This is a genomic window from Oceanococcus sp. HetDA_MAG_MS8 (assembly GCA_019192445.1).
Classification (GTDB): domain Bacteria; phylum Pseudomonadota; class Gammaproteobacteria; order Nevskiales; family Oceanococcaceae; genus MS8.
The window spans coordinates 173014-286479 of sequence record JAHCMK010000004.1 but is presented as its reverse complement, the minus strand read 5'-3'; the positions used below and the strand labels follow the sequence as shown (position 1 = coordinate 286479).

Here is a 113466-nt window from a genome sequence, read left to right as displayed (position 1 = left end):
GATATAGCTGGCCATCAACAATTTGCCATTGGTCCGGCTCAATTTTGACCAGGTAGCCCTTGGATACACCATAGGCGCAGTAGCCACCATATGCCGGCGCGTAGGCACTGGGGTCATTGGCAAACAACTCCTTATGCTTGGCGTTGGCAAAGTGCCAAGTGGCCCCTTGATAGTCCAGGCTGTGTTCGGCCAAACCGGGTGTGGGCTTACCAAGCAGGTGGTAGGCCACGGCGTCGTAACCACGAATGGCAATTCCGGTCGGTTCTGGGTCACGGAAAAAGCCGGGGTCTTCGCCCAAGGTGTTGATCGGGGCTTGGGCCAAGCTCAGGCCACTAAGACTGGCCAGAATGAAAAAAAGCAGTGATTGAGAGAGTTTGGCGACCATGGGATGGAGCTCCAGCAAAACCGAAGTTCAGCTTAGTTGGCGCTGAGGCTGGCCGGCATGTTCATGGTGCCGGTGCTGCTGTCCTAGCGACCGGACTGTGTGCGCAACTGTCCAGGCCGGCAGCCAAAGATTTTCTGAAAGGCCTTAGAGAAGGACGATTCGCTTTGATAGCCGCACTGTAAGGCGATTTGCTGAATGGTTTCTTGCGATTCACGTAAGTAGCGCCAGGCGCGCTGCATCCGCACCGTCCGTAGATATTCCAGAGGCGACTGACCGATTTGCGCACGAAACTGCTCTGCAAAGGCCGAGCGCGACATATGCGCACATTGGGCCAGGTCGTCGAGTTGCCATTCACGTTCTGGCTCCAGATAAAGCGCCGTGAGCGCACCGCGCAGGCGCTTGTCGACAAAGGCCTGCAGGGTGTTGTCGTCGGTTTGGGTGGCCTGTTGCAGATGCCGAAACACATGCATCATCAACACATCACCCAGACGATTGAGAACCAGCTCGCTGCCACGTTCGGCTTCGCCGCTTTCGGCCAGTAATAGCTGCATCAAAGGCTGTAGGCGTGCTGCGAGTGGCGCTTCACTACCGCGGAGAACCAGTAATGGAGTCCAGCCGGCTAGGAATGGTGCAGCCAGAGCCCCATCGTAGGCCAGCTGCCCGCACATCATGCCCACATCATCAGCCGCATTAATGCATCCATCGCTGCGTAGATGCTGGGTGGGGTCGAAGTCGTCTGCGTCGTCCACATCGGCCTGCAAGGCATGCCGCACGCCGGGGCGAACAAAAACGCAGTCGCCCGCATGGAGCCGGTAGCGCAGACCATGCTCAGCAGCCTCAATGCGCGCCTGCCCATGGCTAATGCAGTGGAAGAGCACTTGCTCAAAAGCGGGCTCGCTCACCCTCCAGCGACCGCATTGCACGGCGTTGTGGAACACCTTGGTACGGATGTTCAGGCTGGTGAATAACTGACTCAGGGCATCCATAGCGAATTCGGACTGCCGATACGTGAAGACGAGCCCATGGTAGTCGTAAACGGGCCCTATGTATTTACGACAAGCACCACTGCTAGCAAAGCGTTAGACTAAATTTCGTTAGAGGATGACGTGACTGGTGTGCGGATGTCCAGCCCTGGGCCAAGGACCACAACCTCAGTCGACAATGTAGGAACAGGCGTACCTGAATCGGCGCTTTCGGCGGGCAAGGCCTCCGTACAGGGGCTCGCGAAAACGGTAGGTGGCAGGGCGCAATATAGTCGCCAGGATACTCAAAGCCTGGGCCTTGCCTGGGCATGAGCGACATTTCACTACCGGCCATGGAGGGCTGGCATGACACAGAATGATTTCGCCGTCTGCAGAGTCACTGCCCATCGTCTCTGGGCTGTGCAGGATCGGTCATGAAGCGCATTCTTATCGCAGTCACCGACCAAGAGCTGCGCGCCCACCTGCGACAGGAATGGGCGAATCATTGTGAGCTAGTCGAAGCCAATAGCGGCGCTGAGGCGGTGTACTTGGCAGCAACCACCCAGCCGGATTTGGTCTTGGTATCGATCATCCTAGATGACGTTTGCGGTGTGGAGGTCATCAAGGCTTCCCGTCATCACAATCCCGGAGCTCGGGTGGTGGCCTTGGCGCGCCACGGCGATATACCCGCCGCCGCCTATGCAGAAATGGCGCGCGCCATTGGTGCCCACGAGGCTCTGGTGGAGCCCGTCCGCATGCCGCAATTGCAGCGCCACTTATTGGTCGGTGTGGCGCCGCATACGAATGCTGCTACCGCCTAGCCGGGCAATGTCCTGTGCAGCTTGGAGTGCTGCCCAATTCTTGAGTGGCTACCGTCCTGATCTGCCGTCTGCATAGCCATCACTGGGGAATAGCGTGGGACGGTGAATGTGCGGGGGAATTTGTCTGCGCTGCGCCGTAGGGGCCTCGATGGTGCTGGGCAGGTTGAGGCAAAGCCCAAGCGCCGGAAGCTCAACTAGGCAGCTCGGTTCCTGAATGTCGGCGGACATTTGCGCTGCGACGCTGAGTAAGGAGGCGCCGCCCATGTTGTCACGGCGCTGCACAGCGTCGCGGACCCAGGCCGAGTAGTTCGAATAGTTATCCTCCCTCGCCAGCTGAAAGCTTTCACGCATGCCCTGTAATTGGTCTCGGTCGACTTGGGCGGCTAAATCCGCTGGCAGACGGGGGACAGTGATCTCTTGCCGTGTGGCTGGGGCATAGAGGCACCACGTGGCAACGTCGTTGCGAATGCTCACGCCGCAGCTAGACGCAGACAGCGCGGGCTCAGCCGCAGTTTGATTGAAGGCTAAGGTGTAGGTGCTGGAATCGTAGTCGCCGAGGTCCACAGCCGCCTCCCAGAAGGATGGCGTGTAGACGGGCGGGGGTGTTTGTGCCCCCTCTAAGCGCAGCCAGTTGAACTCGGATTCGGCGGCTGGTCGGGATGCAGACAAGACCACTTGTTCGCCGGCTTCAGCGGTCAAAATGTTCAGGCTGGCAGTGGACGAGCCGCTGTCCAAAAATACAAAGGGGCCGTAGACCAGGTCGGGCAGGAAGCTAAACCCGTAAACGTCGGTATTCGGCCCGCGTTCGCTCACATCAATGCCTTGGGCCGCTTGGTCGACAACCATCACATAGCGGTTGTTCGCAATCAGCTGATCTTCCCGCCGCAAGCTGAATAGCACCTCATCCGCTTGGGCATCCGCAGCCCAGGCCAGGATCACACCCGGGCTTTGGCGCGCCGGGAAATCCTCAAAAGTAAATGAGGTGCTGCTGGGAATGGCCCAGGAGCGAGAGGCTAGCCAATCGGAAGCACTCACGCCAGCCGATGTAGCACCGCCATTGATGGCCTGAGCATCGACGTCTACGTCAATCAACACGCTGTTTTGCAGCTGAGAAATAGCGGGGGCTGGCACCCGATAGCGGCCGCGCGGAAACTCCAGCAAACTTTGCAAAAGCCAAGCGTCGGCATCACGCCACTGCACGGCAATACTCAGATGAACAGGACCTTCAGGCGGGCTGCCAAAATCGGCGATGCCCCCCGTTTGCAGTAGGTCGATGTCGGCCAGAATTGTATTGGCATCCTCGGCGTGTAACAGCGCACGAAAGTGTTCAAAGCTTTGGGAGTATTGCGAGAAGCCTTCAAACTCCACCCGGATCTCGCCGCTGCTGGCGCTACGCCAACCGCTATTCACGATGGACGCGGTTTCATTGTTGTCACAGCCGCTCAGCAGCGTGATGCAGACGAGAGCCAGCCAATAGTTGGGGCGGTAACGAGTCAAGGTTCCCTCCGCTTTGCAATGCCTAAGGCCTGCAGTTGTTCTCCAATCACAAAAATAGCGGATGGCCAATGAGTCGTCTATCTACAAAATGCTGATGCAAGCGAAGGCCAGTATTGATTGAGCGGTTGATTGCCGGGATGAGCTGGGCCGGGTTAAGCCAGGTTAAGCCCGTGCGCCACTCCCGATTGGCGCAGGATGGTGTGTCTTAGTCCGGCCTATATCCACGCAGAAGTAAATTTCTTGGTGTGGTCTGGCGCGGGCAAAAGGTGGTTATTTCCATGCTAAAGCCGCGCTCTTGCAAGCGCAGAGCAATATCCAAGACCAGCCATATTTCCAGGGGGCGGCGAAACGCATGGCGGACCACTTGTAGGCGGCGGGCACGCTCTAAGCGCGTCCAACCCTGCGTCTCCCAGGCCGCCCAGTCCAGTGAGGCTGGCAGACTCAGGTCTTTGAGCTTAGCTAAGCGGCGGATGAAGGCGGCGAAGCCATCCTTGAGTTGCCGGTGGGGAAGCGAAGGTGTCGGCCAGTAAGCATCAACCCCGCGAAGTTCGCGTTGCAGGCTGTCAAAGGCTAGCCGCCAAGCGGCCATGGTCTGGTGAGCACGGCGCTCCCTGGCAGGAGCATGGACTAAATCCTGTACGGCCAATTGCACTTGATTCCGGCTAAGACGTAGGTCATGACCTTGGGCAGCCGCTGACAGAGGTTGGTATTGCTGCTGTAGCCAAAGTTGGTAGCAGCAAGGAGCAAGCGTGATGTGTTGGGCCTGATCCAGTTGTGGGTGATTGGCCAGGCTGCGATGCAAGTCGCCACAGGCGTGCAAAGCCACAACATGGGCCCCAGCGGGAATGATTGTGGGCTGATTCAGCACATCGGCGACTTGGTAGGAACACTCCAGGCCCTGACGCTGCGCCAAATCTTGACCCTGCTCGCAGAGCGCCGGGTTGCGCTCCACCGCATGGAGTGCGCTGCCATCCCTTGCTGCGAGGTGGCGGCCCAAGTGGGCTTTGCCACTGCACCAGTCCAGCAATGGCTGATCATCGGCCGGGACCTGCTCGGCGAAGGCGCAAATTTGTGCCCACTTGCGCCCCGGAATGCCGGACGCGGCTCGGGTTTGTGGCGGCTGATGGTGGGCAGGCTCTCTGAGCCCCAATGACAATGCTGCGGGTAGGGGGCCCAGCTGTGGCAGCTGGTCTTGCAGCCAATCCAGCTCGCTGTAGGGCCGCTTCGCCAGCGACTCCAGCTGCTCCGCCGAGTACTCCATGCATTGCTGCCCCAGCTCCGGATGTGTCCGCAACCACGCTGGATTGGGGTGCACAAAGGGCGATGGCCGCCAGAGCTCGCCGTGAGCGTCTAACCACTGGCCTAGCTCCTTTAGCGCGTGGGACCAGTTGTCGCTGCTTGATGTCATTCCGGCGGGCAGAGCCACATAACAACTCGAGCGGGCCAGTGGAGCTGTCGCTGGATGCGCAAATGGCTCAGCAAGTAATCTATGGCGCAAGGGAGCGCTTTGCCCTGGCTCATGACTGAGGAGTTATCCGTGGAAGTTTTTGTACTGGCCGTTATGGTTCTGGCCGTCGTCATTATCGCCTCAGGGGTCAAAATTGTCCCGCAGGGTAATCGCTATACCGTAGAGCGCTTTGGTCGCTATACCCGCACCTTGCAGCCGGGCCTAGCTTTGATTGTTCCTTTTGTGGACCGCGTAGGTCGCAAGATCAACATCATGGAACAGGTGCTCGATATTCCGGCTCAATCCGTCATTACTAAAGACAACGCCACAGTGTCGGTGAATGGCGTGGTGTATTACATGATTAACGATGCCAGCCGCGCCGCGTATGAGGTGAATGATCTGGATCGGGCCTTGAGCAATTTGGCCATTACCTCCATTCGCTCAGTGATTGGCGAGATGGATCTGGACCAGGCCTTGAGCTCGCGCGACACCATGAATGCCCGCTTGCTGGCAATTCTGGATGAAGCCTCCGACCCCTGGGGCACCAGCGTGCGCCGCGTCGAAATCTCTGATCTGGAGCCCGATCCTCAGCTGGTGCAGGCGATGAGCATGCAGATGCAGGCGGAGCGGAAGAAGCGGGCTCAAATTTTAGAGGCTGAAGGTTTACGGGAGGCTGAAATCAAGCGGGCTGAGGGTGAGAAGCAAGCTCAAATTCTGGAGGCCGATGGCCGATTGGAAGCCGCGAGGCGAGATGCCGAGGCACGCGAACGCTTGGCTGCCGCCGAGGCCAAGGCCGCCGAAGTGGTGAGCGAGGCCGTGAAGAATGGCGACAAGACCGCCATCCAATACTTCATTGCGCAGGGCTATACCAAGGCCTTGGAAACCATCGGCGCAGCCGAGAATCAAAAGGTGATCATGCTGCCGCTGGAGGCCAGTAACCTTATTGGCTCCGTCAATGGCATCAAAGAGTTGCTGGATGCCAAGCAGTAGTTGCACGCTGGGGCATGTGGTCCCCTTCAATGTCGCCCCGGAGGCAGCATGATCGAGTTGTTGAGTAGCCACCCGCACTGGACCTGGCTCAGTTTAGGCGTGTTGCTCATGGCTGCCGAGGCTTTGATTCCCGGCGTGTACTTAATGTGGTTTGGCCTCGCGGCGGCCCTGGTAGGAGTGATCACCGCAGCCTTGGGTTTAAGCCTGATGGCTGAGGTCTTCTTGTTTGCTGTGATCAGCGTGGGCTTTGTGGTCGGCTACCGTTTATGGGAGCGTAAGCATCCTCCAGAAGGTGGCCTGGATACCAGCGGCAAAGCCGTGAACTCTCTCCAGGATCGCTTTGTTGGCAGCACGCTAGTGGTACAGACAGCCATTGTCGCCGGACAGGGGCGGGTTAAAGCCGGCGATACCAGTTGGCGTTGCAAAGGGCCGGACATGCCCGCGGGCGCGACCGTGACTGTAGTCGCTGTGGAGGGTGGCACCTTGGTAGTGGAGCCTGCCCGCCCACAGCAATCATGAGGGTTGGCGTCGCAGCGGTGTGGCGGTCTCTGGCTATGCACGCTGCCAATGGACTGCCAGCCCCCGCTTTAAAGTTCTGCACAGCAATTACAGCTCGAGTACAGGGTAAAGTGACCCCACCAGCAAAATGGCCATCACCACGTTAAACGCCCGCAAGCGTCGGGGCTGGGCCAGTACGCGCTGGAGCTGGTAACCCAGTACCGTCCATAAGCTGACCGAAGGTAGGTTGACGAGGCCGAAAACGGCGGCGACAAGCAATACAGCCCCCAGGTCACGCGTGGGTGCATACACGGAAATGGCGGTCAGGGCCATGGTCCAGGCTTTGGGGTTGACCCATTGAAAAGCCGCGGCCTGGCCAAAATTCAAAGGACGCCCCTGTGCGGGTTCTGCTGAGCTGCTGGGGCTTGCCGTTGCTATGCGTACGGCGAGGTAGATCAAGTACGTCACGCTCAAAACCTTCAGTACGCTATAGCTGGCGGGCAGGGCATCAAAGAGCTGCATTAAGCCCATCCCCACCATCATCACCATAAACACAAAGCCTATGGCGACGCCCAGCATGTGCGGAATGGATCGTTGAAAACCATAGTTCGCTCCGCTGGCCATCAGCATGAGGTTATTCGGGCCTGGCGTGATGGAGGAGACCAAGGAAAAGGCGACGAGGCCCCAGAGAATGTGCATGTCCATGCACATATTGTCTGCAATAAACGGCAGAATGTGCTTGCAAAGTTGTGCAAATACGGGAGTAAAATGCAACAAACAGCTAATTTGGATAGAAAAAGCAACCAAATATTGCATGAGCTGCTTGCTGATGGCCGAGTGACCAATGCCGAGCTGGCGCAGCGCGTGAACCTCTCGCCGTCGGCGTGTTTGCGCAGGGTTCAAGAGCTAGAGCGCCTGGGGGTGATTCAGGGCTATCGCGCCGTGGTTAACCGTGCTGCACTGGGGGTGGGTTTTACCGCCTACATCGCTGTTGGGTTATCCAATCACACCAAAGAGTCCCAGCTTGGCTTTGAACGCTCCATCGTACAGGCCCCCGAAGTGCTGGAATGTCACAACGTCACTGGCGCCTTTGAATATTTGCTTCGCGTGGAAACTGCCGATCTCGCCGCCTACAAAACCTTCCATACCGACCTGCTCGGCACCCTGCCGCAGGTGAGCTCCATCAGCACTTTCGTGGTCATGGAGTCTGCCAAGGACGAGCGAGCTTAGCTTTTGGGCGAGGGCTGTTCAGAGGGTGAGGCAGAGGCCACCAACAATTCCAGACTGCGTTGCTCCGCCTCAAGAGCCGGTTTGCGAGGGTCATCGCCTTGAAGGGCCTCTAGCTCAGTACGGATTGCATCGATCCGCAGCTGCTGTTGTTGCTTTTGGCTAGCCTGCTCCGCCTTGTCAAAGACCATATCTTCGACTTTTGCGGCCGACTCTGCCTTTGAGGTTTTGACCTGCCTCGCCGCAGGTTGCTGCGGAATGGCGCGCTGTTCCGGAGGCTGCGGGCGTTGGTTCATGAATGCAGGGGACACAATCTCGACTCCCGCTCCATGCAAGGTGTCGAGAATACTTGCCCGTAGTTGCGAGCGCGCCGTAATTAGGCTTCCGACATCATCCAAGCGCCCACCCACGCGATACACAATAGAGTAGTCGCCCAACTCCAGAATTTGCACGAAGGGGTCGAGTAGCCCGGCCTGCGCACCCGCTTCACACAGCCAATCTTCTACTTGTTGGTGGTGCAGGTCATAGCCCAGCGAGAGCGTGCTGGAAATAATCGTGCCCTCCTCATGCACCACCGTCACGGGCGTTGTGATCAAGTGCATGTTGGGCAGAGTCATCAGGTCGCGGTCTTCGGTTTGTATTTCGGTATGGAACAAGCCCCGCTCGGAAACCCGCCCAAAATGCTCGCCCACGCGAATGAAGTCCCCCGGTCCGAAGCTGTTGATGATGCGCAGCAGTAAACCCGCCATAGCATTGGCCACCAAGGTGGTGGACGACAACGCAATCAGCGCCGTTAACATCAAGCCCAACAGGCTCAATAACTGCCCGCGCGTCGACTCCGAAATAGGCAGCGTGAGCACCAGCAGAATGACCGCCGCACTCCAAGCCACAATCACCGTGATTTGCCGGGGCAGGTGAGCTTCAGGGTTGGCGGGCGCATGCCGCCGCAGCCACAGGTGCAAGCCAATGAGCAGTAGCGCGGCAATGCAGGCCGCAACAATCAGCGGTGTGAAACTCGACAGATCAGGCAGCGACAGCATGAGGGCTAAATGTGCAGGCGGGCATTGAGTCTAGCCATACAAACGGATCTGTGTTTTGCAGGATGGTGCGCTATGCCATTGCCACTCCGGCGTGGATTTCAGCATGTCCAAGATTCACAGAGCGATATCAGCTGGACCTCCATCACTCTCCCGAGGGTCGGATGAGTTGCGCATGGCAAACAGAGCCATCCCGAGGGTGATTGGCCCGATGCGCCCCGCCCACATCAAGAAGACGAGTACGGATTTACTCAGCGTCGAGAGGTCGCTGGTTGCACCTAAGCTCAATCCCACGGTGCCCAAGGCGGAGGCGGCCTCAAAAACCAAGCTCAGAAAATCCTGCGAATCCACCAGAAGCAGCAGAAAACTTCCAAGCAGCAGTAAGCCCAAGTAAAAGCCGAGGCCCGCATAGGCCAGGCGCAGTTGAGGCGTGGTCAGTGTGCGCCCAAAAACCCGAACCTCATCTTCGCCACGTAGCTGTGCGCGGGTTGTGAAGAAGATACTCGCGACTGTGGTGGACTTCAGTCCTCCACCCGTGCCACTGGGCGAGGCACCCATCACCATCGCGATGATCAGAATCAGCAAGGAGCTGGCGGTGAGGCCTGAGATGGGGTAGGTGTTGAACCCCACCGTGGTCAACGCGGTAACCGTTTGAAAAACTGCCGCCAGCAGTCGCTCAGTTGGTGGAAGTTGGGCGAGTGCCGAGTCAGTAGCAAGCAGAACCACACTGCCAATTGCAATGCCCCAAAAGGTGGCTCGCAAAATGATTCGGCTTGTAATGCCCACCTGCCCACCCCGGCGGGTGAGCGCAAGCCACCAGTCGCTCATCACAATGAAGCCTACTGCGCCGAGAAGACTGAGACTCATAATGGCGATATTCACACCAATATGATCAGAAAAGGCTTCAAGGCTGGTGTTGAATAGCGAAAACCCCGCCGTACAAAAAGCAGAGACTGCATGAAAAAGGGCTTGCCAAAGCGCGTTCGGTACCTCGAGATGTCGAAACATTGCCCAGAGCGCGACGGCACCAAGCCCTTCAATGACCAGCGTAAACACGACGACGTTCAGTACAAACCGCCGGGTGTCGAACTCTTTGGGCAATGTGAATGTGGTGCGTACCAGATTGTCTTGGCGGCGGTGCCAGTGGTGGGAGATGGACAGGACGAACACCGAACCTAAGGTCATGTAGCCAATGCCTCCGGCCTGGATCAGAAGCAAAATGACAATTTCGCCAAAAAAGCTGTAGCTATCTGCCGGGCTGATTGATACCAGGCCTGTGGTGGATACGGCTGATGCAGCGATGAACAGGTGATCGATGGCAGCGACGGTCTGGCCGTCCTCCCGGGCCCATGGTGTCGCGAGCAAGGCCCAGCCCAAGAGCATATACATGGAGTAGCCCAGGACCACATGAGTGCGCGCACTTCGGTGCCGCAAAAACAGTCGAAGCTGTAGCCAAAAGCCGTGCCGTTGCATCTACGAACATCCCGTTGAAGGTGTGCGCATGCTCTAGCAGTTCTTCTGTGGGTGCAAGACTTCGGCAATCCGAACGCGGTGCATGGGACATAGGCGGGATCATCCCGCTAAGCCGGGGAACCGTTGTAGGGAGCATTGGTAGCGCTCAGCCAGAAAAACCCCAGGGGATGCGCTGCTTGAGTCCCCGAGCGAATGTCATTAGGCTCCACGGCCACTTCGACTGCGAATCATAGAAATGACGGATTTCATCTGGCACAACCCTCGCTGCAGCAAGAGCCGCCAAACCTTGGAGTTGTTGCGTGAGAGCGGAATGGATGTTGAGGTGGTGGAATACCTGAAAGTGCCGCCCAGCGCCACCGCCATCATGGCTGCCGCCGAAGGGCTGGGTTGCCCCGTGACCGATCTGATTCGCAGCAAAGAAGCCTTGTTCAAGGAGCTGGGGCTGTCATTGGCAGACGAGCGTAGTGAGATGGAGTGGGCCGAGCTACTGCATCAACACCCCAAACTGATTGAGCGTCCGGTGGTGTGTATCAAGGGCCGCTACGCGATGGGCCGCCCGCCGGAGAATGTGTTGGAGCTGCTCTAAGGCGTTCGCGCGAAGATCCAATTAGCCCCGAAGGGCGAGGGCCGGGAAGGCCCGAGTCACCTGGAACCGCCATCGATGCCAGTGGGCAGCAGGTGTTTGAGGAGAAGTGGTGGGCCCACCAGGAGTTGATGAATCGGCCTGGACGGCCGATTCACACGACCGTAGGGAGCCCGAAGGGCGAGGGCCAGGAAGGCCCGAGTAACCTGGAACCGCCATCGATGCCAGTGGGCAGCAGGTGTTTGAGGAGAAATGGTGGGCCCACCAGGACTTGATGAATCGGCCAGGACGGCCGATTCACACGACCGGAGGGAGCCCGAAGGGCGAGGGCCAGGAAGGCCTGAGTAACCTGGAACCGCCATGGGTGTCAGGCGGCAGCAGCTGTTTGAGGAGAAATGGTGGGCCCACCAGGACTTGAACCTGGAACCAACGGATTATGAGTCCGCTGCTCTAACCAATTGAGCTATAGGCCCGCACTAAACCTTCTGTATTCTGCCCCAGGTGGCCGATGAGCGGCGCGCGCACTAGCGGCGGGGAAGGGCAGTCGTGCAAACCCCGGCATGGAGCCGGGGTTTGTGTTTTGTCGCCTTAGAGTTCGTCGAGGAAGCTCTTGAGGTGCGTCGCCCGGGAGGGATGACGCAGCTTGCGTAAGGCTTTGGCTTCAATTTGGCGAATGCGTTCGCGGGTGACGTCGAACTGTTTGCCCACTTCCTCAAGGGTGTGGTCGGAGTTCAGGTCGATGCCGAAACGCATGCGCAGCACTTTGGCCTCGCGGGGGGTGAGGGTGGCCAGAATCTCGTGCGTGGTTTCACGCAGGGATTCGCTGGTGGCGTCCTCGCCGGGGGCGATGGCGTTGGCGTCTTCAATGAAGTCGCCCAAGTGCGAATCTTCGTCGTCGCCAATGGGGGTTTCCATGGAGATCGGCTCTTTGGCGATCTTCAATACCTTGCGGACTTTGTCCTCGGGCATTTCCATGCGCTTGGCCAGCTCTTCGGGTGTGGCTTCGCGACCCATTTCCTGCAGCATTTGGCGGCTGATGCGATTGAGCTTGTTGATGGTCTCAATCATGTGCACCGGAATCCGGATGGTGCGGGCCTGGTCGGCAATAGAGCGGGTGATGGCCTGGCGAATCCACCAGGTGGCGTAGGTCGAGAACTTGTAGCCACGGCGGTATTCGAACTTGTCCACCGCTTTCATCAAGCCGATGTTGCCTTCCTGAATCAAATCCAGGAACTGCAAACCACGGTTGGTGTATTTCTTGGCAATGGAGATCACCAAGCGCAGGTTGGCCTCCACCATTTCCTTCTTGGCGCGGCGGGCTTTGGCCTCACCAATGGACACCCGGCGGTTCACTTCCTTGATTTCGGCAATGGACATGAAGGTGTCCGCTTCCATCTGCCGCAGCTTGGCCATGAGTTCGACGATCTCGTCGCGCTGGCCGGCGATGGAAGAGGAGTATTTGCGCTTGGCGCGGATGAGCTTGTCCAGCCACTCTTCATTGGTGGCGTTGCCAGGGAACTGCTTGATGAAGTCCTTGCGCGGCATGCCCGATTCTTGAACGATGCGGCGCATCATGTTGCGTTCGGTGCTGCGAATGCCTTCGATGTGCAGGCGCAGGTTGCTCATCATTTCGTCGATGAGCTTGGCATGGAACTTCAGTCCCATGAACTGCGATACCAGCGTCTCTAGCGCAGCAACGGTGCTTTTGTGACCAACGCCGTTTTTCTCTAGGGCTGCAATATAGGCATCAAAGCCCACCTGCAGACTTTCCATGGCGGTTTTGACATCGTCCATGTCCACCGAGTAATCCGGTGTTTCTTCTTCCACGCTGTCGTCGGCGTCATCATCGCCGTCGGCATCGTCATCATCGTCGGCGGTGTCGTCGGCTTGCGCGGCGGTGTCTGTAGGCTCGGCGTCGGCGTCCAAGCTGGCGCCTGGAGCCGTAAGCGGGTCGCCAGAATTCGGGTCTAAAAAGCCTACGACGAAATCGGCTAAACGGCGGTTGCCAGCTTGAACCTCACCCCATTGCTCCAGCACGATGGCGACGGTTTCAGGGTGTGCGCAGAGTGCGGTCATGGCTTCAGCCAAGCCTTCTTCAATGCGCTTGGCGATGCGAACCTCACCATGCCGGTCCAACAGTTCCACGCTGCCCATCTCGCGCATGTACATGCGAACGGGGTCGGTGGTACGGCCGAACTGATCGTCTAATGCGGCCAGTGTTGCTACGGTTTCTTCGGTGTCTTCGTCGTCGTCATCAACTTCAACGGCCACCGAGTCCGACAGCAGCAGTGCTTCATCATCTGGAGCTTCCTCATGGACAGCGATGCCCAGATTATTCAGATGCGCAATGATTTCCTCGATCTGATCAGGGTCGACCACATCGTCGGGAAGATTGTCGTTAATCTGGGCATAGGTCAGGTAACCCCGCTCTTTGCCTTCTGCGATTAACAACTTCAGTTTAGATTGCTTTTCCTGGCTCATACGCTCCGCGCAAATGGTGTGCCCGCCGAGTCCGGCGTGCAGAAACCGCAGTCTGAGTAAACCCGGTAGTATACGGGGCAGCAGCGGCTAGGGCTAGTTCAGATTCGCTTTGGCCAGCGTAAGTTCCTTGAGTTCACGGCGTTCTTCTGCGCTGAGCTCGGAAAACGGTTTGGCCGCTAGCTCGGTCATTCGCGCAACTCTGGCCGCACCATCCCGTTCTTGCTCCAGTAGTCGGCCCACAATGGCCTGCAGCTCATTGCGTGCTGGCTCGGCTCCAATCTCTCGGTCCCACTGCGCCAACTGATGTAAGCGTGGCGCCTCAGGCTCATGCGCAAACCGCTGAAGTAGGGCGCCGCAATTCAAGTCAGGCTCTTCATGCAGCGTGTCGAGCACGCGCGAGAGCAGTTCTGCGCCAGGGGCATTGAGTTCTGCAAGGGCTTCAATGTCGGTAATTTGCTGAGCCATTTCTGGCCAGTTCAGTAACAGCACAAAGGCATGCTCCACATCATTGCGTGGGCTGAGGTCTTCATAGCGGCGCTGAGGGCGGCTGCGCGGGGCCTGCTGCTCAAAGCGGCCATAGTCGTCGGGATAGGGACTGGGTGCTGATGCGGGGGTGGGAAGGTCGATGCGCGTGCGACTCCGTACCAACTGTTCCAGAGCGGCCTTATAGGCCGGGGCGCGCACGGCCTTGAGCTTTTCGGCGGCACGTTGGGACAGGGCCGCGCGACCTTCAACCGTGGCAATGTTGAGGCCGGTTTCTAGCGTGCGCAGGAAATACTTGGACAGGGGCTCGGCGCCTTCGAGCAAGGCTTCAAAACCGGTTTGGCCATGTTCGCGAACCAGGGTGTCTGGATCATGCCCGTCGGGCAAAAATAAAAAGCGAATGTCGTGGCCGTCGCGGACCAATGGTAGTGCGACTTCAAGCGCATGGGCCGCGGCGCGGCGTCCGGCTTTGTCGCCATCAAAGCAGAAGTTGAGCCGGGGGTGAATGCGTAGCAACTGCTCAATATGCTCGGCTGTCGCGGCTGTGCCCAGCGTGGCTACGGCATAGTCGATGCCGTGTTGGGCCAGGCTGATGACATCCATGTACCCCTCCACCACCACAAAACCAGGTAAGTCGCGGCAGTGCTGTCGTACTTCGTACAGGCCGTACAACAAGCGGCCTTTATGAAAGAGTGGGGTTTCTGGTGAGTTGAGGTATTTGGCTTTGTCATCGCCCAGAGTGCGGCCGCCAAAACCCACGATGCGCCCGCGACCGTCACGAATGGGAAACATGACCCGATTGCGAAAGCGGTCGAAGTGGCTGCCATCGTCACGGCTAAGCAACAGGCCAGCACGTTCGGCAGCAGCGGCAGAAAGCTTCTGGTGCAGGTTGGGTCGCTCTGGCGCGTAGCCCAAACCATACCGTTCCAGCATGGCCGCATTCACCCCGCGATGCTCCATGTAAGTCGCAGCAGGGCTAAGCGGAAACTGCTCCCGAAACCACACCTGAGCCTGCTCTAGGGCGTCGCGTTCTTCACGCCGTAGCAATAAGGCTTTGTTGTCGGCCGGGCGATCATCGGGGATGTCAACGCCAGCAATGTTGGCCAGCGTTTCCAGCGCAGGGCGGAACTCCAAACGCTCGAATTCCATCAAGAACTTCAGCGCGTTACCACTGGCATGACAGCCGAAGCAGTAGTAGAACTGCTTTTTCGGCGATACCGTGAAGGAGGGGGTTTTTTCGTTATGAAAAGGGCAACAGGCCTGCCATTCCCGCCCGGCTTTTTTCAGTGGTACGCGCTGGCGAATCACATCGACGATATCCACGCGCGCGAGGATTTCGTCGATAACGGCCTGCGGAATACTCACGGGCCGATACTCGACCTAGCCCTGGAGGTGGGCGCGCACCTTAGATGAGACTTGCCCCAAATCCGCGCGCCCAGTGAGCTGCGGCTTGAGTACTCCCATCACCTTGCCCATATCCGGCATCCCTTGTGCGCCGGTTTGTTCCATGGCCGCATCGATGAGCGCCTGGATTTCAGCATCACTGAGGGGCTGGGGCAGATAACCGCTGAGCAAGTCAATTTCGCGCTCCTCTGCGGCCGCCAAGTCTTCTCTTTGGCCTTGCCGGTACTGTGTGGCGGCGTCTTTGCGCTGTTTGATCTGCTTATCGATCAGCGCAATAACATCGGCATCGGTCAACGTGATGCGCTCGTCCACTTCCCGCTGCTTAATAGCTGCGCTCACGGTGCGTAGCAGCGTAAGACGCTCGCTATCGCGGGCCTTCATGGCGGACTTGATGTCCGCGTTGAGTTGACCGCGGACGCCGAGGCTCATGGCCTTAGTACATCCGCCGGCGGCGTGTCACATCCCGTGACAGGCGCTTGGCAGCGCGTTTCACGGCAGCAACCTTTTTCCGCTTGCGCTCTTGGCTGGGCTTTTCGAAAAATTCCCGCTTACGGGCATCGGTGACAACACCGGCTTTTTCACAGGACCGCTTGAAGCGGCGCAGCGCAACCTCGAAAGGCTCGTTTTCTTTAACGCGTACTGAAGGCATGTAATCTTTGTGGGTTGGGGGCCAAATTGGCCCAGACGAAGGTCGGGGCGCGGATTGTACGACTGCCAGCCCGCGAATGCAAAACATCGCCTTTTAACACATGCTGTTGCTATGAGTCTGACTGTGCTGGGAATTGAGTCCTCCTGTGATGAAACCGGAGTGGCCATCTATCACCGCGAACGCGGGTTAATTGCTGAGCGGCTGTATTCCCAGGTGGATTTACATGCCACCTACGGCGGGGTTGTGCCTGAGCTTGCTGCGCGGGACCACCAGCGCCGACTGCCCCAGCTCATTACCGAGGCCTTGGACGAGGCTCAGCTCAGCCCTGATGCACTCGATGCCGTGGCGTACACCGCTGGCCCTGGTTTGGTCGGTGCTTTATTAGCCGGAGCTTCGGCGGCCGCCGGTTTATCCCAGGCCTGGGATAAACCGCTGTTAGCGGTGCACCACATGGAAGCGCACTTGCTCGCGCCGTACATGGGTAGCGCAGAGCCGCCACCGTTTCCTTTTGTCGCCTTGCTGGTGTCGGGGGGGCATACCCTGTTGGTGCATTGTCAGGCCGAGGGCCATTACACCTTGCTCGGCCAAACCTTGGACGATGCGGTGGGCGAGGCTTTCGATAAATGCGCCAGCTTGTTGGGTTTGCCTTATCCGGGTGGCGCCGCTTTGGCGAAGTTGGCGGCGCAAGCGGAGCAGGGGCTGGATGGTGTGGTGCTGCCACGGCCCATGACCAAATCGCGCAGTTTGGACTTTAGCTTCAGTGGGCTGAAAACGGCCTTTGCGCTTGCTTTTGAGAAGCATGACGATGGCACGCCGGCCACCCGCGCTGCACTGGCGCGGAGTTTTGAGGAAGCGGTGGTCGACACCATGGTGCGCAAATGCGTGTGGGCTTTGCAGGCCGTCGATTGTCAGCGGCTCATCATTGGGGGCGGTGTGGCAGCTAACCAACGCCTGCGCGCGGCCTTGCAGACGGCGTTGCAGCCGATGGGAGCCATCCTGGACTGCCCGCCACTGAGGCTATGCACCGATAATGGCGCCATGATCGCGCACCTAGCCTCTCGCCGTGGCTGGATGCTGCAAGTTGCGCCAGACACGGTTCCCGTGCACGCGCGCTGGCCACTAGACAGCTTGAAAGGATAAGCATGGCGCAAGATTGGGTTTATATCCGCGGTTTAGAAGTGCAAACGCGCATCGGAGCCTTTGCCTGGGAGCGCGAAATACTGCAAAAACTGCGCTTCGACGTAGATATGCAAACCGATATTCGGCCGGCGGCTGCCAGCGACGATTTGGCGGACGCTTTGGATTACAAGCAAGTTTCCAAGCGCATCATCAGTTTGGTGGGCAGCTGTGAGTACGAGCTGGTGGAGTCGATTATGGAGTTGGTGGCGCGCACCCTCATCATCGAGTTCAACCTGCCGAGGTTGAAGCTGCGCGTGGACAAAAGCGGGGCCTTGCGCGGGGCCAATGGTGTGGGGCTTATGATTGAGCGGGTGGCAGCCGACTATGCCTAAGGTGTTGCTGAGTTTGGGGTCCAATATTGCGCCGCAAACCAACTTACGCGCGGCTTTAGATGCCTTGAAGCAGCTGCCTGGCCTACGCGGCTTACGGACGTCGCGCTGGTATCAGGCTCCAGCTGTGGGCTTCGATGGCCCCGATTTTGTGAACTGCGCCAGCGTGGGGGAGTGGTTAGGGGAACTCTCCGAGCTGCAGTTGGTGATCCGAGAGCTTGAAGACCGGGCCGCACGGGACCGCAATGCACCCAAGTTCTCCAGCCGCACTCTCGATATCGACGTGGTGCTCTACGGCGACGCCATTATCGAGGAGGGTTCTGGCATTCCCCGCGATGAATTGCTGGAACATGCTTTTGTACTGCGGCCTTGCGCGGAGCTAGAGCCTGACTGGGTGCATCCCCAAACCGGCCGTCGTTTAGGGGCGCATTGGCTAGAGTGGCGGGTGTTACGCGAAGATCCGCTAACGCCTCTGGTTGCCAAGAGTTAGTAGCAGTTCGTACAGCTAGCTTCTCCGAACTCGAGCGAATCCGACTAGCGGGTTCTGAGGGATGAGTCTACGGCCGCTTAGCTACGGTCGAGGCTGCGACGGGGACCGTGTCGCGCACGCATCGCGCTAATCGGTCAGCTGGCGGGGCTTGCGAAAACCCCACATCACGTGGGGTTCGCAAGTGCCGGACGTCCTGTCCGTCACCGCTACGCGGCCTGGTCCGACAGCAGACCGGCGCTCAGCTACCGCGCGACACGGCCCCCGCCACAGCTTCAATTCTCAAGCCTGTTCGCCCATGGTCGCCTACAGGCTGCGCCCCCCATCAACCGCCAGGATATGTCCAGTGATATACGGGGCTTTGGCGAGAAAATGGACGGCTTGAGCAATGTCCTCAGGCAGCCCCACACGGCCTAAAGGAATGCCCTTCAAGATGGCCTGTTGCTCCGCCTGCGGTGGCTCCGGCTGGGGCCAAAGGATGGCTCCCGGGGCAACGCCATTCACGCGTATATGCGGGGCGAGTTCTTTGGCCAGGCTGCGGGTGAGATTCTCCAATCCGGCTTTGGCAGCTGCATAGGCGGCATATCCAGGCACCCCATGCGGGAGCATGGCATCCACCAAGTTGATGATGTTGCTGTGCTTGGGGGCTTGCACGGCAAAAGCCTGGCTCAGCCACAGAGGGGCGTCCAGGTTGCTGCGTCTTAAGTCCTCCCATTGCGCGGCACTGATCGTTGCCAGAGGGGTGGGGTAATAGCTGGAGGCATTGTTCACCAGCACATTAGCGCCCTGCGCATGCCAGTCCAAGGCGGCATCGAAGATGGGGCCGGCGACCCCATCGGTACAAAGGTCAGCTTGCACAACGCGGGCCGAGTTGGGGCGCTGGTCGAGGAGCTGCGCGGCCAAGCTGCGCGCCTCAGCAATGGAGCGGTGCGCGTGGATCAGCACATCCCAGCCGGCGGCGTGAAGTTCACGCACGATCGCAGCGCCGAGACGTTTGCTGCCACCGGTGACAATGGCTAAGCCCTGAGCCTGGGTAGAATGCGCGTTTTGCTTGGCCATAAGGTCCTCAGTATTCATGGATGCATTGCAGGCGGCCGTTCTTGGTCTGATTCAGGGCTTAACCGAGTTTTTGCCTGTATCCAGCTCCGGGCACTTGGTGTTGACCCCTTGGCTGATGGGCTGGACTGATCAATCCCTGGCGTTCGATGTCGCTGTTCATTTGGGCACCTTGCTGGCCGTGGTGGTGTATTTCTGGCGCGACTTGTGGCAGTTGCTGCAGGTCACTCCGCGCATCCTATCCACAGATCATGATCCTGTGGTGGGCCTGGCGCGCGGGCTCATTATCGCCACCTTGCCGGCCTGTATTCTCGGCGCATTGCTGCGGGTACTCCTCGATGTGGAGTTTGACTCTCCGGCTTTGGTGGCCACGAATCTGATGTTGTTTGGCGTGTTACTGGGGCTGGCTGATCGCTATGGGCGTCGGAATCGTCAGCTTGGTGATACGCGCTGGTGGGGCTATGCGCTACTGGGGCTGGCGCAGGCCATGGCACTCATTCCGGGGACCTCCCGCTCTGGCGCCACCATGACAGCGGGTTTGGCGTTGGGTTTGGATCGGGTCGCCAGCGCGCGTGTTTCTTTCCTGATGGCCGTGCCCATTATTGCCATTGCTGGCGCTTATGAAGGCCTGAAGCTGGCTAAAGACCCCGCTTCCGTGGAGTGGACAGCCATGGGTGTAGGCGTGAGTGTTGCTTTCGTATCGGGCTGGATCTGTATTGCGGGGCTGCTCAAGTTCGTTGCCCGCGTGGGCTTTTGGCCCTTCGTGGCCTACCGGTTGGTGCTGGGTAGCGTGATCTTTGGTTTACTCGCGCAGGGTGCCCTTAGCTAAAGCTGCTGCCAGTGCGCCCTTAGCTCTGGGCGGGTAGCGCGGCGGCAATAGCCTGGGTGCGGGCCGCGCGAATATGCTTGGGAATAAGATCAGGGCGCGGGCAGGCTTGGGCGATGCTGCCCGTGTTGACGCGCAGGGCAGCCTGCATGGCCTGGCGGTAAATCTCGCTTTGCGGGTATGCGGTCTGCTCATAGCCAGTGCGGCCCCGCGCATCAGCTGTGCAGGCCGCCAAAAAGTCGTCCAGCCGTTGGGGCCGACGCCACACATCGAGGGCGTCCAGAACCTTGAGCAAGGTGGCCGGACGTAGCTCTGCGGCGCGGTGGCCATGCAGATGCCATTCGCAGACCTTCACGGCGAGCTCTTTGCAGGTCTTGGGCACGCGTAGTCGCTGGCAGACAGCCTCGACTAAGGGAATGCCCCGTGACTCATGGCCTTTATGGCTGGGCCAAACCGGGCGCGGAGTAATGCCTTTGCCAAAGTCGTGGCACAACACGGCAAAGCGTACTGCCAGGCTGTCTTGGGCGGCAGCGCTGGCTTGCAAGCACATCAGAGTGTGGATGCCCGCATCAATTTCCGGATGGTAGCGGGCGGTTTGGGGCACCCCAAATTGGGCGTCTAGCTCGGGTAACACCACGCGCAATGCACCCACCTCTCGCAACACTTCAAAAAAGCGCTGGGGGTGATTGCTGAGTAAAGCTCCGGAGAGTTCTTTCCAGACTCTTTCCGGGCTGAGTTGCTCTAATTGTCCGGCCACCACCATTTCGCGCAGCAAGATGCGGGTGCTCGGGTGCACTACAAAACCAAACTCCCCAAGCTTTGCGGCGAAGCGGGCCACGCGAAGAATGCGTAAAGGGTCTTCGGCAAAGGCCGGCGACACATGCCGCAACACGCGTTGCTCAAGGTCCTTGAGGCCGCCATAGGGGTCGATGACCTGACCCTGGGCATCCTCCGCCAAGGCGTTGATGGTGAGGTCGCGGCGGAGTAAGTCTTCCTCTAGGCTCACATCAGGCGCGGCGTCGACCACAAACCCCCGGTGGCCAAGGCCTTGGCGGCGCTCGGTTCGTGCCAACGCAAACTCTTCTCCGCTGCCGGGCTGCAAAAACACGGGAAAGTCGCGGCCTACAGCTTTGAAACCCGCCTGTTCCATGGCCGGCTGGGTGCTGCCGACCACCACCCAGTCGCGGTCAGCACTGCTCCTTCCGAGCAGCCGGTCGCGCACCGCGCCACCCACCAGATAGCACTGGCCAGGGGGTTGAGGCGAGTCTGGACGCGGCATTATTCGCTGGGGTCGTTATCCGGCAGCAAGGCTACGCCCGGAGTCGGGCAGGCCAGAATGGCTTCGCGCACGGCCTCGATGGCGCGCATGCGCGGGTAGCTACGCCGCCAGGCCAAGACAATCCGGCGCCGGGGCACGGGGTCTTTGAAGGGGCGCACCAGCAGCCCGCTGCTGGTTTGTGATTGCAGGTCTACGCTGCTGGCCGGCAGCACTGTTACGCCTAGCCCGCTGGCCACCATATGGCGGATGGTCTCCAAGCTGCTGCCTTGGAGGGGGTTGCCAAGCTCAGCATGCGACTTGGCAGCCGGAATAGCGGCTAAGACTTGGTCGCGGAAGCAATGGCCCGGACCCAGCATCAGCAGACGTTCTTCGGCCAGCTCCACTGGGTCGATACTGGTTTCGTCGGCCAGAGTGTGGCGCGGTGACATGGCCACGACAAACTCCTCCTCATACAGCGGCCAGACTCGCACCCCTGGGGGTGAGAATGGTTCGGCCACGACGATCACATCAAGCTCGCCCTGGCGCAGGCGCTCGGAGAGGGTGTCGGTGAAGTTCTCCTCAATAACCAGCGGCATCTGCGGAGCAATTTTGGATAGCCCTGGGACCAGATTGGGGAGTAGGTAGGGCGCTACGGTGAAGATGGCGCCCAGGCGTAGCGGGCCATTGAGTTCATCAACGGCGCCTGCGGCAATTTCCTCGAGCAAAGAGGCCTCGGCCAAGACGCGGCGCGCTTGATCCAAAATGCGGCGGCCTACGGGGGTGACTTCGGCGCGCCCTCGGTGGCGCTCAAACAACGTAACCCCCAGTCTGTCTTCCAGCTTGCGAATCGCAATAGATAGGGTGGGCTGGCTGACAAAACACCGATTCGCTGCCTGACCGAAGTGGCGGGTCTCGTCCAAAGCGACGGCGTAGCGGAGTTCGGTCAGGGTCATGCGTTGGTCTCGTTCAGCCAATCACGTGGCGGCAAAAAGTCGGTGTAAAGCTGTTCTTCGGCACTGCCAGGCTGCGGCTGCCAGTTGTATTCCCAGCGCACCATGGGCGGCAGCGACATCAGAATAGACTCGGTGCGCCCGCCGCTTTGTAAGCCAAATAAGGTGCCGCGATCGTGTACAAGGTTGAATTCCACGTAGCGCCCGCGTCGGTAGGTTTGAAATGCGCGCTCAGCGTCGCCGTAGGGGGTATCACGGCGCTTGGCGACAATGGCGCTGTAGGCCTGCGCATACTCGCGGGCGGTGGTCTGAATGAGCGCCAATCCGGCTTCAAAGCCCCCCGCATTGTGATCATCAAAAAAAATGCCGCCTATACCCCGCGCCTCCTGCCGGTGGGGCAGGTAAAAGTACTCGTCGCAGGCCTGCTTGAACTCGGGGTAGTAAGAGCCGGCCGCACGCTGAGCAGCCTGATGCCATGCCCGGCAGTCTTCGGCGTAGCCGTAGTAGGGAGTGAGATCGAAGCCGCCCCCAAACCACCAAGTGTCGCCAGCTTCAAAGTAGCGCACGTTGCAGTGTGAGGTGGGCGCATAGGGATTGCGCGGGTGCATGACCACGGAGACGCCCATGGCCACAAAACTCTGCCCGGCAAGCTCCGGTTTGCGCACGGTTGCTGCGGGCGGTAGGGCATCGCCGTGGACTAAAGAGTAGTTCACGCCGCCTTGTTCAAAACTTTGGCCCTGTGCCAAAACGCGGGATTCACCACCGCCGCCTTGAGGGCGCTCCCATACATCCGCTACGAACACTTCAGGCCCGGTTTCCACCGCCTCGAAATGCGTACAAATGAGGTCTTGTAATTGGCGCAGGGTCTGGGCCACATGATTGGCGCGGTCAGACAGCATGAAACTCCCTTACATCTTGAATGTGACCCAAAGTGCTCACAACAGTCTGCAGTTTCAGACCCTTGTTGTCACCTCTGCCTTAGTCGCGAATCCACCGCTGCGAGACGGTATCAAATATTCGGCTGGGTCGATTTTGCCCGCCTAATGGGGCAGCTAGAAAACCGTCGACCTGGCCGCGCCAGAGCCGCTGCACAGCCCAGCGGCTGCGTGGGGTGGGGAAACCGCTGAGGTTGGCGCTGGTCGAGGTAATGACTCCGCCACAGGCTGCGGCTAACTCACGCGCCGGGGCATGCTCGGTGATGCGCACTGCCAAGGAGCGATGCTTGCCGCGCAGCAGTGGGCTGACGCCCAAACGAGTAGGTATCACCCATGTCGTCGCGCGGCCATCCTGCGGAGGCGTAGGCAGTGTGGGCTTCCCAACCCAGGGGCTGAGTGGCTTTCGATCATGGGCTAGTAGGATGATGCCCTTGGTCCATGGCCGACGCTTAAGCTTGAGTAGCCGGTCAATGGCCTTGGTATTACGGGGGTCGCAGCCCACGCCCCAAACCCCTTCGGTGGGATACAAAACCACGCCGCCACGGCGGACAACCGTGGCGGTCTTGAGCACCCTAAAGCGCCACGGGCGCGATGAAGCTGCGGTCATAGGGTCGTCCTGTCAGTGCGGTCTTAGCTTTTGCTAGTGGTCTTGGCCTTGCTGCTGGCCTTGGCTTTGGTGGTGGTTTTTGCTTTGGACTTGGCCGGCGCTTTTTTCGTGGTCTTTTTCGCCGTCGCAGTCTTGCGGCCGCGGCCTTTGCGTGCTGGAGCTTTTTCCAACAACTCCACGGCGGCCTCGCGGGTCAGGCTTTCCGCTTCCACATCTTTGGGCACCCTGGCATTTTTATCGCCATCGGTAATGTATGGCCCCCAGCGACCATGTAAAACGCGGATGGCGCCATCGTCGAAGTCTTTAATGAACTTCTTGGCATCGGCTTCGACCTTCTCCGCCACAATTTCTTCGGCTCGCGCGAAGTCCACCTCGTAGGGGTCGTCCGGCTCCTTGATGCTTGCAAATGCCGTTTTCTTTTCTTTGGGGTGCTTGAACTGCACATAGGGCCCAAAGCGGCCAATATTGGCTTTCAGAGTACCGAAGCGCTCGCTGGTCCCCAATTCGCGGGGCAGGGAGAACAGCGGCATGGCCTGCTCTAAAGTGATGTTGAAAATGGACTGGCCGGGGCGCAGGCTGGCGTACTTAGGCTTTTCCTCGGCATCGAGGTCACCCAACATTACGAAGGGACCGTATTTGCCCAGGCCAGCTCGCACATTCTTGCCACTGTCTGGGTCTTGCCCAATGATGCGCCACTCTGGACGCTCAGGATCGGGTAGCGGATAGAACTGATCCCAAAAGCCCTGTAGCAGGGATTGCCAGTCTTTCTCTCCGCGGGCAACGGCATCCAGCTCATCTTCCAGGCCTGCGGTGTAGTCATAGGCGACGTAGTCGTGGAAGTTCTCATTGAGGAAGTGGGCCACCACACGGCCACGATCTGTGGGAATGAAACGCTTACCGTCCATTTCCACATATTCCCGGTTTTGCAGCGTGCTAATGATGCTGGCGTAGGTGGAGGGACGGCCAATGTCGTACTCCTCCAAGGTCTTCACTAGGCTGGCTTCGCTGTAACGTGGCGGCGGCTCGGTGAAGTGTTGCTCGGCCAGTATGTCTTCCAAGGAGACTTTTTGGCCTTCTTCCAAAGGCGGCAGTCGACGCTCATCGTCGTCGCCTTTGTCATCATCACGGCCTTCCAAATACACGGCCATAAAGCCTGGGCTCACCAATACCGAGCCCGTGGCTCTGAATACGCCCACTTGGCCTGCGGCCAAGTTTGCGCCGACGGTATCGAAGACCGCGGCCTCCATTTGACAGGCAACCGTGCGCTTCCAGATCAGCGAATACAGTTTGTGCTGCTCGGGGTTCAGGGCGTTGCGAAGCTCATCCGGGTGGCGCAGGGCGCTGGTGGGACGGATAGCTTCGTGCGCTTCCTGCGCGTTTTTGGACTTGGACTTAAATCGGCGAATCTCAGCCGGTAGGGCCTTGGCCCCGTAGCGCTGTTCGATCACGCCGCGCAGCTCGTCTAGGGCGTCCTGAGCCAATGCGACAGAGTCGGTCCGCATATAGGTGATTAAGCCCACTGTCTCGCCGCTGACCGCAATACCTTCGTAGAGCTGCTGTGCAATACGCATGGTGCGGCTGGCGCCGAAGCCGAGTTTGCGCGAGGCCTCCTGCTGCAAGGTGGAGGTGGTGAAGGGTGGGGCGGGAAAACGCCGACGTTGGCTTTTCTTAACCTCCACCACATCCAGCGAACCATTGGCAGCCTTCAGCAAGTCCTGGCGCGCCTGGGTAGCTGTGGCGTCGTCCGTAATGCTGAATTGCTCCACCTTGTTGCCATGCAGTTGGGTGAGCTTGGCCATGAAGCGCTGGTCGTCTTTGCTCAGCGCACTATCGATGGTCCAGTATTCGCGCGGAACGAAGGCTTCGATTTCATCCTCGCGCTCCACAATAAGACGCAGTGCCGGTGTTTGCACGCGACCCGCCGATAGGCCGGGCGCCACTTTGCGCCACAGCAGCGGTGAGATGTTGAAGCCCACCAAGTAGTCCAGTGCGCGCCGCGCTTGCTGCGCGTTCACCAAGTCATCGGACACGCTGCGTGGGTTAGCCACGGCCGAGCGCACAGCAGACTTGGTGATTTCGTGGAAGACCACGCGTTTGACATCGCGGCCATCCAGCATACCGCGCTCGCGCAGCAGCTCTAAAAGATGCCAAGCAATGGCTTCCCCTTCGCGATCGGGGTCAGTGGCCAGCAGCAAGCTGTCGGCTTTCTTCAGAGCGCTGACGATTTTCGCAACATGCTTTTCGTTGCGATCAATGATGTCGTAGCGCATGGCAAAGCCCGCGTCAGGATCGACAGCACCCTCTTTGGGTACCAGATCACGAACGTGGCCGTAGGAGGCCAGAACTTCATAGTCCGGGCCCAGATATTTTTTGATGGTCTTGCCCTTGGCGGGCGACTCGACGATGACGAGATGTTGGGACATGCCCTCGGCAGTCTAGGGGTGGGGGGCGCAGTTTGCTCTGAACCTGGGGGGCGAAGTCAACTCCGTTTGCAAAGCGACTGCCCGTCGAAGTCGCTCTGCAGGACTTGTGCCAGCCCTATTCGCCACCCAAGGGAGTGCTCGCCACGACCACATGGGTGATTCCCTGCAAGCAGCCCTACCCAGTGGAGCCCGGCGCGCTCAGCCCTGCTTCATTTTTCCTGCGTGCGCAAAAAGTTACGCCCTTGACCCATAGGCATAAATTTCACGGGGCGGAGCTGGTGCAACGAGTCTCAGGCAGGCCTGTATGGGCTGCGCCCTAGCCTCGCGCGGCTTAATGCAAGCAGTGCCCGGTAGGGTCAAAAACTAAGCCTTCAAGCGCATTGAATTCGTTCTCTGATGCGCGATCGGCTTGCAAGACCATGAGACTGACCCATTCGGCTTCATCAGCTCCCACAACGGGTGTGTCCAAGGCCAGAAGTCGCGCTATTACTCGCTCACGATTCTGCGCCGAGAGAATCCCCTGGCGCTCTAGCTCGAGGATGCGGTTCCGGCAGGGAGCGTCTAAGCGGCGCACTTCTTCGTCAGAAAACAGGCGCCAAGCTGTGCTGGGTGCTTGCAGACCCTCGCAATCCGCCAAGTCCATCAGCCAATCAATAGCGGTATTGATGAGGTTGCGCGGAAAACCGGCTGCGGTCAGTGCCTGCTCGATGTGGTCGCTGGCAAGATCTTCACCGGGAGTTTCGTCCAGCACCACATCAAAAATGTAGAGCAGGGCGTCAAGTACATTTGGCTGCATCAAGGGATTAGGAGCTGATTCGCTGATAACCGCCACCGGGTACTAATGCCACGGTGCCCTGCAGTTCCAGGATCAGTAAGATGGAAGAAAGGTCGGCAACACTCATGCCGGTCGCCTCGACCAAGGTGTCCATGGTGGCGGGGCCGGCGCGCAAGGCATCCAGCACCAAGCGGTGCTCGGCGGGAGCTTCGGCCTCGCTGGTGTGAGCCAATGGCCGCGCGTTGGATGAGTCGGCATCTTGGGATTGTAGCAGGCCCGGAAGCACGGCCTCGAGAATGTGTGTGGCATTTTCTACCAGCACAGCCCCTTCACGAATCAGTTGATGGCAGCCGCGGGCCAGGGGGTTATCTACCGAGCCTGGGATGGCGAGCACTTCATTGCCGTACTGGCCGGCCTGACGTGCGGTGATCAGGCTGCCGCTGTTGGGGGTGGCTTCAACGACGACAGTGGCCTGCGCTAGGCTGGCGATGAGGCGATTGCGCTCGGGGAAATGATGCCGCTCCGGAGGCTCGCCGGGCAGGTACTCGCTGAGCAGTAAGCCCTCACGTGCGATGCGCTGGCCTAAATTGCGATTGCGGGCGGGGTAAATGTCATCCAGGCCGCGACCGCATACAGCCACCGTGGCGCCGTTGGCGTCGAGGGCCCCCAGATGGGCCTGTGCATCGACGCCCATAGCCAAGCCCGAGCATATGCCCAAGCCCCGTCCCGCCAGCGTTTTGGCAATGGTGCGAGCATGCCTGGCTCCCTGCGGCGTGGGGTTTCGGCTGCCCACAATCGCGATCATGGGCATGCGTAGCAAGTCGGTATCACCACAGGCGAAGAGGGCAAAGGGCGCGTCGGTGTGCTGCTTCCACGCAGAGGGCCACGGCGCTTGCGCGAAGGTGATGAATTGAGCGCTGGCGCTACTGCTTAACCACTCCAGGCAGCGCTGCAAGACGGCGTGCTCACAGTCTTCATGAAAACGGCGGCTGCCAATATTTTGCGCGCGCCCTTGGCGGCGAAGCTCCTGAATCACGGCGGTGGCGGCGTGGCCACTGCTGAGTTGTTCGCGTGCCTGATCGCGCAGTGGGGTGGGGCAGTGATTCAGCCCCAGCCACGCTTGTAGGGTGTCTGCGTCCAGAGTCAGATTTGTGGGGTGCGGACCAGGTCGCCTCGCTTGATCCCGCGCGTACTTTGCAGAATCAAGCCATAGGAGAGCTGGGCCCCCACATCGAAGAGCATCACGTAGCCGGCGTCTACTGGTGGGAGTTGTACACGCGGCTTGAAGGCGCGGGTCGGGTCAATAACCTTGGCCCCAGCAATTTGCAGGCGTAGCACGTGACCAGGCTCTAATCCGGCCTCATCACCGCGGTTAATCGCAATGATTTGGAACTGCCCCGCCTGGGTGTATTGATCGTAAATCGCCGCGACTCGACCAGCGACATCGGTGTCAGGAGCGGCTGGCATAAAGCTTCCAGGCAAGGGCGGCGCGGCATCTAAGAAGAGCCGGTCCCCCCGCAAGACTTCGCGGTCGGCACTGACCAGTCTGGCCTGGGCAGGGTCTTCAAAGTCTTGTAATTCCAACTCTCCTACGGGAATACCTTCGTATCCGAGGGTTTTTCCATCTTCGGGGTCTACGACGGTCTGCCCGCGATGCAGCACGCGCCAATAGCGTTCCTCGGTGGTGTTGACTGCGCGCGCATAGGTAGGAACACCAATGGTCCCCAGTAGGCGCTCGTCGGCAAAGGCCAGGATGTAGGGGGCCTGGTCCCAGGAGCGGCGATCAATCAGCCGTGGCCCCTGCAGGAAGGCGCCAATGACATCCAGGGGGATGGGTGGAATCGCGGTATCGAGCGCCGAGCGGCGCACCTGCGGTGACAGTCGGCGTTCAATGCTGTCTTGGCGTAGACCTAATCGAGGTTGGCCGTCTACCCAGGTTAAAACCAGCACATCCCCGGGGAAGATGAGGTGTGGGTTAGCAATTTGGGGGTTGACCTGCCACAGCTGCGGCCATTGCCAGGGGTGCGCGAGGTAGTAATCGGCAATATCCCAAAGTGTATCGCCACGTTCCACCACATACTCAGCACGCACGTCGGGGTTGAGGGTGATGACCTCGGCCCGCGCCCAGCCACTGCCTAGAACCAGCAGCAGGACCAGCAACATGCGAAAATGGACCTTCAATTTCATCACTCCCTAACTGACCTGTCTGTCTCGCAAGACGCGAATGTAGCAGCTTTGCCGTCAGGGAAACATGAACGCGCGCTATGGCTCAACTCAAGATTCTGCAGTTCCCCGACCCCCGTCTACGGCAAGTCGCCAAGCCGGTGGGCCGTTTTGATCGCAGCTATTTCAAAACCTTCGACGATATGTTCGACACCATGTACGCCGCGCCCGGCGTAGGCTTGGCTGCGACGCAGGTGGGTATTGATGAGCGATTCACGGTGATCGACGTCAGTGATGGGCGAGAAGATCCTTTGGTGTTGATCAACCCCGAAATCATCACCGGCACCAATGCCTGTGACTTAGAAGAAGGATGCTTGTCGGTGCCTGGGCACCAAGAGAAGGTGCGGCGCTTCACCGAAGTGCGGGTGCGTGCGCTAGACCGTGACGGCAAGCCTATTGAGTTTGAGGCCGATGGCTTATTGGCGCATTGCATACAACATGAAATTGACCACCTCGATGGCAAGCTTTTTGTCGACTATCTCAGTCAGCTCAAGCGCAATCGGATTCGTAAGCAAATCGAACGCGAACAACGCCGTTGAGCATCCATCAATCTGAGTCCGCCACTATGCGTGTGGTTTTTGCGGGGACGCCGGAGTTCGCCGCGGCGCCTTTGCGGGCCTTAATCGCCGCAGGTGTCAACATCGTCGGTGTTCTGACCCAGCCTGACCGGCCCGCGGGGCGGGGGCGCAAGCTCATGCCCAGCCCTGTTCGCCAGGTCGCGACCGATGCAGGGCTCCCTGTGGCGACGCCGGTGAACTTCAAAAGCGCGGACAACCGGGCCATTGTGGCGGATTGGAAGCCCGACCTGATGGTCGTGATTGCGTACGGGTTGATTCTGCCGCAAGCCGTTTTGGATATACCGCGCCTAGGCTGCGTCAATGTCCACGCCTCCTTGTTGCCGCGCTGGCGCGGCGCTGCGCCTATTCAGCGTGCCATTGCTGCCGGCGATGCCAGCAGCGGTGTGTGCTTAATGCAAATGGAAGCTGGGTTGGATACCGGCCCTGAGCTGGCCCGCTTGGAGCTGGACATCGCTGCAGACATGACCGGCGGCCAGCTGCATGATGTGTTGGTAGAACGCACCTGCGCTGCATTGCCACAGTGGTTAGCGCAACTCGAAGGGGGCGCTTTGCAAGCGCGGCCTCAGCCCGAGCAGGGTGTGACCTACGCGCATAAGCTGAGTAAAGAGGAGGCTCGCTTAGACCTGCAGCGGCCCGCGTCCGAGCTGGCTCGCTTGGTGCGTGCCTTCGACCCCTGGCCGGTGGCTTATCTCTCTCTAGGCAGCGAGCGCTTGCGCTTATTTGGCGCCGCTAAAGCCTTAGCGATGACCGCGCCGGGAGAAGCCGGCACTTTGCTGCCTTGCTGCGATTCTGGAGCGCTTATTGCCTGCGGTGAAGGAGCGCTGTGGGTGCCTGAAATGCAATGGCCAGGGCGTAAGCGTCTACCAGCGGCCGAGGCCCTACGCAGTCGCAAGTTGGTGGCTGGAGATCGTCTGCATGGCTGAGGGGAGTGCTGCACGCCGGTTGGCGGCGCTGGCCCTGGCCGAAGTGCGTCAGGGCCGGGCATTGCCGGAGGCTTTGAAAAACGCACGGGATAAGGCGCCGGCGATCTCCAATGCTGATGTGGCTTTTGCCAGGCGCATGGCCGCGCAGGTCTTGCAGCAGCGCAGCCTGCTCGATGCGCGGGTGCAGCCCGCACTCCAGCGCCCGCCTAAGCCCGCGTGGGTTCGTGAGTTGGTGCTGGTTGGACTGGTGCAGCTGGAGGACCCCGACTGCCCAGATCATGCCGCCGTCGCCGCGACCGTGGGGGCTGCCCCGGCGAAGTTGCGTGGGCTGGTTAACGCCATTTTGCGCAAAGCCGGCCGCGGGCAACTGCCTGCGCCAGACTCCGGCAAGCCCGTAGACGTGCAGGCGCGTCAGGCCGGACTGCCCATATGGTTATATCAACGCTTGAGCGCTGACTGGGGCGAACAACTGCCTGCGGTCATTGAAGGTTCCCGCCAAACGCCGCCCTGGGGCCTGCGCCTGAACCTGCAAAAAACGACTCAGGCCGATTACTTGCAGCAGTGGCCTGAAGACCTGCAAGCCCCGCGCCCGCTAGGCGCGGCTGGCTTGGTCTTGCCGCGACCCGGAGAGCTGCGGCAACTGCCGGGCTTCGAGCAGGGCTGGGTCTCGGTACAAAACCCCAGCGCCCAACAAGCCGCGACCTTATTGCCCTTACAACCGGGAATGAAGGTCCTGGATGCCTGCGCCGCCCCGGGTGGGAAAACGGCGCACCTCTTGGAGTTGGAGCCGCAGCTGAATCTCACCGCGCTGGATCGTGATGCCCAGCGCCTGGCCGATGTGCGAAGAGGGCTGGAGCGCCTGGGGCTCAATGCTCGCTGTGTGGCCAGTGACTTACTGCAGTTCGAGGAAAGTGGCTGGGATGCCATTTTGTTGGATGTGCCTTGCAGTGCTACGGGCATCCTGCGCCGGCATCCCGATATTCGCTGGTTGCGCCGCTCCGCCGACATTGCCGCGCTGGTCAAGCAGCAATCTGCCTTGCTAGAGCATGCTTGGAGCCTGCTCAAACCGGGTGGTGTGCTCATCTATGCCAGCTGCTCGATTTTGCGTGCCGAGACGGTCGATGTGGTGCAGGCATTCTTGCGCGCGCATCCCCAGGTGCAGGCGGACTCATTGCAGCTGCCGGCCGGGGAATGGGTCGCACCGGGCTGGCGTATTCGACCCGGTGGTGATTGGGACGGCTTTTTTTATGCACGCCTGCGACAATGTGCAGAGTCATCCAATCCGCCGACCAATGGGGAGGTTGAAGCGGCTTGAAGATCATCATCTTAGGGGCAGGCCAGGTCGGCTCCACGCTGGCCGATAATCTGGCGCGTGAGAACAACGACGTCACCGTTGTGGATACCAATGCCCAGCTCCTAGCGGAGCTGCAGGACCGTCTGGATATCCGCACCGTGCAGGGCTTTGCCTCGCATCCTGATGTGTTGATCCGCGCCGGGGCGCGCGATGCCGACATGCTGATTGCTGTTACCGACAGCGACGAAATCAACATGGTCGCCTGTCAGGTGGCTTACACCTTGTTCCAAACCCCCACCAAGATCGCCCGAGTCCGCGCCAGCGAATATCAGCGCAGTGCCCAAATGCTCTTTTGCAATGAAGCTCTGCCCATTGATATGCAAATCAGCCCGGAGCAGTTGGTCACCGACTACATCGTGCGCTTGGTCGAGTACCCCGGTGCACTGCAGGTCGTGGATTTCGCCGAAGGCCGAGTTCGGCTGGTCGGCGTGCGCGCCTATTACGGTGGTCCTTTGGTGGGGCGTGAGCTCCGCGAAATTGCGAAGCACATCCCCAATGTGGATACCCGTGTTGCTGCGATTTACCGCCGCGGGCAGCCCATCATCCCCGAGGGCGATACGCTCATCGAAGCCGAAGATGAGGTGTTCTTCGTCGCCGCCAGTCCAGATATCCGGAAGGTGATAGGCGAGTTGCGGGCGCAAGATGGTCCGGTGCGCCGGGTGGTGATTGCCGGTGGCGGCAATATCGGTCTGCGCTTAGCCCAAGCTTTGGAAGGTCGCTGCCGCGTGCGTTTGGTCGAGCGCAGCCGTGCGCGAGCGCGTATTTTGTCTGAGCGGCTGTCCAACACCATCGTCTTGGTGGGGGACGCGGCCAATGAGGGTCTGCTGCTCGATGAAAACATCGAGAACACCGATGTGTTCTGCGCCGTCACTAACGACGATGAGGCCAACATCCTCTCAGCCATGCTGGCCAAGCGGATGGGCGCCAAGAAAGTGCTATCGCTCATCAACCGCCCGGCTTATTTGGACTTGGTTGAGGGACATGTGATCGATATTGCGGTGTCGCCTCAGCAGAGCACCGTGAGTGCCCTACTGGCGCATGTGCGCCGCGCAGATGTGGTGCGCGTGCATAGCCTCCGTCGCGGCGCTGCGGAAGCCATCGAGGCGGTGGCTCATGGCGACTCCCGCAGTTCTAAAGTGGTCGGGCGTGCCGTAGAAGAAATCCCCTTACCCAAGGGGGCAACCATCGGTGCGATTGTGCGCGGAGATGAGGTGCTGATGGCCCACCACGACACGGTGATCGAGGCCGAGGATCATGTGATCTTGTTCATCGTGAACCGCAAGCACATGGCCGAGCTGGAAAAGCTGTTCCAGGCCGAGCCCACCTTTATATAGGCTGGTGTTGACCATGTTTTGTGTGCACAACGCGCTGTGGCTTGGTGCCATGCCCCGCGCCCGCCGCCAAGCCATGCCAGGGCTGCGGCCCAAGGTGTGGCTCAGCGACGCCTGGAAAGTAGGGATCTAGCCTATGCAGGAGCTGTTGCGCATCGTGAGAGAGCAGCGCTTTGCTCCGGTGCAACGTGTGTTGGGTGTGCTCTTGATGCTGTTCTCGCTCACCCATCTCGTGCCCTTGCTCCTGGCTTTGGCGGAGGGCCGCGCGGTGCATGCATTCGCGATGGCCTTCGGTCTGACCCTGGTGACGGGGCTTTTAGTCTGGGCGCCGGTGAAGGGATTGCGTCGAGAGCTACGGGTGCGCGACGGGTTCTTGATCGTCTGCGCGTTTTGGAGCGTGCTGGGGCTGTATGGCTCCATCCCGTTTATGACGCAGAGTGGCGGCGGCTTGAGCTTCTCGGATGCGGCCTTTGAATCGGTGTCTGGACTGACCACCACCGGGGCTACGGTCATCGTCGGAATTGATGAGCTACCCATCGCGGTGAAGTACTACCGCCAACAGCTCCAGCTGCTGGGCGGGATGGGCATTATCGTGCTCGCCGTTGCGGTGTTGCCCATGTTGGGCGTCGGTGGAATGCAGCTCTACCGAGCGGAAACGCCGGGTCCAATGAAAGACACCAAACTCACGCCGCGCATCACCGAGACAGCCAAGGCGCTTTGGGAAATCTACATGGCGCTCACGCTGTGCTGCGCCTTGGCTTATTGGCTGGCGGGTATGAGCCCCCTTGATGCTATCGGGCATGCTTACAGCACAGTCTCAACGGCCGGCTTTTCCACCCACGACGCAAGTTTGGGCTATTTCGATAATCCCTGGATCCATTGGATCGCCATCGTTTTCATGTTGGCCGGTGCTATCAATTTTGGTCTGCACTTTGCCGTGTGGCGCATCCGCGGCCGCTATGGCGGTATTTGGCGCTATTGGCGTGACCCAGAGTGCCGCGCGTTGCTCAAAATCTATTTTGGGATCATTTTGTTTGCCGTCGCATTGCTGCTCTGGCATCGGGTGTATACGGATCCGCTTGAAGCCCTGCGTGTGGCCGCCTTTGAAGTTGTTGCACATGCCACGACGACCGGCTTTGCCATTGCGCCCTTTGCCAGCTGGCCGTCTTTACTGCCGTTTGGGCTCATTCTGGTGAGCTTTTTGGGCGGGGCTGCTGGTGCGACCACTGGGGGGCTGAAGGTGATTCGCGTGCTTTTGCTCACCAAGCAGGGGGCACGCGAGGTCAATCGCCTGGTTCATCCGGCGGCTTTATTGCCGGTGAAACTAGGACGTCGCGCGGTGCCTAATCAGGTGGTTGAAGCGGTATGGGGTTTCTTTTCTGTGTACGCCGCCATCATGGTGGCGATGACGCTGCTCTTTATGCTCAGCGGCTTGGATCAGGTGACGGCCTTCTCCGCGGTGGCGGCTACCTTAAACAACCTGGGTCCAGGTCTGGGTGAGCTGAGCTCTAACTTTGCCTCCGCGCCGACAGCGGCCAAGTGGCTGGGTATCCTGGGCATGCTCCTGGGACGCCTCGAGATCTTTACCTTGCTGGTGGTGTTTACCCCGGCTTTTTGGCAGCGATGAGCGCGATGCGGGCCAAGCTGGAGGCGCAGCTTGCGCGCTTTCCGCAGCGTGCAGATTTGCGTTTGGCATTGGCCCAAGCCTGCGCGCGTGAGAAGGACTGGCCGGCTGTAGCCGAGCACGCGCGTGCTGCTTTGGAACTCAAACCCGATTATTCGGCGGCTTACCTCTGGGCCGGTCGCGCGGCGGTTGAAGCTCAGGCCCTGGAACAGGCCAACCAATATTTCCAAGAGGGCTTCGTTCAAGCACAGGCCCAGGGCGACAAACAAATCGAACGGCAGATTCAGGTGTTTCTTAAGCGATTGGAGCGCAGCGAATGAGCGTGTTTACTCCCGTGCAGTCCAGTGAGCTGGCGCAGTTTTTAGGCCAGTACCGGGTTGGCGATTTACTCGACTACTCGGGCATTGCTGAAGGTATTGAAAACACCAATTTCTTCGTGCGCACCACGACCAATCGTTTTGTTCTGACCCTGTTTGAGCGTACTCCGGCGCAGGATTTGCCGTTTTTTCTCAGTGTGATGGAGCATTTGGCCGCGGCGGGTTTGCCCAGCGCCGCGCCGGTGCGGCGTCGCGATGGACAACTCTTGGGGCAGCTCAATCAGCGGCCTGCCGCTTTGGTTGCCCGTCTGCCCGGAAGCGGAGTCGTGGTGCCCACCGTCGCGCAGGTGACTCAGCTAGGCTCGGTCATGGGGCAGATGCATCTTGCTTTAGATGATCTGCCGCAGTCGCGATTGCCTGATCGTGGACTGGATTGGATGCAGGCTACGGCGGAGCAAGTTGCGCCGGTGTTGGACGCGAGTGCATCCCAGCTGTTGGCCGACGAAATGCGCGCCCAAAGCCATGCAGCCTGGTCGCAGTTGCCGCAAGGAGTGATTCATGCCGACCTCTTTCGCGACAATGCCCTATTCGATGAAGACCGGCTGACTGGTCTGATCGACTTTTACTACGCCTGTAATGACGCTTGGGTGTATGACCTTGCCGTCAGCTTTAACGATTGGGTGCTCAATGCCGGGCATCCGGCTACAGGGCCTGTGGGGTCGGCCTTCCTGCGCGCCTATCAGCACGCTCGGCCACTCACGGCGCAAGAACGCGAACTGTGGCCTCTAGCCTTGCGCCGGGCGGCCTTACGCTTCTGGCTGAGCCGCCTACAGGACTGGCACTTCCCCCGCGATGGGGAGCTCACATATCGCAAAGACCCCATGGATTTCGAGCGCTTGTTGCGCTGGCATCGGGAGCACCCGGTGCCGCTGCATGGGGGCGAGTCATGACCCCCGAACCATCCGAAGTCCGGTGGCCGGCCCAGCTGGCGCGAGTGAACGAAGGCGCGCTGAGCGTTGCAGCCTACTGCGTACTGGCTCTGCTAGTCGTGTGCGCAGCCGCCGTTCTTGCCCGCTATGTTCTGGGGTGGAGCGCCATCGCCGTCCAAGAGCTGCTGATTTATTTGCACTGTCTCGCTGTGGTGCTGGCGATTCCGGCAACCTGGCAGCGCGATGGTCATGTGCGCATTGATATTTGGTATCGGCGGTGGTCACCCCGCCTGCAGCAGCGTGTCAATCGCATAGGCATTGCTCTCCTAGCGATACCGATGTTTGGCTTCATGGGATGGGCCTGCTGGGATTACGTAGCCGTGGCCTGGGCGCGGTCGGAAGCTTCGGCTGAGCCGGGTGGGCTGCGCTGGTTATGGTTGCTCAAAACATGCCTGCTTGTGCTGCCGGCGCAGTTGCTTCTGGCGGCTGTTGTCCTTTGGTTTCGGCCACTGCAAGAACAGCCCAGCGCATGATCGCCTTAATCATGTTTGTGGCGGTGTGCGCCATTCTTTTGGCCGGCTTCCCGGTGGCGCTGACTTTGGGCGGGGTCGCTTTGTGGTTTGCGTTGGGCGGTGTGGCGCAGGGCGCACTCCGCCCGGTGGATTTGCTGGATTTTTCCTCTAGGCTCTTCGGGACCCTGAGCAATGAGACGCTCATTGCGGTGCCCCTGTTCATTTTGATGGGGGTGGTCTTAGAGCGGGCGCGTCTGGCCGAAGACTTACTCCACGGACTTCAGCAGTTATGGGGCCGCAGCCGCGGCGGGCTTGGTTATACCGTGATTCTGGTCGGCGCTTTGTTGGCCGCCTCCACCGGAATTGTGGGTGCCACTGTGGTCACCTTGGGCTTGCTGTGTATGCCGGTAATGCTGCGCCAGAACTGCCCGCCTAGCTTGGCTGCAGGAACCATCGCAGCGGCCGGAACGCTGGGGCAGATTATTCCCCCGTCTATCGTGCTGGTGCTGCTCGGCGATGTGTTGTCTTCGGCTTATCAGCAGGCGCAACTGCGGTTGGGCGTGTTCAGCACCCAAACTGTGTCGGTGGGCGACTTGTTCGCCGGCGCACTGTTGCCAGGCTTGCTTTTGGTGGCTGTGTATTTGCTCTACTTTGCCTGGCGCAGTCGCACACTTCCCGCGGTGCCCACCACAGAGCAGTCCGCGCACTGGGGCCAACTTCTCCAGGTGTTGGTGGCCCCTCTACTCTTGATCCTGACCGTGTTGGGCTCAATCCTAGGAGGGGTGGCGACTCCCACCGAGGCCGCTTCTTTGGGGGCGCTAGGCGCGCTGCTGCTCGCTGCTGCGCGTGGGCGTTTAGCGGTGCGGATGTTGTTTGAGACGGCCCTGACCACGATGCAGATGACGGCGATGGTGTTTTTGATCCTGATTGGCGCCTCGTTGTTCTCGCTGGTTTTTAATGCCTATGAGGGCGATGTGTTTGTGCAGGAATTGCTGGGGAGCCTGCCCGGTGGTTTAAGCACGGCTTTGGTCGCGGTCATGCTGCTGGTCTTCCTGCTGGGCTTTGTGCTCGACTTTATTGAGATCACTTTTGTCGTGGTTCCTATCGTGGGGCCTGCCTTGCTTATGCTGGGTGCTGACCCGGTGTGGCTAGGAGTTCTGCTCGCACTGAATCTGCAAACCTCGTTTCTGACGCCGCCCTTTGGCTTCGCACTGTTTTACCTGCGCGGCGTCACTCCCGCGGAAGTGCCGACCCAGGCCATATGGGCAGGCGCATGGCCCTTTGTCCTCATCCAGCTATTGGTTCTGACATTGGTGGCGTTTTGGGCGCCGTTGGCAACCTGGTTGCCGACACTGATCTACGGCCTATAAGTATGTCTTGGCTGGGGCTGGCCTTAGCATGTCTGGCAGGTGCGCTGAGCCCTGGGCCTAGTTTGCTCTTTGTTCTGGCGGTACGCGGGCGCGATGGTTCAATGGCCGCTGTGGCGGCGGCTTTGGGGCATGGTCTGGGGGTGGGCTTGTACGCCGCCGCTGCGGCTACAGGATTGGCCTTGGTCATCCAGACTTACCCTGCGCTCGAACTGGGCCTCAGCCTGTTGGGGGCGGCTTATTTGTTGTGGCTGGCCTATGGCTTCTGGCCACGTAAAGACTCCGCAGATTATCTTCCATCTGCGCCGCCGCGGTCAGCGCGTAGCGGTTTTGTGAGCGGCATGTTGGTGGCCTTACTCAACCCTAAGGTGGTGTTGTTTTTCGCCGGCATCTTCGCCGCTATGGTGCCGGCCGGAGCCGGAGCCCTGGAGGTGATCTGTGCTGCGGCTTTAGCGGCCGCGATCGATGCGGCCTGGTATTCCGTGATTGCCCTGCTTGGGGCGAGGTTGGCTCAGCGCATGAGCCAGCCGGCCTGGGCTCGGGGCTTCTCCGTGTTTTTTGCCGCTGCGGCTGGCTTGGTGCTGCTGCGCTCGATGCTGGCTTTATAAAAGAGCTTCTGCCTCAAGAGCTACAGCGTCGCCAAAAAAAAACGAGCCGGATGCGTGCAGCCGACTCGTTCCCTGGAGCAAGGCGCTCAACGAAATAGGGGGCGTTCCGTTGAGGTTTGCGCTTAGTCGCCTCCACCCAGTTGGTTCAAGGGAATCTGTAGATACCGCACGCCGTTGGCGTGAGGTTCGGGGAGACTGCCAGCTCGGATATTGACCTGTAGCGAGGGCAGGATCAGGTTGGGTGCTGGCAGGGTGCTATCGCGGCGGCAGCGTTGCTCGACAAAGGTGTTTTCGTCGATGCCGTCATGCACATGAATGTTGTTCTCGCGTTGTTCGCCCACGCTGGTTTCCCAGGCCGGCAGACGTCCTTTAGGCGGATAGTCATGACACATATACATGCGGGTGTCTGCGGGTAATGAGAGCAGCCGCCGTATAGAGCGATACAAAGCGCGGGCGTCGCCGCCCGGAAAGTCCGCTCGGGCGGTGCCATAGTCCGGCAGAAAAAGGGTATCCCCTACGAACAAGGCATCGTCAATCAGGTAGCTGACACAGGCAGGGGTATGACCTGGTGTGTGGATGACCTTGATCGACAATTCGCCCAATGGGAGCTCGTCGCGGTCGGCGACCAACTTGTCGAATTGGGAGCCATCGGTCGGGAAATCGTCCCCCAAATCGAAGAGTTCGGAAAAGGTGCTCTGTACCTGCTGAATATGCTCACCAATGACGAGGCGCCCGCCTAGAGCGTCTTTGATGACCTGGGCCCCAGACAGATGGTCGGCGTGGGCATGGGTTTCTAGAATCCACTGTAGCTGGGCACCAGTTTCGCGGATGTGCTCAATTAATCGCTGTGCGGAGCGGTTGCTGATCGCCCCACTGCTGGGGTCGTAGTCCAGCACGGGATCGATCACTGCGGCGAGGCCGGTTTGCGGGTCGGTCACCACATAACTGATGGTAAAGGTATTCGGGTCATAAAAGCCGTCAACAATGGGGGCGTTGACGGTGGCAGTGTCGGCCAGGGGAGCGGTTTGCATGGGGGACTCCTGGAGGGCGATACGAGACATGCGGCTTAGGCGGCCTGCGCGCAAGAGGGGCGCTTGTTCAGCCGTGGAATAGGCTCTGCCGACTGCACCAGTTGATTGAGCCGCTTGGCTTGCAGGATGCGAATGGATTTTCGCTTCACGCTAATCAGGCCTTCGTCCTGGAAGCGCTTGAGCACCCGGCTCACGGTTTCGGTGACCAAACGCAGGTAGTTGGCGATATCACGCCGACCCATCTCCAGCTGTAGCTGATCGGCGTCATCGGCATGCTCACGCAAGTCCAGTAAGAAGCGCGCCACGCGCTGCTCCGCGCTGTAGTCGCCGGCCAGGGTCTGGGCCTGATCCAAGGCTTTACTAATCAACGGCAGTACGGTTTTGGCGACCTCGGGCATGCTCTCGCTCAGAATGGCTCCCCGTGACACTCGGCATACGGTGGTTGGGGTGAGAGCTTGCAAGCTGGTGCTGGCGGCCTGATCGCATAGGCTTTCCAGGCCCACCACCTCACCGGCGTGGTAAAAACCGCGCACGCGCTCCGTGCCGTCTGGGTCAACCACATAGGACTTGATGCAGCCACTGCGTAGTACAAAGATCGCCTGTACCGGATCGCCCTGCCACACCAGGTGATCATCAGCCGCAAGCGGCCGCCCGGCCTGGACAGGAGACGGCGCGGGTAATTGGCAGTCGGCTTTGCTGGACTGGCACAAGGCAGACAAACCGCAACGCGCACAACCGGGGTTGGTGGACAGTTTGGACACGGAAGGCATTCCGATACAGGCGTGGGTCTACTGTCGGTTTTTTGGACCCGCAAAAACAGCCGGAATTGAGCGGTGGCAACTAGGGGAAAATACCTAGTCGTCTAGGGGCAATGCGTGATGTAGGCCCCCGTTGTACCGGGTCTTTGCGCAGATCAGCCAAGGTCGTAGTGCCGTGCCCCGGCGGCTTAAGGCCGCCATTGTGCAAAGAAGTCCCAGGCTAGCTCCACGGCTTCGATGTCGGCATTTTGCGGGCCTAGCGCTTGGGCAAGAGCCGGGTTACGACGGTGCTCGATACTCGGAATTTGATGCCCACCGCCGCGCACGGTGATGGATTGCACACGCACCTGAGTTTGAGCATCGCGGTAAATACGGCTACTTGCTCTGGAGTCATCGCTACTTGTGCGATCGGGGAAGGCTACAGACTGTGTTTGCGCAGGGTCGACGGGGTGTAGGTCGCGCCATAGCGCGATGGTATCGCCAGCAGAGCGCACACAGCCGCGGTCACCCCCGGCGATACAGCCGCCTGCGTAAGGGATGAGCGGGTCAGCAGTTCCATGCAGGATGAGCGCCGGTACGGCTACCTGAGGCTGGGCGCACTCGCTAGGGTCGGGTTGACTAGCAATAAAGCTCGCAAAGGCAGTCACGCGCTGGGCTGCTTCAGTGGCCATGCGCATACTCATCATGCCGCCATTTGAGGCGCCACTGAGAAAAATTTGCCTGGAGTCGGCGTTGAAACGGCTCTGAGCCCAGTCCAGCAAAGCCAAACTAAAGCCCACATCATCCGCAGCGCTGGTATCTGGGCCAATGCGGCAATCGTTCCAGTTCAGGCTATCGCCCCGGGTTTGGCCTGTTTGTATGTTGGTGCCGTTGGGAAAGAGCAACAACAGCCCTTCATCATCCGCAATCTTGAACCAGTGCGACTGCGCGGCCTGGTCCTGTTGCAGTTCAGCGGCACTCCCGCCGCCACCGTGATAGATCATCACCACCGCTGGCTTAGGCTCCAAGCTGCGAGGGGCGTAGTAGTCAAAGTAGCGCGTCTGCCCGGAGCGGGTGCTGATGCTTTGATCGCGCACCAGGCCTGCGGCGTTATCGCCGTCATCGCTGCAGGCACCTAGAACGAGGCCAAGCGCGATGATGAGCCCATAGATCATGACCATGCGCTAGCTCGGCTGAGGTCCACGCGAACACAGCACTGCAGATTTGGCATGCGCTGGTAGCCCCAGTCCATGACAAGCCTGGTCGGCAAGCCGCTGCCGGGATCAGGAGGGGTTGTCACTCGTTTGCGGGGCATGAATCACCATCCGAATAAGGTGGGCCAGTGAGCGGGCATTCATCTTGCGCATAACGCGGGCACGATGCTGCTCGACGGTGCGTTGACTAATGTCTAGTTCGATGGCGATCACCTTATTGGCCTGGCCCGCCACGATACGATCTAAAACGTCGCGCTCGCGTCCGGTGAGCTCGGCCAGGCGCTGCTGCACCGCGGCCAACTCTGAGTCTTGGGTGCGGTCATTGCGATCCTGGGCGATAGCCTGTTGCACGCGATCGAGCAATTCGGACTCGCGAAAGGGCTTTTGGACGAAATCAAAGGCGCCCTCGCGCATCGCCTGCACAGCCATGGGGACGTCGCCGTGGCCGGTCATGAAGATCACCGGCCAGGACAGCCCGCGCTTATGCAGTTCCTTAAACAGCTGTAAGCCGCTCATGCCAGGCATGCGCACATCCAAAATCAGGCAGCCGGGCACCCTGTCGTCCAGCGTGCTCTCCAGAAACTCGGTCGCCGAGGCGTATTGCTGGCTCTCCAAGCCTACCGATGTGAGAAGTAGGGCAAGGCTGTCTCGAACGGCATCATCATCATCGATGATGTGCACCAAATTTTTATCTGTGCTCATCGCGGGTCTCCACAGGTAGCAGAATGCGGAAGCGAGCGCCGCCCCACTGCTGACCGACTTCATGAGAGAGCTCTCCCCCATGCGCGTCGATCAGACTTTTACAGATTGAGAGCCCGAGGCCAAAGCCGCGATCTTTGGTGGAGGTGAAGGGCTCGAACAAACGTTCCAAAATGGCTTGGTCCAATCCAGGGCCGCTATCCTCCACGGCGATTTCTAGCCAGTCCCTGCCATGTCGTCGAGCCTGCATCAGGATACGGTCATCCCGGCGCTGGCTTTGCATCGCGTCGGCGGCGTTGCGAATGAGGTTGAGTAACACTTGCTGCAGCTGTACTGGATCGACGCGCACCGCCGGTAAGTTGTCTTCCAGTTGGGGCTCTAAGCGTAAGCCTTGGCGACGCAGATCGACTTCGGCCAAGGTGTGGATGTCATCAAAGATCGCCGTGACGGGCTGGTCGCTCACCTCCGGTTCACGGTGGCGCACGAAGCGGCGGATTTTTTCAATGATGGAGCCGGCCCGCTCCGCTTGTTGGGCAATTTTGTCCAGGGTGTTCGCGATAAGCTCAGGGTCAGTGTCAGGAGCGCTGAGCAAGCGTTGGCCTGCGCGAGCATAGGTGGCCACGGCGGTGAGCGGTTGGTTAATTTCATGGGCGATGCCGGCGGCCATTTCGCCTAGGGTGCCTAGCCGGCCCACCTGGGCGAGCTGTTCGCGATGGGCCGCGGCCTCATTGGCCGCCAATACCTCAGCGGTTCGGTCCATGATTTCCACAACCACGAAGGCCGCTTCACCTTGGGAATTACGCACCAAGGCCATCACGACATCGGCGTAATGGGTGCCTCCAGCCGGATTATGAAACCGTCCCGCAAACTGCGTGTGGTCGGTCGTGCCGGTGTTGAGCTCCTTCAATGCGCTATCGATGCGTGGGCGATCATCATCCCATGCCAAACTCCGCAAGCAGGTCATTCCTATGGGACGGTCACAGGTGGCGAAGAGCTTACAAAATGCGGGGTTCGCGGTGAGCAACTGTCCACGCAAGTCGCAGGTGGCAATGGCCATGGGGGCTTGCTCGAAGGTGAGGCGTAGCTCTTCCTCCCGCTCCGCCAGCTGATTCTCGATGGCCCGACGCTGAGTAATATCGCGAATCAAGCCCACAAAGCCCTGTAGCCCCTCGTCCTCAATCTCGCCCACGGACAGCTCTAGCGGAAACTGGCTGCCATCCTTGCGTCGGCCAACCACTTCCCGGCCAATCCCAATAATGCGGGCTTCACCGGTGCGCTTATAGCGGGCGATGTACTCATCGTGTTCGCGGTGATAGTGGCCGCCCATCAGCATGTGCACGTTATGGCCTAGTACTTCGTCGGGCTCATAGCCAAACAGGCGGGCTGCCGCAGGGTTGAACTCGCGGACGATGCCGTTGGCATCAATCACAATAATGCCGTCCACGGCGGCCCCGAGTATGGCTCGGTAGCGAGCAGCTACGGCACTCACCGAGGGACGGAATGTGGCAGTGAATTCGGGCGGCGTCACCGGCGTGGCTTGGTCTTCAAACTCCATCACCCATGGTAAACCCTTGCCTTGGCTGGGGGCAGTGTGGGGGACATGCCGCGCCAAATTTTCGGGCTTACTCCCGAGCGGCTGCGTCAAACTGGTGTATCTGGCCGCATGGGACTGGCCACCTTAGCTCCGCCAGCATTGTGTGTTTGTTGTTGGTACTCATCGAAGCAGGAGGCGAGTAAGCGCAGGAACTGGCGTCCGCTGGCAGTCACCTTCCACAGAGGTTGGCGACGATCCAAGAATTCTTGTTCGGGGTCGAGGCGGTTGAGGCGGTCAATAGCAACGGCAAAGTGCTCGTCAAAATTGAGCCCTTCATCGGCGCCAAAGGCGTGAGTGTCTACCTCCAGGCGGCACATCAGGCGTTCAATCAGGCGGGCTCGACGCAAATCTTCACGGCTGCGCAACATGCCGCGCTGCAAAGGGCTGCGACCGGCTTCGACACGTTCGGCGTACACCGGTGTGTCCTTATGGTTCTGCACAATGCAACGCCCCACGCAGCTGATGGCACTGACCCCGAAACCGAATAACTCGCTATCGGCTAATACGGTGTAGCCCTGGAAGTTCCGGCGCAGTCGACCATCGTGGAAGGCTTGCGCCAGCTCGTCATCGGGACGGGCATAGTGGTCTAGACCAATGTCCACATAGCCGGCAATTTGTAGGCGGTCACGGGCGAGGTCTTGGAAGGCAAAGCGCTGTTCCAAACTTGGCAGCTCCGCATCATTGATGGCCCGCTGCGCAGGAAAGCGCAGTGGCATATGAGCGTATTGATACAAGGCAATCCGCGAAGGTTGTTGCTCGATGACCCAGTCCAAACTTTGCGCCACAGTGCGGCGCGTTTGCCGAGGTAGCCCAAGGACTAAGTCCATGTTCAAGCCCTGAATACCCGCCCGGCGAATTTCTTTGACCAGGCGGGCCACATCGCTGGCTGGCTGAACACGGTTGATGGCCTTTTGCACATCGGGGTCGATGTCCTGCACACCGAGGCTGAGCCGATTAAAGCCCAATGAGGCCCAGGCATGAGCGTCACCGGGGCGGGCTTGCCGCGGATCCACTTCCATGGCGACCTCGCACCCAGCTTGCAGCGCGAAATTTGATGTCAGCCCCTCAAGCAGGCGCTCAAGCTGCACCGGTCGCAACAGGTTTGGTGTGCCGCCACCCATATGAATTTGTTGCACCAAGCGGTCGGTGTCAATGCGGTCGACGGTCTGCGCAATTTCTTTGAGCAAATGTTCCAAATAGGCGTTGTGCGTATTCGCCTTTCGGCTAATAACCCGGTGGCAGCCGCAGTAAAAGCAGGCGGCCGCGCAATAAGGTAAGTGCACATACAGGGCGAGCGCACTGGGAACCAGATCATCGTTGGACGCGGCGAGCTCGCGTTCGAACAACGCGGGGGAGAAGCTGTCCTTGAGCTGCAGTGCAGTGGGATAGGAGGTATAGCGTGGCGCACGCAGCTCGCGTGCCCGCAACGCGGTGAGCGAGGTGGGTTCCGGGAGGGGGGCGGTCATGAAGCAGCTCGTGCAGGGATTTCCATGGCCCCGACTCTGCCCGTGTTGGTTCTGTGGCTATTTGACTCAGATCAAAATGCTCATCCCATGGCTACTCCAGACTCGGTCGCGTCGAATTGGACGACTTGGAGTGACTGATGTCTGCAAACCCCGCGGCCGAGCCCTGCTATCACGATAAGGTGATACGGCAGTTCGCCTTGGCTACTGTTTTGTGGGGCGTGGTTGGAATGGCTGTGGGGGTGTTAATCGCCGCGCAGCTACTTTGGCCGGCCCTGAACTTTGATCTGCCCTGGCTGAGTTATGGGCGCTTACGTCCACTGCATACCAATGCGGTGATTTTTGCTTTTGGCGGTTCGGCGTTGTTTGCGACCTCTTATTGGGTGGTGCAACGAACCTGCCATACCCCTTTGGCCCTGCCCAAGTTGGCATCGTTTACCTTCTGGGGCTGGCAAACCGTGATCCTAGCGGCTGCGATTACCTTGCCCCTGGGCATCACCTCTGGCAAAGAATATGCCGAGCTGGAATGGCCCATTGACCTGCTGATTGCGGTGGTCTGGGTGTCTTATGCCCTAGTCTTCTTCGGCACCATCCTCCAGCGGCGGGTGAGCCATATTTATGTGGCCAATTGGTTCTACGGCGCCTTCATCCTGACCGTTGCGGTCTTGCACATCGTCAATAGTGCTGCGATTCCTTTCAGCATGACCAAGTCCTACTCGGTGTACTCCGGGGCCGTGGATGCCATGGTGCAATGGTGGTATGGGCATAACGCCGTGGGCTTTTTCCTCACAGCTGGCTTCTTGGGGATGATGTATTACTTTGTGCCCAAACAGGCAGGTCGGCCGATTTATTCCTACCGGCTCTCGATCGTACATTTCTGGGCTCTGATCTCCATTTATATGTGGGCCGGGCCGCACCATTTGCATTACACCGCCTTGCCAGATTGGGTGCAAAGCCTGGGTATGGCCTTCTCCTTGGTGCTACTGGCACCAAGCTGGGGCGGCATGATCAACGGCATCATGACCTTGTCGGGCGCCTGGCATAAGCTACGCGAAGACCCCATCATCAAATTCATGGTGGTGTCCTTGTCCTTCTATGGGATGAGTACCTTTGAAGGGCCGATGATGTCGATCAAGACGGTGAACGCGCTGTCGCATTACACCGACTGGACCATTGGTCACGTGCACTCCGGTGCCTTGGGCTGGGTAGCCATGATGACCATGGGCTCGCTCTACGTTCTGATTCCCCGTCTTTACGGCAAAAAAGAGATGTTCAGCGTGCCAGCGATCAACTTGCACTTCTGGCTCTCAACCATCGGCACCGTGCTTTACATCGCATCCATGTGGATTGCGGGCGTGATGCAGGGAATGATGTGGCGCGCCGTTGGTGAAGACGGAACGCTGACCTACAGCTTTATCGAGTCCTTAGAGGCGACCTATCCCTTCTACGCCCTGCGGTTACTGGGTGGGCTGGTGTTCTTTAGCGGCATGCTGGTGATGGCCTGGAATGTCTGGCGCACGGTAGCGGCCCCAGACGCACAGGTTCGCATGCAACCTGTAGGAGTGGCGTCATGAGTCACGAAAGAGTTGAGAAGAATATTTCCTTAATGACCGTGCTGATTGTGCTGGTCATCAGTGTGGGTGGTCTGGTGCAGATCGTGCCGCTGATCACTGAAGGTGTTGGAACCCAACCTTTGCCAGGCATGCAACCTCGCTCTGCGCTAGAAGTTGCCGGGCGCGATGTGTATGTCCGAGAGGGCTGCTACAACTGCCATTCACAGATGGTGCGGACCCTGCACGAAGAAACTCTGCGCTATGGCCAGTACTCCACCGCAGAGGAGTCGGTCTGGGATCACCCCTTCCAGTGGGGCTCTAAGCGTACAGGGCCAGACTTGGCCCGGGTAGGCGGGCGCTTTTCTGATGAGTGGCATCGGCTGCACCTGATAAATCCGCGTGATGTGGTGCCGCAATCGAATATGCCGGGTTATCCCTGGCTAGACGAGCAAATGGTCGATCCGGATGAGGTCATGGCCATGATGCGTGCTCTGAAAACGGTGGGTGTTCCCTACAGCGATGCTGACATTTTGGCTGCGCCCGATGCGGTGCAGAACAAAACCAAGATGCAGGCCTTGATTGCCTTTTTACAGGGGCTGACAAACCCACCGGCAGCACAAGATGTTGCGGAGGTGCAGTAATGCTGAGCGGAATCATCACCTTAATGATCTTTGCTGCCTTCGGCGGCGTGGTCTGGTGGGCCTGTGACCGGCGTAATAGCGATCGCTTTGAGGAGGCCTCCAGGTTGCCCTTAGAAGAAGACTCGGTTGCCCAGCGCTACCAGTCGGGAGAGTCGTCATGAGTATGGGAACAACCCTTTTCGTCGCCATTGTCTCGGTACTGAATGTACTGGCTTGCTTGTGGTTGATTTGGTGGACGGCGAAGCGTCAGCCCTCCAATGTGGCCGAAGGCGAGGTGAAAGAACATGTCTGGGATGGCGATCTCAAAGAGCTGAACAATCCTCTGCCGCGTTGGTGGCTGAACATGTTTTTGCTCACCATCGTGTTTGCCTTGGCCTATTTGGTTCTGTTCCCAGGCCTTGGTGGCTTCCAGGGCGTGTTGGGCTGGTCGCAAGCGAATCAGCACGATGCGCGTCTAGCCGAGGTCCAAGCTAAGCGCCAAGCCCACTTTGCCCAATTCGAGCAGGCTAGCATCGTGGACTTGGCCGATAACCCTGAGGCTATCCGGGTTGCCGGGCGTCTTTTTGCTGACAACTGTGCTGGTTGCCATGGGCCCTCAGCACAGGGAGCCAGCGGCTTTCCGAGCTTGGCCGATGACGCATGGCTGTACGGCGATAAGCCCGAGCAGATTCTGGCGTCCATCACCAATGGTCGGCGCGGCATGATGCCGCCGCAGCAAGCCATGCTCAAGCCTGAGGTTGTGGATGACATTGTGGCTTTGGTCGCCGACTGGGATAACCCAGACCTGCCAGCGGATCGGTTGCAAGCGGCGAAGTCGCAGTTCATGCAGAGCTGTGCGATGTGTCATGGCGCCGAGGCCCAAGGCAACATTTACATGGGCGCGCCGAACTTGGCCGATGACGCTTGGCTCTATGGCAGCAGTCCGGAGGTAATTCGCACCACCATTCTTCAAGGCCGTCAGGGCAACATGCCAGCGCACAAGGACATGCTTTCAGAGGTGGAGCGTAAGCTGCTTGCCGCCTATGTGATCTGGGTGTCCGGAGGCACGCAGTAATGTCCTTGGAGCCTGTGAGCTCCTCCGAGCCAGCGTACCCCGGAGTGGTGCGCTGGCCCGGTTGGTTGCGCCGCTCCGCGGCGGTGCTCTGGTCGGGGTTTCTTGGCGCAGCGCTGATGTTGCTGGCCTTGATCATGGGCTGGGAAGCGCTGTTCGCCCTGGAGACTCCGAGCTGGGCCGGTTTAACAGTGGTTTTCATGGTGTGCTGGCTAATCACCTGTGTCGTGGCCACGATGGCGATTTCGTTGGCGACCCGTCCACGCCCACAACCACCGGTTGTGGCTCCACCTCCCCGGCAGGAATAACGCCCCTATGAACACGAGCACAGCCCATGTGCCCGAGTCACTCTATGCCTCGGCCGAGAAGATTTATCCCCGCAGCGTACAGGGGCGCTTCGCGCGCTTACGTAAGCTGGCGGTATGGGCTCTATTGGGTTTTTTCTACGTGACGCCATGGCTGCGTTGGGACGGCATCCCCTTGGTGTTGCTAGACCTGCCGGCCCGGCGCTTCCATGTCTTTGGCATGACCCTGGTGCCGCAGGATTTGTTCTTGCTCACCGGTGTGCTGGTGATTGCCGCGCTCACTTTGTTTTTGGTGACAACCCTGGCCGGGCGTCTCTGGTGTGGCTACGCCTGTCCACAAACCGTGTGGACGGAACTGTTCATGTGGATCGAACACTGGACAGAAGGGGACCGTCACCAGCGTATGAAACTGGACAAGGCCCCATGGTCGGCCAATAAGCTACTGCGCAAAGGGGGCAAACATCTCTTGTGGGTGCTACTGGCCTGGTGGACCGGCCTGACTTTTGTGGGGTTTTTCACCCCCATGCCGGGTTTAGTGGCGGATGCCGCGCAACTCCAACTCGGTGGCTGGCCGCTGTTTTGGAGCATTTTCTACGGCTTTGCCACCTGGGGCTTTGCCGGCTTCATGCGCGAGCAGGTCTGTCGGTATATGTGTCCTTACGCCCGCTTTCAGAGCGTGATGTTCGATAAGGACACCCTGATCATCAGCTACGACGCGCTGCGCGGAGAGCCACGTAAGCACCTGGCCAAACGTGAAAAAACCGCTGCTGGTGACTGTATTGACTGCCTGCGCTGCGTGCAGGTTTGCCCCACGGGAATCGATATTCGCGATGGCTTGCAGTACGAGTGCATTGCTTGTGCGGCCTGCGCGGACGCCTGTGATGAAGTGATGGACCGCGTCGGCAAACCCCGCGGTTTGGTCCGCTACTCCAGCACGCATCGGGATGAAGGCGGAGAACTCCGTCTGTTTCGGCCCAGAGCCGTGGGTTATGCCATTGTCTGGCTAGCCGTGGTGGCGGGTTTTGCCACCCTGGTGCTCACACGCTCAGATATGGAACTGGATGTTATTCGTGACCGGCACACCATGGCCCGCCAGGTGGGTGGTGGCTATGTGGAGAATATTTACACGGTCAAGGTGACGAACAAGGCCAGTTCGCCGCGTGAAGTCCGCTTGAGCGCGGTAGACGAGCGCGGGCAACAGGTGCAACTCAGTCGTGAACTGTGGACCGTGGCTCCTTATGCCAGTTTGCGCGAGGTGATTAGCGTGCGCGTGCCGCCACTGGCTGGCGCTGCCACCATGGGCCTCCGCTTCAGCGCCCACTGGACCGACGATTTAGAGGGTGCGGGCGCCCAGGCACGAGCCCGCTTTATTGGACAGGAGATCCCATGAGCCAAACTACACATCGCTCCGCATGGAGCGTCGAGCTGACCGTCGTGGTGGCCCTGCCACTCATCGTGATTGGCGCCATTGTGGCCACCATTTTAGTAGCGGCTGACGCGGGCTTCACACCAGAGCCTGGGGTGAAACAAGACCGCTTCGCACACATTACAACCACCGCCATAGAACCAGAGCAGTAAGCATGACTCCGTTCAGCGCTCAGGCCATTCTCGAGGCCAGCACCCAGGTTGATGCTCGCACCCGTGAGGTCTTGCTGCATGTGGGCAATTTGCACTGCAGGGCCTGTGTGCGCCGGCTGGAGCAGTTGCTCGGGCGCGATGCCCAGGTGAGCGTAGACCTGCCAACCGGGACCTGTGAGCTCCGTTGGCAGCCCGAGAAGGTCGACCTCCCGGTGTTACTGGAGGCCATGCAAGCCGCCGATATGCCAACGCGTTTACTGGCTGCGGATCAAAGTTTTAGCCAGGCGCAACAAGAACACCGCCAGGCCTTGATCCGGATTGGCCTGGCTGCTTTATTGGGCATGCAGGCCATGATGCTGGCTGGGCCAGAGTATTTTGGAACCGTGGAGCCGGGGCTACGCGAACTACTGCGCTATGCCCAGTGGGTCTTGGTCACCCCAGTGATTGCCATTGCCGGGTGGCCCATGTTGCGCACCGGTTTGAAAGCACTGTGGCAGGGTAGCGCCACCATGGATACCCCGGTTGCCGTGGCGCTGGTTATGGCCTATAGCTTGAGTGCTTGGAATACGTTGCAGGGCGCGGGTCATGTGTATTTTGACTCGGTGGCCATGTTTGTACTGCTGCTGTCGGTGGCGCGGTTCTGGCAGCAGCGTGGTCAGCTTGCCGCCGCCGACCGCTTGCGGCGCCTGTCTGCGGCCCAACCGGCGACTGCCAGACGCCTCCGTGATGGGCAGTGGGCAGAGGTATCGGCCAGTGAACTGCGCAGCGGCGATATCGTAGAAGTCGCCCCCGGTGATGCCTTGCCGGCAGACGGCGTGGTCCTCAGTGCCGTAGACCTCGATGAAAGCTTGCTGTCTGGTGAGTCCCTTCCTCAACACAAGCTTGTGGGGGATAAGGGTTTGGCCGGAAGCACGCATTTAGGCTTGGAGCCGCTGCGCTTGCAGGTGGAGGTGTCTGGAGAGGCCACTACGCTGTCGCAAATTGGGCGGCTTGTACAACGCGCCCATTTAGAACGCCATGAGGCGGCTCATTTGGCGGATCGCATCGCGGGATACATTGTCCCTGTGGTGCTGTTCCTCGCTGTGTTGGCCTTTGCCTTGTGGTGGCCGGATACCGAAACGGGTATTCAAGCGGCCTTGGCGGTTCTAGTGATTACCTGCCCCTGCGCCTTGTCTCTAGCGGTGCCAACCACCTTGGCCGCCGCGGTGACGCGCCTGGGCAAAGTCGGTGTGTTGCTGGTGCGGCCCAGTGCATTGCTGCAGTGGCATCGCTTGCAATCCGTCGTCTTTGACAAAACCGGCACCTTGACCACGCGGCAAATGCAGTTGCATCGCTGTGAGGCCTTGGCAGACCTCAGCGAAGATCAAGCCAGGCAGTGGGCGGCGGCCATGGAAGTGGGTTTAAGCCATCCTGTGGCTCGGGCCTTGGCTGCTGCAGCAGGTCCTGAGCAGCCCCTGCCAGCCGTGGATCACCGGCAATTAACCGGGCGTGGGGTGCGGGGATGGATTGCCGACCATGTGGTGGAAGTTGGTCCTCTAGAGCCCACCTGTAGTTCCCAGCTGGATAGCCAATGGCGCTGGTTTGGGTTGTGGGTCGACGGCCAGCTCAAAGCCCGCATGGCTTTGAATGAGCAGTTGCGCCCTGAGGCGCCCGCTGTGGTAGCCGCCCTGCGCGAGCAAGGCTTGGAGCCACACCTGCTCAGTGGTGACCAGCTTGCAGCCACCCAAGCCGTCGCGGCGCGGTTGCAGCTTAGCAAGGTCATAGCCGGCAGCCTGCCAGAGCAGAAGCTCAGCATGGTGAAAAAGCTGCAGGAGAATGGTGCTGCGGTGCTCTATGTCGGCGATGGCTTGAATGACGGGCCGGTGCTTGCCGGCGCGGATGTGGCGGTGAGTCTGGGCTCGGGCGCGGCCCTCGCGCAGGGGCAGGGCGATGCCTTGCTGCTGAATGATGATCTGCATGGCTTAGAACATTTGGCGCATACAGCGGAGCTTGCACGCCGCATTTCTACCCAAAACCTGCTGTGGGCACTGGCCTATAACCTCACCATGGTCCCGTTGGCGATGTTGGGTTGGGTAGCCCCCTGGATTGCGGCTTTGGGGATGGGGGCGAGCTCCTTACTGGTGACCCTCAATGCATTGCGCTTATTGCGCCAGCCCAAGCCCCCCGTTACGACCTCCGCCCCACAGGAGTGCTTGGTATGAGCAGTCTGTTTTTCTTGATTCCCCTGGCCATGATTTTGGTGGGATTAGCTTTGGCTTTCTTCGTTGCGGCTATTCGGCGCGGACAGTTTGATCATTTGGATCGATTTGAAGGCCGCATGCCCGACGATTTCTCTTAAGGCGACGTCCATTGCTCAGCCTCACTGACCTGTCTTTGCCGGCCCTAGCTTTGGCCGGTGTGCAAACCAGTGCTCATTGCGTACTCATGTGTGGGGCAATGAATGCGGCTCAGCCCGGGCGCCAATGGGCGTGGTGGCAGATGCACCTAGGCCGTCTGCTCAGCTACACGCTGTTGGGCGCTCTTGCCGGTGGAGTCGGGGGTTGGTTGCTACTGCAATTACCCGAGGGTTTGGCCAATACAACGGTTCGCATCAGCATTGGCCTCGCCGTGGTGGCCCTCGGGGTGTTGCACATCTGTCGCCAACAAAGCCGGCCCGTGCAGGGCTGTGCCGTGCATCAACAAACATCGTCACGCTGGCCGCCCTGGTTGCTGGGTATAGCCTGGGGTTTGGTGCCTTGCCCGGTTCTGTACGCGGCCCTGTTCATTGCCAGTCTATCGGCCTCGGTGGCTCAGGGAGCGGCCCTGATGGCGGCTTTTGGGCTGGGAACCCTGCCGCTGTTTTTGATCCAAGGGCAGGTTTTCAAGCGCCTGTGGCAGCGCTTACAGCAAGCGCCCACGCGACGCGGTTGGTGGATCACCGCCTGTGGCGTGGGGCTGATGGTCACCGCGGTCTGGATGCCGGCTGGGCTGGTTGCTTATTGCCGCTAGGTCGCCGCTGGGGTGGGGCGCAGCCAGCCTGCGCACTTCACCTGAATAGTTCCAGGTCCACGCATTCGGCCATAGCGGCGTAGCCGGCCGCGTTCGGGTGCAAGTTGTCGCCACTGTTGTATTCAGGGTGCAGATACCCCGCATTGTCTGGATCTTCGAGGCAGGCGTAAAAGTCGACGAATCCATCGCTGAGTGATTGCTTGCGAATCCATTCGTTGATCTGCAGTCGGGATGCCACAGCTTGCGGACTACCATGCAAAATGCCAACTGAGTCGCTCAGCCCTAGGGGGAGTTCACCGCTGACCGCACCTTTGGCCGGAGGCATCGTCCCCAGAGCAATTTGAACGCCGGCAGCATGGGCTGCATCGATGAGTTCAATGTAGCCATCAATAATGGCTTGGGCCGATGCCGGTATTCCTACACCCAGGTCATTGGTGCCGATCATGAGGAGGATGTGCGACAGCCCAGGAGTTGCCAAAACATCGTGATCGAAGCGCTCCAGCAGTGCGGGCCCGAATTGGGGAACCGTGCCCGGGCTGAGCAGCTTGTTGCCGCTGATCCCTTTGTTGACAACGCTTAGGGGCAGGCCCGCGTTCAGGACCCGACGGGCAAGAAAGTCTGGGTATCTTTGGTCTTGACCAACGGCGGGGTTGGCCCCGGTGAGTCCGGCGACTGTGAAGGCGAGGTTCCCAGAGCCGTCGGTGATGGAGTCGCCTACCGCTACCAGTGTGCCGACTGTGGATGGGGCGGCGACCTCTAAGGCTTCAAGTAGCAAAAAGTTATTGCTCAGCGAAATCGGGGCTGGCACAAACGCAGCGCCGCTGGTGTCTTGGCTGTAGTCGCCAGGAAGACTGAAATAGGGCACTTCTACTGCGTCTAAGTGACGCGTGAGCTGGGGAACAACCTGGGGCGCGAAGAAACTAATTGCGATTGAGGAGAAGGCTTGAACAGGAAAGACGATGGCGTCGCTAACAACCGAACCGCCGGCTGGAATGGTAAACCGGCTCTGGCCCTTGACCGACAAGGCACAGGCGCTGCCGGGTACGGTCGCTGCAGAGCCCTCTAGGGCCTGTTCGGCAACAAACAAGTTCTCTAAGGTCACGGGCAGTTGCGCATATCGGTTGCTTAAACGCAGCCGCATGACTTGGGCATCCCAATGCGGTGTAATGAACTGACGAACTGTCATCTGCGCAAGCGGCGGCGTGACGAGAGCATCACTCGGCGCGGTCGCCCAGCTCGCGACAACAGCTTCGCCAAAATCGTCCATCGTCACGACGCTACACCGGTCTGGCAATGGCGGTTGCACACCTCGTGCTGCGCCTCGTCCTTCGCCGCCAGCGGAACGGTCTGAGCATCCTGTCGCCAGCAGCGCAAAAGCCAATGCCAGCGCTGGCCATGGCCTCCAGCGCCAAGCTGATGATGCGATTCGGGAGGGCCGTTGCTTCATGATGAGCGCTTAGCGGCCTGGCGGAAGGAGGCTGGGCAGTAAGCCTGTCTGCTCTCCATTGGAAAGCGTGGCCTGCATACAATCTTCGAACAGGGCCGCAGCCGACTCCGGAGGGCTAGCGAGCTGATCTGCGTAGCAGTAGGCGCCGGTCGGCAGGTAGTCCCCCATAATGTCAGCCGGGGCCGTGCCTTGAGGGACCATGCTGACGGTCTCTACAAAGCCGTCGTTGGGGAGCATATGGCGGTATAGAAACCAGCTATTGTTGTAGGGGCCATACGGTAGCCAGGTTATGCCATTTTCGGCGGTGGCCCAGGCGGGGCGGTCAGCAGCGTCGCTGACCATGACCGTAAAAAAGCCGAACTCATCTATGGCCATTTGGTCATCCCTTGCGCAGGCCACGAAGCGCTGGGTCAAGTGTTCTTCCTGGCAGGCTGACCAATAGCGAAGTTGCTCCTGTCCCCAAGGAACACCCGGAGCGCCCCGCCATGTGGGTGCCCGGCCGCGAACCAAGAAGGTCGATCCGAAAAAGCGTGAGAACTCAGTAATGGTGTACGAGTTGTGCTGGTTACTCATGAGCCCGCCACCCCCGGTTAAGGGTAGGCCGGTGGGATCGTTGCTGATCGGAGTGCCGAGCACATTTGCGGTGTACTGGATGAGCAGGCTGGGCAAGTCATAAAAGACTTGAGTCTTGGGTGGATTGACCGCAGTGGGGTAATTAATCAAGCCGAGTAGCTCATCTGGTGGATCTAGCGACAGGATCAGCTCATTCAATTCCAAGGACACCAAGCCGCCGGCATTGGGTACTAGCGGTTCGTCACAGTCCGCGAAGGGTACGACCTCCTGCGATCCGTCATTGGTTTCTATGGTGATAATCGGCAGGCCCACGCCGCCGTCAAAGTCGTAGCCGTTCTCGGGCACGTAGCTGCGATAAAAGATTGCTGTTCCCAACTCATTGGAAACCGAGGCCGGCCCGGTTGGGAAGGAACCGCCGTACATAGTGTTTGGCGCCGGGTTGTCAGGCGCATCCGAGTACTCCACATAGGCCACGTAGCTGCCACCGAGTGGGGCAGTTTGTTCCACAAAGGGGTTTGTGTGCCCGCCTTCGGGCACTAATTCCACATCGGCCAAAGCGTCCATGGGCCTGAGGCCAGGGTCGTAAATGTTGAAGGAGAAATACCGCATATGTCCGAAGCGCCCATCAAGTCGGATGCGGGTGCCCGGGATCTTCGGCAGCAGTGCTACCCAGTAGAGGGCCGACTCGTCCGGGTAGAAGAGATTGACGGTGTCGATATCCGAGACGATTTGCCATCCGCACGCTGCGCCCAAAGGCAATTTGGGGCGGTTTGGTGCTGTACCCGGGAGGTCGGGTGGACGCAGAGACTCCCCGTTTTGGCTGGGGACACTGGTAGCCTCGTTCGTTATCGCTGAATCGCACGAAGCCAAGGTCATGGTCAGTGCAATCATCATGGCTGGCGCAATACAGCACGCGCTAGCCCCCGGCGTTGTTGGTCGACCTTGGGCGCTCATTCTATTGTCTCCTCGAATTCCTGCCGCAGTGTGTGCGCTAGCGAGTGCTGGGGTATTGCCTGATTGCGCCATGCATTGATCGAGTCTGACAGCTTGGGGAAGGTTGATATCTTCTGCGAGAACCGTCAGGTGAGTCTGAGCCGCTGCCGGGAGCGCAGAAGCCGCCTTGCATGGGGATGGACATGAGGATTTTGAGCACCGCCGGCGGCCCAGGTGGCAAGCACAGATGTTAGGTCAGCGATTCCTAAGCTCTTGATGACCGATTATTCGATCTTGAGCTGCTTGCGATATTCCCCAGGGGTGCATCCGAACCAGCGCTTGAAGGCGCGCTGAAAGGCACTTTGCTCAGAGAAACCCAGCATTATTGCGACGTCAAGCAGGCTAAGATCCGAGTTGGCCATATGTTTTCTCGCAAGGTCGGTGCGCACTTGCTCTAGAAGGCTGCGGTAGCTCGTTTGCAGGTCGTCCAACTGACGCTGGACGGTACGCGCCGATACACCAAGGTCTTCTGCAACGCTCTCGATATTCGGCACGCCCGAGACGAGCCGATCAGCGATAAATTTTTTGAGCCGGGCCAAGTCGGGGTTGGCATCTGTTTGCAGCGTCTGCAGGCGGTTCAGCCTTTGTTTCGCTAAGGCTTCAAGAAATGTCTTTATCTCGGGGTCGGCAGGCATCAGTTCGAGGTCCCAAAAGTGGGCATCGAATAGAACTCTGAGGGTTACATGCCCAAAGCTCAGTGGCACTCCGTAAAAGCTCTCTAACGGTTGCGCATCAGCCGGCTGCGAGTAGGGAAGTTGAATCCCTTGCGGCATGTAGGAGTTGCCAACCAGGGATTGCTTGATATGCCACCAGCCACCGATTATGAAGTCGTAGCCGTGGCGTGAGAACCCAGGAAACCCTTTTACCGGCTTGGTTTCTAGGACGGCATGCTCAGCTTCAAGGCGGTATTCGGTGTAGAGAGGATTACCGACGAGCATTTGATAGCGGTTATGCAGCTCAAATATCTCTCGCGCGTACTGGCAGCTCATGATCAGTACGCCCAGGGTGCCCAAGTTCTGAAATTGTGTGTTTCTCGCGACGTGCAAGCCAATATAGGCGTCTTCGAGGCGCTGCTCAGCGAGCGCGAAAACCTCGTCGATTCCACTCGCTTTGACAAGGCGATCAGTATTGCCAAGTTCCTTTCGGTTAATCCCGAAGCACTCAAGGTAGGGGCTAAGGTCTTCACCGCGTTGTCGCAGGTAATCGAAGATCGGCCGAACATAGCTCAGGCTCACGTAAAACCTTGGATCTGTCTCGAGCATCGTCATCAATCTGTGAGTGCCGAACTTAGCTTGGTCGGCGTCTCCGAGCCACGGCGCGAACGGAACTGATCCGGGCTCATCCCGAACCAGCGCTTGAATGCTCGCCGGAAATTGGAGCTGTCGTGATAGCCGAGCAGAGTGGCAATGGCATCTACGGACAGTCGCTTGTCGAGCAGATAATTGCTGGCCTGGCGAGCCAGCACATCGTCTCTGATCTGCCGGAACCCGACGCCTTCGTCCTTGAGTCGCCGAGCCAGTGTTCGCTTGCTGATGAACAACGCCGATGCTGCGGCGTCTTCGCTGAGCATGCCCGTAGGATGGGACAGCATCATGGACTCGAGTTTTCGCCTAATGCTTTGCGGAGGATGCTGGATATCCGCCATGAGGGCCTCGCACTGTTGCTGGGCGAGGGCATAGCTTTGGTGGTTGGCTGAGGCATTGGGTATGTCGCACAAGGACAATGGCACTTGGATGCACAACTTGTCGCAGCTGAAGGCAACTTGTCCGGGCATGGCTTGGTTGTAACCTTGCAGATCGTCCGGTGGGGCATGCTCAAACTGCACAACGACCTCATGGGCAGGACGGCCAATGATGAACTCTGCGCAGGCGAAAAATGCCATGGCGCAAGTGTCCGCCAAACAACGGCTGACCGCGCTGGACATGGCGATAGTGAACACACAATCAATGCTCACCATGTGCTGGTCTTGATGTAGATGTAATTGGGCAAAGCTCAGCCGGGTTGGCAAAAACGCATCAAAAGCGCGTAGAGCATCCAGCAGGTTGGGGCTACTACAGGCTAAATAACCCATAGGCCCATGAGCAGCCGGTGTCAGGCGACGGCCCAGCCTCAGACCCAGCCCCGGATCGTCTGCCAGCTGTAAGCCATTGTCCAAAATGCGAATTTGTTCGGCGCCAGTGAGACGAGTGTCCTCATTGAGCAAGGACTCAGGCGTGAGCGAGGTGCCGCGGAGCAGCTCAGGCAAATCTCGCGTATGCATGCCTAACTCTTGTGCAACCAGGCGCGTGTAATTCGTTGGGATGCTCCCCCGAGCCGGGGCGCGTGCGGCCAAGGTGTGGGTCAACGCCTCTGTCTCCTCATTGACGATCCCTCAGTGTCTTTAAATGACCCCCTTATGTCAATTCCGGACCTGTTTGCTGCGCAGCGCAGCGCGCACTCTACTCACACAGCAAGGCTCAAATGAGAGAGCCCTGGACATCACATTGGCGACATCGAGGAAAAACCTGTGGGACAACTCACCTTTATTGAACACGACGGTACCGAACACACGGTAGAGCTAGAGTCGGGTAAGTCTCTGATGCAGCACGCAACCGAGAATATGGTGCCTGGTATTGACGCCGATTGCGGTGGGGAATGCGCTTGCGGAACTTGCCATGTCATCGTCGATGCGGACTGGTTTGCGCAAACCGGCGCCATAAACCCGGAGGAGAAGCAGATGTTGGAAATGACGCCGGAGGGGGCAAAGACCTCGCGCTTGGCTTGTCAGATTCCTGTGAGTGACGCTTTGGACGGCATGGTTGTTCGGCTTCCTGAATTCCAAATGTAAGCCCTGGAGGTTTCCTGATGAATTTTTCTACCACCGTGATGAACCTCAGCGCGCCTGTGGTTCCTATGGATTGGCAAGTCAAAGCGGCGCATTTAGCCCAGCAGGCGCTTGAGCGCGCCGGTTTAGTCCCGCATTCGCCACAGTTCACAGAGCAGCCCTTGCCTGATGTGTCAAGCTTGGCCTTGGAGGACATTGATCTCAGTAACCCCTTCCTCTGGCGTCAGGGCCTGTGGTCGTCCTACTACAAGCGCTTGCGTGATGAGGCCCCGGTGCACTTCCAGAAAAACAGTGCCTTTGGGCCTTTCTGGTCGGTCACCCGCTTCGAAGACATCCTCTTTGTGGATAAACGGCATGACCTGTTCTCGGCAGAGCCCATTATTACTCTAGGAGATCGGCCTCCGGGCTTGGCGGTGGAAACCTTCATTGCCATGGACCCGCCCAAGCACGACCAGCAGCGGCAGGCGGTACAGGGTGTAGTGGCGCCCAAGAACCTCAAGGAAATGGAGGGTTTGATTCGCCGGCGCACCCAGGATGTGCTGGACAAACTGCCTATCGGCCAGCCCTTTGATTGGGTGCGCACCGTGTCGATGGAGCTCACCGCGCGGATGCTGGCCACCTTGCTGGATTTTCCCTATGAGCAGCGCCACAAGTTAATCGAATGGTCCGATATTGCTGCTGCCAGCCCGGAGACAACGGGCGGCTTGGCTGACCGTGATCAGCTTTTCCCGGCCGTAGCCGAAGTGGCCAAAGCCTTTTCGACCTTGTGGCGGGAGAAAGAGGCGCGGCAAAAAGCCGGCGAAGAGCCAGGCTTCGACCTGATCAGCCTCATGCTCAACAATGAGGACACCAAGAACCTGATTCACCGGCCGATGGAGTTTTTGGGCAACCTCGCACTGCTTATCGTGGGCGGTAACGACACCACCCGTAACTCCATGACCGGAGGTGTGCTGGCTCTAAACCGCTTCCCTGAGGAGTTCGTCAAGCTCAAAGCCAATCCCAAGCTAATTCCCAACATGGTGTCCGAGATCATTCGTTGGCAAACCCCGTTGGCTTATATGCGGCGGGTGGCGAAACAGGATGTGGAGCTTGGGGGCGAGACCATCCGCAAAGGCGACAAGGTGGTGATGTGGTATGCCTCGGGGAATCGCGACGAGCGTTCCATTGAGAACCCCGAAGACTTCATCATCGACCGCAAGGGTGCCCGTAACCATTTGTCCTTCGGCTTTGGGGTGCATCGCTGTATGGGGAATCGCCTGGCGGAGATGCAGCTGCGCATTCTCTGGGAAGAGCTGCTCACCCGTTTCGACGCCATAGAGGTTCTGGGCGAGCCTGAATACGTGCAGTCCAACTTCGTGCGGGGGTATTCGCGGATGCAGGTCAAGCTGAGCGCCAAGGCTTAAGGAGGCCCTATGAGCCCTTCATCGACGCAGCCCCGATCGGGCGCCGAGCAGACCTGTTTGATTGTGGGGGCCAGTCATGCCGCCGCCCAGCTGGCGCCTAGCCTGCGCCAGCAAGGCTGGACCGGAGGCATCACCCTGATTGGCGACGAGGCCCGCTGGCCCTACCAGAGGCCGCCTCTGTCCAAGGCCTTTTTGGCAGGCGACAAGGATGCGCAGAGTCTGGCTATTCGGTCGCCGGAGTTTTATGCCAAGCAAGGCATTGAGCCGTGCTGGGGGCAGGTATGTTCTATCGACCGCCAGGCCCAGATGGTGGCTTTGAGCGATGGCCGCCAACTGGCTTATGACAAGTTGGCACTGTGTACCGGCGCCAGTGAGGTTCGGCTGAATCTGCCAGGGCACGAGCTTAAGGGCGTGCATTATTTGCGCAGCCTGGCTCAGGTTGAGGGTATTCGTCAGCAGCTCGCTAGTGCACGGCGAGTGGTGATCATTGGCGGGGGCTACATCGGGCTGGAAACCGCCGCTTCGCTGCGTAAGTTGGGCTTAGAAGTACGTGTGCTGGAAGCCGCCAAGCGCCTATTGCAGAGGGTTACCGCGCCCGCTGTGGCCAGTTTTTATGCGCGTATCCATCGTGAAGCTGGGGTGCAGATTCATACCGATACAACCGCTGTGGCCTTCGAGGGCGATGACCGCGTCCGCCATGTGCTATGCAGCGACGGCCAAAGTTTCGCGGCAGACATGGTGATCATTGGCGTTGGTGTGCGGCCGAATACCGCCTTGGCGGCGACAGCGGGACTGGCGGTGGAGGACGGCGTGGTTGTGGATGAGTATTGCCAGACCAGCGATCCCAACATCGTTGCTGCCGGCGACTGCGCAAAGCAATGGAACCCCCGCTACGGGAAAAGCTTGCGCCTAGAGTCGGTACCCAACGCCATGGAGCAGGCTAAGGCTGCGGCCGCAAGCATTTGCGGCAACAAGCTGGCGCAACAGAGTCTGCCCTGGTTCTGGTCCGATCAATACGAGCTCAAGCTACAGATCGCCGGGTTGAATAGCGGCTATGACCAAGTGGTGCTGCGCGGTGACCACCAGTCAGGGCGCAGCTTTAGTGCGTTTTACTTACGTCAGGGGCAACTACTGGCCGCGGATTGCATCAATCGCCCTGCAGATTTTGTGGCCACCAAGGCGCTGCTGAACCGTGGCTGCTCGCCAGATCCTGCTGACTTAGCCATTGAGGAGCGGCCCTTAAAGGCCTTGCTGGACCCAGCTTGAAGGGCCGCAACTGCCCAGGATGAGTTGCCGCGCCTGCTGCAGATTAGCTGGCGCTGGGGGCTCGCGTTAGAAAGTCAAAGTTGAGGCTAGGGCGCTCAGCGCGGCGGCGAGCAATGACGTCTGCAAAGCGCTCCAGCCGAGCGGGCAGGGCCATGAGTTTGTCTTGCATGCGTTCGGCGCTAGAGGACAAACCACGTGCTGCCGCGATGCCCCACATCTCAAGCAGATCAGAGACGATCTTGCAGTAGTCCAGCGGGCCATAAATATCGGCCTGGCGGACCACGTCGGTTAATTCGCTGTAACCCGGAATGGTATGACCAGGCATGGCCAGATTCGGCATCACCGACCACGCTGCTTTGAGGGCCCGCTCCGGATCCTCGCGCAGAATCAGCGCAAAGCAGTCACGATAGAACTGATGATGGCGAGCTTCGTCGCCGGCCACCCGCGAAAGAATAGTCTGCAGTCGCGGCTCTGTGCGCGCCGCAATTCGGGCGAGGTTGCCGTGAGCGCGCTGCGTGGCTTTCTCTTGCAGGCTGGTGTAGGCCAGCAGCTTGTAGGGGTCATGGCCCCAGTCGGGGTTAAAGCCGGCTTCGAGGTAAGCGTACTGAAGGCGTTCCAAGGCCACCATATCGAATACGCCAGAGTCGCGGGCGTAGTCCCGCAAGACGCAGCCGTGGCGGTCTTCCTCCGCGGTCCAAATGTTGTTCCAGCGCCCCCATACGCCGTCTTCGCCCATATGCACGGTGATCAGCCGGTGAAAATGGGGCAAACCCTCCTCGGTGAGAAGGTTCAGCGCTAATCCTGCGCGCACTTCATCGGGTAGTCCACGGGCATTCTCGCGGAGTTCGTCGCGCTCTTTATCCTCAAAAATTTCGCTGGGCATCCAGAGCTGACGTTTGTCTAAATGTTTCTGTACCAGAACTTCGACCTGTGGGGCGATGGCTCCCAACACTTCTTTTTGAGGAGCGATGGTTGCGGGGTCAAAGGTGGACATGGAGGTCTCCTCGAGGCGGCTCGGCCTCAGTTTTTCAGCAAAGTTAAAAACTCCGCTCGGGTACGCGGGTCGTTACGGAAGGTGCCCAGCATCACCGATGTGGTCATGCTGGAGTTTTGTTTCTCCACACCGCGCATCATCATGCATAGGTGTTTCGATTCGATGACGACCGCAACCCCGCGGGCGTTGGTCACTTCTTGGACAGTATTGGCAATTTGCCGGGTCAAGGCCTCTTGGATCTGCAAGCGCCGGGAAAACATGTCCACAATGCGTGGGATTTTGGACAAGCCAATCACGCGCCCATTCGGTAGATAGGCCACATGCGCCTTGCCAATAAACGGCAGTAGGTGGTGTTCGCACAGAGAGAACAGTTCAATGTCGCGCACGATCACCATTTCATCCGAGCCAGACTCGAAGGTGGCGTTGTTTACGATTGTTTCCAAATCGGTGGTGTAGCCACTGGTGAGGAACTCCATCGCCGCCGCCGCCCGCTTGGGAGTATCTTTAAGACCCTCGCGCTCTGGGTCTTCGCCCACAGCCTCCAGCAACGCCCGATACAGCTCTTGCACAAATACCGCCTTTGAAACAGTTAATGGATACGGATAACGCTTCCGATTATCGCACGCAGGATATTTCTAGCCTGTACCCCATACGTCGCATAGATATCGATCAGATCCGTCCCGGTCGCCATCAGATGCGCCGGCATTTTGATCCCGATGCCATTGCGGGCTTGGCGGAGTCCATACGACAAAGCGGCGTGATCCAACCAGTGGTGGTGCGCGCTCAAGAATCAGGCTACGAGCTGCTTGCCGGCGAGCGGCGCTGGCGCGCGGCGCAGCAAGCCGGCTTGCACAGCGTTCCTGCCGTGATACGCGATGACGTCAGCGATGATGAAGCCTTGATTTTGGGTCTGGTGGAAAATCTGCAGCGGGAATCGCTCAATCCCATGGAGACTGCGCACGGGCTTAAGGTCTTAGCGGAACAAATGCAGCTGACGCATGAGCAGGCAGCGCAGCGGATTGGCAAGTCGCGTGTCTATGTCACTAACTTTTTGCGCTTGCTCAACCTTTGTCCCCAGGTCCAGCAGTGGCTTGATCAAGGTCAGCTCAGTATGGGCCATGCGCGCGCTCTCGCTGGGATTCCCCAATCCCATCAGCCGCGTTGGGCACAAGATTGCATTCAGGGGCAATGGTCGGTGCGGCAATTAGAGTTGCGATTGCGCAAGCCGCCTAGGCAGAGCGCAAAAGTGGGATCTCAATCCGACTGGGACCGCCTGCGCAAGGCCTTGGAAGACCATTTGAATGCCAAGGTGAATCTCGAAGGGAACGCCGCAGGCAAAGGCGCTTTGACTGTGCATTTCCATAACTTCGATGAGCTTGATGGCCTGCTACAGCGATTAGGATTCGATCAAGAGCTTTAGACGACGTACAATTTTCGTTAGCATTGCTCCCATAATCGACCGCAGACGGCGGCATTTGGAGCACCGAGGAGACTTTCATGACTTTGCATCGCGCATCGCGCTGGCTGGTACTAGCCGCTGTTATTCCTGGTTTGGCATTCGCCAAGGTATCCCCCAAAGAGGCGGAACGCCTTGGCGCTGATTTGACCCCCATGGGCGCCGTGCAGGCGGCCAATGAGGATGGCTCAATTCCGGCTTGGGATGGTGGCCCTACCGATTTCAAACGCCCAGCCGATGGCGAAGAGCGTCACTGGGAGTCCTACTCAGAGATCGTGCCAGACGAGCAGCTCTATACCGTCACGGCATCCAACATGGACGAGTACGCCGAGCTGCTCACGCCTGGTCTGAAGGCCATGCTGAAACAGTATCCGGACACCTTCAAGATTCCGGTGTACAAGTCAGCCCGTACAGCCTTCGCGCCGCAGTCGGTTTACGAGGCTAACAAGCGTAATGCCTTGCAAGCAGAACTGAAGAACGATGGCGAAAGCTTGGTGAATGCCATTCACGGCATCCCCTTCCCGATTCCCAAATCGGGCAAGGAAATCATGTGGAACCATAAAACCCGGTACCGGGGCATTGGTGCGACCCGCTTCAATACCCAGCTGGCCGTACAAACCAATGGCAGCTTCACCCCTTATGTGCTGCGGGAAGATGTGCTTTTTGCGTACGGGCGGCCGGATGCGCAGCCTGAAGATCTAGACAACGTCATGATCTATTTCTTGCAGCTCACCACCTCGCCACCGCGCCAGGCTGGCCAGGTGCTGCTGGTACACGAGACCATGGATCAGGTGAAGGAAGCACGCCGGGCCTGGCTGTTCAACCCCGGCCAACGCCGTGTGCGCCGGGCGCCGAACGTAGCCTATGACAACCCGGGCAATGGCTCAGACGGCTTGCGTACCAACGATCAGCTCGACATGTTCAACGGCGCTACCGACCGGTATACCTGGAAAGTCGTTGGCAAGCGGGAAATGCTCATTCCCTACAACGCCACCAAGCTGGGCGACAATCGTCTGAAATACACCGACGTTGCCATGGCAGGTCATCTCAATCCCGAGCACCTGCGCTATGAGAAGCATCGGGTTTGGGTGGTGGATTCAGAAGTGAACCCAGACACCAGCCACATTTACAAGCGCCGCACCTTCTACGTGGATGAAGATTCCTGGACCGCTGTGTTGGCCGACATTTACGATAAGCGCGATGAGCTTTGGCGCGTGCAGGAATATCACCAAATCACCATTCCTTGGGAAGCGGCTGTGGGCCCAGCAGCCGGAACAGTGTATGACCTGCAATCCGGGCGTTATCTGGCCATGGAAATGAGTAACGAAGAGTCCTTGGCAGAAGCCCGTGAATTCGAGCTAGAGCATTTCCGCACTAACAATATGTCGCGGGTTGCGCAAATGCGTTGAGGCCGCAAGGTCGTATCTCTAGGCCTGGGTGTGGAATGACCGCACTCAGGCTACCGCTACGCCTCGGGGGAGGCTTGGGGGAGGGCCTAGACTAGGCCCAACATAACCGCGAGTGGCGTTGAGCCCTCGCGGTTTTTCTTTGCCTGCACGGGATATCTCAGGCCATATCCGGCACCGCATATACTTGCGCTGGAACTAATATTCGTTCAAAATTTCAGTAATTACTGAAACTACAGGCGGGTTCGTGAATTCACTGCGGGAACAGTTCATCCAGCACTTTGGCGAAATGGGCTCACGGTGGGGAATTAACCGCACCGTTGGGCAGGTTTACGCCCTCCTAGTGGCTAGCCCGGAGCCGCTCTGCGCGGACGACATTGTTGATGCCTTGCAGATCTCTCGTTCCAACGTCAGCATGAGCATCAAGGAGCTGGATAACTGGCAACTCCTGAACCGTCGCAGTGTGCCCGGTGATAGACGGGAGTTCTTTACCACGCCGCCGGACGTCTGGGAGATTTTCCGTCGCTTGGCAGACCAGCGACTACAGCGCGAGGTCATGCCCACGCTGTCAATGTTGCGCGACGCGCTGATGCAAGACCCAGACAACCCGGAAGAGGCACATCTGCGTGAACGTATGCAGGAAATGCACGATCTCATCGATCTGCTCAGTGCCTGGTTTCGCGAAGTGGAGCGGCTCGATAGGCGTACCCTAGAACGACTACTCAAGCTGGGTTCCGGCGTTGTGCGCCTGCTTGAGATGACTGACCGGCTGCGCCACCCTGGCGCTAAACCACACTCAACTCCAGTCGTGGAGGATGACCATGGACTTTGATGCCCTGAGCTTGGCGCGCATTCAGTTTGCCGCCAACATCAGTTTTCACATTCTCTTTCCCACCCTGACCATCGCCCTGGGCTGGTTGCTTCTGTTTTTCAAACTGCGTTTCAATGCCACCGGCGACGCGCGTTGGGATGGGCTGTACCGCTTCTGGGTCAAGGTCTTTGCCTTGTCCTTTGCCATGGGTGTGGTCAGCGGCATCACCATGAGCTTCCAGTTCGGCACCAACTGGCCGGGCTTCATGGAAAAAGTGGGCAACATCGCAGGGCCCTTGCTGGCCTACGAGGTGATTACGGCCTTCTTCCTCGAGGCCACCTTCCTCGCCGTGATGCTCTTCGGCCAGGGCAAGGTCTCCAATCGGGTTCATACCATCGCCACCATGCTGGTGTGCCTGGGCACCAGCTTCTCCGCCTTCTGGATTTTGGTGCTCAACTCCTGGATGCACACCCCGGTGGGCTTTGAGATGCGTGAAGGTGTGGCCCACGCCACCGATTGGCTGGCGATCTTGTTCAATCCCTCCATGCCCTACCGCCTGGTGCACATGCTGTTGGCCTCGGGTCTCACCGCGGCCTTTTTGGTCGCCGGGCTTTCGGCCTACCGCCTGCGCCGTGGTAGTGATGCCGGCGAAGCCAAGCTAGGCCTGAAAGTGGGCGTGATTCTGGGTGCGGTCCTTATCCCCATTCAGATTCTCGCTGGCGATATGCACGGACTGAACACCCTGGAACATCAGCCGGCCAAGGTGGCAGCGATGGAAGGCTTGTGGGAAACACGCGCCGGTGCACCCTTGGTGCTATTTGGGATTCCCAACGCCGAGACGCAGAGCAATGACTACGCCATCGAAGTGCCGCGCATGGCCTCCTTCATCCTCACTCATGACTGGGATGGCGTGGTGCAGGGCATTGACGCCTTTGATGGGGTTCACCCGCCGGTGGCCAAGGTGTTCTGGAGCTTCCGCATCATGGTGGGCATGGGCATGCTGATGCTGCTGCTGAGCTGGTTGGGGCTGTGGCAACTGCGCCGGCAGGGGCAGATTGGGCCCTGGTTACAACGTGTGTTTGTGGCCATGAGTTTCTCCGGCTGGGTCGCGGTGCTATCGGGCTGGTACACCACCGAAATCGGCCGTCAGCCCTGGCTGGTACAGGGCGTACTGAGTACGGCTGATGCGGCGGCCCCCAATGTGGGGGCGGGCCTGATCTGGACCTCGCTGGCCATTTACTTAAGTTTGTACGTGGTGCTGACCAGCGCCTACATCTCGGTGATCTTCTACTTGGCGCGCCGCGCTGACGATCCTGAAGCCAAAGACTTTGTCCCGGTGGCCCAAGAGCTGCCGCAAGGAGCGCCGGCATGATCCCCGCCGATATGAACAGCGCCGAATTCTGGCTGCCGCTAATCTTCATGGGCCTGATGGGCTTGTCCATGCTCATCTACGTGGTGCTGGATGGCTACGACCTGGGCGTGGGGATCTTGCTGCCCCAAGCCCGCAGCGAGCACGAACGCGACACCATGATTGGCTCCATCGGCCCCTTCTGGGATGCCAACGAAACCTGGCTGGTGCTGGGGGTGGGGCTGCTGCTGGTGGCTTTTCCCCTGGCACACGGGGTGATTCTCACCAATCTCTATCTGCCGGTAACCCTGATGTTGGCGGGTTTGATCCTGCGCGGAGTGGCGTTTGACTTCCGGGTGAAGGCCCGCGCTCGGCATAAGCCGGCCTGGGACCGGGCCTTCTTTGCCGGCAGCCTGCTGGCCTCCTTGTCCCAGGGCGTGATGCTGGGGCAACTGGTTACCGGCTTTCGCAGCGACGGCTGGGCTTGGCTGTTTGCCCTGGGTATCGGCATCGGGTTGGCCGGCGGCTACGCCTTGCTGGGCGCCGGTTGGCTGATTATGAAAACCGAAGACGACTTACAGCGCCGCGCCGTGCACTGGGCCCGTATCGCTCTCATTGTGACGGCTGCCGGGATTGCTGCGGTGTCGATAGCCACACCGGCAGTCAGCCCACAAATCTTCGCCCGCTGGTTCTCGCTGCAGACCTTCTTCGCCTTGCTGCCCATCCCCCTGATCAGTGCGGCTCTGGTGGTTTTGCTGGCCATCTTCCTGGCGCGCCTGGAGCAGGACACCACCCATGGCAACGCACGTGGCCTGGCACGCTGGGACTGGGCTCCGTTCTCCGGCTCGGTGGCCTTGTTCGTGATGGCCTTCTTGGGGCTGGCCTACAGCCTGTTTCCCTACCTGGTGGTGGACCGCATCACCATCTGGGACGCGGCCAGTGCCCCCGAGTCCCTGATGATCATTCTCGGAGGCGCCTTGTTGGTGATTCCCACCATTTTGGCGTACACGGTGTTCGTCTATCGCATCTTCCGGGGCAAGGCGGCGCCGTTGAGCTACGGCTAGGCGGGCTCGCGCAGGGGCCGTACGCCGGTGTTGGACTCCAATTAATTGCCATTCGACAGACGGTTGGGAGTCAAAAGGTCAGCGCGATGGCTGCCGAGACATTGTCCCGATCGCGTAGGGCGTAATCCCCGTCGCCATGAAACATCTGATAGCGCAAGCTGGCCGACCATTGTTGGTTGATCTGCAGGTCGGCTCCCAACAGCATGTCGATGCGGTCTTCGATGAAGTTCTGCATGGGTCGAGGAGCGGTCCCTTGTGGGTCGTGGCCCACAATCAATAATGGTCGCAGCTGCATGCCGCCGAACACATCGTTGTATTCCAGACGGAAGAGGCTGCGGTATCCCCAGGACCAGGCAGTGACAAAGCCAGTGGTTTGTTGGGTAGGATTTTGCAGGCGGGTATCGGGTTGACCATCAGGTTGGCCGCTGCCATCGGCGCCGGGGTTGTTATGCGTCCCGCGGGGGGTGCCGCTCTCCAGCTGCAAGTCCTGCACATCGGGAAGGTCGCGGATATGCATGGCGCCTACCTCGACCAGCATCAGCAGTTGATCGGCGCGTAGCCACTTGAGCAGGGGTGCTGACGCTCCCCAGAGGCGAATACCCGTGATTTGGAGTTGGTCCACGGCGAAGCGCTCAAAGCCGGGTATGTATTGCCGGCCTTGAATAGTGTTTCCTCTAAATCCCGTTTCGATATCATCCGGTAGGGCATTGCGGGCCCCCGGTACTACTATTGGGAAACCTCCGGTGACGCCGCTTAAGGCCGCATTCAAGACGGGTTGTAGTGCGCTATCCAGCGCGCCGCCCAGGGCGCCTAGCAACCCCTCAACTCCAATGACAATATCTTCCTCGGGAAAGGCCGGGTTCAAGGCCGCCCATGTGAGGTCAGGCGCGTGGACTTGGAGGGGAAGATTAGGACGATGGGTATATTCCCCGGCAATGGACCAGCTTCCCCAATTGGTATTGAAGCTTAAGCCGTAGAGCTGGATGTCTTCAGGGTATTCAATCAACAGCTCAATGGTATCGAGTGGTAAGGGCTCTTGACCGCCCAGGAGCTGGAAGCCCTGACAGGCGGCTACATAGGCCAATAAATTATCGGTGACGGCATCGCGCAGGCAGGTTTCTTCAGCCGCCATGGCGGAGCCATAAGGGAGGCGGCTGTGATACTGCATAGCGTGCAGGCTCCATTCGGTGCTTGGCAGCAAGAAGTCCCCAAACCAGCTTACTTTGAGGCCGAATTGCCCGTCATCGCGGGCATAGCCGGCACGGTCGTCACGCACCTGTGCGGTAAAGGATGTGTTGGTGAGCAATGCGGCAAAGTCATTGCTGATGCGGTTCTGGCCCTGGGGGTCTTCGGGGTAGTTCCCGAGCCCAAATATCGCCACAGAGTTGTCGCGATAGAGTTGGTCGGAGGTGCCAAAAAAACTGCCGGCGGGGTCGGCGACTACGGGTCGCCATTTCCATTGATAAAAGGCTTGCGCTGTGAGGTTCCATTGGGGGAAGAGATCGCCACTAATGACGGCCATGGGTACGGGCCTAAAGACCTCGTTAACCTCAAAGCCAGGTTGGCGTAAGCGCCTGGCATCCGGCGGATTGATTTCGGCGAGGGAGTTCAGCGGAATAAGAGCCGACTCGCCCCAGCGCAAGTATTGCTGGCCCAATGACACATCAATAAACCGATCTCCGATGCTGAAGGATTGGGCAATACTCCAATCCAGCAGCTCGGCTTCTGAACCGACCAAGCCGTCCACACGCACATCTCGCGCAACCCGCTGGGGCTGAAATGCGGTGTTGAAGTGGCGCTCCAGAAAGTCGCTGTTGATCGCGTCGTAGAAGCCGATGCCACGCAGCTTGACGCTGGTATCGCGCCATTGGGCTTGCAGGGTCGTGGTCCATTTGGCTACCGCGGCAACCATATCGCCTTGGTCATAGCTCATGTTGCCGTCGTCTTGCTCATGCCCCAAATAGGCACCAGGAGCATCGACCAATCTCTGGTTCGGCTCTGGGTCACCGCTGAGTGAGATGCAGCCGTCAGGACAGAGGTCCGGATTGAGGTTGAGCTTTCCGATCAATGCAGGATCACGGTTTTCAACCCGCCAAGCGGCGCCAAGGGATACCCGGTTATTCCAGCTGAGATCGATATTGCCCAGGCCAAATTCTAGGCTCCAGAGCATGGATGAATAGCTCACAAGCAATAGCGCCGTTAAGCGCCTCCACATCCGCATCATTGTGTCTCCCCAAACAATTCACCGGCGCCGCTGCGCCCCTCCGGCAGGGTGGTGGCACCCAGTTTTTTTGCCACGCCTACCCTAAGGTGTTACTGCACAGACATATTGACTTTCGGTGCCAGCCGCGCTGACGATGGTGCTTGGGAGAGAGGAGACACGAACCATGTCGGTCAGTGAGTTTCATGTGTCGGGCAACGTGACTGGGGTCTTGTTGGACTATCTGCAAGAGCGAGGCTGTGCCGACACGGACTTGCTTGCTGAGCTGTCTCGCTTCGATGCGAGGCGGCCACTTCGTAACGCTCAATGGTGGGCGTTTCTGCAACGCATCCAAGCGCAATATCCGCAGTCGCCCATTGGTTTGGATATCGGCGCGCGTGTCCGATTACATCACCTCGGAGCTCTAGGCTATGTCCTGGCCAATGCACCGTCGGCAGGAGAGGCATGGAGACTCTTTGAGCGCTTCCAGCCCAGCCTATTCAACGGCGGGTTTGCCGAAATGCGATTGGACGGAGATCAGCTATGTTTGGAATGGGGGAACGACTTCGGCGATGTTGGCACGCGTCTTTCTGACCATGTGCTGATGGCCGGGACCATGAGCGTTGCCCGGCAGTTGACACGGATGCCCACATTAGCGCCCCAGCGCCTGGAATGGATGGGGCCGGAACCGGCGCAGCGCCGACGGTTCGAGGCATTTTTTCAGTGCGCGATGGATTTTGATTGCCCTAGTCTTCGCGTCTGGTTACCACCGGCGGCAATACAGCTGGCCTTATATCCGCCGGAATCCATGCGCATGGCAAGTATGTTGGAAGGCGCTGCGGATGAGCCAGTGTTAACTGCCACTGATGAGCTGCTGCGGGCGCTGCATCAAGCCTTGTTGGCGCAGATGCAGTTGGGCCACCCGCACATTGACGCGGTTGCCGCCAAGGTGGGGATGTCTAGACGAGGCCTGCAGCGATTTTTGGCAGGCTATGGAGTGAGTTATTCCAGCATGGTGGATGCGGCCAGAAAAAGAATGGCCTGCGTCTACCTGCGTGACCGCCAAGTGAGCCTATCGGAAGTCGCGCTTTTGCTCGGGTTTTCTGAGCAAAGTGCGTTTAACCGGGCTTTTCGCCGCTGGCTGGACATGTCGCCCACCCAGTATCTGCGTCAGCAAAACGCCGCTGTACGCCAGGCCGCTTGAGTGACGCAAAAAATGCCCTTGCCGTGAATGAGCCGCTGAAGAAAGCCGAGAGCACAGCGATTTATTGAGTGTATTCCTAGTCATTGAGCAACAGCTTATGGGCTGGAGCCTGGGGCAGGGTGCTTGTTGATGAGGCTTGCTCGCCTACGGCCAGGGCAAAATCTTTGGTGATGGGGGGATCCCAGGAGGCCGGGCCAAACACAATCCACAGTCGTGTATTCCAGCCGGTATTGGCTTTGAGTTCGTAGATTATCTGCGCCATTCCGGCAAAGGCTAAGCGCAGAGGGTTCATGGCTAGAGGAGGGCGCTGAGTGAGCCCCGGCGGAGGCGTTTCCTCACTCAGCTCCACAAAGGTTCCAAAGAGACGGTCCCAGATGCCAAAGGGGCAACCCAAGCCACCAAAGTTCACCATGTTGTTGGCGCCGCTGCGCCCGGCTACTTTGGGGTCGGCGCTGTGATGCATGGCGTGGTAGGCACCGGTCATAAAGGCCAGACCCATCCAGCGTAAGAACTTGTTGCGGCGTGCCTCTTGGTACAGCGCTGAGGCATGGGCCCAGGGATCGATGATCTGTGCCAATGCGGACAGAATTAGGGTTTCCAGATACAAGGGTTGGCTGGCGAACAGTTTGGTCGCAGCAGCAAACATAAAGTTGTAGGGAACGACGACGATGAGAAGCAAAGGGATGGCAAAAAACACCGGTGTGGTGGTGTGCGCGCTGAGGACCTCGGGCATGTGATGAACCCGATGAAATAGCAACCAAGGGGCGCGCAATAAGTGACTCGCGGCATGGGCCAAGTAATGCAGCAGCCCCGCGAGCATTAAAATGGGCAATATGGCCAGCCAGCCAGGCAGCTCAATCAGCGTGGGAACATGCCATTGCACCCGCTGGTGCGCCCATTCCCCCATGGCGACCAAGGCCTGCATGGCCGAACCTAGGTCCACCCCTTGCCAGCGGGCCAGCGCCCAAACCAGCCAACCCGTGGCAAGGGTGCCTAGGAGGCCCAGAAAGTTCAGGCCCATATAGGTCCAAAACTGGTCTTGTGGAAAGCGCTCCCCGTTCTCGCCGCGGTACAACCAGTAGGCGCGTAGACCGGCCAGAGCACGGCTGGCAAGCGCACTGGCAACCAATATAACCACGCCAGCGAAAAAGGCCTGATGCCCTCCGGCCTGGGCCCATTCCCAGAACACGTGGAATTGCTCCATGACCAAACCAAAGCTCACCGGTTCCCCCAGGGAGGGGCCGACCACAGCAAAGGTGGTGCTCAAGAACAAGGGCAGGAAGGCCACGCTAAAGCCCATGGCAAAACCCACCGCTACAAGGTTCGTGAAGGGCCGAAACCTTTCGGAGAAGCGCAAGTCCGCGCGCCATAGTTGGGAGATGTTCTTGATGCTCATAGCCTTGATCCTGTGCTCAGCGATGTGCCGCACCCAAAAACTCGAGGTGGGCAATGTGATGCGCACATCTTTGGCGGCTTGCAGATGGCGGTATTGACCATTGGTGACAATTGCTCTGGCCGCTGAATTTGGCACCAATCGTCAAGGCAGGCCCCAAGCTTCGGTCTACAGTGCCGCCAGGAAGCGCTGCGGTCAGGGCGCGAGGAGGAGCACATGCGGAGCAGGAACTACCTCCGGCTGGGGATACTTGGGATTACGGTCATGCTATTAGCCGGGGCCTATTGGCACCCGGTTGCCGGCCAGCTGCTGTACTGGAAAGGTGGTGCCTTGGAGGCCCGGCTGTATGGCTTTGAGCGTGCTCAGCTCAGGGCCGGCGAGCATGATTGGACTTACTTCCATGCGCAGCATCCCGACCAGCCCACGGTGCTGCTGTTACACGGCTTTACTGCCGATAAGAATGTGTGGCCCCGCTTTGCCCGGCATTTGCTTCCAGATTACTCGGTACTGATTCCGGATCTGCCCGGCTATGGCGAATCCAGTCATGATGCAGCGGCGAGTTACTCCATCCCGGCACAAGCGGCTCGGGTAATAGAATTTCTGGACGCCTTGCGGCTGACGCAGGTGCATATGATGGGCAATTCTATGGGAGGCGAACTCGCGGCCTATATGGCGGCTGCGTATCCGCAGCGGGTGCTATCGATGGCTCTGCTAGATCCTGGTGGTTTGGCCTCGCCGCAGCCCAGTGAACTGGATAAGCGCGCTGCCGCCGGTGCAAACCCTTTCGTGGTCTCTAGTGCGGAAGAGTTCCAGGCCTTTTACGCATTGACCATGGCGCAGCCCCCCTGGCTACCGCCCAGCATCAAGCAGGCCTTGGCCGATGACTATATGCAACGGCGCCAGGATTACGCGCGAATCTTCAAGGAGTTGCGTGCGCGCAGCTCGGTCGCAGCCCTGCTGGAACAAATCCACGCACCCAGCCTCTTGGTCTGGGGCAAAGACGACCAACTCCTGGATGTGTCCGCGGTTCCCCTCTGGCAGGCGGCCATACCCCATATCGAGATCGAAGTTTGGCCGGGAATTGGTCATATGCCGATGGTGGAAGCTCCCCCAAAGCTTGCGGCACGCTACCAGGCTTTCCTGCAGCAGGTTTTAAAGCAGAGCTCATAACACTGGCCTGGTCATGTGCCCACTCTAGGCGGGCCATGATTGTCGATGAGTGGCAGCTGCGACTAGTTGGCCATGAGTATGCGTATCGCCGCCAAACCAATACTGGCTTGATCTACAGCGGTACGTACCTCGTCGATGCTGCTCTCTAGGTGATCAATTTCTTCCTGTCGCACATTGGGGTTCATGGACTGCAGGTACTTCAATCGTTCCAGCTCCTGCACCAAGTCCTCGTCTACCTTGTTGTGCGCACTAGTGAACGAGGTGTGCACTGCGGCGGCACCCATTAAGCGTATGCGTCAAGCTGCCCCCTCTGGCGGCAGCGCTCAATTCCTAGGCAACTCGAATTTCGCCGGCCATCCAGAGTTCATCCAGTTCAAAGCCGCTGGGTTGAGTCTGCTATGACGTTTTCACAGCCTTCGCAGCATTCCAGAGCCGTCTTCGCATGAAACTATGGGTTAGAAGCCAGGGATAGGCTTGATTGTCAGCCTAGTAAACAGGGCATTCTGTTGGCACAGTTGGCAGTCCCTGATGCTCATGCCACGACTCTAAATACCGGGTATCAAAGGCAAGCACCATCCGCCCGTTCCTGGCAGCAACGGCGGGGGACAGTTAGGCCAGCGTAGCGTGTCACGGAAGGGTTCTGGTTGACCCTCCCAAGGTAACGCAGTTGGCTGAAGCTCAACGCCTAGTATGGCCGCTTGCTCCTCTGCAGAAGGCACTCGATAGCGCTCCTTAGCGGTCCTCTGCAGCCAAAACTGTCGAATATCTTCGTGGGCGTGAATTCGAGCATCCGCGGGGAAAAAGCCGCCAAACATGGGAGAGCCCCAGTTTCCCCCCTCGTCAACCCATTCGTTGGCGATATAGGCGGCGATGCGAATATCGTATTCTTCGATCAGGTCGAAGAAATTGTGCATCCAGCGCAGGCTATCCTCGCCCGAGTTTGTGCCTGTATAGGCTGGCGTGGCTTCGGCAATCATGAGCTCCAAACCTAGCCGCCTTGCTTCGTCCAACATGCTTCGCGCTTCGCGTTCGTATATCCCAAGTGCATACTCGTCGCCTTCTCCAAAGAGGCTGTGGCCCCAGTAGGAGATGGCAAAGAAATCGACATAGCCATCACCTGGATAAAAGTTGGAGATCGGGCAGAGGTTGGTTGTAAACAGCCCCTCTTCCAGTTCAATCAATGGCTGAAGAATGCCACCCAAGCTGCTAGATACGCTGGCTAGTGCCAGTGTTAGGCTGCCTTTGTCTAGAGGTACGCCAGGGCCCGTGGAGTGCCAGACATAGCGCGTGTTCGTTACCCCAGCGTTGCGCATGCTGTCCACAATGTAGCGGTAGGCTGGCTTGTAGACGTCGGGTGTTCCGTAGGTTGCGCAGGCTCGATCGAACTCGTATAACGGGCGCAAGAGTACAGGCCGATTCAGGCTGGAGAGCCACTCTGCCAAAGCGTTTAGCTCTGGGTCGAAGCCGCCCGCGAGTAGGAACAACGACTCCTTCACGTTCCCCAATGCTTCTGGACCGTAGCCTACGGCCAGATGAAGGGCTGCATCTGGGTACCGACCCATAAACTCCTGCATGGTGGCAAGTTCGTCCCGTGTTCGCTGTAGATCACCGGACAGGATCAGGTAGAAGGAGAAGCCCGCAGGCACTTCTTCTATGCCATCAACATAGTCTTCCATCGAGCGGATGACGGCTGGCTCAACCGCCTGGCCGATCATTATCAGAGTCTTACCTTCCGGGTTTGTGTCGGCAAGGCTCGTCACCCTCTGGCTAGCCATTTCGCCTTCATTGCAGGCGCAAATTAGAAGACCGATAGCCAGCGCGCCAAGTAGATTGAGTGTGAGCTTTGCGCTACGCCGTGTTCCAAGAGCCATCTGTACTCCCTCCTCCAAGCAAGTTCCTGGTCTGGGGGAGAGCCTAATATGAAGATGGTCTGGCATTCTTTGCACCTCAAAATAAGTTTGTGCAAATTACGACACATGGGCACGATCGCAAGTATCTACGTTCGACTTTTGTACGAGCACCTGAAGGCTTTAGGGGTTAACCCGGAAACACTCTTTTCGAAGCCTTGGCCAAGTGCCGGGGATCTGGGGTTTGCGCGTACCTCATTTCAAGAATGGAAGGCTATGCTCGACATCGGGGCGGCGACCACGGGGGAGGCTGCTTTTGGGGTTGCTGTTGCGAAACGATACGGCTGGCAACATCTAGGCCTATTGGGCTATTTAGTTCGTTCGTCCAGCAATGTCATCGAAGCGTTAGGGCGCGTGGAGCGCTTTCATGGCTTGGCGTCCGACTACAATCCGGTAAAAGTCGAGGTGAGTAGAAGGGAGGTGAAACTTAGCTGGCCACTTCGAGACGGTGTTGGGGGGCAGTTATGGGACGAATTTGGAATTGCAGCTGGATTTCGTTGCGCACGGATGATTACCGGGGCCCCCCTCGACGACTTGCGCGTCGAATTCTGCGGCGCAACACCGGCAGATATTGAGCCTTACTCCGAGTTCTTCGGACCCAATGTGTACTTCGAGTGCTCCGTGCCGGCGGTGACGGCTCCGATCGAGCTATTGGCAACTCCCTTGCCGCGGCATGATGAAGCGCTGACCGATTTGCTGGAACGTGAGGCGATTGCCTTGCTCAAGCGGCTGCGGCCTCAGGCGGAGCAGATTCAGGCAATGCGTGAGCGTTTATTGCAGTTGCTGCCGCTTCACCGCGCCAACCTAGCGTCCCTGGCGCAAAGTATGAATTGTACTGAACGGACATTGCAAAGATACCTTTCACTGAATAACTTGTCGTTTTCTGAACTCCTGACGGAGTTGCGTAAAGAGATCGCCTGTGAACATCTTGAGAGCGGTCAGTACAGCCTTTCTGACGTTGCAAGCCTCTTGGGTTACGCAGACCAGAGCGTGTTTACCCGCGCATTTAAACAATGGTTTGGGGTGTCCCCTCGCAGGTGGCGACTCGAGCTTCCACCCAGCAGTAAACGCGGACGCGGCGGATAGAGCTTTGTTGCTACAGTTTGGTTTTCGCCAACTTTCTAGATGCAGAGCTCATAACGCTGGCCTGGTCATGTGCTCACTCTAGGCGGGCCATGATTGTCGCTGAGTGGCAGCTGCGGCTAGTTGGCAATGAGTATGCGTATCGCCGCCAAACCAATACTGGCTTGATCTACAGCGGCACGTACCTCATCAATGCTGCTCTCAAGGTGATCAATTTCTACCTGTCGCACGTTGGGGTTCACGGACTGCAGGTACTTCAACCGCTCCAGTTCCTTTACCAAGTCCTCGTCGACCTTGTTGTGCGCACTAGCCATCAGTTCCGGCAATTTGGCCTGGACTAAGTCCTCCGCGGTGCTCAGCATGTTTTCGAGAACCTGCTGCTTTTGCTGCAAGGCGGACTTCACTCGATCTAAGCGGAGGCCCCGAACATGGCCGCGAATCAGGTCGAAGGGAAGTTGTGCTTGTCGCTGACCCAGTTCGTGGTCGATCACCACGCGGAACGTTCTTGGAGGCAGGTATCGTCCAATTTGCAAGGCGCGCGGCGCGGAAACCTGCACCTGGTACACGCATTCCAACATCAAGGTGCCCGGAGGGACTTCGGTTCCACGAATCACGCCCAGAGCCGTGTTACCTCGTGAGCTACCCATCACACGGTCGAATGATTCGGTGATGAGAGGATGCTCCCAGCTTAAGAACTGGTGATCTTCTTTGGCCAAAGCCATGGCGCGGTTTTGGGTGAAGGCGGTGCCATCACTACTGATGTCCTTGAAGCCTTGTTCATAATTTTGCGCCGGCCGTAGTACGTAGCTTCCAGCGTCTTTGGTGTCGATATCGATACCGAAGCCATCGCAGACTTGTTCCAGGTAGCGCAGCAAGCCGGCATCTCTATCGGCCTCGACGAGGCCATTGGCCAGGCTCTGAGCAATGTCATCCTTGCAGGAGTGGAGTTCCAGCAGCCGGTCACGCCCTTGCTCTAGCTCCTGCAGTAACTCGCTGCGCTTGTTCTGAGTGGCCTGAATCAGCTCCTCAATCTGGGCTTGATCCGGGCTGGCCAGCGCAGCTTGTAGCTCGGCATCGAAATGAGTGCGCAGTACGCTGTTGGCTTGGCCGAAATGCTCAAAGGCATCCAAGCCGTCTTTGTACCAGCGCAGCAGCGTGTGTTGCTGGCTGCCTTCTAGGAAGGGGACATGGATTTGCACCACGCCCTGCTGACCAATACGATCCAAGCGCCCTATACGTTGCTCTAGTAGATCGGGCTGATCGGGTAGGTCGAAGAGCACCAGATCTTGGACGAATTGGAAGTTGCGGCCTTCGCTGCCAATTTCCGAACAGATCAGAGCGCGGACTTTGTCTTCGGAGGCAAAGCCAGCGGCGGCGCGGTCCCGCGCCAGCATGCCCATGCCTTCATGAAAGGCTGCGCAGCCTAAGCCATGATCGTCTTGCAGAGCGGTAGCGAGGGCCATAGCCGTTGATTGATGGGCGCAGATCACCAAGGCTTTACGGTCTTGTTGACGCAGCCAATCTGCCAGCCAACTCACCCGCGGGTCACAGCATTCCCAATCCTCGGGCTCGATGAGCTCGGGGTGCAAACTGGAGCAGGAGTAGGGGTTAGTGAGAGCGTAGGTGTTGAGCTGCCGTTGGCCAAAGCCTTGAATGTGGGCGCGGCTATTTCTGAACAGAACGCGCCCGGTGCCATGACGGTCGAGCAGCTCTGCTACCTCTTGGTCCCGCCCCTGGGCCATCAGTGCATCCACTTCGGATGCGGTTTGTTTGAGCGTGGCTTGCTCGGCTTCGAAGTGTTCCAGGTCTGAAAACCGATCGGGGTCCAGCAAACGCAGTCGAGCGAAATGACTACTTCCGCCAAACTGCTCTGGGGTTGCTGTGAGCAACAGCAGTCCGGGGATGGTGCGGGCGAGCTTTTCGACTAGACGATATTCTGGGCTGACGCCGTCGCTGTCCACACTCCAGCGCAGGTGGTGAGCTTCGTCGACGACGAGGATATCCCAGTCTACGGCGGTAATTTGCTCCGCACGCTCAGGATGCGCCAGCAAAAATTCCAGGTCGCACAACACAATTTGCGCCGTGAGGAAGGGGTTATCCGAGCTGGACTGCTGCGCTTGTAGACAGCGCTCTTCGTCAAAGATCGCCGCCTCCAAATTGAAGCGTCGAAGCAGTTCCAAGACCCATTGGCTCAGCAAAGCAGGAGGGACGATGATCAGGGCCCGCTGCGCCCGTTCGGTGGTGAACTGATGGTGCAGGATTAATCCTGCTTCAATGGTTTTTCCGAGGCCAACTTCATCGGCCAGCATGACTCGGGGCGCGTGGCGATGTGCGACTTCATGCGCGATGTAGAGCTGGTGCGGGACTGCGGCAATGCGTGGGCCGAGCAGGCCGCGTAGGTCATTGCTCTCCAGCTGGGCTTGGCTGCGTAGCGCTTGAAAGCGCAGCTCAAACCAGCGGTTGTCGTCGAATTGAAAGGTGCGAAAACGCTCCCTTGGGGCGTCCAGCCTTAAGTCGTGAGCGAGGCGAGTCTCGGGAAGCTCGATGATCTCTTTGGTGTCACTGCGCTGACCTACGTAGACGGTAAAGCCACCCTGATGCAGGACTTCATCAACGGTAACAGACCAGCCCTCTGCACTTTTGGCGGTATCGCCAGCCTCGAGTACGAGGCGACTCAGAGGGGCACTTTGTACGGAGTAGGCCCGTTCCTCATCCACAGCTGGATACAGGACGCGCACCACACGCAGCTGAACATCAATGACCAGGCCCAACCCCAGGGCGGGCTCGGCGTTGGAAACCCAACGTTGTCCAACAGCAAATACAGGTTTCTTCAAAACGTCTGGCAATAATGCGTCGCGGGCCGGCATCTTACGCGAGTCCGACCCCCAGGGTCAGCATGCGCTGTCGTGGCCGCCGCGGTTACGGTGGCGGCTAAGGCCTCAGCTTTCGCTGCATCCTGACGCCTACAGGGGGAGCTTTAGTCGCGTGGCGGGAGTACAGCAGCAAAACGCTTTTCCCAATGCTTTAAAGCCTCTCTATATTTTTCCTCAGCATCTGCATACACATCGAGCACGCAGGGGTCACAGCCACTGCCGCAGCAGTCCGTAGGCAGTGGCTTCTCCGGAGGAGAGGGTTTGGGGGGAAGGCCTTTGGGACGGTCGTCGCTCATAACAGCATTGTAAGCATGCCGAGCGTCATTCAGCTTGGCGGCTGCGCTGGAGTTCGCCCTCATCGCGTAGGGAGAAGGGCGTGAAGTGAGTCTGGCTATCGTAAGCGTCTACACCTTCAGCCCGTTTGAGACGGTAGACAACCAGATAGGTCAGGGGAGTGAATAGCACTTCCACGCTGAGCTTCATCACAAAATTGAAGGCAATCACGGCGACCAGAGCGTCGTTGCTCCATACGCCGTAGAACGCAAGTGGATAAAAAATGAGCGAATCGGCTCCTTGGCCAGCAATAGTTGAGCCTATGGTTCGGCTCCAGAGGTATTTCCCCTGTGTCCACAACTTCATTTTGGCCAGTACATAGGAGTTGATGAAGTCGCCTACCCAATACGCCAAGATGCTAGCCGCCACGATGCGCCAAGTGCTGCCAAAGACGACCTCTAAGGCTGGTTGCAGGGTGGCGTTGTAGGGCTCGTAGGCGCTGGCCGGCATCTGCACCACAATGGCCGCCATCGCCGAGGCAAAAACCAAGGCGCCGAATCCGGCCCAAATCGCCCGGCGCGCTCGCGCGTAGCCATACACCTCCGTGAGCACGTCGGCAAAGATGTAGCTGATGGGGAAGAATAAGTTGCCAGCACCGAAGCTCAGGCTGCCAAGCCAGGGCAGCTCTACCGTACATACTTTGGCCGGGCCAATCAGGTTGGAACACAGCAGTACCGCCACCATGCCGGCGACCAGGAAATCGTAGTAGCGAAATGCCTGCATGGACTGAGCTCAGCGATAAAGCGCACACGCTAGCTCATAGTAGAGCTTGCGTGCGCAGTTCCTTAACGTTGTGAGGAACTCTGTGCCTTTCAGCCAGCCGCTATCGCCGCGTGCGCTACCGATGTTGCGGTGATGCAGTCAGGCTCGCCTAATAGTCGTAGCGCAATAGCAGCCGGGCACTCCTGGGAAGCCCAGGTCTAGCCCCAAACGGCCGCCGCGATACTACGTAAACCTCGTCGGCAAGGTTGTCGATTCTGGCGGTGAGAGTCCAGTGTTTGCCGTGCCGGTAGCGTCCAGCCAGATCGATCACCGTGGTTTCATCCGAGCCTTCATTGGCGGCAAAGGGACCAGCCCCTGCCACATCGCGCATGCGGTCGATGTAGGTGATGGAGAGATTGAGATCCCATTGTTGTGAGGCCAGACCCACAGTCGCGTTGCCTCGGTGCGGAGGTAAGTACGGCAGCTCAAAGCCTTCCTCAACATCACCATATTGGGGATTGGTAGAGGAGAAGTCTTCCCCAAACTCAGCGTCGGTATAGGTGTAGTTAATGCTGACCGGGATGGAATACTCCTTTGTCGCTGCAAAGCTATGATTCCAGCCTAGTTCCAGGCCCTGAGTGACAACCTGACCGGCGCTGGTCTGGGTGTCAAGGTCGCCCGGCGCGCATCCTGCGGAAACGGTACATACGGCAGTGAGGTTGCTGTAGTCATTGTAGAAGGCCATCAGCTCCACAAAGCCTAAGGGGCTTTGCCAGCGGCTCCCCAATTCAAAGTTCAGGGATTCCTCAGGTTCCAAATCTTCCGTGAGTGACGGAAGCGCTGGAGAGAATCCGCGATGCACCCCGGCGATGAGGTCCAGCTGCGCGCTTGCAGCATAGATCACGCCAATACCTGGTAGCAGCTCTAAATAATCATTCTCTTGCTTGGCGGGTACCAGGCGATTGTTGAAGCTGTTTTGGATGGCTTCAATGCGTAAACCAGGAACAATGAGCCAGCGTCCAATCGACATTTCATCCTGTGCCCATATCGAGAGTGCACGCGTCCAACCGGTGTTGTCGGTTGTGATTGATCGAGCTTGGTCATTGATTACGAGTTCGCCCTGGTCCTGTTCATAGGCAAACTCGTCATGCAGGCGACGGATACGATCGGTATGCAGCCGGGCTCCCAGCTCCAGGGAATGCGCAATGGCGTTGCCAAATGTCAATTCGAAGCGCCCCTGAAGGCCCGATTGATTAATCAGGCGATCATTCGTGCCGATGAGGATGTCATCGGGTGAGCCACTCACGCCATCCGTATTGTTTCCATTCAGGATGCCCACGAAGAGTTGATTGATGGGGCCCTCGGGATTGTTGAGCACATCGCCGATATTGGCCCCACGGAAATTATTGAACTTCAACCAAGCGCGTTCCAATTCTTGCGCATAGGCGGTCAAGGCAATGCGCCCGCCCCATAGGGTCTGGGTGTAGTCCACGCGGCCGCTGAGCCAAGTCCACTCCATTCGATCTAAGGCGCTGGCGGCGTAGCGTCGGAAGGGTTGGGCCCGGAGGTCGCTTTCTGTGAGCCCTAGGTAGGTTTCGTTCGACACTTCATCAGCGTAAGAGAGTCGAAACTCGATCTCGCCGGGGCCCAAAGAGCGGCCGGCTTTAAGCATGAGCTCGTTCTTGTCAAAGCCGGTGTTGCCGCCGCCATCCAAATCTTTGAAACCATCGCTACCCATATGGACAAATTCGCCGAAAAAGCCCCAGTCATCGGTTCGGGTACCGCCGCGCGTATGGAGCTGCTGGAAGCCGAAATCGCCCAGGCCCAGTTCCGCCATAAACTCAGTGTCGTTGGGAATGGGGGTGGATAGCAGGTTGATGGCGCCGCCCACCGTTTGTGGTCCGTACTGGATGGATGCGGGGCCCTTAAAGACTTCAACTCCGGCAATCCGTGCATTAATGGGGAAGAAGTAGGCTGCAGGCGCGGAATACGGCGCTGGCGCAAGTGGAACCCCATCTTCCATCAGCATGACTTTCACGCTTCTCTCGGCACTGGCGCCGCGTAAGCCAATGTTGGGACGTAAGCCAAAACCGTCTTCTTCCCGGGTATACACACCGGGAACGAAGTTCAGGATGCGATTAATGTCGGTGTGCCTGAAGGCTTCTAGTTGATCTTCGGTCAGTCGATGAGCGGAGCCAGTCACCCGGTTTGGATCGTCGAAGATGCCGTAGACGATCATGGATTTGAGGGAGCCCGGTTCTGCATCCGCGGTGTCTGCAGTGGCGGCCTCATCGGCCTCGTCCTGAGCAAGAGCCTGTGTGGGAGTCATTGCGAGCGTCGCCAAACACAAGGCGAGGCCAAGCACAGTTTTGATCATCGTTGAACCATCAACCTCAAGGGTTTTTGCAAGGGAGGGGCTTCACTAGGAGCTGGGGTAATCCAATCCGCAATGGCGAGAGTGTTCTGCACCTCGGCGAGGTTGGCACCAGGCCGAATCATGGGGTGCGCTTTGCGCCCATTGAGCGAGACTTTAGAGTCTGCGTACACCTCAACCGGCCCCAGCCCTTTGCTGAGAAACTCATCGCGGATGTGGTGTGCCAGTTGCAGGATCATATCGGGCTGACCGGCCATTTCCCGATACTGGTCTTCGGTGAGGTAGCTGTTTGGGGAGATCAAAACAGTCTTGCGCTCGGGCCCGTGTACCACGCGGTACTGCAGCGTTCCTGATTTTTCGCGCAGCATCACCCGCCAGGAGAAACGCATACCCTGCTCATGCCAAAGAACGGTTCCGGGATAGAGCCAATGCCGTAGCGGCATCACGAACTGGAAGAGACAGAAGCTGGCAATGCCCCAGGCGGCCAGCGTATGCCTCAGCGGCCAGGGCTTGCGCCCTATCAGAGCCGCGGGTGTATGCCCCGCAGTGGAGGTAGCTTCTTTGCGGTTGTGGAAGCGGCGCAGCCATCTTCGCGGCCAATTAGGCTCAAAGAAGATGAGCACCGAGAAAACCATGATGAAGGGAAATAGCCCAATGTTGAAGAACAAATGGGTGAAAAAATGAAACACCAGTATCACTAGGAAAGCCCAGGGCCGCGTGCGTCGGATGAGCATGAAAGCGATGATGGTGGTGTCGAATACAAAGGCGAACCAGGAGAAGGCGAAATGCACAGCCGTGTATTCGAGGAAGGGTCCAAGCAGAGGCAGTCCGCTCAGCGGTGGTAGCCACAGGTTCAGAGGCTGGGCATGCAGCAGCCAGTCGGTTTCAAACTTAGCCCATCCCGCATAGAAGTAGAGTAGCCCGACCTGAAAACGTAGCCAGTAGCTTTGCCAGGCCGGCAAAGTATCCGACCGTAGCGCCGGCCTGCGCCAAGCATCTACCGACCACGCTCTGTGCGGGGAGAGGAAGCACAGAATGAATGCAATCAGGCTGATGAAGTAATAGTGGTTCAGGTAGGTGGTGACATCCATCAGCTCCGCGTAGGTGAACAAACACCAAAAGGCCACAATGCTGACGCGGTAAAAGGCTCCGATGGCCACTAAGAATGCCGTTGCTGCAATCCCCCAGTACAGGGCATAAAGCCCGGGCGCAGGGGGGACTACCACCCACTCAAAGCCCCAGAATTTGAAGTGGAAATCGGGCTCCACATACATGCGCTCGATCCAGCCGTTGTGCATGAAGCGCAACGCGCCCACACACATTAGACCGCCAATGAGCATACGGAATACCGCCAGCGCCGCGATATCGCGGGGTGCCATCAGCCAGGCATAGGCCTGGGCACGCCACTCCTGTAAGCGAGGCAAGGTCTGGGCTGTGGGCATCAGTAACGAGGCTGTCTGAGACTAGTCGTTGTCACCAGCAGCGGCTTGGGGGATGGCCAGGCCAAGCGCCGATACGATGGGTGCACGGAAGATATCCATGGCGTTTTTGATCAGTCCATGGAAGGCACAGGGCGCCAAACCTGTAGCATTCGACGAGGCGTTGACACACTCGGTAGAGTCATCAATCGCAGCGACCGCGGCATCAAAACCCGCTCCAGCCTCAATAGCTTCCATGGCATCGATGGCAAGGTCGAGTTCGGTGATGAGGTCATCGGCAAGGTCTTGGCGTCCAACACCAATGAGCAGGTCGTTGATCCCCATAGATCCATCAACGCCGGTGAAGATGTCGCGGAAGGCCCGCATATTCACCAGCAAGTGAGCGCCAGAGGTTTGCGACAGCGGCGACTCCAGAAATTCCGGACACGCTACTGGGTCTGAACACTCCAGCCCGGATACCGGGATCCCGGTAGGCAAAGCGGTTTTGCGATCTTTGCTCACCTTCTCCACGTGGAACAAGGCTATGGACAGCGCATCCAGGGCGTCTTGAGGGGCGGAGTAGGTGACGCTATCCAGGCCGGCACGGCTCCACTGAGCCAGGAAATTGCCATCATCTGGCTCCCAACGCTGGCGCAGGGCGCTCGCTAGAACCACCAAACGATCGGCAAGGCGCGCAGCATGCGCTGCCCGCTGCGCGGTGGTTGGCGCATCTGGGCAATCCGCGTCGGGGCCATTGGTGTACAGCAAGTACTCCAGTGCCCCTAAACCGACCTGATTGACGGGGGTTGCCGCGGTGACAGCACTGCCATTCAGGGCAGCGCCTTCAATGCCGCAACGATCCAAGGTGAAGGGCCAGGAATATATGAGGTCGCGGAAGTCCTGACCGCCAGCCACAGCATCGGGGTTGCTGGAGCGCCCCGCAGGGCCGACCTGGTAGACCTCATTGCGCTGCCAACTCGCCATAGCCGCTACCCAGGCAGCACGTGCACTTGCTATGGCAGTTGCGTCACCGGGGCTGGCGGCAAGGCCCGCAACAGCAGTTTGCAAAGCGAGCGCCTGCTGTTCGAAGTCGCGCAGTGCTGGCAACACAATGTTGCTACCGATGTCGCTGAGCACGGCCCGACGGGCAGCATCGCCTTCTACGGGCTGCTCGCCACCGTCGCCCGGGGCAGGCGTGGGTGAGGTCGTGGGTGTCGGTGCAGCTGTGGGGTCTGGGTCTGCCGCCGAAGAGCCTCCACCGCCACCACCGCAGGCCACAGTCAAAGTGAGGAGCGCCGCATAGATTGTGGTACGCAGCGCAGGACAAGCTTCCAGCGACGGTGGGGTTTGGTAGGACATGGGGGACTCCACGGAAGAGTTCTAAGGATGCAGGCGGTGTGGATTCAGCTGTGATTGCGTGCAGAAATCAATAAGCTGAGCCGCATTTTAGGCGGCAGAGATAAAACAGTGGTGCAACCCATGGTTGCACCACTGTATCTGGCCAAGACGATCAGGAATCTAGGCCGATTTTGAGTACGACGACGCGCGCTCCAGCATCGCTGGTATTGGTCGACAGCGCGACGCGTCGACCATCAGGAGACAGAGCAATTCCGAAGAACTGACTGTTCACGCTGGAGCCTCCAAGTTCGATAATGCCGTCACCATCAACGCGGGTATCGAGCACGCCATCGGGGGTGAGCACAAAGGCAGCTGGGATGCCGCCGTAACGGCCGGCAATCAAGACCCGATTATCCGGCAGCATGACCATGTGCCGTCCACGGTCTTCGCTGGTCGGGAAGCCCTGGTTTTCAGATTGCACAATGACCGTGCCCATATCGCCAAAGCTCATATCGATACTGGCCGCCGTGCCGCTAGAGACGCGGAAGGCGCACATGTCCTGAGCGACCGATACCTCGTATCCCAAGGTGGACTCGGTGGCGTCTCGTGAGGTGGCTTCGCAGTAGCCCACAATCACGTAGGCGGCGGTGCTGGGCTGGAAGACGGCACCATAGGTTTCGGCATAGCCACCGTCGACTTTGAAGGGGTTGAACACGGCAACGCCGGGCTGGGCAGGGATCGACGCCTCATCGCTGAAGCCGCCAAAGGTTTCGTCAATGCTGCCGTCTGCATTCAGACGAATCTGGAAGATGTGATTATCCAGGCTGCCGCCTAAATCGGTATATCCAGAGGACATGATCTTGCCGTCTGCTTCCACCAGGCCACGCCGCTCACTGTCGTTGAGGACTCCGGTGGCGTTGTACGAGAAGGCGTTCCCATTGTTGAAGCTGGGGTCTGCTTCAGCGCCGGTGGCGGTAATGTTGACTCTGGCCACGTAGCGATCGCGATCGGTGCGGGTTCCGTCATTGGCCGAGCCTTGGCCAAAGACCACAACACGATCTGTTGTAGTGCTGCGGTCAACTAGCACGTCCCAGGCGATGTCTTCAGGGAGGGTTGCTGGGGCGCCGGGGAAGTCTCCGTTAGCGGAATTGGGGTAACCAAAGACAACTTCGACTTTGCCTTGAGCATCGCCCCATCCAGCAACTTGCTCCCCATCAGAGTTCAGTCGGAACAAATAAACCGACTGTCCACCATCGGCGTCCAGGGCATGCGCGACCACAACCACGTCACCGCCTTGCAGCTCCGCAACTCCGTAAGAGAATTCGTCACCACTGCCTTGGGTGGCGGTGGCTTCCAACTCAACGAAGCCATCCGCGCCGAAGCTGGTGTCAGGGCTGCCATCGGCGAACAGGCGAGCAACCACGACTTGTCGGGAATCATCAGCGGTACCCACATGACCAGAGGCATATAGCTTGTTGGCATGCGGGGCGACCCGCGCATAGGTCAGCCCACGTAAGTCATTGGCCGATGTGGTCACGCGGTCCGCTGCGACTGTGACATCCGCAGCGGATGCTGCTGTGCCATCAGCGCCCGCAGGGCCTGCTGGTCCGACCGGGCCCTGAGCTCCTACTGCGCCGTCATCACCATCACAGGCGGTCAATCCCAACACGCTTACCGTGAGTGCGGCAAACAAAAACTGTCTATGCATTAAGAGCTGCTCCTTGCGCTTTGATTTGCAAAACAGAGGCGACATCAACTCGTTTGTACGGGCTTCATCACACTCTAGATGCAAGAGCATACAAGAACGATTTTCATTTGCAACATGGTTTTTGCTCAGCGGGTCCTAGGCTGGGCTTGTCGTCAGCAGCCTTAACGCGCCTCTATTTAAAGCGTCCTATGTAAAGCTGTGTTGCGAGGAAGAATAGGCTTCAAAGCCAAGCGGCCGAGCTCGGGGCTTCTTCAGCTAGGCGCTATGACCTGCGGCGGCTGGGCGGGCTCCGTAAACCCTGGAAAGAGGCTGAGGGCATTCGCGAAACCCAGTCGTCGTGAAAGAGTTTGGACGAGCAGGCTGCGTAGGTCGGTGGTGATGGCAAGGTCTTCTCCATCTTGTAAATTCGCGGCTGATAGCCCAGGCCAGCGCCCATGAATCTGGCCGCCCTGAACGCCGGCGCCGAGGGCGTACACCAGTCCTGCGCTGCCGTGGTCAGTCCCCCGCGAGCCGTTCTCGGCTACGCGTCGGCCGAACTCGGTCATCACCAGAACAGTAACTCGCTGCATCCGTGTTCCCAGGTCGGTATGCAGGGCCAGCAGGCTGTCCGCCAGTCCTTGCAGTGAGCCTGGCAAAAAGTTGGCCTGGTTTTCGTGGTGATCCCAGCCACCGACATCCAGGCAGAGGATTTCAGCTCCCATATTGGCCTTGATGATTTGTGCAGCCTGCAGCAACTTGCCGCCGAGCTCTCCTGCGGGATAGTCGGCGCCATTGTCTGGCAAGAATTGTTCAGGTTGAGCCATGGCTAGGACATCCATGGCCCCGAGTGCCGATTGCGCCTCCTGGTTATAGGGTGTGTTGCTGCCGTAAAGCTCAGACAATAGGTCCTGGTAGGGGCTGCCGCCTAACTCGCCCAGGCCAAAGTCGCCCAGGCTGGACACGGCCAGCGGGTCCGGTGCGCCCAGTAGGGCGCGGGGCACACTACCCGAGATGGCCGTCGCGCGAAACAGGGCGTCGTGCGGCGAAGCGGTGGCTTGGAGGTAGCGGCCTAACCATCCCAGGTCCACCTGGGTCTTGTCAGTAACCCCGGACTCCACCAGGGTTTGCGCGTCGAAGTGCGAGCGACTTCCATGCGGTAGTCCGCAGGCCGGGATTAAGGCCAAATGCCCCTGATCGTAGAGGGTTTTGAGTCCGGCGCTGGCTTGGGGCAGGGCAAAAAAGCCGTCCACATCCAGGGTCTGGCTGCTGCCCTGCGGCGCTGGCAGGGCGAGCGTGGGGCGCGCGTGATAGTAATCGTCATCCTGGTACGGAACCAGGCTGTTCAAAGCATCGGCAGCTCCGCGCTGGAAGATGCAGATCAGTACGGGTGCTTGGTCGGAATCCGACTTCCAGCGTCCGTGCAGCAGATGGTGGCGGGTTAGGGACATGGGGTCCTCCCTCAGCGCAGTTGGAAGTACACGGAGCTCATCAACAGGCTGGCGGTGAGTCCGCCCACCGTGGAGATGGCCGAGGCTGGCAGTTCGGTAGTGGAGGCAAAGCCGGTTTGCTCTTGGAGATAGCTCAGCACCAGCTCGCGGTCGGTGTCACTCAGAGACCGAAACAGCAGACCAGCCTCCAGGTGAATGACCATGTCTTCTTGGGTGCGGGCCTCCCCCAGCAAGGCTTGCACATCCACAAGATTCGAGAACTGCGGAACATTTGGCAGTAAAGACTGCCGCCAGCGGTTTAGCAGACCGCTAGTACTGGCCCAATAGCTGGCGATATCTGGGTAACCGTTCGGGGCGGGCCAGAAGTACGGAGCCTGACCGAGTTGGTCTAAGAGCGCGAGCAGAATCCGGGCATCGTTGCCTTGAGGAAAGCCGCTCGCAGGAGGCATGGCGCGCCACATCTGGCCCAAAAACTCCATGGGCCTGGCGAACTTTTGGTCAGCTGAGCCAGCAAACTCTGCGGATTGCAGCAGCGTCCGTAGGCAGGACCGCATATCGCCCTTGGTTGCGACAAAGCTTTGCTCCACGGCGTCAATGGCTGCAATTGGCGGCGTGTCACCAATGTAGCGCCGGCACAATTTGGTGGCCAGATGGCGTGCTGTGGCTGGATGCGTGGCCAAGATGTCGAGCACAGTTTCCACGTCGCTCTGGCCACCGCCGGCGGGAATAAACTGCCCTAGAACGACTTTACTGCCATTGTCATGGATGGCCGGCAGGTAGCGAAATTGGCCAGTTTCGCGATCTAGTGTCCAGCCTGTGAAGCAGCGGGCTACCTCTTTAATGTCGGTTTCGGTGTAGCCCCCATCCACGCCTAAGGTATGCAGCTCCAGCAGCTCGCGGGCGTAGTTTTCTTGGGGGCTGGAGGCTACGTTGAGGAAATTGTCCAGGTAGTAGAGCATGGCAGGGGCCCGCGCTGTTGCTCCCAGCAAGTCTCGAAATGCGCCGAATGTGTGGGCGCGTATGGTGTCGCGCTCCCAGCTGCCATGAAAAATCGATGCGACCCCATTGCGTAGGTCTACATTGAAATGGTCTAGCCAGAACTCCACCATCGTCTCTAAGAGTTGGGCGGGGGAGGTAAATGCGCGCAGCAGCCTCGCCTGCAATAACTGCTCAATGGTGCTCTGCTGGTTATCCGGAAAGCCGGCGCGCTGTACTGGAATGCTTTGTAGGGTACGCGGGTAGCGCTGCGCAACCGTGTTTTCGAGTGCTGTCGTGTCGATACTCTGCGGATTGAGCTGTTGTTCCAGGTAGCCCGGTATTCCTAAGGCCTGGATCTCAGCATGGCTCGCCTTACTGGGGCCAAAGCTGGTGCGCTTGAGCATGAGCACCTCAGGGGCAGGAGCTGGCAGAACAGCCTGTGGGCCGGGGTCAGGTGTGGGGGTTGGCGAGGGCGCTGGGGCCTCAGAACCCGAACTGTCGTCGCCTCCACAGCTCGGCAACAGCGTGGCAAAGGCGCTGAGCCCTAGGCCTTGGCCACTCAGCTGCAAAAAACTGCGGCGGTCGTAGGTGGGCATCTGGCTGGTCCTGTAGAGCAGTGGTTCCACCATATACCCAAGCCCGGCTAGAAACCTGCGCGGCTGGGTAGAAATGATGGGGCCGATCGTTATCCGCAAACCTCAATTGGCAATCAGCATGGGCTGACTCTTCGCGTTTGCGGTACCGGGTGCGCGCCTTACAGAGGACAACAAGGAAAAGCGCAGGCGCGCTACATTCAATCGCCCGTCTGAGCCGCACTCATGCGCCTGCACGCAATAGATGATGGAGGTGTTCTTGCAGCTCCGAGCAGCGCTGCTGCACCTGTTGTCTGTAGGCCAGGACCGCATCTCGGTCGACTGTAAAGAGTGTGTTCTCGGGATAGTGGCGGCCAAACACATCCATCAGCATTGAGCGAAACTTGCCTGAGGCCGCCGGTGTCTCCGAGGACTCGTGTTGTTCGCTATAGCTCACGCGTTGTGCGCTGGTGAGCGCGCAGAGTAGGGGGTGCAGGCGTGTAGAGTGCACCTGTTGGTAGGACTGAATGTGTTGTATTAGCCGGTCCATGGCGGGTTCGGCACAGTGCTTTTGATCGATGACGAGCTGCTCTTTGCGCTCGGCCTGACGCAGAGGAAATGCTCTGATGAGCCAGTCTCCCAGGTGGCTGACATGGCTGTGACCACGCCCATAAAGCAAGAGGTCTTCCTCGTAGCGGGCGTACCAATGCTCGAGATTGCCAATTAATGCTTGTAGTCGTGTGGCTGGCCAGGAGTCTCGATACTGCGTGCCAAAGATGCCGATGGTGGGGACCCGCTGGGTGATCTCTAGCAGTTCATCGCTGAGCAGGTCTCCGAATAAAGAGTTACCAATACCTAAAATGAGGAGATCACAGTCGGGGGGCGGAGCTTGCAGCGGGCGTAGGCTTCCCCAACTGACCTGCACATGCCCCGGTAACATCTCGGAGAGAAGATGAAAGCCGAGCCGGTCACCGAAGTTGCCCACGTTAAAAAAGCTGAGTACGTGAACTTTCTTGACTCTAGGTAATGAGGTGCTTTTGGGGTACAGCTTGAGTAAACAGGGCTCTTTGGCCTCCGAAGGCTGTGTCGTAGCTGTTGGCTTGGTGTCATACCCCAGTTGCTGCAGTGCCTCGCGTTCGCTGGCCATGAGTTGACTGGCTTCGGGGCCGGGACTGAACAACAAGGGGACTTTTAGCTCGGCGAAGGTCTTCAGCTGCGCTAAAGATTCAGGCTGGTTTGGCAGGCCACTGAGTAAGCAGGCCATATCTGCAGTCTGGGGGGCATCAGTGCCTTGCAGCTGGGCGCCCCAAGGCAGCTGTCGTTCCAGCGCTGTTGCAAGGGAGTCCAAGGCGCAAACACGTGCACCAGCAGGGATGAGATTCACGGCGGCCTGCAACAGGGCTTCGGCATCGGGATTTACCGCAGAGCTGGGTTCATACGATGGCTCTGAGCGCTGCTCCGGCTGGAAAGTAACCAGCGCCTGCTCCAATTCGCGGAGCACACCCTCCCATTGCTGAGCCTTGTCTTGTCTAAGGATCCGCATGGCCTGCGGATACCAAGGGTTTGTTGTGCCGTCGCGCAGCCAGCGCCAGTCGGTTTCTAGGTAGGGTAAAAGCACAAAGCAGGGTCGACCTAGAGCGCCGCAAAGGTGGGCGATCGCAGTATCCACACAAACGACCAGATCCAACTGGTCGACGATGGCGGCCGTGTCAGCAAAATCCGCAATGAGCGGGCCAAAGTCTTCATCCAGCGCCAGGGAAGGGTCGGCGCTGACACCAGCTTGCAGGCTGATCAGCTGGGCTTGAGGGCAGGCTCGGCGCAACGCGCCGACTAATGCGGCGGCCGGCAAGCTACGGTTTGCGTCGTTCTCGTGCTGAGGGTTGCCAGCCCAGACTAGTCCAATGCGTAATCCGGCTGAGGGCAGGCGCGGCTCCCACAGAGAACGGCGTTCGGGCAAGCTGCGCAGGTATGGCTGTGTGGCGGGAATGTTGCTGAGGCGGGTTTGGCAGTGCAGCGGAAGGCTCATACAAAAAGCCCAGGCGTCGTAGCTGCCATAGTCCGTCGTGGACTCCAGGGCATAGAGTTGATCTACGCCCTCTACCGTGCGTAATAAAGGGAGCAGGGCCTGGCGGGTGGCCAAGCCAACATAGCTGGCTCCAGATTGCTTGATTTGGGTGAGGTAACGGGCGAATTGAATTTGGTCGCCAAAGCCCTGCTCACCCATGACCAGCAGCCGTTTCCCCCGCAAGTCTTCGCCTTGCCATTGGGGAAAAGGGAGACTGGGCGGGATGACGTTTCGCCGTGTTTTGTTGGCATGGTAGCGGGCCTCATACAGTGGCCAGCCTTCGGCAAAATCGCCCTGCGCCAGTCGCAGCAGGCCCAAGCCCCAGCGACTGTCGGCATGCTCAGGGTCTATATCCAGAGCACGCCGGTAATGAGCTTCAGCTTCGTCGTCGGCGCGGCGCCGCGCCAAGCAGCGTCCCAAATTATTTAAAAGGTCGGGGTCTTTGGGGGCCAAGGCCACGGCCCTAGCTAACAAGCTTTCGGCCTCGCTGTTGTTCTGCCGTTCCAGCAGCAACACTGCAAGGTTGTTCATGCTCTGGGCGTTCCGGGCATCCGCAGCGAGCGCACGTCTAAAGGCCTTTTCCGCCTCGGTATAGCGCCCGGCTTCCTGCATGAGCGCCCCCAAATTATTGAGAGCACCGGTGTGTTTTGGCGCCAGCTTTAGGGTTTTCTCCCAGGCGGCAGCCGCTTCTTCGCGGCGCTGCGTTTGATACAGCAATACCCCTAAGTTGTAATGCGCTTCTATCAGGCGCGGTGCTTTCTCTATGGCAGTGCGCCAGAGCAGTTCGGCATCTTGATGATGCTGCATGGCAAAGGCCGCTGCTGCGGCAATATGCCAAGCCTGCCCATTCTCGGGGTTGCTGCCCAGAACGGTCTGTATCTGATTCAGGCAGGCTGCGAATTGCCCCTGACTGTACAGCTGAATGGCTTGCTGCAGGTTCGGGTTGGTCGCTGCGGGGCGGCGGGCGCTACGGGTTTTACTCACGGTTTGGCTGCTTGTTGGGAAATCGCCCTCGGCAACAGCAGAGGCTTCGCAGGACGGGTTCCCGACACATGCAATTGCAATTCCGCGGCTCGTCAATCCGTATAGATGAGTACGGCAGATAGCCGCAACCCACGGCCTGCCACAGCCGAGTTAATGTCTCTGCGGCCGCTTAATCCCCCAGTTCATCCGCTTCGGCTTCACGGCGACCACGTTCGCGGGCTTCATGCTCCAGCTGGGCATCTTCAATCTCATCGAGCACGGCTTGAATATCTGGGCTGTGCTGCTCTTCCTGGAAATGCCCGGTGAGCGGGCTGTCCGGGTGCAGCTCGCCTTGGGTGTACAGCTGCCAGATCTCTTCGGCATAGCGGGTCTGAGCCAGGCTGGGAACAACGCGTGAGAAAGCCGAGCGCATGTTGATGACGTCGCGGGCCAATAAGGCAAAAGCGTTGTTATTGCCGGCAACCTGGACGGCTTGCGGCAGGTCGATGATGACCGGGCCTTCGGCGTCGACCAAGATGTTGTATTCCGATAAGTCACCGTGTACGAGTCCAGCACACAGCATGCGTACAATTTGCCGCAGCATGAAGTCATGCCATTGCTTGGCTAAGTCAGGCTCGATCTCCACCTCGCTCAGCCGTGGTGCTGGATACCCCTCGGCATCACAGATCAGCTCCATAATCAGCACCCCATCGAATAAGCCATAGCTGCGGGGCACGCGTACCTGCGCCTGAGCCAGTGCTGATAAGGCATCAGCCTCCGCCGATTTCCATGCGATTTCCTGCACCTTACGTCCATGCCGGCTACGCCGGCCGGCAGCACGGCTATCCCGACTGCCACGCAGTCGACGGCCCTCTTGGTACATCGACGCGCTTTTGAAATTACGCTTTTCGACACTTTTATAGACCTTGGCGCAGCGGCGTTCACCGCCAGAGCGAATGACGTATACCGTGGCTTCTTTACCGCTTTGGAGTTGATTGAGGACCTCATCAATGACGCCCTCATCCATAAGGTCACGCAGGCTGGCGGGGATCTTCATTCAAGATGTCCTTATTGAAGGAGGCGGTGAGCACTGTTGCGATGGGCATAGTGTGCGTGATCGCGGCTGTTCCGCCCAGCGCCGACGCCAAATGAACGCGGGCGCAAGCGATACGGTCTGTCAGGCGCTGATGGGGTGGATGAGGGCACCAAGTAACGCTTGGCAATACCTAATCGTTGGCCGGGGCTTAGGTCACGCATTCGATCACCGGCGACCAAACAGCGCTGCGGTGGGATGCGGAGCACATGCATGGCTTTGGCGGCAAGGGCCGGGCGGGGTTTGCGACACAGGCAGAACTTCCGTTGACCGCTGGCCACAGTCCCCTGAGGGTGATGCGGGCAAGCCAACACGGCCCTGAAAAAAATGCCTTGCTTGGCAAAGGCCTCCAACATCAGCTGCGTGAAGTGCGCGTAGTCGCGCGCGCCAAAAAAACCGCGGGCGACACCCGATTGATTGGTCACGATAACCAAGGCGTAGCCCTGTCGACGCCAACGCCGACACAGGGCAATGCCGCTGGGCAAAAGCTCTAATTGATGGGGCTGATGGGGATAGCCCGTATCGGCTATGAGAAACCCATCGCGGTCCACCACGGCAAGCTTGCCGCGTCCCCGGTTATGTGAGCCTGGCCGCAACCAGAGGCTAAATGGCGTACGCTTGCGTTTGGAATTCAACCTGTACGAGGTGTCGGAGGAGGGCGTCGCTTAAGGTAGCACTCCCCGAGTTGGCAGTGAGACTGAGCTGTCCTGATTTTTCTGCTTTGCGGATTGTGGTTTGCGGAGACGTGATGCTGGATCACAGTGTCTACGGCGATACTGCGAGGGTGTCCCCAGAAGCTCCCGTGCCCGTAGTGCAGGTCCGCGGGGAGGACCAGCGACTTGGTGGCGCCGCGAATGTGGCTGCCAACCTAGCCGGACTGGGCCTGGAGGTGCGCCTATTGGGCTTGGTTGGGGATGACCCCCAGGCTCAGGTTATGCTTGAGCAAGTGGGCCGCGTGGGCATTTCGGCCCAGTTATTAATGGCGGCGGGATTGCCAACGATTCGCAAAACACGCGTTATCTCGCGCGGGCAACAGTTGCTGCGATTCGATTATGAGCCTTTGCCGGCCGCGTACGAGAAGGCCGCTCAAGACCTAGGCTTGGCCAGCGCCCTAAGAAAGCAGCTCCGGGATGCTGATGTACTGCTGCTATCTGATTACGCCAAAGGCACTCTGGCCGAGGTGCAAGTTCATATCCAATCGGCCGTCGAAGCAGGGCTTCCCGTCGTCGCGGACCCTAAGCATTGTGATTGGCGCCGGTACTCCGGAGCAACGCTGCTCACTCCGAATTGGTCTGAATTCAACCTCGCTCGCTCATTTTGGGGACAGGGTCGAGGTTCAGTGGAAGAAGACGCGCAGGCTCTGCGAGCCTGGGCGGGGATACAAGCTCTGGTGGTGACGCGTGGTTCCGATGGGGTCAGTGTGTACACCGCAGATACTCCTCCATTACACCTACCCGCGCAGGCTTTGGAGGTCTTTGATGTGACGGGGGCGGGAGACAGTTTTGTGGCTGTGATTGCAGCCGCGCTAGCTGCTGGAATGCCATTGGAGCAGGCGGCAGAACTGGCCAACGTGGCTGGTGGCTTAGCCGTGTCGACCCCAGGCACAAAGGCATTGACGCGGGTAGAGCTGCAGGCTGCGCTCACCCAGGCGGGCTCCGGTCTTCCGCCGGTTTTGGATCAGACTACCTTAGCGGCATGGGTCGCTAACCAGCGTCGTTTAGGTCGGCGTATTGTGATGACCAACGGTTGTTTCGATCTGTTGCATTGGGGCCACTTGGAATGCCTGCGTCGAGCGCGAGCTGAAGGCGATTGCTTATTGCTGGCGCTGAACAGTGATGAGGGCGTGCGTAGGCTGAAAGGCCCGCAGCGGCCGGTCAATAGTTTGGCGGAGCGTTTAAGAATGCTCCAAGGCATTCGCGATGTAGACGCCTTGGTTGTTTTTGACGAGGACACTCCGCTCGGCCTGATTCAATCGGTCAGTCCGGACGTCTTGGTCAAGGGTGGCGATTACAAGCCTGAAGAAGTCGTCGGTGCTGCGCATGTCCAAGCTCAGGGCGGCCGGGTTTGCATCGTGCCCCTGGCCGAGGGGTACTCCACGACTAGACTCATTCAAAAGGTGGCGCGCAATGAACACTGATTTCGAGGCCATCTTTGCGGCGCATGCAACGCTATTGCAAGACACCCATACTCGTTGCTTGGCGGACATCACGCAGGCTGCTGAACTCTTGGTCGATACGCTGGCAACGGGCCATCGTATATTGCTCTGTGGTAACGGCGGGTCGGCCGCCGACTGTCAGCACATTGCCGCTGAAATCGTGGGGCGCTTTGAATGTGAGCGTGCAGGCCTGCCTGCTTATGCGCTGACCACGGACGGATCAATTCTCACGTCTGTTGGAAATGATTTTGGCTTTGTGTCGATTTTTGAACGGCAGGTGCGCGCGCAGGGTGGTGCCGGGGATTTGCTCTGGGCCTACAGCACTAGCGGCCGGTCTGCGAATGTTCTGAAAGCGGTTGAAGCAGCTCGAAGTCAAGGCATGCACACTTTGGCCTTGACTGGAGCCGGGCCCAATGAGCTCAGCCAGTTGGCCGAGATGAGTATCTGTGTTCCCTCACAGGTCACGGCCCGCATTCAGGAGATGCATGGTTTGATCGGGCACATGCTCTGTAGCGCGATTGATGCTGCTGCCATCATGCCTTAGCTTGCAGCGTGCTGAGCGATGAGTCAGTTCGCGACCAGTTTGAGTTACTTCCGCCCTGGGTTGGATTATCTGCGACGGCATCAGCAACCGCTAGAGCCCTATTTGGAAGTGCTTGGTATTAGCTCCGAGCAATTGCATCAGGCAGACATACGCATACCAAACAGTCGTGCCCGGCAATTTTTGCAGTTGGCTGAGCAGCAACTCAATGAACCCTACATTGGCCTGCATATGGGGGAGTCCATGCAATGGCATCATCTGGGTATTTTGGGGTTGTTATTGGTGAATTGCCGTGAGGTAAAAGAGGTTTTTGAGCTGCAAACGCGCTACCAAAGCCTAGTCGGTAATGGCCTGGAGACCGCTTATCTGCCAGAGCCGGAGGGCATCTGCCTGCGCGTTCAGCCTCCAGCAGGACACCCGGCTTTGAGTCGCCAAGAGTATGAATATTCTCTGGCAGGTTGGTGGCAGCTGAAGACCTCATTACTGGGGCCTGAGCTGCGGCCCACCAAGGTAGAGCTACCCTATGCAGCGCCGAGCGATATCGCTCCGCTCGTGGCCCTTTTCGGTGTGCGACCCAGCTTTGATGCGTCTGCTGTACGTATCTACTTTGCAGCGAATTATGCGCACCTCGCTCTACAAGCGGCTGACCCACAGCTCAAGCACATGCTCGAACTGCAGGCGCAAAAACGTCTTCAAGACCTTCGTGGCCAGGTCATTGAGCAAGACCCTCAACTGGCCAAGCTACGCGCTTTTTTGGTTGAGCGCCTTGCTTTTGGTACGCCATCATTAGAACAAGCAGCGCAGGAGTTGGGTGTGGCGGTGCGGACGCTCCAACGTCGACTCGACTCTCGGCGAACCAGTTATAGCCAGCTGTTGGATCAAGTTCGCCAGCAGCAAGCTCAGAGCTACATCAAGAATGCCGATATGTCCTTATTGGATGTGGCCATGATGCTGGGCTTCGCCGAGCAAAGCAGCTTTGCTCGCGCTTTTAAACGCTGGTTCGGCAAGGCACCTGGAGTTTACCGCCGCGAGCTCTCCTAGCATGCCGCTGAGCTGCTGTCGCAGCTACGTGTAAGTCCTGTCAACGCCGCTCAGATTCGGATGCGGCAGCGCATGATGATCAACTTCAGGCTCCGAAAATCTTTGATTATTGTTGACGAATGGGGCGTTCCAGCGGCAGAGTGCTCATAGCAAATTGCAAACTACGCCCTTTGAACCTGGGCTGGAGAACTCATAATGACGCGAACGAAGATGCCCGGGCTTCGCCTTGGGGCACAGGTTGCCGTGGTGCTTTGCACACTGACAACGATATCTGCCTGTAACTCCGGTGGGGGACAGCCTGTTAACGCCGACACCCGATCAGATTCTGGCAACACGACAATGGCTCCTGGGTCAGAAGCGGCGCACCCGGCTGTGGTGACCAATGCCCAGGGCGAGGTCGTTGCTGCGCAGCCTTTAGATGTGAAGTTTCGTCTCAGCGATGTGGGTGAAGCCGGGCCCGAGCCCAGTATTGGCGTGACCTCGAGCGGCTGCATGTTTTTCACAGCCTTAGAAAAGGTGATGCGCTCTTGCGACCAGGGCCAAAGTTGGGAGAGCGTGGAAGATGTGTTCAGTCAACCGACCACTAGCGACCCCTATTTGTGGGTCGACCCCATCACCGATCGCATTTACAACGTGCAGATGGTCTCTCTGGTGACAACCTGGATTGCATGGAGCGATGACGATGGCGAAACCTGGCTGGGTAATCCCTTTGATAATGGGCCGATTCCCGTCAATGACCATATCAAGCTGGCTACCGGACCCTGGACTCAAAGTGGCTATGGCCAGCTTGGGAACATGGCTCCCATTCACGACACGGCGACATACTTCTGCTTCAACAAGCTCGTTGGCGTGTTCTGCTACACCAGCCTTGATGGCGGAGCGTCCTTTCCGTTGGGCGCCGAAGTCACCGGTGTGGCCGCCTCTGGTGGGCTGCACGGCGCCATTACCACAGCGCCGGACGGCACCGTCTATGTTCCTCCGCGGACATTAATTCCTACGGTGGCCTATTCCAAAGATAACGGTTTGACCTGGGTGGAAACCCAAATGGGCGAGGACACTCTGACGCCTAGTCCCCGTAAGAACAGTGAAGTGGGTACGGACTCTGCCAGCAACGCCTATCACGTTTGGGTAGGAGAGGACATGGGCGTGTACATGTCCCGCAGCACCGACAGCGGAGTGAGCTGGGATCAAGACAGCATTCGCGTGAGCCCCAAAACGGTAGTGTCGAGCACCTTCCCGCATATCGACGCGGGCGACCCAGGACGGATTGCGGTTGCCTACCTAGGAAGCGAAGACGCCCAGTTCTTACGCGGGCCGGATATTGACAATGTCCCCTGGCGTGGGAACCCACATACGGCCCCGAATGACGCTGAGTACCACCTCTACGTCACCTTCAGCTTGAACGCCTTGGATGACGAGCCGGTTTTCTATACCTATAAGATCACTGACGACCCGGTACAACGTGGCAGCATTTGTATTTCCAGCGGTGACTGTCGCCAGATCGGCGGTAGCAATCGCAACTTGCTGGACTTTAATGATCTGCACATTGATGCAGAAGGCCGCGTTTACATTGCCTACGCCGATGGTTGCATTGGGCCCTGTGCCGAGGTGGGCGATGCATTGAGCAGCCGAGATGCCCGTGGCTTTGCAGCAATTTTAGAACGTGGCCCCAGCCTGCTCGCCCAGCAGCAGCCATTCGTGAGCTTGGTGCCTTAGGGCATACGCAGACTGGCCAGGCTACGTCGATATGACGTGGCCTGGCCAACGACTGGGTGCGGGGAGTTGGTCAAGTCGATTGACCGCGCGGCGGTGGGGAGGAGGCATAGTCGGTTTGGTCGGTCACCGCAGCCAACTCTCTCCAGATTGCCCAATTGCGTAGCTTCAGCGGCAGCGCCCAACTCGCCAGCCAGGTTTTCAGTGCGCCGTGCCCGTACACGACGCGGGCTTGGCCTTTGTCGATAGCACGCATCACAACCGCCACAATTTTCTCCGGCGGCGTGGTGAGATAATTCTGCCCGAAGTCTGTGGCCGTGCTGTTTTTCACGATATTCGTTGCGATCCCACCAGGGTGCACCAACATGGCATTGACCGGGCTGTCTTGAAGCTCGACCATCAAGGCTTCGGTGAAACCACGGACCGCGAACTTGCTGGCGCAGTAATCGGCGCTGTTGGGGGTTCCGACCAAGCCGAAGATGCTGGAGACATTCACAATGGTGCCGCGTCGACGTTCGCGCATAGCGGGCAAGAAGAGCTGTGTGCCGTTAACAACACCGAAGAAGTTAACATCCATGATGCGGCGGTAGTCTTGCTCGCTGGTGGTCCAGACCGGCTTCACCGCGCCTTCGATGCCAGCATTGTTGAGCACCACATCTGGAGCGCCCCAGCGCTGAATAACGCGGTGGGCAAAGCCGGAGAAAGCGCTGCGGTCGGCGACGCTGAAAACTTCGGCGATCATCTGATCGCAGCCCTGGGCTTTTAGCAGAGCTTGGGTTTGCTCTAAGCCGGCGGCATCAAAGTCATTTAATGCTAAGCGGGCGCCGTGTTGGGCATAGGCCAAGGCATAAGCCCGGCCCATCCCAGAACCTGCGCCTGTGATGACGACGGTCGATGGTTGTGTTGTGCGCATATTGACCCTCCGGCTCAGGCTGCACTGACGGCAGAGTCGGCTGGGGTTACTGTTTCACCTCGCGCATCGGATAACGCTGAAAAGCGATGGTGTGCCGCTTTAAAGTTGCTAGCCAAGCGACGGTAGGTGAAGGAAAAGCCAGGGAACATCGCGATGACATGGCCGCTCTTGCTCTGGTACCAGCTGGTGCAGCCACCGCTTTTCCAGACCGTCCTCTCCATTTCGCTATGAATCATGTTGGTATAGGCGGCTTCCGCCTCAGGGCGCACCTCAATGCTGCCGTGATCCTCATGCAATACTTTCTGCAGGGCACGGCTGATGTACTCCAGTTGAGACTCAATGATAAATATCGCCGATGTATGCCCGATGCCCGTATTCGGCCCGGTCATGATGAAAAGGTTGGGGAAGCCGGGCAGGCTGGTGCCTAGGTAAGCGCGGGGGAACTCCTCCCAGCTTTTGGCCAAGCTCTGGCCATCACGGCCTTCTACGGGATAGGAGATCACGCCATCAGTGGCATCGTATCCCGTCGCGTACACAATCAGGTCGACATCAACTTGCTCGCCCTGGGTCGTCACAATGCCATTGGCATTTATTTCTGCAATGCCGTCGTCCTTGGTATGCACCGAGACATGCTTTTGATCCAAAGCTGGGTACAAGGTGCTGGAAAGAATGATGCGTTTACAGCCAATGGTGTAATCAGGGCTGACGGCGGCGCGCAGAGCGGGGTCCGAAATACTGTTCTGGATGAATTTTTCGGCTTTTTTCTGGGCCACGATATTCAGCATAGCTTGGGAGTACTTGAAGCCCACAACGCGTGTTTCCAAGCCCCAGTAAATCGCGGTGCGTAGCAGCTTGTGCAGCGGCTTTAGCTTCAACAGGCTTTGCTCAAACCCAGAAAACTTGCGATCTGGGCGTGGCAGTACCCAGTGCGGGGTGCGCTGAAATACATGCATTTGGGCCACATCGCCCACCATGGCCGGAATGACCTGGGCGGCGCTGGCGCCGCTGCCAATGATGGCGACGCGTTTGCCTTTGTAGTCGTAATCCCAGTCCCAGTTATTGGTATGGAAACTATGCCCAGCAAAGCTATCGCGCCCGGGAAAGTTGGGGATGACCGGCGTGCTCAAGGGGCCTGTGGCATTAATGATGAAGCGCGCGCGGAACACACCACGGTTAGTGCTCACCTGCCATTGCTGAGCAGACTCGTCCCAGCGCATGCCTTCGACGTTTGTATTAAGCAGGGTCTTATCACGCAGCCCATGTTTGTCGATCACATGGTTGGTGTACTCCTCAAGCTCGGCTTGTTCGGCGAACATTTGCGTCCAGGCATAGGGCTCCGCAGCAATGGAGTACAACGGCGACTGCACATCGACCGCTGCGCCGGGGTAGGTATTTTGGCACCAGGTCCCACCCATGAAATCGCGGCGCTCCAAAATTCGGAAATCGCTGAGGCCCATTTTCTGTAGCTTCATTGCAGCGCACTGTCCGCCAAAGCCACTGCCGATAATTAATGTTTGGTAGGTATTCATGAGCTTCTCCTCATTACGCGGTACGCCGGATGTGGCAATCTGGTGCCTATGATGCGCTGAGGAGTTGGGTGGGTCTTGGCCGCTGATGCCGCTTTTGACCCTGTACGCCAACCGTGGCCAGACCAGGAAATCGTGGCCTCAACCCCTGCAGAAGGGGCGGGGCGCGGACTGTTGGAGGAGACTGTTATCACACCGCAATTGAAGCAATGGCATGCCATGGGGCAGATGCGCCAGCTTGGGGCACATGCGATGTTTTGCGTAGACTCTGGAGAGCGTGATCGCCCGGCAATGCTGCTCATCCATGGTTTCCCGACCGCCAGCTGGGACTGGCATAAGGTGTGGGCGCCGCTGCATCAGCATTACCGTCTCCTGACCTGGGATATGTTGGGTTTTGGTTTTTCTGCCAAACCCAACCCGCATCGATACAGCATTCATGAGCAGGCAGATTTGGCTGAGGCCTTTTTGTCAAGTGCTGGCGTTCAGCAATGCCATGTCGTGGCTCACGACTACGGAGATACCGTGGCACAGGAGCTATTGGCCCGGCAGAACGAAAGCTCAGCTTGGCAGTGTTTGTCGATGACTTTTCTCAACGGTGGCTTATTTCCGGAAACCCATCGCGCCTTAGTCACGCAGCGCTTGTTATTGAGTCCGCTGGGCCCCTTCATCAATGCACTGGCCGGCCGCCGGCAATTCGACCGTGCAATGACCCGCGTTTTTGGTGCGAACACTCCACCTAGCGCATCGGAGCTGGATAATTTCTGGGCGCTGATTCAGCACAACAATGGAAAACACCTTTTTCATAACCTGATTACCTACATGCGTGACCGCAAGCAGCATCGGGAGCGCTGGGTGCAGGCTTTACAGCGCTCGGCCCTTCCATTGGGCCTCATCAATGGCTCTACCGACCCGGTCTCAGGCGCGCATATGGTGGCGCGATACAAGGAGCTGAGTTGTCGGCTGGATTATCTGACACAGCTTCCCGAAGTCGGGCATTACCCACAGGTGGAGGACCCAAACTCCGTCGCGCAGGCCGTGCTGGGGTTTCTCAGTAGTCTGGATCATTCCGGCGCCGCTCCATCGGTTGCATGATCGGCGTGCTTTGCCTTTGGTCCAGGCCTGCGAGGAATGTAATGTGCAAAGGCGCTATCAGAAGTATCTCGGGCTAACTCCGGGGTGGGTATGTGAGGGAGTTGGATCTTGAGATGAACACATCGACACATCGTGGATTTACGCTCATCGAGTTGTTGATGGTGTTGGCTATCCTCGGCGTGCTACTGGTACTTGGACTGCCGGCCTATTTCAGCTACCAGACCCGTGCCAAGGTGGCTCATGGCATTACCTTGGTGGCACCCGCGCGCATGGCTATTGCTGTGTTCCAGCAGGCTCAGGGTCGCTTCCCGGAGAGCAACGCAGAGGCTGGACTGGAGCCGCCGAATAGTTATACCGGTGAGTATGTGTCCAGCGTGAGCGTGGGCGAGAGAGGAGTCATCTCGATACAGTTCGACGATGCCTCACTGGCCAATGGAGTGCTTTTATTCACGCCGTCGATGGATGCCGCAGGCGCTGTGAATTGGACCTGTAGCACCTTAATCCCCCATCGTTTGGTGCCACCGGAGTGCCGAAATTGAACTCTCAGATTGCTCAGGATTCCGCAGTCATGAATGCTAATGCTCCGCCGGCGCCTGCGATGCAGCCAGAGGATTACCGCACATTGCTGAATGGGCTTTGTGTGCTCCATTGGAGTGCTTTGGTTTTCGCTGTGGTGCTGGAGATGATCCTGCGTACGCAAAACGCAATTAATTGGCCACATTGGGGTCACTTCGGCCTGCTGTACAACACCATTGTGGTGGAGTTTGGCGTGATTACCGTGGTGTTGACGGCACTACTGCGTCGCAGCGACTGGTTGGAACGTGTGCCCCGCACCGCCTTAGGGCGATTGCGATGGTTGTTGTTATCACTGCTGGTCCTCGACGGCGTACATTTGGTGGCGTTTTTCCATGCCACTGGGGGTTGGGCGGGGCCCATTGCATTATTCCTCCCACTAGTGATTATGGTCATTTATCTCAGCTTGCCTTGGCGCGAGGCAACTATCGCTAATGCAGGCTTGGCAGCGGCTTTGGTCGGGCTCACTGCGGGCCGTCAAGCCGGTGTCTTTGCCGACCAAGGCGCATTAGCCGCAGCGTTTAGCGATGAGTTTGCTACGCCATCAGTCACCGTGACCTGTGCCGCTGTGTTGGCGGCTGTCATCGTGGGTATCGTCGCCAGTCGACGGATGCAAAAGGCAGGCATTGGGCTGCATCACGGAGCCAGCTACGAGCCCTTTACCCGACTGTTCACGCGCCCAGTGCTCGAAGGGCGCATCGCCGGGGAGCTCTTACGCCTGAGTCGTACGCAGTCCAGCGCCACTTTAATGTTGGTGGAGTTCAACAACTTGCCCCAACTGCTACCGCATGCTGACTATGCCGGCTTTAACGAGGTACTACTTCGCTTTGCGGCAACTTTGCGGGGTGTGACGCGGGAGCAGGGGGACACCTGTGCCCGCTACGATCACAGCACCTTTGCCTTGCTGCTACCGACGGCGGATAGCAAAGCCGCCGAGGTCATTGCTCGGCGCATATTTCAAGGGGCTGATGTGATTCGCGCTCCCAGTGACAGCACTGTTGCGGTGCAAGTCGCAGTTGGCGCTGCCGTGGCTGATCCGAGCACTACGCAAGCGCCTGAGGCGTTTTTGCTAAAGGCCAAAGACGCCCTGCGTAGCGCTCGCAACAGTGGTTCCGGGCATCAGCTCGTCATTCGTTAAATCTTAGCGAGTGTTGCTTAGGCGGCTGCCTCGTACATGGCCTCGCCTGCGCGCAGAGGGTTGTCGCTAGCTTGGTAGCTGCGTACCCAGTCCATGTAGTTGTGCACGGTGGGAATGTCGGTGGGGTGGAAGCCAGGGCGGTAATAGCGAGCAATCATCGGCAGTAAGCGGCCCAGCACTCTGCCGAAGAGCCAAGGCATGTGTTTGGCGTAAAGCACCATACATTCACGTGGGTTGTAGCCGTCCATGCGCAGCATGAACCAGGGTGCGATCAGCGTGTATAGGCTGAAGCTAAAGGTCGCATGCGTCATGGCCAAACAGCGTTTGAAATAACCCACCTTGGCCACGCTCTTCATCACATCAAAAGCCACCGCCTTGTGCTCCATTTCTTCAATGGCATGCCAGGCGAACATGGCACGCACCCGCTCATCGGCTCCGGCTAGCATGGATTTTTCGGCAAAGAACAGGTCCGCCATCATGGCGGTGAAATGTTCCAAGGAAGCGGTCAGCGCCAAGTTGTATTCGGCGGAGTAGCGGCGCATACGCATTTGCTCCACCGCGCGGGTGTGTTTGGTGAAGGCCTCTACGTCAATGCCCTGACGCTGTAGGCGCTGGTTGTACTGGGTGTGGACCATGCCATGCTGACCTTCCTGGCGCATGAAGTCGCGGACCTCTTCTAATAGTTTGGGGTCTTTGATTTGGTCACGGAAGGCACGCACCGCTTTAATGAAGTAGCGCTCACCATCAGGGAAGGTGGCCTGCACCGCATCGAACATGCGGGTTTTGTAGGCATTGCCAGCGAGCCAATGGCGAGGAATGTCGTCACCATCCAGGCCAAAGTCTAGATCTTCGCGAACCACAATCGGTTCTTTGTATTGTTTGCGCTGCGGGGTGGGTGCGGCCATTGGCGTTGTCTCCAATCCAGTACGGTGGATGTTTTAAAGCATGCTACGTCGGTGTACACCACAGAGCTAGGTGTAGCTGCGACAATTCAGGGAAGAAATCACGACATGAGGAGACGGTCATGACCCTGGCTTTGGAACTGCCAGCGCTGAGTGTGTTAATGGCAGCCTGCTCGCGCAGTGGTAGCGACCTGGGCATGGCCTTAGACAGCTTCTCTGCGGGCCAGCCCAGCGGCGAGCAGTCGTTTCGTGACTTGTCTTTGCAAGATGTTGCGCAGTTGCTACTGCATTTAGAGAGTAGCGCGCGCCGCCAGCATTTTCCCTTTGCCGTCGCCGACGCTTTTCATTTTGATGGAGAGCCTGCATTGAACACCTTCCTCACCAGCGCGGATTCTTTGCGTGAGGCCTTGCGGCTTTTGGACTGGGTACCCAGTTTGATTCATCCCAGCATTGGCTTTGTTCCTGCAGAGCCCCCTGGCCAGCGCGCGCAGATGCAGGTGCAGGTCCTGGATCCAGGTGGCCGCAATAACGATCTGCCTGTATTCGTGGAAATGATTATGGCTGTGATGTGGCGTTGCTGCTGCACCATTGCGGGTGAACTGCAGATCCAGCCACGAGTAGTTTTTGCGCATGCACCACGGGCAACAGTGGATGCTTACCGTGAGTTCTTTGGGGTGGTGCCAGAGTTTGGGCAAGTAGCCAATGCCTTGCACCTACCTGCGGATGTACTCGATCTGCGCCTGCCGGGCCGTTTGCCCCAAGCTCATGCTCGGGCGGAGGAGCATATTCGCCAAATTTTGGGCCAGGTAGACCCAGCCCAGCCACTGCGACCCCAAATTGAATCGTTGCTTCGGCAGCAGCGACATTTGCTTGCTCAGGGCATAGATGCCGTTGCCGCCTCGTTGCATATGCACCCCCGGACACTGCAAAGGCGTTTGCGTGCCGAAAACTGTCGCTATTCCGAGCTGCTGGCGGAGCTGCGTCATCAACTGGCCTGTGATTGGTTGAGCAATAGCGCATGGGATTTAGAAAAAATTAGCGAGGAACTGGGGTTTAGTGACAGGCGCAGCTTTACGCAGGCTTTCGGTCAGCGGCAGGGACAAACACCCAGTGCTTTCCGCAAAGCGCGCCAGGAGCACAAGGGTCAGACTTAGCTCAGCCTGCACCTAGCAGGTTGATGCCTGTGGCGACTCCACATGGACTACTATCCCTGCCTGCTTCATCCCCCGCATAGAGACCCGCATGATTACCCTCTACGGCATTAAGAACTGCGACTCCGTCAAACGCGCCCGCAAGGCCCTGGACGAGGCCGGGCTGGCATATCGCTTTCATGACTTCCGCGTGGATGGCGTGGAGGCCGCACAGGTGCAGCAGTGGCTAGAGCAATGTGGCCAGGCTGTGATTAACCGTCGTGGTACCACTTGGCGGAAGTTGGATGCACAGCAGCAGGCCCGTGCAGACTCTGATGCGGCTGCCTTGCTTTGTGAGCACAGCAGCCTGATCAAGCGCCCCGTGATCGACAAAGACGGGCAGGTGCGTTTGGGCTTTGCGCCCAAAGAGGCAGAGGAGGTTCTAGCTTGGCTGCAGGAGTAGCTGGCGGGTAAGTGAATGTGACGGCTGAGCTTGCTTGTGGGGCGTGGGCTTCGGTCACCCTGGATGCCTAAGGGTGTGTTTCACCTGCGTTCGGTATTGCTGCATTTGCAGGATCTCCTGCCCTTGCTGGAGCAGCATACGCTCGGCCAGCTGGCGCACAGCAGGATGTTTGGCCTCACGGCTGGCAAATTTCAGCATCGGTAGCCCGCCTTGGTGGTGGGCTTGCATCAGGTCCAGAAACAGTTGATCTCGTGCCGTACCCGCGCTCGATTGCAGTGCGGCGATTTGCTCACGACTGGCCAGTCCGGGCATGCCGCCAGCCGAGCGGGCGCAGTCCAGCAGGTAGGCTTGGAGGTCTGGGCCTGGAGGCTCCTGGCCCAGCCGCATCCAGTCCATGCTGTCGCTGTCAGGAAGCAGCGGTGCTTGCCAGAGCTCTAGCCAGCCACGCATCTGGCCCAGTTCAAAGAGTTGGTCTTCGACGATGCGCGTGGCCAGGGCACTCAGAGGGCTGCCGTGCCCTTGGAGGAAGATGCGGCTGAGCATCAGGGCCTGATCATGGTGGCGGCTCATCTGTTGGGCAAAGCCCACATCAATAGGGTGGCCAGAGTCGTGCTGGTCAGGCAGGGGGACGGAGTGTGGTCGCGCGTTGAGGGCTGCGGCCATTCCCCAGCCAGTGAGCAGCGCCAACACCAGAGCCAAAGGGCTTTTCACGGAGCCCCATTCTCCAGCGGGTACACGCCGTTACGGAATTCCAGCACCAAAAAGCCGTTGTCCATGCAGCTTACCCAGAGCTGCTCACCAACGAAGCGTGGCGGTGAACTGCACCAATCGGCACTCATTTCGCCATGAATGGCGTTGGGGCCCAGCGCTAGCAGCTCAGGAATCGCCGTGATGTAGCGGAACAGATAGGGACCGAGATTGGCTGGGTCCGTGTTGCTGGCATTCTGGTCCGACACCATGGGCAGCACGCCGCCGCCATAGGCATGCAAAGAGCCGTACAGCTGGGCCGCGCGGTCGGGCTGAGCGGGTGGGTTGAAATAGGCGATTTCGCGGGGGCTGCGTGGGTCGCGAATATCGAAGACCCGAATGCCGGAGTTGAAGTAGCCACAGGCCAGCGCGGTGGGGTTGTCGCTACGGTCCACGTTGCAGTAGTGTGCCTCGTAGCTGAAGGCGCCATTGCTGGCGGTGTCATCGACGCGCAGCGCCGCATGCTCCGGGCGCTGAATCTCCAATTGCAGGTGCTGCACCACGACGGGATTGCGCTCGTCCGCAATATCGATGATGCGCACCCCTTCACTGGCGAATTCATCGGCCACGATTAAATGCGGCACGCCGTCGAAGAACACGGGCAGGGCATGCTGGCCGCAGCTACGCGGGTTCCAGGTGAGTTCGCTCACGCGCTGAACTCGTGGAACGGGATCACGATTTTGAATAGCGCTGACATCCAGGATGGTGACGCCGCCCGGCAGGCAGGTGGCCAGATACATGCGACTACCATCGGCATTGAATTCCACCCCATGATTGGCCGGAAAACCGCGGAGTCCGGTGTAGAGCAAACGGGGCTGGTCGGGATTCTCCACGTCAATGGCCGTGATGCTGCCGGCAATGGTTCCGGTGGACCAATAGGTACGGCCGTCCGGTGACCAGTTGCCTTCATGGCCGAGCACATTGGCGGGGAGCTCCAGGGATGTTCCCAGCAGGCCATTGCGATGCAGGGGCTGGGTGCAATCCTCGTTGATGTCATACACATCAAAGAAGGCAGGGGCACTGAGTACGCCGACGGCGACGCCGCCGACGAGGCCGCGTGGTTCATTCACCTTCAACGATTCCCAGGTGCCCAGCAGCATCCCGGGGCTGGCATAAGAACCGACAAATTCTGGCTGGGTGGGGTCGCTGACATCGACGACCTGCATGCCGGGCGTGGGGCTGAGCAGGGCGGCAGCGGGACCACTGGAGAGAAAGGCGCAGTCTCCACTGGAGGCACTGACCACCGAGCTACCCTGGCCTTGATATTGACCGACCAGCGCCAGGTTGCAGGAGTAGGCCTGCTGGTTCCGCCCGCTATCCCGATCAACGCGGGGTACCTGCCCTTGCAAGCCCGTTTCCGGTTCACTGCCCGGACCGCAGTCTGCCGGCAGTACGGCGCTGCTACGCGCCTCCAGGCTCAGGTCATCGGGGGCCCGGCCACCTTGGCAGGCACTCAGCATCAAGCAGGCTGCCATCACGGCATAGCCGCTCCGGGCCACTCCGGCCCACGGTGTTGGTGTCATCCTTGTCTCCTCAGGCGGGTACCGCCATTCGCCTTGCAGACTAGCAGCTCGCAGGCTGTTGAGGAGCGCTCAGGCTCTTTTCGCCGACCCTCAGCCCGCCCAGGCGGACCAGCCCATCCACAGCGCCATAGCCATCATCATCAGGTTTTCGGTGAGCGAGACAAAGCCCAGGGGCACCGCATTGGCGCCGCCGACACAGGCACATTTGAGTTCGCGGCGATCGATGTAAACGGCCTTGAAGACCGAGACAGCGCCGATGCTGCCGATGAACAAGGCCAGCGGTACCGACAGCCCATGCAGAATGCCGCCGACCATCAGCACGCCAGCCAGACCTTCGGCAAAAGGGTAGAGGGTGGCGTAGGGCACCCAGCGCTGCGCCAGTAGGTCGTAGTTCAAAAACATGGTGGCGAAGCTGTCCACGTTTTGCAGCTTGAGCAGGGCCAGTACCACCATGCTGTAGGCAATGAACCACTCGGCGGCCTGTATGGTGAAGGGGCTGCCGAAAGCGGCCTGGCTGCTAGCCAGGGCCATCAGCAGGGTAAGACTGAACAGGGCCAGGACGGGACGGTAACTGGGCTGATTAGGGTCGCGCAAGGGCAGATTCAGATGCCGGCGCAGATCTTCGTAACCGCCGATGCGCTGGCCATCAATGAATACCTGGGGCGTGGTTGTGACGCCATGCTTGGCTTTGAAGGCGTCGACTTCCTCGCGCGAGCGCAGGGGGTGGTCTTCAATCGCATAGCCCTGGCTACGCAGCAAGTGACGTGTTTTGAGGCCATAGGGGCATAGATGCTTGTCCATCTTCATCCGATACAGCACGGCGGTGTGCGTGGTACTCAAGGTAGCCTCCTGGCTAGTCATGCAGGTATGCCCTTAGGCTAAGGGCTGTACCGTGGTACGGAGTCAAGCCCATGTGGACCATCAAGCCTTTTGCCCAGGCGGCGGGCGTGGGCGTAGAGACCGTGCGCTTCTACCAGCGCAAGGGATTGCTGGAGGTGCCCGCGGAACAGCCCGGTGGCCGCCGTTACGGACCGGCCGATTTGCGCCGGCTGCGTTTTATCCGCCAGGCCCAAACGGCAGGCTTTAGCCTGCAAGACATTGCCGAACTCCTGGCGCTGGATGCCTGCGAAGACCGCAGCCGCGTCCGTGAACTGGCCCAGGAGCGCCTGCAGGCCCTGCAAGATCAAATTCGCAGCCTGCAACAGGCCCAGCGTAGCTTGCAGCGACTGGTGCAGGAGTGTGCCCAGGGTCGCTCCGGGCCTTGTCCCATTCTGGAAGCCTTTGCGCCGGAGTGAGGCCCTGATTTTATCGCCGCGCAAGACGCACACTTCCGAGAAGGTCTAGATACGTCGGGCTATACCCTTTGGCGAGCCGATCTTCGGCTCAGGAATTTCTGCCCCTGCCCCAGGGGTCTTCCTCTGGAACGGTGCTGGGATCCGTGTCTGTCCGCTTTTGCTCCATGTGGGCGAATACTGTGTATAGGCGCTGGAGAGAAATGGTCCATTGTTTGGCACCATCCGGGGGTATATTGTGTATGGACAAACTCAATGGATGACGAGTCATGCGGATCTCTGTGACAGAGGCCAAAGCCAAACTTCCCGAGCTGGTCCGACGCGCTGAATCTGGCGAAGAGGTGGTGCTCACCAAGCATGGCCGCGCGACTGTGCAGCTACTGCCAGCAGTGGCCACTGTCAGCCAGAAGCAGCGGCATGCGCTGCTGGCCCGCATCAGAGCATCCGCGGCCAAACATGCCAGGCCCGGTCCCGCTGCGGCACAGAGCCAGGACTTTCTCTACGGCGACTCTGGCATGCCGGAATGATCGTGGTGGATACTTCCGCCTTGATGGCCATTCTCCTCAACGAGGAGGAGGCAGATCGCTGCGCAGCCGCATTGGAGCAGGCTGAAGAGCTGTTGATCTCAGCCGGAACCCTGGCCGAGGCATTGATCGTGAGTGCGAGCCGAGGCCTGCGGCCGGAGCTGGAGGAGTTGGTTGCGGGCTTGCCGGTTCATATTCAGCCCGAAACCCAAAGAAGCTCCCTTGCGGTGGCCGATGCTTATGCGCAGTGGGGCAAAGGAGTACACCCGGCAAAGCTCAACTTTGGTGACTGCTTTGCGTATGCCTTGGCGCGGTCTCGACGTGCTCCGCTGTTGTTTGTGGGAAACGACTTTTCGCAGACGGATATTGAAGCGGCATAGACCCGTTCAGGCATCGACATGCTGAATCTCGGAAGCCCTTACTGT

The 113466-nt window shown here is 58.9% G+C and carries 106 protein-coding genes and 1 tRNA gene (1 of these 107 only partly in view); 52 read left to right on the top strand and 55 right to left on the bottom strand.

Annotation, left to right across the window (positions count from 1 at the left end; translation table 11 throughout):
* On the bottom strand, positions 1–385 hold the 5' portion of the coding sequence (locus tag KI787_09670; GenBank protein MBV6630221.1) for a hypothetical protein. 98 nt of this gene lie to the left of the window's left edge; only the first 385 of its 483 coding nucleotides appear in the window; its start codon is at positions 383–385; its stop codon lies off the left edge, out of view.
* Between the two features lie 83 nt (positions 386–468).
* Entirely contained in the window at positions 469–1371 is a 903-nt protein-coding gene (locus tag KI787_09665; GenBank protein ID MBV6630220.1) for an AraC family transcriptional regulator, read from the bottom strand.
* Positions 1372–1781: 410 nt separating this feature from the next.
* On the opposite strand from KI787_09665, the gene KI787_09660 reads away from it, so the two are divergent.
* Positions 1782–2168 carry a response regulator gene (locus KI787_09660; GenBank protein ID MBV6630219.1) on the top strand — a complete coding sequence of 129 codons (387 nt, stop codon included), beginning with the start codon at positions 1782–1784 and terminating at the stop codon, positions 2166–2168.
* A gap of 48 nt (positions 2169–2216) precedes the next feature.
* On the opposite strand, the gene KI787_09655 is transcribed toward KI787_09660, so the two are convergent.
* Together KI787_09655 and KI787_09650 are read right to left on the bottom strand one after the other, a co-directional pair.
* Positions 2217–3665: a hypothetical protein gene (locus KI787_09655; GenBank protein ID MBV6630218.1), complete on the bottom strand. Its 1449-nt coding sequence runs from the start codon at positions 3663–3665 to the stop codon at positions 2217–2219.
* Positions 3666–3870: 205 nt separating this feature from the next.
* On the bottom strand, positions 3871–5073 hold the full coding sequence (locus tag KI787_09650; GenBank protein MBV6630217.1) for a methyltransferase: 1203 nt from the start codon (positions 5071–5073) through the stop codon (positions 3871–3873).
* 111 nt (positions 5074–5184) lie between these two features.
* Between KI787_09650 and KI787_09645 the strand changes: the two genes are divergently transcribed.
* Positions 5185–6102, top strand: coding sequence for an SPFH/Band 7/PHB domain protein (locus tag KI787_09645; GenBank protein ID MBV6630216.1), 918 nt, complete (start codon positions 5185–5187; stop codon positions 6100–6102).
* Positions 6103–6150: 48 nt separating this feature from the next.
* The gene (locus KI787_09640) at positions 6151–6621 is read left to right on the top strand and encodes an NfeD family protein (GenBank protein ID MBV6630215.1); all 471 of its coding nucleotides are present in this window, start codon (positions 6151–6153) and stop codon (positions 6619–6621) included.
* 87 nt (positions 6622–6708) lie between these two features.
* Here KI787_09640 and KI787_09635 read toward each other — a convergent pair whose 3' ends face one another.
* Complete coding sequence (locus KI787_09635; protein MBV6630214.1) at positions 6709–7305, bottom strand: LysE family translocator; 597 nt, start codon at positions 7303–7305, stop codon at positions 6709–6711.
* Positions 7306–7368: 63 nt separating this feature from the next.
* Between KI787_09635 and KI787_09630 the strand changes: the two genes are divergently transcribed.
* Positions 7369–7830: an Lrp/AsnC family transcriptional regulator gene (locus KI787_09630; GenBank protein MBV6630213.1), complete on the top strand. Its 462-nt coding sequence runs from the start codon at positions 7369–7371 to the stop codon at positions 7828–7830.
* Here the strand turns inward: KI787_09630 and KI787_09625 are convergent.
* Together KI787_09625 and KI787_09620 are read right to left on the bottom strand one after the other, a co-directional pair.
* Entirely contained in the window at positions 7827–8867 is a 1041-nt protein-coding gene (locus KI787_09625) for a mechanosensitive ion channel (GenBank protein ID MBV6630212.1), read from the bottom strand. The two genes, KI787_09630 and KI787_09625, sit on opposite strands and share 4 nt — an antisense overlap.
* A gap of 114 nt (positions 8868–8981) precedes the next feature.
* Positions 8982–10253 carry a hypothetical protein gene (locus KI787_09620; GenBank protein ID MBV6630211.1) on the bottom strand — a complete coding sequence of 424 codons (1272 nt, stop codon included), beginning with the start codon at positions 10251–10253 and terminating at the stop codon, positions 8982–8984.
* 319 nt (positions 10254–10572) lie between these two features.
* Here KI787_09620 and arsC point away from each other — a divergent pair, with 319 nt between their 5' ends.
* Entirely contained in the window at positions 10573–10923 is a 351-nt protein-coding gene (gene arsC, locus KI787_09615) for an arsenate reductase (glutaredoxin) (protein MBV6630210.1), read from the top strand.
* Between the two features lie 393 nt (positions 10924–11316).
* On the opposite strand, the gene KI787_09610 is transcribed toward arsC, so the two are convergent.
* The 5 genes from KI787_09610 to rpsU all read right to left on the bottom strand — a co-directional run bounded on the left by KI787_09610 (position 11317) and on the right by rpsU (position 15937).
* Positions 11317–11393: transfer RNA gene (locus tag KI787_09610), tRNA-Ile, on the bottom strand.
* Positions 11394–11508: 115 nt separating this feature from the next.
* Positions 11509–13401: an RNA polymerase sigma factor RpoD gene (gene rpoD, locus KI787_09605; protein ID MBV6630209.1), complete on the bottom strand. Its 1893-nt coding sequence runs from the start codon at positions 13399–13401 to the stop codon at positions 11509–11511.
* Between the two features lie 93 nt (positions 13402–13494).
* Complete coding sequence (gene dnaG, locus KI787_09600) at positions 13495–15249, bottom strand: DNA primase (GenBank protein MBV6630208.1); 1755 nt, start codon at positions 15247–15249, stop codon at positions 13495–13497.
* A 15-nt stretch (positions 15250–15264) separates the two neighbouring features.
* Positions 15265–15717: a GatB/YqeY domain-containing protein gene (locus KI787_09595; GenBank protein ID MBV6630207.1), complete on the bottom strand. Its 453-nt coding sequence runs from the start codon at positions 15715–15717 to the stop codon at positions 15265–15267.
* A 4-nt stretch (positions 15718–15721) separates the two neighbouring features.
* Positions 15722–15937, bottom strand: coding sequence for a 30S ribosomal protein S21 (gene rpsU, locus KI787_09590; protein ID MBV6630206.1), 216 nt, complete (start codon positions 15935–15937; stop codon positions 15722–15724).
* 111 nt (positions 15938–16048) lie between these two features.
* Between rpsU and tsaD the strand changes: the two genes are divergently transcribed.
* The 3 genes from tsaD to folK are packed head-to-tail and all read left to right on the top strand — an operon-like array spanning position 16049 to position 17935.
* Entirely contained in the window at positions 16049–17077 is a 1029-nt protein-coding gene (tsaD, locus tag KI787_09585; protein MBV6630205.1) for a tRNA (adenosine(37)-N6)-threonylcarbamoyltransferase complex transferase subunit TsaD, read from the top strand.
* Positions 17078–17079: 2 nt separating this feature from the next.
* A complete protein-coding gene (locus KI787_09580; protein MBV6630204.1) occupies positions 17080–17448 on the top strand; it encodes a dihydroneopterin aldolase in 369 nt (122 codons plus the stop codon).
* A complete protein-coding gene (folK, locus tag KI787_09575) occupies positions 17441–17935 on the top strand; it encodes a 2-amino-4-hydroxy-6-hydroxymethyldihydropteridine diphosphokinase (GenBank protein MBV6630203.1) in 495 nt (164 codons plus the stop codon). The genes KI787_09580 and folK overlap by 8 nt, the downstream gene beginning before the upstream one ends.
* Before the next feature lie 303 nt (positions 17936–18238).
* Here folK and KI787_09570 read toward each other — a convergent pair whose 3' ends face one another.
* Entirely contained in the window at positions 18239–19009 is a 771-nt protein-coding gene (locus KI787_09570) for an SDR family oxidoreductase (protein MBV6630202.1), read from the bottom strand.
* Between KI787_09570 and KI787_09565 the strand changes: the two genes are divergently transcribed.
* Entirely contained in the window at positions 19008–19817 is an 810-nt protein-coding gene (locus tag KI787_09565) for an undecaprenyl-diphosphate phosphatase (protein ID MBV6630201.1), read from the top strand. The genes KI787_09570 and KI787_09565 overlap by 2 nt on opposite strands.
* A 19-nt stretch (positions 19818–19836) precedes the next feature.
* Here the strand turns inward: KI787_09565 and KI787_09560 are convergent, their stop codons facing one another.
* From KI787_09560 to KI787_09525, 8 genes are all read right to left on the bottom strand, one after another.
* Positions 19837–21093, bottom strand: a complete 1257-nt coding sequence (locus tag KI787_09560; GenBank protein ID MBV6630200.1) for a multifunctional CCA addition/repair protein — start codon at positions 21091–21093, stop codon at positions 19837–19839.
* Positions 21093–22025 (bottom strand): hydrogen peroxide-inducible genes activator, encoded by a 933-nt coding sequence (locus KI787_09555; GenBank protein ID MBV6630199.1) that lies wholly within the window; start codon positions 22023–22025, stop codon positions 21093–21095. Before KI787_09555 ends, KI787_09560 begins: the two co-directional genes overlap by 1 nt.
* The gene (gene hemF, locus KI787_09550; protein MBV6630198.1) at positions 22022–22921 is read right to left on the bottom strand and encodes an oxygen-dependent coproporphyrinogen oxidase; all 900 of its coding nucleotides are present in this window, start codon (positions 22919–22921) and stop codon (positions 22022–22024) included. The genes KI787_09555 and hemF overlap by 4 nt, the downstream gene beginning before the upstream one ends.
* Positions 22922–23000: 79 nt before the next feature.
* A complete protein-coding gene (locus tag KI787_09545) occupies positions 23001–23564 on the bottom strand; it encodes an L-threonylcarbamoyladenylate synthase (GenBank protein MBV6630197.1) in 564 nt (187 codons plus the stop codon).
* A 23-nt stretch (positions 23565–23587) separates the two neighbouring features.
* Positions 23588–25987, bottom strand: a complete 2400-nt coding sequence (gene topA / locus KI787_09540) for a type I DNA topoisomerase (protein MBV6630196.1) — start codon at positions 25985–25987, stop codon at positions 23588–23590.
* A gap of 331 nt (positions 25988–26318) precedes the next feature.
* A complete protein-coding gene (locus tag KI787_09535; GenBank protein MBV6630195.1) occupies positions 26319–26783 on the bottom strand; it encodes a DUF494 domain-containing protein in 465 nt (154 codons plus the stop codon).
* 7 nt (positions 26784–26790) lie between these two features.
* Entirely contained in the window at positions 26791–27798 is a 1008-nt protein-coding gene (dprA, locus tag KI787_09530) for a DNA-processing protein DprA (protein MBV6630194.1), read from the bottom strand.
* Between the two features lie 107 nt (positions 27799–27905).
* The gene (locus KI787_09525; protein MBV6630193.1) at positions 27906–28949 is read right to left on the bottom strand and encodes a LysM peptidoglycan-binding domain-containing protein; all 1044 of its coding nucleotides are present in this window, start codon (positions 28947–28949) and stop codon (positions 27906–27908) included.
* A gap of 77 nt (positions 28950–29026) precedes the next feature.
* Between KI787_09525 and def the strand changes: the two genes are divergently transcribed.
* From def to KI787_09475, 10 genes are all read left to right on the top strand, one after another.
* Complete coding sequence (gene def / locus KI787_09520) at positions 29027–29524, top strand: peptide deformylase (protein ID MBV6630192.1); 498 nt, start codon at positions 29027–29029, stop codon at positions 29522–29524.
* A gap of 26 nt (positions 29525–29550) precedes the next feature.
* A complete protein-coding gene (gene fmt, locus KI787_09515; protein MBV6630191.1) occupies positions 29551–30486 on the top strand; it encodes a methionyl-tRNA formyltransferase in 936 nt (311 codons plus the stop codon).
* Positions 30479–31801, top strand: a complete 1323-nt coding sequence (gene rsmB / locus KI787_09510; protein ID MBV6630190.1) for a 16S rRNA (cytosine(967)-C(5))-methyltransferase RsmB — start codon at positions 30479–30481, stop codon at positions 31799–31801. Before fmt ends, rsmB begins: the two co-directional genes overlap by 8 nt.
* The gene (trkA, locus tag KI787_09505; GenBank protein MBV6630189.1) at positions 31798–33174 is read left to right on the top strand and encodes a Trk system potassium transporter TrkA; all 1377 of its coding nucleotides are present in this window, start codon (positions 31798–31800) and stop codon (positions 33172–33174) included. Before rsmB ends, trkA begins: the two co-directional genes overlap by 4 nt.
* Positions 33175–33307: 133 nt before the next feature.
* Positions 33308–34798 (top strand): TrkH family potassium uptake protein, encoded by a 1491-nt coding sequence (locus KI787_09500; GenBank protein MBV6630188.1) that lies wholly within the window; start codon positions 33308–33310, stop codon positions 34796–34798.
* Positions 34799–34803: 5 nt separating this feature from the next.
* Positions 34804–35115, top strand: coding sequence for a hypothetical protein (locus KI787_09495; GenBank protein MBV6630187.1), 312 nt, complete (start codon positions 34804–34806; stop codon positions 35113–35115).
* Positions 35112–36062: a homoserine kinase gene (locus KI787_09490; GenBank protein MBV6630186.1), complete on the top strand. Its 951-nt coding sequence runs from the start codon at positions 35112–35114 to the stop codon at positions 36060–36062. The genes KI787_09495 and KI787_09490 overlap by 4 nt, the downstream gene beginning before the upstream one ends.
* Positions 36059–36574, top strand: a complete 516-nt coding sequence (locus tag KI787_09485; protein MBV6630185.1) for a TRAP transporter small permease subunit — start codon at positions 36059–36061, stop codon at positions 36572–36574. The genes KI787_09490 and KI787_09485 overlap by 4 nt, the downstream gene beginning before the upstream one ends.
* On the top strand, positions 36571–37923 hold the full coding sequence (locus KI787_09480) for a TRAP transporter large permease subunit (GenBank protein ID MBV6630184.1): 1353 nt from the start codon (positions 36571–36573) through the stop codon (positions 37921–37923). Before KI787_09485 ends, KI787_09480 begins: the two co-directional genes overlap by 4 nt.
* Before the next feature lie 2 nt (positions 37924–37925).
* Complete coding sequence (locus tag KI787_09475; GenBank protein MBV6630183.1) at positions 37926–38528, top strand: LysE family transporter; 603 nt, start codon at positions 37926–37928, stop codon at positions 38526–38528.
* Positions 38529–38650: 122 nt separating this feature from the next.
* On the opposite strand, the gene KI787_09470 is transcribed toward KI787_09475, so the two are convergent.
* The 6 genes from KI787_09470 to hemN all read right to left on the bottom strand — a co-directional run bounded on the left by KI787_09470 (position 38651) and on the right by hemN (position 45269).
* Positions 38651–39559, bottom strand: coding sequence for an MBL fold metallo-hydrolase (locus KI787_09470; GenBank protein ID MBV6630182.1), 909 nt, complete (start codon positions 39557–39559; stop codon positions 38651–38653).
* Positions 39560–39594: 35 nt separating this feature from the next.
* Positions 39595–40320 (bottom strand): Crp/Fnr family transcriptional regulator, encoded by a 726-nt coding sequence (locus KI787_09465; protein MBV6630181.1) that lies wholly within the window; start codon positions 40318–40320, stop codon positions 39595–39597.
* Positions 40321–40505: 185 nt separating this feature from the next.
* A complete protein-coding gene (locus KI787_09460; protein ID MBV6630180.1) occupies positions 40506–41477 on the bottom strand; it encodes a dienelactone hydrolase family protein in 972 nt (323 codons plus the stop codon).
* Positions 41478–41579: 102 nt separating this feature from the next.
* Positions 41580–42212 (bottom strand): response regulator transcription factor, encoded by a 633-nt coding sequence (locus KI787_09455; protein ID MBV6630179.1) that lies wholly within the window; start codon positions 42210–42212, stop codon positions 41580–41582.
* A complete protein-coding gene (locus KI787_09450; protein ID MBV6630178.1) occupies positions 42199–43854 on the bottom strand; it encodes a PAS domain S-box protein in 1656 nt (551 codons plus the stop codon). Before KI787_09450 ends, KI787_09455 begins: the two co-directional genes overlap by 14 nt.
* Entirely contained in the window at positions 43851–45269 is a 1419-nt protein-coding gene (hemN, locus tag KI787_09445) for an oxygen-independent coproporphyrinogen III oxidase (protein ID MBV6630177.1), read from the bottom strand. The genes KI787_09450 and hemN overlap by 4 nt, the downstream gene beginning before the upstream one ends.
* Before the next feature lie 137 nt (positions 45270–45406).
* Between hemN and ccoN the strand changes: the two genes are divergently transcribed.
* From ccoN to KI787_09395, 10 genes are read left to right on the top strand one after another with little or no spacing between them, the layout of a single operon-like run.
* The gene (gene ccoN / locus KI787_09440; protein MBV6630176.1) at positions 45407–46840 is read left to right on the top strand and encodes a cytochrome-c oxidase, cbb3-type subunit I; all 1434 of its coding nucleotides are present in this window, start codon (positions 45407–45409) and stop codon (positions 46838–46840) included.
* Positions 46837–47460, top strand: coding sequence for a cytochrome-c oxidase, cbb3-type subunit II (gene ccoO / locus KI787_09435; GenBank protein ID MBV6630175.1), 624 nt, complete (start codon positions 46837–46839; stop codon positions 47458–47460). The genes ccoN and ccoO overlap by 4 nt, the downstream gene beginning before the upstream one ends.
* On the top strand, positions 47460–47621 hold the full coding sequence (locus KI787_09430) for a cbb3-type cytochrome c oxidase subunit 3 (GenBank protein ID MBV6630174.1): 162 nt from the start codon (positions 47460–47462) through the stop codon (positions 47619–47621). The genes ccoO and KI787_09430 overlap by 1 nt, the downstream gene beginning before the upstream one ends.
* Positions 47618–48514 (top strand): cytochrome-c oxidase, cbb3-type subunit III, encoded by an 897-nt coding sequence (gene ccoP, locus KI787_09425; GenBank protein MBV6630173.1) that lies wholly within the window; start codon positions 47618–47620, stop codon positions 48512–48514. Before KI787_09430 ends, ccoP begins: the two co-directional genes overlap by 4 nt.
* Positions 48514–48819 carry a hypothetical protein gene (locus KI787_09420; GenBank protein MBV6630172.1) on the top strand — a complete coding sequence of 102 codons (306 nt, stop codon included), beginning with the start codon at positions 48514–48516 and terminating at the stop codon, positions 48817–48819. The genes ccoP and KI787_09420 overlap by 1 nt, the downstream gene beginning before the upstream one ends.
* A 7-nt stretch (positions 48820–48826) precedes the next feature.
* Complete coding sequence (gene ccoG / locus KI787_09415) at positions 48827–50206, top strand: cytochrome c oxidase accessory protein CcoG (protein ID MBV6630171.1); 1380 nt, start codon at positions 48827–48829, stop codon at positions 50204–50206.
* A complete protein-coding gene (locus tag KI787_09410; protein ID MBV6630170.1) occupies positions 50203–50394 on the top strand; it encodes a hypothetical protein in 192 nt (63 codons plus the stop codon). Before ccoG ends, KI787_09410 begins: the two co-directional genes overlap by 4 nt.
* 2 nt (positions 50395–50396) lie before the next feature.
* A complete protein-coding gene (gene cadA / locus KI787_09405; GenBank protein MBV6630169.1) occupies positions 50397–52595 on the top strand; it encodes a cadmium-translocating P-type ATPase in 2199 nt (732 codons plus the stop codon).
* Positions 52592–52732 carry a cbb3-type cytochrome oxidase assembly protein CcoS gene (ccoS, locus tag KI787_09400; protein MBV6630168.1) on the top strand — a complete coding sequence of 47 codons (141 nt, stop codon included), beginning with the start codon at positions 52592–52594 and terminating at the stop codon, positions 52730–52732. Before cadA ends, ccoS begins: the two co-directional genes overlap by 4 nt.
* Before the next feature lie 11 nt (positions 52733–52743).
* A complete protein-coding gene (locus KI787_09395; protein ID MBV6630167.1) occupies positions 52744–53382 on the top strand; it encodes a sulfite exporter TauE/SafE family protein in 639 nt (212 codons plus the stop codon).
* A 37-nt stretch (positions 53383–53419) separates the two neighbouring features.
* Here the strand turns inward: KI787_09395 and KI787_09390 are convergent, their stop codons facing one another.
* The 4 genes from KI787_09390 to KI787_09375 form a co-directional block, all read right to left on the bottom strand.
* Positions 53420–54655, bottom strand: coding sequence for a hypothetical protein (locus tag KI787_09390; protein MBV6630166.1), 1236 nt, complete (start codon positions 54653–54655; stop codon positions 53420–53422).
* A gap of 183 nt (positions 54656–54838) precedes the next feature.
* Positions 54839–56356, bottom strand: a complete 1518-nt coding sequence (locus tag KI787_09385) for a hypothetical protein (protein ID MBV6630165.1) — start codon at positions 56354–56356, stop codon at positions 54839–54841.
* 263 nt (positions 56357–56619) lie between these two features.
* A complete protein-coding gene (locus tag KI787_09380; GenBank protein ID MBV6630164.1) occupies positions 56620–57657 on the bottom strand; it encodes an AraC family transcriptional regulator ligand-binding domain-containing protein in 1038 nt (345 codons plus the stop codon).
* A gap of 5 nt (positions 57658–57662) precedes the next feature.
* A complete protein-coding gene (locus KI787_09375) occupies positions 57663–58739 on the bottom strand; it encodes an AraC family transcriptional regulator ligand-binding domain-containing protein (GenBank protein MBV6630163.1) in 1077 nt (358 codons plus the stop codon).
* Between the two features lie 162 nt (positions 58740–58901).
* On the opposite strand from KI787_09375, the gene KI787_09370 reads away from it, so the two are divergent.
* The 3 genes from KI787_09370 to KI787_09360 are packed head-to-tail and all read left to right on the top strand — an operon-like array spanning position 58902 to position 61888.
* Positions 58902–59222 (top strand): 2Fe-2S iron-sulfur cluster binding domain-containing protein, encoded by a 321-nt coding sequence (locus KI787_09370; GenBank protein MBV6630162.1) that lies wholly within the window; start codon positions 58902–58904, stop codon positions 59220–59222.
* Between the two features lie 17 nt (positions 59223–59239).
* A complete protein-coding gene (locus KI787_09365) occupies positions 59240–60622 on the top strand; it encodes a cytochrome P450 (GenBank protein ID MBV6630161.1) in 1383 nt (460 codons plus the stop codon).
* 9 nt (positions 60623–60631) lie between these two features.
* Positions 60632–61888 (top strand): FAD-dependent oxidoreductase, encoded by a 1257-nt coding sequence (locus tag KI787_09360; GenBank protein ID MBV6630160.1) that lies wholly within the window; start codon positions 60632–60634, stop codon positions 61886–61888.
* Between the two features lie 43 nt (positions 61889–61931).
* Here the strand turns inward: KI787_09360 and KI787_09355 are convergent, their stop codons facing one another.
* Together KI787_09355 and folE are read right to left on the bottom strand one after the other, a co-directional pair.
* A complete protein-coding gene (locus KI787_09355) occupies positions 61932–62882 on the bottom strand; it encodes an acyl-ACP desaturase (GenBank protein MBV6630159.1) in 951 nt (316 codons plus the stop codon).
* Positions 62883–62908: 26 nt separating this feature from the next.
* A complete protein-coding gene (gene folE / locus KI787_09350; GenBank protein MBV6630158.1) occupies positions 62909–63451 on the bottom strand; it encodes a GTP cyclohydrolase I FolE in 543 nt (180 codons plus the stop codon).
* Between the two features lie 23 nt (positions 63452–63474).
* Between folE and KI787_09345 the strand changes: the two genes are divergently transcribed.
* From KI787_09345 to cydB, 5 genes are all read left to right on the top strand, one after another.
* Positions 63475–64302, top strand: coding sequence for a ParB/RepB/Spo0J family partition protein (locus tag KI787_09345; protein MBV6630157.1), 828 nt, complete (start codon positions 63475–63477; stop codon positions 64300–64302).
* Positions 64303–64379: 77 nt separating this feature from the next.
* A complete protein-coding gene (locus KI787_09340; GenBank protein ID MBV6630156.1) occupies positions 64380–65747 on the top strand; it encodes a DUF1329 domain-containing protein in 1368 nt (455 codons plus the stop codon).
* A gap of 244 nt (positions 65748–65991) precedes the next feature.
* Positions 65992–66576 carry a GbsR/MarR family transcriptional regulator gene (locus KI787_09335; protein MBV6630155.1) on the top strand — a complete coding sequence of 195 codons (585 nt, stop codon included), beginning with the start codon at positions 65992–65994 and terminating at the stop codon, positions 66574–66576.
* Positions 66566–67927, top strand: a complete 1362-nt coding sequence (locus tag KI787_09330; protein MBV6630154.1) for a cytochrome ubiquinol oxidase subunit I — start codon at positions 66566–66568, stop codon at positions 67925–67927. The genes KI787_09335 and KI787_09330 overlap by 11 nt, the downstream gene beginning before the upstream one ends.
* 11 nt (positions 67928–67938) lie before the next feature.
* A complete protein-coding gene (cydB, locus tag KI787_09325; GenBank protein MBV6630153.1) occupies positions 67939–68967 on the top strand; it encodes a cytochrome d ubiquinol oxidase subunit II in 1029 nt (342 codons plus the stop codon).
* Between the two features lie 70 nt (positions 68968–69037).
* Here the strand turns inward: cydB and KI787_09320 are convergent, their stop codons facing one another.
* Positions 69038–71191, bottom strand: a complete 2154-nt coding sequence (locus tag KI787_09320; GenBank protein MBV6630152.1) for a DUF1302 domain-containing protein — start codon at positions 71189–71191, stop codon at positions 69038–69040.
* 163 nt (positions 71192–71354) lie between these two features.
* Between KI787_09320 and KI787_09315 the strand changes: the two genes are divergently transcribed.
* On the top strand, positions 71355–72371 hold the full coding sequence (locus tag KI787_09315) for an AraC family transcriptional regulator ligand-binding domain-containing protein (GenBank protein MBV6630151.1): 1017 nt from the start codon (positions 71355–71357) through the stop codon (positions 72369–72371).
* Positions 72372–72447: 76 nt separating this feature from the next.
* On the opposite strand, the gene KI787_09310 is transcribed toward KI787_09315, so the two are convergent.
* Positions 72448–73767, bottom strand: a complete 1320-nt coding sequence (locus KI787_09310; GenBank protein ID MBV6630150.1) for a sterol desaturase family protein — start codon at positions 73765–73767, stop codon at positions 72448–72450.
* Positions 73768–73980: 213 nt separating this feature from the next.
* On the opposite strand from KI787_09310, the gene KI787_09305 reads away from it, so the two are divergent.
* Entirely contained in the window at positions 73981–74934 is a 954-nt protein-coding gene (locus KI787_09305; GenBank protein ID MBV6630149.1) for an alpha/beta fold hydrolase, read from the top strand.
* A gap of 62 nt (positions 74935–74996) precedes the next feature.
* Here KI787_09305 and KI787_09300 read toward each other — a convergent pair whose 3' ends face one another.
* Both KI787_09300 and KI787_09295 read right to left on the bottom strand, forming a co-directional pair.
* The gene (locus KI787_09300) at positions 74997–75218 is read right to left on the bottom strand and encodes a hypothetical protein (GenBank protein ID MBV6630148.1); all 222 of its coding nucleotides are present in this window, start codon (positions 75216–75218) and stop codon (positions 74997–74999) included.
* 261 nt (positions 75219–75479) lie between these two features.
* Positions 75480–76805 (bottom strand): hypothetical protein, encoded by a 1326-nt coding sequence (locus KI787_09295; protein MBV6630147.1) that lies wholly within the window; start codon positions 76803–76805, stop codon positions 75480–75482.
* Positions 76806–76853: 48 nt separating this feature from the next.
* On the opposite strand from KI787_09295, the gene KI787_09290 reads away from it, so the two are divergent.
* Positions 76854–77927, top strand: a complete 1074-nt coding sequence (locus KI787_09290) for an AraC family transcriptional regulator ligand-binding domain-containing protein (protein MBV6630146.1) — start codon at positions 76854–76856, stop codon at positions 77925–77927.
* Between the two features lie 116 nt (positions 77928–78043).
* Here KI787_09290 and rapA read toward each other — a convergent pair whose 3' ends face one another.
* The 12 genes from rapA to KI787_09230 all read right to left on the bottom strand — a co-directional run bounded on the left by rapA (position 78044) and on the right by KI787_09230 (position 96403).
* Entirely contained in the window at positions 78044–80791 is a 2748-nt protein-coding gene (rapA, locus tag KI787_09285) for an RNA polymerase-associated protein RapA (GenBank protein ID MBV6630145.1), read from the bottom strand.
* Positions 80792–80901: 110 nt separating this feature from the next.
* Positions 80902–81093 (bottom strand): hypothetical protein, encoded by a 192-nt coding sequence (locus KI787_09280; GenBank protein ID MBV6630144.1) that lies wholly within the window; start codon positions 81091–81093, stop codon positions 80902–80904.
* Positions 81094–81118: 25 nt separating this feature from the next.
* Positions 81119–81853 carry a queuosine precursor transporter gene (locus KI787_09275; protein ID MBV6630143.1) on the bottom strand — a complete coding sequence of 245 codons (735 nt, stop codon included), beginning with the start codon at positions 81851–81853 and terminating at the stop codon, positions 81119–81121.
* Positions 81854–82001: 148 nt separating this feature from the next.
* Positions 82002–84161, bottom strand: a complete 2160-nt coding sequence (locus KI787_09270; protein MBV6630142.1) for a TonB-dependent receptor — start codon at positions 84159–84161, stop codon at positions 82002–82004.
* Between the two features lie 44 nt (positions 84162–84205).
* Complete coding sequence (locus tag KI787_09265; GenBank protein ID MBV6630141.1) at positions 84206–85648, bottom strand: HTTM domain-containing protein; 1443 nt, start codon at positions 85646–85648, stop codon at positions 84206–84208.
* Between the two features lie 21 nt (positions 85649–85669).
* Positions 85670–86983, bottom strand: a complete 1314-nt coding sequence (locus KI787_09260; protein MBV6630140.1) for an imelysin family protein — start codon at positions 86981–86983, stop codon at positions 85670–85672.
* A 151-nt stretch (positions 86984–87134) separates the two neighbouring features.
* Positions 87135–88670, bottom strand: a complete 1536-nt coding sequence (locus KI787_09255; GenBank protein ID MBV6630139.1) for a hypothetical protein — start codon at positions 88668–88670, stop codon at positions 87135–87137.
* A gap of 251 nt (positions 88671–88921) precedes the next feature.
* Complete coding sequence (locus KI787_09250; GenBank protein MBV6630138.1) at positions 88922–90097, bottom strand: DUF1501 domain-containing protein; 1176 nt, start codon at positions 90095–90097, stop codon at positions 88922–88924.
* An 11-nt stretch (positions 90098–90108) separates the two neighbouring features.
* Entirely contained in the window at positions 90109–91671 is a 1563-nt protein-coding gene (locus KI787_09245; protein ID MBV6630137.1) for a DUF1800 domain-containing protein, read from the bottom strand.
* A 220-nt stretch (positions 91672–91891) separates the two neighbouring features.
* Positions 91892–94696 (bottom strand): tetratricopeptide repeat protein, encoded by a 2805-nt coding sequence (locus KI787_09240; protein ID MBV6630136.1) that lies wholly within the window; start codon positions 94694–94696, stop codon positions 91892–91894.
* 169 nt (positions 94697–94865) lie between these two features.
* Positions 94866–95732: a serine protein kinase RIO gene (locus KI787_09235; GenBank protein MBV6630135.1), complete on the bottom strand. Its 867-nt coding sequence runs from the start codon at positions 95730–95732 to the stop codon at positions 94866–94868.
* Between the two features lie 11 nt (positions 95733–95743).
* A complete protein-coding gene (locus KI787_09230; protein MBV6630134.1) occupies positions 95744–96403 on the bottom strand; it encodes an HAD-IIIA family hydrolase in 660 nt (219 codons plus the stop codon).
* A 56-nt stretch (positions 96404–96459) separates the two neighbouring features.
* Between KI787_09230 and hldE the strand changes: the two genes are divergently transcribed.
* The 4 genes from hldE to KI787_09210 all read left to right on the top strand — a co-directional run bounded on the left by hldE (position 96460) and on the right by KI787_09210 (position 101221).
* The gene (gene hldE, locus KI787_09225) at positions 96460–97905 is read left to right on the top strand and encodes a bifunctional D-glycero-beta-D-manno-heptose-7-phosphate kinase/D-glycero-beta-D-manno-heptose 1-phosphate adenylyltransferase HldE (protein MBV6630133.1); all 1446 of its coding nucleotides are present in this window, start codon (positions 96460–96462) and stop codon (positions 97903–97905) included.
* A complete protein-coding gene (locus KI787_09220; protein MBV6630132.1) occupies positions 97895–98467 on the top strand; it encodes an SIS domain-containing protein in 573 nt (190 codons plus the stop codon). The genes hldE and KI787_09220 overlap by 11 nt, the downstream gene beginning before the upstream one ends.
* Positions 98468–98485: 18 nt before the next feature.
* Complete coding sequence (locus tag KI787_09215) at positions 98486–99505, top strand: AraC family transcriptional regulator ligand-binding domain-containing protein (protein ID MBV6630131.1); 1020 nt, start codon at positions 98486–98488, stop codon at positions 99503–99505.
* A gap of 195 nt (positions 99506–99700) precedes the next feature.
* Positions 99701–101221, top strand: coding sequence for an exo-alpha-sialidase (locus KI787_09210; protein MBV6630130.1), 1521 nt, complete (start codon positions 99701–99703; stop codon positions 101219–101221).
* A 70-nt stretch (positions 101222–101291) separates the two neighbouring features.
* Here the strand turns inward: KI787_09210 and KI787_09205 are convergent, their stop codons facing one another.
* Positions 101292–102131 carry an SDR family NAD(P)-dependent oxidoreductase gene (locus tag KI787_09205; protein MBV6630129.1) on the bottom strand — a complete coding sequence of 280 codons (840 nt, stop codon included), beginning with the start codon at positions 102129–102131 and terminating at the stop codon, positions 101292–101294.
* 14 nt (positions 102132–102145) lie between these two features.
* On the bottom strand, positions 102146–103660 hold the full coding sequence (locus tag KI787_09200; protein MBV6630128.1) for an NAD(P)/FAD-dependent oxidoreductase: 1515 nt from the start codon (positions 103658–103660) through the stop codon (positions 102146–102148).
* A 75-nt stretch (positions 103661–103735) separates the two neighbouring features.
* On the opposite strand from KI787_09200, the gene KI787_09195 reads away from it, so the two are divergent.
* The 3 genes from KI787_09195 to KI787_09185 all read left to right on the top strand — a co-directional run bounded on the left by KI787_09195 (position 103736) and on the right by KI787_09185 (position 106460).
* Positions 103736–104749, top strand: coding sequence for an alpha/beta hydrolase (locus tag KI787_09195; protein ID MBV6630127.1), 1014 nt, complete (start codon positions 103736–103738; stop codon positions 104747–104749).
* 113 nt (positions 104750–104862) lie between these two features.
* Positions 104863–105288: a pilin gene (locus KI787_09190; protein ID MBV6630126.1), complete on the top strand. Its 426-nt coding sequence runs from the start codon at positions 104863–104865 to the stop codon at positions 105286–105288.
* 29 nt (positions 105289–105317) lie between these two features.
* On the top strand, positions 105318–106460 hold the full coding sequence (locus tag KI787_09185; GenBank protein MBV6630125.1) for a GGDEF domain-containing protein: 1143 nt from the start codon (positions 105318–105320) through the stop codon (positions 106458–106460).
* Positions 106461–106477: 17 nt separating this feature from the next.
* Here KI787_09185 and KI787_09180 read toward each other — a convergent pair whose 3' ends face one another.
* Positions 106478–107365 carry a metal-dependent hydrolase gene (locus tag KI787_09180; GenBank protein MBV6630124.1) on the bottom strand — a complete coding sequence of 296 codons (888 nt, stop codon included), beginning with the start codon at positions 107363–107365 and terminating at the stop codon, positions 106478–106480.
* A gap of 119 nt (positions 107366–107484) precedes the next feature.
* Here KI787_09180 and KI787_09175 point away from each other — a divergent pair, with 119 nt between their 5' ends.
* Together KI787_09175 and KI787_09170 are read left to right on the top strand one after the other, a co-directional pair.
* Positions 107485–108516 (top strand): AraC family transcriptional regulator ligand-binding domain-containing protein, encoded by a 1032-nt coding sequence (locus KI787_09175; protein MBV6630123.1) that lies wholly within the window; start codon positions 107485–107487, stop codon positions 108514–108516.
* An 88-nt stretch (positions 108517–108604) separates the two neighbouring features.
* Positions 108605–108955, top strand: coding sequence for an arsenate reductase (locus KI787_09170; protein MBV6630122.1), 351 nt, complete (start codon positions 108605–108607; stop codon positions 108953–108955).
* 54 nt (positions 108956–109009) lie between these two features.
* Here the strand turns inward: KI787_09170 and KI787_09165 are convergent, their stop codons facing one another.
* From KI787_09165 to KI787_09155, 3 genes are all read right to left on the bottom strand, one after another.
* Positions 109010–109666, bottom strand: coding sequence for a DUF305 domain-containing protein (locus KI787_09165; protein ID MBV6630121.1), 657 nt, complete (start codon positions 109664–109666; stop codon positions 109010–109012).
* Positions 109663–111225 (bottom strand): hypothetical protein, encoded by a 1563-nt coding sequence (locus tag KI787_09160; protein MBV6630120.1) that lies wholly within the window; start codon positions 111223–111225, stop codon positions 109663–109665. Before KI787_09160 ends, KI787_09165 begins: the two co-directional genes overlap by 4 nt.
* Before the next feature lie 90 nt (positions 111226–111315).
* Positions 111316–112086: a glutaredoxin gene (locus KI787_09155; GenBank protein MBV6630119.1), complete on the bottom strand. Its 771-nt coding sequence runs from the start codon at positions 112084–112086 to the stop codon at positions 111316–111318.
* 50 nt (positions 112087–112136) lie between these two features.
* Between KI787_09155 and KI787_09150 the strand changes: the two genes are divergently transcribed.
* From KI787_09150 to KI787_09140, 3 genes are all read left to right on the top strand, one after another.
* Positions 112137–112520: a MerR family transcriptional regulator gene (locus tag KI787_09150; GenBank protein MBV6630118.1), complete on the top strand. Its 384-nt coding sequence runs from the start codon at positions 112137–112139 to the stop codon at positions 112518–112520.
* Between the two features lie 266 nt (positions 112521–112786).
* On the top strand, positions 112787–113044 hold the full coding sequence (locus KI787_09145; protein MBV6630117.1) for a type II toxin-antitoxin system prevent-host-death family antitoxin: 258 nt from the start codon (positions 112787–112789) through the stop codon (positions 113042–113044).
* On the top strand, positions 113041–113421 hold the full coding sequence (locus KI787_09140) for a type II toxin-antitoxin system VapC family toxin (protein ID MBV6630116.1): 381 nt from the start codon (positions 113041–113043) through the stop codon (positions 113419–113421). Before KI787_09145 ends, KI787_09140 begins: the two co-directional genes overlap by 4 nt.
* Positions 113422–113466: the final 45 nt, after the last annotated feature.

Excerpts from the sequence above, each read along its gene's own strand:
- KI787_09620 (MBV6630211.1), bottom strand. The coding sequence starts at position 10,253 with ATGTATATGCTCTTGGGCTGGGCCTTGCTCGCGACACCATGGGCCCGG.
- KI787_09410 (MBV6630170.1), top strand. The coding sequence starts at position 50,203 with ATGAGCCAAACTACACATCGCTCCGCATGGAGCGTCGAGCTGACCGTC.
- KI787_09625 (MBV6630212.1), bottom strand. The coding sequence starts at position 8,867 with ATGCTGTCGCTGCCTGATCTGTCGAGTTTCACACCGCTGATTGTTGCG.
- cydB (MBV6630153.1), top strand. The coding sequence starts at position 67,939 with ATGAACAGCGCCGAATTCTGGCTGCCGCTAATCTTCATGGGCCTGATG.
- KI787_09160 (MBV6630120.1), bottom strand. The coding sequence starts at position 111,225 with ATGACACCAACACCGTGGGCCGGAGTGGCCCGGAGCGGCTATGCCGTG.
- KI787_09580 (MBV6630204.1), top strand. The coding sequence starts at position 17,080 with ATGGCGCAAGATTGGGTTTATATCCGCGGTTTAGAAGTGCAAACGCGC.
- KI787_09475 (MBV6630183.1), top strand. The coding sequence starts at position 37,926 with ATGTCTTGGCTGGGGCTGGCCTTAGCATGTCTGGCAGGTGCGCTGAGC.
- KI787_09555 (MBV6630199.1), bottom strand. The coding sequence starts at position 22,025 with ATGACCCTGACCGAACTCCGCTACGCCGTCGCTTTGGACGAGACCCGC.
- KI787_09310 (MBV6630150.1), bottom strand. The coding sequence starts at position 73,767 with ATGAGCATCAAGAACATCTCCCAACTATGGCGCGCGGACTTGCGCTTC.
- KI787_09250 (MBV6630138.1), bottom strand. The coding sequence starts at position 90,097 with ATGTCCCTAACCCGCCACCATCTGCTGCACGGACGCTGGAAGTCGGAT.
- KI787_09570 (MBV6630202.1), bottom strand. The coding sequence starts at position 19,009 with ATGAATACTGAGGACCTTATGGCCAAGCAAAACGCGCATTCTACCCAG.
- KI787_09320 (MBV6630152.1), bottom strand. The coding sequence starts at position 71,191 with ATGATGCGGATGTGGAGGCGCTTAACGGCGCTATTGCTTGTGAGCTAT.
- KI787_09650 (MBV6630217.1), bottom strand. The coding sequence starts at position 5,073 with ATGACATCAAGCAGCGACAACTGGTCCCACGCGCTAAAGGAGCTAGGC.
- KI787_09360 (MBV6630160.1), top strand. The coding sequence starts at position 60,632 with ATGAGCCCTTCATCGACGCAGCCCCGATCGGGCGCCGAGCAGACCTGT.
- KI787_09200 (MBV6630128.1), bottom strand. The coding sequence starts at position 103,660 with ATGAATACCTACCAAACATTAATTATCGGCAGTGGCTTTGGCGGACAG.
- KI787_09355 (MBV6630159.1), bottom strand. The coding sequence starts at position 62,882 with ATGTCCACCTTTGACCCCGCAACCATCGCTCCTCAAAAAGAAGTGTTG.
- KI787_09430 (MBV6630174.1), top strand. The coding sequence starts at position 47,460 with ATGCTGAGCGGAATCATCACCTTAATGATCTTTGCTGCCTTCGGCGGC.
- KI787_09595 (MBV6630207.1), bottom strand. The coding sequence starts at position 15,717 with ATGAGCCTCGGCGTCCGCGGTCAACTCAACGCGGACATCAAGTCCGCC.
- rpoD (MBV6630209.1), bottom strand. The coding sequence starts at position 13,401 with ATGAGCCAGGAAAAGCAATCTAAACTGAAGTTGTTAATCGCAGAAGGC.
- KI787_09175 (MBV6630123.1), top strand. The coding sequence starts at position 107,485 with ATGACCCTGGCTTTGGAACTGCCAGCGCTGAGTGTGTTAATGGCAGCC.
- topA (MBV6630196.1), bottom strand. The coding sequence starts at position 25,987 with ATGTCCCAACATCTCGTCATCGTCGAGTCGCCCGCCAAGGGCAAGACC.
- KI787_09420 (MBV6630172.1), top strand. The coding sequence starts at position 48,514 with ATGTCCTTGGAGCCTGTGAGCTCCTCCGAGCCAGCGTACCCCGGAGTG.
- KI787_09645 (MBV6630216.1), top strand. The coding sequence starts at position 5,185 with ATGACTGAGGAGTTATCCGTGGAAGTTTTTGTACTGGCCGTTATGGTT.
- KI787_09235 (MBV6630135.1), bottom strand. The coding sequence starts at position 95,732 with ATGAAGATCCCCGCCAGCCTGCGTGACCTTATGGATGAGGGCGTCATT.
- KI787_09330 (MBV6630154.1), top strand. The coding sequence starts at position 66,566 with ATGGACTTTGATGCCCTGAGCTTGGCGCGCATTCAGTTTGCCGCCAAC.
- KI787_09265 (MBV6630141.1), bottom strand. The coding sequence starts at position 85,648 with ATGCCCACAGCCCAGACCTTGCCTCGCTTACAGGAGTGGCGTGCCCAG.
- KI787_09205 (MBV6630129.1), bottom strand. The coding sequence starts at position 102,131 with ATGCGCACAACACAACCATCGACCGTCGTCATCACAGGCGCAGGTTCT.
- KI787_09485 (MBV6630185.1), top strand. The coding sequence starts at position 36,059 with ATGACCCCCGAACCATCCGAAGTCCGGTGGCCGGCCCAGCTGGCGCGA.
- KI787_09560 (MBV6630200.1), bottom strand. The coding sequence starts at position 21,093 with ATGCCGCGTCCAGACTCGCCTCAACCCCCTGGCCAGTGCTATCTGGTG.
- KI787_09295 (MBV6630147.1), bottom strand. The coding sequence starts at position 76,805 with ATGGCTCTTGGAACACGGCGTAGCGCAAAGCTCACACTCAATCTACTT.
- rpsU (MBV6630206.1), bottom strand. The coding sequence starts at position 15,937 with ATGCCTTCAGTACGCGTTAAAGAAAACGAGCCTTTCGAGGTTGCGCTG.
- KI787_09245 (MBV6630137.1), bottom strand. The coding sequence starts at position 91,671 with ATGCCCACCTACGACCGCCGCAGTTTTTTGCAGCTGAGTGGCCAAGGC.
- KI787_09140 (MBV6630116.1), top strand. The coding sequence starts at position 113,041 with ATGATCGTGGTGGATACTTCCGCCTTGATGGCCATTCTCCTCAACGAG.
- rapA (MBV6630145.1), bottom strand. The coding sequence starts at position 80,791 with ATGCCGGCCCGCGACGCATTATTGCCAGACGTTTTGAAGAAACCTGTA.
- KI787_09145 (MBV6630117.1), top strand. The coding sequence starts at position 112,787 with ATGCGGATCTCTGTGACAGAGGCCAAAGCCAAACTTCCCGAGCTGGTC.
- def (MBV6630192.1), top strand. The coding sequence starts at position 29,027 with ATGGCTCAACTCAAGATTCTGCAGTTCCCCGACCCCCGTCTACGGCAA.
- KI787_09380 (MBV6630164.1), bottom strand. The coding sequence starts at position 57,657 with ATGCTCGAGACAGATCCAAGGTTTTACGTGAGCCTGAGCTATGTTCGG.
- KI787_09270 (MBV6630142.1), bottom strand. The coding sequence starts at position 84,161 with ATGACTCCCACACAGGCTCTTGCTCAGGACGAGGCCGATGAGGCCGCC.
- KI787_09180 (MBV6630124.1), bottom strand. The coding sequence starts at position 107,365 with ATGGCCGCACCCACCCCGCAGCGCAAACAATACAAAGAACCGATTGTG.
- KI787_09255 (MBV6630139.1), bottom strand. The coding sequence starts at position 88,670 with ATGCATAGACAGTTTTTGTTTGCCGCACTCACGGTAAGCGTGTTGGGA.
- tsaD (MBV6630205.1), top strand. The coding sequence starts at position 16,049 with ATGAGTCTGACTGTGCTGGGAATTGAGTCCTCCTGTGATGAAACCGGA.
- ccoP (MBV6630173.1), top strand. The coding sequence starts at position 47,618 with ATGAGTATGGGAACAACCCTTTTCGTCGCCATTGTCTCGGTACTGAAT.
- hemN (MBV6630177.1), bottom strand. The coding sequence starts at position 45,269 with ATGACCGCCCCCCTCCCGGAACCCACCTCGCTCACCGCGTTGCGGGCA.
- KI787_09215 (MBV6630131.1), top strand. The coding sequence starts at position 98,486 with ATGAGTCAGTTCGCGACCAGTTTGAGTTACTTCCGCCCTGGGTTGGAT.
- KI787_09460 (MBV6630180.1), bottom strand. The coding sequence starts at position 41,477 with ATGGTCATGATCTATGGGCTCATCATCGCGCTTGGCCTCGTTCTAGGT.
- KI787_09490 (MBV6630186.1), top strand. The coding sequence starts at position 35,112 with ATGAGCGTGTTTACTCCCGTGCAGTCCAGTGAGCTGGCGCAGTTTTTA.
- hemF (MBV6630198.1), bottom strand. The coding sequence starts at position 22,921 with ATGCTGTCTGACCGCGCCAATCATGTGGCCCAGACCCTGCGCCAATTA.
- KI787_09170 (MBV6630122.1), top strand. The coding sequence starts at position 108,605 with ATGATTACCCTCTACGGCATTAAGAACTGCGACTCCGTCAAACGCGCC.
- KI787_09290 (MBV6630146.1), top strand. The coding sequence starts at position 76,854 with ATGAAGATGGTCTGGCATTCTTTGCACCTCAAAATAAGTTTGTGCAAA.
- KI787_09665 (MBV6630220.1), bottom strand. The coding sequence starts at position 1,371 with ATGGATGCCCTGAGTCAGTTATTCACCAGCCTGAACATCCGTACCAAG.
- KI787_09260 (MBV6630140.1), bottom strand. The coding sequence starts at position 86,983 with ATGTCCTACCAAACCCCACCGTCGCTGGAAGCTTGTCCTGCGCTGCGT.
- KI787_09210 (MBV6630130.1), top strand. The coding sequence starts at position 99,701 with ATGACGCGAACGAAGATGCCCGGGCTTCGCCTTGGGGCACAGGTTGCC.
- KI787_09455 (MBV6630179.1), bottom strand. The coding sequence starts at position 42,212 with ATGAGCACAGATAAAAATTTGGTGCACATCATCGATGATGATGATGCC.
- KI787_09495 (MBV6630187.1), top strand. The coding sequence starts at position 34,804 with ATGCGGGCCAAGCTGGAGGCGCAGCTTGCGCGCTTTCCGCAGCGTGCA.
- cadA (MBV6630169.1), top strand. The coding sequence starts at position 50,397 with ATGACTCCGTTCAGCGCTCAGGCCATTCTCGAGGCCAGCACCCAGGTT.
- KI787_09535 (MBV6630195.1), bottom strand. The coding sequence starts at position 26,783 with ATGCAGCCAAATGTACTTGACGCCCTGCTCTACATTTTTGATGTGGTG.
- rsmB (MBV6630190.1), top strand. The coding sequence starts at position 30,479 with ATGGCTGAGGGGAGTGCTGCACGCCGGTTGGCGGCGCTGGCCCTGGCC.
- KI787_09280 (MBV6630144.1), bottom strand. The coding sequence starts at position 81,093 with ATGAGCGACGACCGTCCCAAAGGCCTTCCCCCCAAACCCTCTCCTCCG.
- KI787_09500 (MBV6630188.1), top strand. The coding sequence starts at position 33,308 with ATGCAGGAGCTGTTGCGCATCGTGAGAGAGCAGCGCTTTGCTCCGGTG.
- KI787_09545 (MBV6630197.1), bottom strand. The coding sequence starts at position 23,564 with ATGACCGCAGCTTCATCGCGCCCGTGGCGCTTTAGGGTGCTCAAGACC.
- KI787_09640 (MBV6630215.1), top strand. The coding sequence starts at position 6,151 with ATGATCGAGTTGTTGAGTAGCCACCCGCACTGGACCTGGCTCAGTTTA.
- KI787_09635 (MBV6630214.1), bottom strand. The coding sequence starts at position 7,305 with ATGGACATGCACATTCTCTGGGGCCTCGTCGCCTTTTCCTTGGTCTCC.
- KI787_09660 (MBV6630219.1), top strand. The coding sequence starts at position 1,782 with ATGAAGCGCATTCTTATCGCAGTCACCGACCAAGAGCTGCGCGCCCAC.
- KI787_09275 (MBV6630143.1), bottom strand. The coding sequence starts at position 81,853 with ATGCAGGCATTTCGCTACTACGATTTCCTGGTCGCCGGCATGGTGGCG.
- KI787_09470 (MBV6630182.1), bottom strand. The coding sequence starts at position 39,559 with ATGCAAACCGCTCCCCTGGCCGACACTGCCACCGTCAACGCCCCCATT.
- KI787_09300 (MBV6630148.1), bottom strand. The coding sequence starts at position 75,218 with ATGGGTGCCGCCGCAGTGCACACCTCGTTCACTAGTGCGCACAACAAG.
- KI787_09340 (MBV6630156.1), top strand. The coding sequence starts at position 64,380 with ATGACTTTGCATCGCGCATCGCGCTGGCTGGTACTAGCCGCTGTTATT.
- KI787_09190 (MBV6630126.1), top strand. The coding sequence starts at position 104,863 with ATGAACACATCGACACATCGTGGATTTACGCTCATCGAGTTGTTGATG.
- ccoS (MBV6630168.1), top strand. The coding sequence starts at position 52,592 with ATGAGCAGTCTGTTTTTCTTGATTCCCCTGGCCATGATTTTGGTGGGA.
- KI787_09150 (MBV6630118.1), top strand. The coding sequence starts at position 112,137 with ATGTGGACCATCAAGCCTTTTGCCCAGGCGGCGGGCGTGGGCGTAGAG.
- KI787_09385 (MBV6630165.1), bottom strand. The coding sequence starts at position 56,356 with ATGAGCGCCCAAGGTCGACCAACAACGCCGGGGGCTAGCGCGTGCTGT.
- ccoG (MBV6630171.1), top strand. The coding sequence starts at position 48,827 with ATGAACACGAGCACAGCCCATGTGCCCGAGTCACTCTATGCCTCGGCC.
- KI787_09220 (MBV6630132.1), top strand. The coding sequence starts at position 97,895 with ATGAACACTGATTTCGAGGCCATCTTTGCGGCGCATGCAACGCTATTG.
- KI787_09565 (MBV6630201.1), top strand. The coding sequence starts at position 19,008 with ATGGATGCATTGCAGGCGGCCGTTCTTGGTCTGATTCAGGGCTTAACC.
- KI787_09365 (MBV6630161.1), top strand. The coding sequence starts at position 59,240 with ATGAATTTTTCTACCACCGTGATGAACCTCAGCGCGCCTGTGGTTCCT.
- KI787_09155 (MBV6630119.1), bottom strand. The coding sequence starts at position 112,086 with ATGACTAGCCAGGAGGCTACCTTGAGTACCACGCACACCGCCGTGCTG.
- KI787_09185 (MBV6630125.1), top strand. The coding sequence starts at position 105,318 with ATGAATGCTAATGCTCCGCCGGCGCCTGCGATGCAGCCAGAGGATTAC.
- KI787_09345 (MBV6630157.1), top strand. The coding sequence starts at position 63,475 with ATGGATACGGATAACGCTTCCGATTATCGCACGCAGGATATTTCTAGC.
- KI787_09315 (MBV6630151.1), top strand. The coding sequence starts at position 71,355 with ATGTCGGTCAGTGAGTTTCATGTGTCGGGCAACGTGACTGGGGTCTTG.
- KI787_09480 (MBV6630184.1), top strand. The coding sequence starts at position 36,571 with ATGATCGCCTTAATCATGTTTGTGGCGGTGTGCGCCATTCTTTTGGCC.
- KI787_09525 (MBV6630193.1), bottom strand. The coding sequence starts at position 28,949 with ATGAAATTGAAGGTCCATTTTCGCATGTTGCTGGTCCTGCTGCTGGTT.
- KI787_09305 (MBV6630149.1), top strand. The coding sequence starts at position 73,981 with ATGCGGAGCAGGAACTACCTCCGGCTGGGGATACTTGGGATTACGGTC.
- fmt (MBV6630191.1), top strand. The coding sequence starts at position 29,551 with ATGCGTGTGGTTTTTGCGGGGACGCCGGAGTTCGCCGCGGCGCCTTTG.
- ccoO (MBV6630175.1), top strand. The coding sequence starts at position 46,837 with ATGAGTCACGAAAGAGTTGAGAAGAATATTTCCTTAATGACCGTGCTG.
- ccoN (MBV6630176.1), top strand. The coding sequence starts at position 45,407 with ATGTCTGCAAACCCCGCGGCCGAGCCCTGCTATCACGATAAGGTGATA.
- folK (MBV6630203.1), top strand. The coding sequence starts at position 17,441 with ATGCCTAAGGTGTTGCTGAGTTTGGGGTCCAATATTGCGCCGCAAACC.
- arsC (MBV6630210.1), top strand. The coding sequence starts at position 10,573 with ATGACGGATTTCATCTGGCACAACCCTCGCTGCAGCAAGAGCCGCCAA.
- KI787_09630 (MBV6630213.1), top strand. The coding sequence starts at position 7,369 with ATGCAACAAACAGCTAATTTGGATAGAAAAAGCAACCAAATATTGCAT.